The organism is Lederbergia sp. NSJ-179, from assembly GCF_022867885.1.
GTDB lineage: Bacteria > Bacillota > Bacilli > Bacillales > Bacillaceae_C > Lederbergia.
Map to the genome: position 1 here is coordinate 115,343 of NZ_JALIFP010000003.1, position 92,134 is coordinate 207,476.

96 protein-coding genes, 2 tRNA genes and 1 pseudogene (1 of these 99 only partly in view) are annotated in these 92,134 nt (G+C 39.9%); 65 read left to right on the forward strand and 34 right to left on the reverse strand.

What is annotated here, in order from left to right:
* From MUB24_RS03830 to MUB24_RS03860, 7 genes are all read left to right on the forward strand, one after another.
* Window positions 1-490: the 3' portion of an RNA polymerase sigma factor gene (locus MUB24_RS03830; protein WP_244701473.1), read on the forward strand. 89 nt of this gene lie to the left of the window's left edge; 490 of the gene's 579 nt are visible here — the last part of the coding sequence; its start codon lies off the left edge, out of view; it ends in the stop codon at window positions 488-490.
* On the forward strand, window positions 483-1,262 hold the full coding sequence (locus MUB24_RS03835; RefSeq protein WP_244701475.1) for a DUF4367 domain-containing protein: 780 nt from the start codon (window positions 483-485) through the stop codon (window positions 1,260-1,262). The genes MUB24_RS03830 and MUB24_RS03835 overlap by 8 nt, the downstream gene beginning before the upstream one ends.
* Window positions 1,263-1,652: 390 nt before the next feature.
* Complete coding sequence (locus MUB24_RS03840; protein ID WP_244701477.1) at window positions 1,653-1,922, forward strand: hypothetical protein; 270 nt, start codon at window positions 1,653-1,655, stop codon at window positions 1,920-1,922.
* A 232-nt stretch (window positions 1,923-2,154) separates the two neighbouring features.
* Window positions 2,155-3,345, forward strand: a complete 1,191-nt coding sequence (locus MUB24_RS03845; RefSeq protein WP_244701479.1) for a two-component system regulatory protein YycI — start codon at window positions 2,155-2,157, stop codon at window positions 3,343-3,345.
* On the forward strand, window positions 3,342-4,115 hold the full coding sequence (locus MUB24_RS03850; protein WP_244701481.1) for a hypothetical protein: 774 nt from the start codon (window positions 3,342-3,344) through the stop codon (window positions 4,113-4,115). The genes MUB24_RS03845 and MUB24_RS03850 overlap by 4 nt, the downstream gene beginning before the upstream one ends.
* The gene (locus tag MUB24_RS03855; protein WP_244701483.1) at window positions 4,108-4,971 is read left to right on the forward strand and encodes a hypothetical protein; all 864 of its coding nucleotides are present in this window, start codon (window positions 4,108-4,110) and stop codon (window positions 4,969-4,971) included. Before MUB24_RS03850 ends, MUB24_RS03855 begins: the two co-directional genes overlap by 8 nt.
* A gap of 1 nt (window position 4,972) precedes the next feature.
* Entirely contained in the window at window positions 4,973-5,605 is a 633-nt protein-coding gene (locus MUB24_RS03860) for an ABC transporter ATP-binding protein (RefSeq protein WP_244701485.1), read from the forward strand.
* 267 nt (window positions 5,606-5,872) lie between these two features.
* On the opposite strand, the gene MUB24_RS03865 is transcribed toward MUB24_RS03860, so the two are convergent.
* From MUB24_RS03865 to MUB24_RS03890, 7 genes are all read right to left on the reverse strand, one after another.
* Complete coding sequence (locus tag MUB24_RS03865; protein WP_244701487.1) at window positions 5,873-6,376, reverse strand: DUF6147 family protein; 504 nt, start codon at window positions 6,374-6,376, stop codon at window positions 5,873-5,875.
* 116 nt (window positions 6,377-6,492) lie between these two features.
* A complete protein-coding gene (locus tag MUB24_RS03870) occupies window positions 6,493-7,299 on the reverse strand; it encodes an arylamine N-acetyltransferase family protein (RefSeq protein WP_244701490.1) in 807 nt (268 codons plus the stop codon).
* A gap of 77 nt (window positions 7,300-7,376) precedes the next feature.
* Window positions 7,377-8,729, reverse strand: a complete 1,353-nt coding sequence (locus MUB24_RS03875) for an MFS transporter (protein ID WP_244701493.1) — start codon at window positions 8,727-8,729, stop codon at window positions 7,377-7,379.
* A 134-nt stretch (window positions 8,730-8,863) separates the two neighbouring features.
* A complete protein-coding gene (locus MUB24_RS23600) occupies window positions 8,864-9,064 on the reverse strand; it encodes a CLC_0170 family protein (protein ID WP_396426694.1) in 201 nt (66 codons plus the stop codon).
* 60 nt (window positions 9,065-9,124) lie between these two features.
* Entirely contained in the window at window positions 9,125-10,333 is a 1,209-nt protein-coding gene (locus tag MUB24_RS03880; protein WP_244701496.1) for a Ger(x)C family spore germination protein, read from the reverse strand.
* Window positions 10,330-11,442, reverse strand: coding sequence for a GerAB/ArcD/ProY family transporter (locus tag MUB24_RS03885; RefSeq protein ID WP_244701500.1), 1,113 nt, complete (start codon window positions 11,440-11,442; stop codon window positions 10,330-10,332). The genes MUB24_RS03880 and MUB24_RS03885 overlap by 4 nt, the downstream gene beginning before the upstream one ends.
* A 2-nt stretch (window positions 11,443-11,444) precedes the next feature.
* Entirely contained in the window at window positions 11,445-13,064 is a 1,620-nt protein-coding gene (locus MUB24_RS03890) for a spore germination protein (RefSeq protein WP_244701504.1), read from the reverse strand.
* Between the two features lie 275 nt (window positions 13,065-13,339).
* Here MUB24_RS03890 and MUB24_RS03895 point away from each other — a divergent pair, with 275 nt between their 5' ends.
* The 4 genes from MUB24_RS03895 (at window position 13,340) to MUB24_RS03910 (ending at window position 18,179) form a co-directional block, all read left to right on the forward strand.
* Window positions 13,340-15,265 carry a heavy metal translocating P-type ATPase gene (locus MUB24_RS03895; protein ID WP_244701508.1) on the forward strand — a complete coding sequence of 642 codons (1,926 nt, stop codon included), beginning with the start codon at window positions 13,340-13,342 and terminating at the stop codon, window positions 15,263-15,265.
* A 288-nt stretch (window positions 15,266-15,553) separates the two neighbouring features.
* The gene (locus MUB24_RS03900) at window positions 15,554-15,700 is read left to right on the forward strand and encodes a hypothetical protein (RefSeq protein WP_244701511.1); all 147 of its coding nucleotides are present in this window, start codon (window positions 15,554-15,556) and stop codon (window positions 15,698-15,700) included.
* Window positions 15,701-15,740: 40 nt separating this feature from the next.
* Window positions 15,741-15,950, forward strand: coding sequence for a hypothetical protein (locus MUB24_RS03905; protein WP_244701514.1), 210 nt, complete (start codon window positions 15,741-15,743; stop codon window positions 15,948-15,950).
* A gap of 24 nt (window positions 15,951-15,974) precedes the next feature.
* The gene (locus tag MUB24_RS03910; protein ID WP_244701517.1) at window positions 15,975-18,179 is read left to right on the forward strand and encodes a YhgE/Pip domain-containing protein; all 2,205 of its coding nucleotides are present in this window, start codon (window positions 15,975-15,977) and stop codon (window positions 18,177-18,179) included.
* A 133-nt stretch (window positions 18,180-18,312) separates the two neighbouring features.
* Here MUB24_RS03910 and MUB24_RS03915 read toward each other — a convergent pair whose 3' ends face one another.
* Complete coding sequence (locus MUB24_RS03915) at window positions 18,313-18,720, reverse strand: hypothetical protein (protein ID WP_244701520.1); 408 nt, start codon at window positions 18,718-18,720, stop codon at window positions 18,313-18,315.
* Window positions 18,698-19,459 carry a DeoR/GlpR family DNA-binding transcription regulator gene (locus MUB24_RS03920; protein WP_244701523.1) on the reverse strand — a complete coding sequence of 254 codons (762 nt, stop codon included), beginning with the start codon at window positions 19,457-19,459 and terminating at the stop codon, window positions 18,698-18,700. The genes MUB24_RS03915 and MUB24_RS03920 overlap by 23 nt, the downstream gene beginning before the upstream one ends.
* Before the next feature lie 242 nt (window positions 19,460-19,701).
* Between MUB24_RS03920 and MUB24_RS03925 the strand changes: the two genes are divergently transcribed.
* Entirely contained in the window at window positions 19,702-20,772 is a 1,071-nt protein-coding gene (locus tag MUB24_RS03925) for an alcohol dehydrogenase catalytic domain-containing protein (RefSeq protein ID WP_244701525.1), read from the forward strand.
* A 135-nt stretch (window positions 20,773-20,907) separates the two neighbouring features.
* On the opposite strand, the gene MUB24_RS03930 is transcribed toward MUB24_RS03925, so the two are convergent.
* From MUB24_RS03930 to MUB24_RS03940, 3 genes are all read right to left on the reverse strand, one after another.
* Window positions 20,908-20,997 (reverse strand) — tRNA-Ser (locus MUB24_RS03930).
* Window positions 20,998-21,382: 385 nt separating this feature from the next.
* Window positions 21,383-21,455 (reverse strand) — tRNA-Thr (locus MUB24_RS03935).
* Between the two features lie 119 nt (window positions 21,456-21,574).
* Entirely contained in the window at window positions 21,575-22,474 is a 900-nt protein-coding gene (locus tag MUB24_RS03940; protein WP_244701529.1) for an EamA family transporter, read from the reverse strand.
* 143 nt (window positions 22,475-22,617) lie between these two features.
* Between MUB24_RS03940 and MUB24_RS03945 the strand changes: the two genes are divergently transcribed.
* From MUB24_RS03945 to MUB24_RS03970, 6 genes are all read left to right on the forward strand, one after another.
* Window positions 22,618-23,070: a hypothetical protein gene (locus MUB24_RS03945; RefSeq protein ID WP_244701532.1), complete on the forward strand. Its 453-nt coding sequence runs from the start codon at window positions 22,618-22,620 to the stop codon at window positions 23,068-23,070.
* 133 nt (window positions 23,071-23,203) lie between these two features.
* Window positions 23,204-24,544: a branched-chain amino acid transport system II carrier protein gene (gene brnQ, locus MUB24_RS03950; protein WP_244701535.1), complete on the forward strand. Its 1,341-nt coding sequence runs from the start codon at window positions 23,204-23,206 to the stop codon at window positions 24,542-24,544.
* 11 nt (window positions 24,545-24,555) lie between these two features.
* Complete coding sequence (locus MUB24_RS03955; RefSeq protein ID WP_244701538.1) at window positions 24,556-24,801, forward strand: hypothetical protein; 246 nt, start codon at window positions 24,556-24,558, stop codon at window positions 24,799-24,801.
* Window positions 24,802-25,320: 519 nt separating this feature from the next.
* Window positions 25,321-26,484: an MGDG synthase family glycosyltransferase gene (locus MUB24_RS03960; protein WP_244701541.1), complete on the forward strand. Its 1,164-nt coding sequence runs from the start codon at window positions 25,321-25,323 to the stop codon at window positions 26,482-26,484.
* Between the two features lie 20 nt (window positions 26,485-26,504).
* A complete protein-coding gene (locus MUB24_RS03965) occupies window positions 26,505-27,110 on the forward strand; it encodes a DedA family protein (RefSeq protein WP_244701544.1) in 606 nt (201 codons plus the stop codon).
* A gap of 6 nt (window positions 27,111-27,116) precedes the next feature.
* Window positions 27,117-27,926 carry a patatin-like phospholipase family protein gene (locus tag MUB24_RS03970; RefSeq protein ID WP_244701547.1) on the forward strand — a complete coding sequence of 270 codons (810 nt, stop codon included), beginning with the start codon at window positions 27,117-27,119 and terminating at the stop codon, window positions 27,924-27,926.
* A gap of 114 nt (window positions 27,927-28,040) precedes the next feature.
* Here MUB24_RS03970 and MUB24_RS03975 read toward each other — a convergent pair whose 3' ends face one another.
* From MUB24_RS03975 to MUB24_RS04005, 7 genes are read right to left on the reverse strand one after another with little or no spacing between them, the layout of a single operon-like run.
* Window positions 28,041-28,397 (reverse strand): Na+/H+ antiporter subunit G, encoded by a 357-nt coding sequence (locus MUB24_RS03975; RefSeq protein ID WP_244701550.1) that lies wholly within the window; start codon window positions 28,395-28,397, stop codon window positions 28,041-28,043.
* Window positions 28,375-28,659, reverse strand: a complete 285-nt coding sequence (locus MUB24_RS03980; RefSeq protein WP_244701553.1) for a Na(+)/H(+) antiporter subunit F1 — start codon at window positions 28,657-28,659, stop codon at window positions 28,375-28,377. The genes MUB24_RS03975 and MUB24_RS03980 overlap by 23 nt, the downstream gene beginning before the upstream one ends.
* Entirely contained in the window at window positions 28,659-29,141 is a 483-nt protein-coding gene (locus MUB24_RS03985; protein ID WP_244701555.1) for a Na+/H+ antiporter subunit E, read from the reverse strand. Before MUB24_RS03985 ends, MUB24_RS03980 begins: the two co-directional genes overlap by 1 nt.
* A 27-nt stretch (window positions 29,142-29,168) precedes the next feature.
* Window positions 29,169-30,656 (reverse strand): Na+/H+ antiporter subunit D, encoded by a 1,488-nt coding sequence (locus tag MUB24_RS03990; RefSeq protein ID WP_244701558.1) that lies wholly within the window; start codon window positions 30,654-30,656, stop codon window positions 29,169-29,171.
* Complete coding sequence (locus MUB24_RS03995) at window positions 30,649-30,987, reverse strand: Na(+)/H(+) antiporter subunit C (RefSeq protein WP_244701561.1); 339 nt, start codon at window positions 30,985-30,987, stop codon at window positions 30,649-30,651. Before MUB24_RS03995 ends, MUB24_RS03990 begins: the two co-directional genes overlap by 8 nt.
* A complete protein-coding gene (locus MUB24_RS04000) occupies window positions 30,988-31,413 on the reverse strand; it encodes a Na(+)/H(+) antiporter subunit B (protein WP_244701564.1) in 426 nt (141 codons plus the stop codon).
* On the reverse strand, window positions 31,400-33,811 hold the full coding sequence (locus MUB24_RS04005; RefSeq protein ID WP_244701566.1) for a Na+/H+ antiporter subunit A: 2,412 nt from the start codon (window positions 33,809-33,811) through the stop codon (window positions 31,400-31,402). Before MUB24_RS04005 ends, MUB24_RS04000 begins: the two co-directional genes overlap by 14 nt.
* 455 nt (window positions 33,812-34,266) lie before the next feature.
* Here MUB24_RS04005 and MUB24_RS04010 point away from each other — a divergent pair, with 455 nt between their 5' ends.
* The 5 genes from MUB24_RS04010 to MUB24_RS04030 all read left to right on the forward strand — a co-directional run bounded on the left by MUB24_RS04010 (window position 34,267) and on the right by MUB24_RS04030 (window position 38,040).
* A complete protein-coding gene (locus tag MUB24_RS04010; protein WP_244701569.1) occupies window positions 34,267-34,935 on the forward strand; it encodes an adenine nucleotide alpha hydrolase family protein in 669 nt (222 codons plus the stop codon).
* Window positions 34,936-35,233: 298 nt separating this feature from the next.
* A complete protein-coding gene (locus tag MUB24_RS04015; RefSeq protein WP_244701572.1) occupies window positions 35,234-36,343 on the forward strand; it encodes a sensor histidine kinase in 1,110 nt (369 codons plus the stop codon).
* Window positions 36,321-37,007, forward strand: coding sequence for a response regulator transcription factor (locus MUB24_RS04020; RefSeq protein ID WP_244701575.1), 687 nt, complete (start codon window positions 36,321-36,323; stop codon window positions 37,005-37,007). The genes MUB24_RS04015 and MUB24_RS04020 overlap by 23 nt, the downstream gene beginning before the upstream one ends.
* Before the next feature lie 458 nt (window positions 37,008-37,465).
* On the forward strand, window positions 37,466-37,837 hold the full coding sequence (locus MUB24_RS04025; protein WP_244701579.1) for a DUF6220 domain-containing protein: 372 nt from the start codon (window positions 37,466-37,468) through the stop codon (window positions 37,835-37,837).
* Window positions 37,834-38,040 (forward strand): DUF5957 family protein, encoded by a 207-nt coding sequence (locus MUB24_RS04030; RefSeq protein WP_244701581.1) that lies wholly within the window; start codon window positions 37,834-37,836, stop codon window positions 38,038-38,040. Before MUB24_RS04025 ends, MUB24_RS04030 begins: the two co-directional genes overlap by 4 nt.
* A gap of 63 nt (window positions 38,041-38,103) precedes the next feature.
* On the opposite strand, the gene MUB24_RS04035 is transcribed toward MUB24_RS04030, so the two are convergent.
* Entirely contained in the window at window positions 38,104-38,514 is a 411-nt protein-coding gene (locus tag MUB24_RS04035; protein ID WP_244701584.1) for a GNAT family N-acetyltransferase, read from the reverse strand.
* Between the two features lie 141 nt (window positions 38,515-38,655).
* Here MUB24_RS04035 and MUB24_RS04040 point away from each other — a divergent pair, with 141 nt between their 5' ends.
* The 7 genes from MUB24_RS04040 (at window position 38,656) to MUB24_RS04070 (ending at window position 46,069) form a co-directional block, all read left to right on the forward strand.
* Window positions 38,656-39,366 (forward strand): EcsC family protein, encoded by a 711-nt coding sequence (locus tag MUB24_RS04040; protein WP_244701589.1) that lies wholly within the window; start codon window positions 38,656-38,658, stop codon window positions 39,364-39,366.
* A 19-nt stretch (window positions 39,367-39,385) separates the two neighbouring features.
* Window positions 39,386-39,907 carry a GNAT family N-acetyltransferase gene (locus MUB24_RS04045; protein WP_244701591.1) on the forward strand — a complete coding sequence of 174 codons (522 nt, stop codon included), beginning with the start codon at window positions 39,386-39,388 and terminating at the stop codon, window positions 39,905-39,907.
* 208 nt (window positions 39,908-40,115) lie between these two features.
* On the forward strand, window positions 40,116-42,086 hold the full coding sequence (locus MUB24_RS04050) for a PrsW family glutamic-type intramembrane protease (RefSeq protein WP_244701718.1): 1,971 nt from the start codon (window positions 40,116-40,118) through the stop codon (window positions 42,084-42,086).
* Between the two features lie 21 nt (window positions 42,087-42,107).
* Window positions 42,108-42,800 carry a hypothetical protein gene (locus tag MUB24_RS04055; RefSeq protein WP_244701593.1) on the forward strand — a complete coding sequence of 231 codons (693 nt, stop codon included), beginning with the start codon at window positions 42,108-42,110 and terminating at the stop codon, window positions 42,798-42,800.
* A 165-nt stretch (window positions 42,801-42,965) separates the two neighbouring features.
* Complete coding sequence (locus tag MUB24_RS04060) at window positions 42,966-43,982, forward strand: glycoside hydrolase family protein (RefSeq protein WP_244701595.1); 1,017 nt, start codon at window positions 42,966-42,968, stop codon at window positions 43,980-43,982.
* 263 nt (window positions 43,983-44,245) lie between these two features.
* Window positions 44,246-44,608 (forward strand): RNA polymerase sigma factor, encoded by a 363-nt coding sequence (locus MUB24_RS04065; protein ID WP_244701597.1) that lies wholly within the window; start codon window positions 44,246-44,248, stop codon window positions 44,606-44,608.
* Between the two features lie 252 nt (window positions 44,609-44,860).
* A complete protein-coding gene (locus tag MUB24_RS04070) occupies window positions 44,861-46,069 on the forward strand; it encodes an Rpn family recombination-promoting nuclease/putative transposase (RefSeq protein WP_244701720.1) in 1,209 nt (402 codons plus the stop codon).
* A gap of 55 nt (window positions 46,070-46,124) precedes the next feature.
* On the opposite strand, the gene MUB24_RS04075 is transcribed toward MUB24_RS04070, so the two are convergent.
* On the reverse strand, window positions 46,125-46,709 hold the full coding sequence (locus MUB24_RS04075; protein ID WP_244701599.1) for a Uma2 family endonuclease: 585 nt from the start codon (window positions 46,707-46,709) through the stop codon (window positions 46,125-46,127).
* A 705-nt stretch (window positions 46,710-47,414) separates the two neighbouring features.
* Here MUB24_RS04075 and MUB24_RS04080 point away from each other — a divergent pair.
* A complete protein-coding gene (locus MUB24_RS04080) occupies window positions 47,415-48,629 on the forward strand; it encodes an MFS transporter (protein WP_244701601.1) in 1,215 nt (404 codons plus the stop codon).
* A gap of 143 nt (window positions 48,630-48,772) precedes the next feature.
* Here MUB24_RS04080 and MUB24_RS04085 read toward each other — a convergent pair whose 3' ends face one another.
* Entirely contained in the window at window positions 48,773-49,735 is a 963-nt protein-coding gene (locus MUB24_RS04085; RefSeq protein WP_244701603.1) for a helix-turn-helix transcriptional regulator, read from the reverse strand.
* Window positions 49,736-49,841: 106 nt separating this feature from the next.
* Here MUB24_RS04085 and MUB24_RS04090 point away from each other — a divergent pair, with 106 nt between their 5' ends.
* Window positions 49,842-50,378, forward strand: a complete 537-nt coding sequence (locus MUB24_RS04090) for a dihydrofolate reductase family protein (protein ID WP_244701605.1) — start codon at window positions 49,842-49,844, stop codon at window positions 50,376-50,378.
* Window positions 50,379-50,663: 285 nt separating this feature from the next.
* Here MUB24_RS04090 and MUB24_RS04095 read toward each other — a convergent pair whose 3' ends face one another.
* Window positions 50,664-50,879 carry a hypothetical protein gene (locus MUB24_RS04095; RefSeq protein WP_244701607.1) on the reverse strand — a complete coding sequence of 72 codons (216 nt, stop codon included), beginning with the start codon at window positions 50,877-50,879 and terminating at the stop codon, window positions 50,664-50,666.
* A gap of 91 nt (window positions 50,880-50,970) precedes the next feature.
* Window positions 50,971-52,545: a Vga family ABC-F type ribosomal protection protein gene (locus MUB24_RS04100; protein ID WP_244701610.1), complete on the reverse strand. Its 1,575-nt coding sequence runs from the start codon at window positions 52,543-52,545 to the stop codon at window positions 50,971-50,973.
* A 508-nt stretch (window positions 52,546-53,053) separates the two neighbouring features.
* Between MUB24_RS04100 and nagZ the strand changes: the two genes are divergently transcribed.
* The 5 genes from nagZ (at window position 53,054) to fni (ending at window position 59,463) form a co-directional block, all read left to right on the forward strand.
* Window positions 53,054-54,739 carry a beta-N-acetylhexosaminidase gene (gene nagZ, locus MUB24_RS04105; protein ID WP_244701612.1) on the forward strand — a complete coding sequence of 562 codons (1,686 nt, stop codon included), beginning with the start codon at window positions 53,054-53,056 and terminating at the stop codon, window positions 54,737-54,739.
* A 189-nt stretch (window positions 54,740-54,928) separates the two neighbouring features.
* Window positions 54,929-55,867: a mevalonate kinase gene (gene mvk, locus MUB24_RS04110; RefSeq protein ID WP_244701614.1), complete on the forward strand. Its 939-nt coding sequence runs from the start codon at window positions 54,929-54,931 to the stop codon at window positions 55,865-55,867.
* 90 nt (window positions 55,868-55,957) lie between these two features.
* Window positions 55,958-56,932 (forward strand): diphosphomevalonate decarboxylase, encoded by a 975-nt coding sequence (gene mvaD / locus MUB24_RS04115; protein ID WP_244701616.1) that lies wholly within the window; start codon window positions 55,958-55,960, stop codon window positions 56,930-56,932.
* A gap of 19 nt (window positions 56,933-56,951) precedes the next feature.
* Entirely contained in the window at window positions 56,952-58,064 is a 1,113-nt protein-coding gene (locus tag MUB24_RS04120; protein WP_244701619.1) for a phosphomevalonate kinase, read from the forward strand.
* 370 nt (window positions 58,065-58,434) lie between these two features.
* The gene (gene fni / locus MUB24_RS04125; RefSeq protein WP_244701622.1) at window positions 58,435-59,463 is read left to right on the forward strand and encodes a type 2 isopentenyl-diphosphate Delta-isomerase; all 1,029 of its coding nucleotides are present in this window, start codon (window positions 58,435-58,437) and stop codon (window positions 59,461-59,463) included.
* A gap of 77 nt (window positions 59,464-59,540) precedes the next feature.
* On the opposite strand, the gene MUB24_RS04130 is transcribed toward fni, so the two are convergent.
* On the reverse strand, window positions 59,541-60,479 hold the full coding sequence (locus tag MUB24_RS04130) for a lysylphosphatidylglycerol synthase domain-containing protein (RefSeq protein WP_244701625.1): 939 nt from the start codon (window positions 60,477-60,479) through the stop codon (window positions 59,541-59,543).
* 337 nt (window positions 60,480-60,816) lie between these two features.
* Between MUB24_RS04130 and MUB24_RS04135 the strand changes: the two genes are divergently transcribed.
* The 4 genes from MUB24_RS04135 to MUB24_RS04150 all read left to right on the forward strand — a co-directional run bounded on the left by MUB24_RS04135 (window position 60,817) and on the right by MUB24_RS04150 (window position 63,795).
* Window positions 60,817-62,079 (forward strand): DUF5068 domain-containing protein, encoded by a 1,263-nt coding sequence (locus MUB24_RS04135; protein ID WP_244701627.1) that lies wholly within the window; start codon window positions 60,817-60,819, stop codon window positions 62,077-62,079.
* A 412-nt stretch (window positions 62,080-62,491) separates the two neighbouring features.
* On the forward strand, window positions 62,492-63,067 hold the full coding sequence (locus MUB24_RS04140) for a TetR/AcrR family transcriptional regulator (RefSeq protein ID WP_244701629.1): 576 nt from the start codon (window positions 62,492-62,494) through the stop codon (window positions 63,065-63,067).
* A gap of 76 nt (window positions 63,068-63,143) precedes the next feature.
* A complete protein-coding gene (locus tag MUB24_RS04145) occupies window positions 63,144-63,479 on the forward strand; it encodes a DMT family transporter (protein ID WP_244701631.1) in 336 nt (111 codons plus the stop codon).
* A 1-nt stretch (window position 63,480) separates the two neighbouring features.
* Entirely contained in the window at window positions 63,481-63,795 is a 315-nt protein-coding gene (locus tag MUB24_RS04150) for a DMT family transporter (RefSeq protein WP_244701633.1), read from the forward strand.
* Between the two features lie 121 nt (window positions 63,796-63,916).
* Here MUB24_RS04150 and MUB24_RS04155 read toward each other — a convergent pair whose 3' ends face one another.
* A complete protein-coding gene (locus MUB24_RS04155) occupies window positions 63,917-64,192 on the reverse strand; it encodes an alpha/beta-type small acid-soluble spore protein (RefSeq protein WP_244701635.1) in 276 nt (91 codons plus the stop codon).
* 541 nt (window positions 64,193-64,733) lie between these two features.
* On the opposite strand from MUB24_RS04155, the gene MUB24_RS04160 reads away from it, so the two are divergent.
* The gene (locus MUB24_RS04160; RefSeq protein ID WP_244701638.1) at window positions 64,734-65,798 is read left to right on the forward strand and encodes a matrixin family metalloprotease; all 1,065 of its coding nucleotides are present in this window, start codon (window positions 64,734-64,736) and stop codon (window positions 65,796-65,798) included.
* A gap of 34 nt (window positions 65,799-65,832) precedes the next feature.
* On the opposite strand, the gene MUB24_RS04165 is transcribed toward MUB24_RS04160, so the two are convergent.
* Entirely contained in the window at window positions 65,833-66,189 is a 357-nt protein-coding gene (locus MUB24_RS04165) for a hypothetical protein (RefSeq protein ID WP_244701640.1), read from the reverse strand.
* 48 nt (window positions 66,190-66,237) lie between these two features.
* Between MUB24_RS04165 and tnpA the strand changes: the two are divergent.
* The 8 genes and pseudogenes from tnpA to MUB24_RS04200 form a co-directional block, all read left to right on the forward strand.
* A pseudogene (gene tnpA / locus MUB24_RS04170) lies at window positions 66,238-66,453 on the forward strand (IS200/IS605 family transposase); the annotation flags it as partial.
* A 299-nt stretch (window positions 66,454-66,752) separates the two neighbouring features.
* The gene (locus tag MUB24_RS04175) at window positions 66,753-66,932 is read left to right on the forward strand and encodes a hypothetical protein (protein ID WP_244701642.1); all 180 of its coding nucleotides are present in this window, start codon (window positions 66,753-66,755) and stop codon (window positions 66,930-66,932) included.
* A gap of 234 nt (window positions 66,933-67,166) precedes the next feature.
* Window positions 67,167-67,361 carry a hypothetical protein gene (locus tag MUB24_RS04180; RefSeq protein WP_244701644.1) on the forward strand — a complete coding sequence of 65 codons (195 nt, stop codon included), beginning with the start codon at window positions 67,167-67,169 and terminating at the stop codon, window positions 67,359-67,361.
* A 265-nt stretch (window positions 67,362-67,626) separates the two neighbouring features.
* Window positions 67,627-67,884, forward strand: coding sequence for a transcriptional regulator SplA domain-containing protein (locus MUB24_RS04185; protein ID WP_244701722.1), 258 nt, complete (start codon window positions 67,627-67,629; stop codon window positions 67,882-67,884).
* On the forward strand, window positions 67,877-68,905 hold the full coding sequence (gene splB / locus MUB24_RS04190; protein ID WP_244701646.1) for a spore photoproduct lyase: 1,029 nt from the start codon (window positions 67,877-67,879) through the stop codon (window positions 68,903-68,905). Before MUB24_RS04185 ends, splB begins: the two co-directional genes overlap by 8 nt.
* Window positions 68,906-69,064: 159 nt before the next feature.
* Window positions 69,065-69,826, forward strand: a complete 762-nt coding sequence (locus tag MUB24_RS23175; protein ID WP_280516859.1) for an alkaline phosphatase — start codon at window positions 69,065-69,067, stop codon at window positions 69,824-69,826.
* Between the two features lie 34 nt (window positions 69,827-69,860).
* Window positions 69,861-70,364 carry an alkaline phosphatase gene (locus tag MUB24_RS23180; protein ID WP_280516860.1) on the forward strand — a complete coding sequence of 168 codons (504 nt, stop codon included), beginning with the start codon at window positions 69,861-69,863 and terminating at the stop codon, window positions 70,362-70,364.
* Between the two features lie 96 nt (window positions 70,365-70,460).
* Window positions 70,461-71,567, forward strand: coding sequence for a mechanosensitive ion channel family protein (locus tag MUB24_RS04200; protein ID WP_244701648.1), 1,107 nt, complete (start codon window positions 70,461-70,463; stop codon window positions 71,565-71,567).
* A 456-nt stretch (window positions 71,568-72,023) separates the two neighbouring features.
* Here the strand turns inward: MUB24_RS04200 and MUB24_RS04205 are convergent, their stop codons facing one another.
* A complete protein-coding gene (locus tag MUB24_RS04205; protein WP_244701650.1) occupies window positions 72,024-73,046 on the reverse strand; it encodes a YeiH family protein in 1,023 nt (340 codons plus the stop codon).
* Window positions 73,047-73,149: 103 nt separating this feature from the next.
* Here MUB24_RS04205 and MUB24_RS04210 point away from each other — a divergent pair, with 103 nt between their 5' ends.
* The 5 genes from MUB24_RS04210 (at window position 73,150) to MUB24_RS04230 (ending at window position 79,060) form a co-directional block, all read left to right on the forward strand.
* On the forward strand, window positions 73,150-74,049 hold the full coding sequence (locus MUB24_RS04210; RefSeq protein WP_244701653.1) for a LysR family transcriptional regulator: 900 nt from the start codon (window positions 73,150-73,152) through the stop codon (window positions 74,047-74,049).
* A gap of 5 nt (window positions 74,050-74,054) precedes the next feature.
* On the forward strand, window positions 74,055-75,170 hold the full coding sequence (locus tag MUB24_RS04215) for a CdaR family transcriptional regulator (RefSeq protein ID WP_244701655.1): 1,116 nt from the start codon (window positions 74,055-74,057) through the stop codon (window positions 75,168-75,170).
* A gap of 93 nt (window positions 75,171-75,263) precedes the next feature.
* Window positions 75,264-76,676, forward strand: coding sequence for a glycolate oxidase subunit GlcD (glcD, locus tag MUB24_RS04220; RefSeq protein ID WP_244701658.1), 1,413 nt, complete (start codon window positions 75,264-75,266; stop codon window positions 76,674-76,676).
* Entirely contained in the window at window positions 76,676-77,998 is a 1,323-nt protein-coding gene (locus MUB24_RS04225) for a (Fe-S)-binding protein (protein ID WP_244701724.1), read from the forward strand. Before glcD ends, MUB24_RS04225 begins: the two co-directional genes overlap by 1 nt.
* A 756-nt stretch (window positions 77,999-78,754) precedes the next feature.
* Window positions 78,755-79,060, forward strand: a complete 306-nt coding sequence (locus tag MUB24_RS04230) for a DUF5316 domain-containing protein (protein ID WP_244701661.1) — start codon at window positions 78,755-78,757, stop codon at window positions 79,058-79,060.
* A gap of 96 nt (window positions 79,061-79,156) precedes the next feature.
* Here the strand turns inward: MUB24_RS04230 and MUB24_RS04235 are convergent, their stop codons facing one another.
* The gene (locus MUB24_RS04235) at window positions 79,157-79,696 is read right to left on the reverse strand and encodes a hypothetical protein (RefSeq protein WP_244701663.1); all 540 of its coding nucleotides are present in this window, start codon (window positions 79,694-79,696) and stop codon (window positions 79,157-79,159) included.
* Between the two features lie 108 nt (window positions 79,697-79,804).
* On the opposite strand from MUB24_RS04235, the gene MUB24_RS04240 reads away from it, so the two are divergent.
* Genes MUB24_RS04240 through MUB24_RS04250 form a run of 3 tightly spaced genes read left to right on the forward strand, consistent with a single transcriptional unit; the run spans window position 79,805 to window position 81,115 of the window.
* On the forward strand, window positions 79,805-80,428 hold the full coding sequence (locus MUB24_RS04240; RefSeq protein ID WP_244701666.1) for a TetR/AcrR family transcriptional regulator: 624 nt from the start codon (window positions 79,805-79,807) through the stop codon (window positions 80,426-80,428).
* Complete coding sequence (locus MUB24_RS04245; protein WP_244701669.1) at window positions 80,421-80,729, forward strand: nucleotidyltransferase family protein; 309 nt, start codon at window positions 80,421-80,423, stop codon at window positions 80,727-80,729. Before MUB24_RS04240 ends, MUB24_RS04245 begins: the two co-directional genes overlap by 8 nt.
* A complete protein-coding gene (locus tag MUB24_RS04250) occupies window positions 80,714-81,115 on the forward strand; it encodes an HI0074 family nucleotidyltransferase substrate-binding subunit (RefSeq protein ID WP_244701672.1) in 402 nt (133 codons plus the stop codon). The genes MUB24_RS04245 and MUB24_RS04250 overlap by 16 nt, the downstream gene beginning before the upstream one ends.
* A gap of 37 nt (window positions 81,116-81,152) precedes the next feature.
* Here the strand turns inward: MUB24_RS04250 and MUB24_RS04255 are convergent, their stop codons facing one another.
* The 5 genes from MUB24_RS04255 to MUB24_RS04275 all read right to left on the reverse strand — a co-directional run bounded on the left by MUB24_RS04255 (window position 81,153) and on the right by MUB24_RS04275 (window position 84,808).
* On the reverse strand, window positions 81,153-82,055 hold the full coding sequence (locus tag MUB24_RS04255; protein WP_244701675.1) for a DUF4097 family beta strand repeat-containing protein: 903 nt from the start codon (window positions 82,053-82,055) through the stop codon (window positions 81,153-81,155).
* Between the two features lies 1 nt (window position 82,056).
* Window positions 82,057-82,608, reverse strand: a complete 552-nt coding sequence (locus tag MUB24_RS04260) for a DUF1700 domain-containing protein (RefSeq protein WP_244701678.1) — start codon at window positions 82,606-82,608, stop codon at window positions 82,057-82,059.
* Window positions 82,601-82,924: a PadR family transcriptional regulator gene (locus MUB24_RS04265; RefSeq protein ID WP_244701681.1), complete on the reverse strand. Its 324-nt coding sequence runs from the start codon at window positions 82,922-82,924 to the stop codon at window positions 82,601-82,603. The genes MUB24_RS04260 and MUB24_RS04265 overlap by 8 nt, the downstream gene beginning before the upstream one ends.
* A gap of 255 nt (window positions 82,925-83,179) precedes the next feature.
* A complete protein-coding gene (locus tag MUB24_RS04270; RefSeq protein WP_244701684.1) occupies window positions 83,180-84,322 on the reverse strand; it encodes an MFS transporter in 1,143 nt (380 codons plus the stop codon).
* A 150-nt stretch (window positions 84,323-84,472) separates the two neighbouring features.
* Window positions 84,473-84,808 (reverse strand): MGMT family protein, encoded by a 336-nt coding sequence (locus MUB24_RS04275; RefSeq protein WP_244701687.1) that lies wholly within the window; start codon window positions 84,806-84,808, stop codon window positions 84,473-84,475.
* A 237-nt stretch (window positions 84,809-85,045) separates the two neighbouring features.
* On the opposite strand from MUB24_RS04275, the gene MUB24_RS23185 reads away from it, so the two are divergent.
* From MUB24_RS23185 to MUB24_RS04305, 7 genes are all read left to right on the forward strand, one after another.
* A complete protein-coding gene (locus tag MUB24_RS23185; protein ID WP_280516861.1) occupies window positions 85,046-85,168 on the forward strand; it encodes a hypothetical protein in 123 nt (40 codons plus the stop codon).
* A gap of 24 nt (window positions 85,169-85,192) precedes the next feature.
* Entirely contained in the window at window positions 85,193-85,894 is a 702-nt protein-coding gene (locus MUB24_RS04280; protein ID WP_244701689.1) for a response regulator transcription factor, read from the forward strand.
* Window positions 85,891-86,859 (forward strand): sensor histidine kinase, encoded by a 969-nt coding sequence (locus tag MUB24_RS04285; protein WP_244701691.1) that lies wholly within the window; start codon window positions 85,891-85,893, stop codon window positions 86,857-86,859. The genes MUB24_RS04280 and MUB24_RS04285 overlap by 4 nt, the downstream gene beginning before the upstream one ends.
* A 101-nt stretch (window positions 86,860-86,960) precedes the next feature.
* On the forward strand, window positions 86,961-87,731 hold the full coding sequence (locus tag MUB24_RS04290) for an ABC transporter ATP-binding protein (protein WP_244701693.1): 771 nt from the start codon (window positions 86,961-86,963) through the stop codon (window positions 87,729-87,731).
* Window positions 87,706-89,607, forward strand: a complete 1,902-nt coding sequence (locus MUB24_RS04295) for an ABC transporter permease (protein WP_244701695.1) — start codon at window positions 87,706-87,708, stop codon at window positions 89,605-89,607. The genes MUB24_RS04290 and MUB24_RS04295 overlap by 26 nt, the downstream gene beginning before the upstream one ends.
* A gap of 145 nt (window positions 89,608-89,752) precedes the next feature.
* Window positions 89,753-90,700, forward strand: a complete 948-nt coding sequence (locus tag MUB24_RS04300) for an ABC transporter ATP-binding protein (RefSeq protein WP_244701697.1) — start codon at window positions 89,753-89,755, stop codon at window positions 90,698-90,700.
* Window positions 90,690-91,916, forward strand: coding sequence for an ABC transporter permease (locus MUB24_RS04305; RefSeq protein WP_244701699.1), 1,227 nt, complete (start codon window positions 90,690-90,692; stop codon window positions 91,914-91,916). Before MUB24_RS04300 ends, MUB24_RS04305 begins: the two co-directional genes overlap by 11 nt.
* Window positions 91,917-92,134: the final 218 nt, after the last annotated feature.

Genomic DNA, 92,134 nt, shown 5'->3' on the forward strand with positions numbered 1-92,134 from the left:
CGTATATTTTATGGTCAAAGACCAATATCTTGCCGAGGATCTTACTCAAGAGGCCTTTATAAAAGCGTTTCAAAATTTACATAAGCTAAAAAGTGGAACAAAAATGAAAGCGTGGCTTGTGACCATTGCCACACGCACGGCGATTGATCACATAAGAAAAGTAAAAAAGCGAAACGATTATCTAACAGATGACGTCTATATACTAGATAGAAATTCCAATCGAAACTGCTCTGGGTCTCCTGTAGAGGGAAAAGTGGAAAGACGGGTGCTAAAGCAGTTGATTAAGCAGTGCATTTCTGTCCTAAAGCCACCAACCTATAAAGAAGTGCTACTGCTGAAGTTTGAGTACGACTTAAAGGAGGAGGAAATCGCAGAAGTGTTAAATATTAGCCCTAGTGCGGTGAAATCTCGCCTTCATCGTGCGAAGAAGAAGTTAAGAAAAGAATTGCAAAATTATGATGAGTTTAGGGATGGTGATCATTTTGAGTAGAGAAAAAAGTGATTCCCTGGACCAACTGATCAAGGAATCCATCCATGAAGAAATGGAACAGGCCCCATCCCCCATGTCTTCTTTGGAAGAGGCTTGGGAGAAGCTAGAAGAGTCACGGAAGAAACATCCTGTTCGTCGGCCAAGAAGCTTCAAGAAGGTGTGGATGTATGCTGCATCCATTCTTCTTGTTCTTGCCTCCGTCACTTTATTTTCGACATCCCAAGGTTCAGCCTCTCCAACACTAACCCAATTTTTCCAAAAGGTTCAAGGGAAAGTGGTTTATTTATTTTTAAAAGTGGGGGAGGATACAGGATTTGGCGATCCTCCTCAAGGCGAATCGGAAGATGGTCCAGTGGTAGTGGAATCGGAAATTGAATCTGTGCAAATGAGTTTGCAAGAAGCACAGAAGGAAACCGCATTTCCGATTGTGGTGCCCAGCTATATACCGAAAGCCTATCATTTGGAAAATGTGACCGTTATGAAAAGGGAAGACGAATTAAGTGGAGAAATTTTTTTGCAGTATGAAGGCGCGAACGAGGAGGGCTTTGTGATCAATCAGCGAGCAGTTGGAGAAGCCCTTGGGATGGGAATGACGTTGGACAATGAGGATGCTCAAATTGAGAATAGGATTGTAAATGGACAACAAGCACAGCTCCTAACTCAAGATGATTTCCATGAATTATATTGGGTAAAAGAGGACCAAACGTATTATTCTATTAGCGGAAACTTGTCAAAGCAGGAAATCATAAAAATTGCGGAATCGATGGAATAGAGAAAAGAGCACATGACTCCCTCTCTAATCTCGGAGAAAATATTTGAGAACAAGAGGGGGTTTTTGCTGTGCATATATCTATTAGTTGAGCCTGGTGTAAAGAAATAATGGAAAATGTAATATTTCTGAAAAAAAGGTGAAACAAATTCTTCTATTTTTCGTCTAAAATGTAAGGGTATTCATTTTGAAGTGTTACTTGTCAATTTAGACCATAGATAGATTCGAAATCTAATAGCCATATAATTTTTATTTATTGAAATAAGGTAGAGTCAAATGCCTAATGTAAATTCACTGATAACAATCCTCATTTAATACCTTGACCTATGCGAGTTGTCGGCGATGATAGGGAATTGATATAAATATTAACAAAAAAAGAGGAGAAAGTGATTTATGTTAAAGAGTAGTGTTTTTAAAAAATGTTTTATTTCTCTAGCAGTTCTCTTTTTTATGGCCTTTGCTTTGCCTAGCTCTTCCTTAGCGGCGTCGTATAACTTTACTTTTAATCCGCCGTTTGTTGGAAGCATGAAGTCTACCTCTTTGGTAGAGGTAACCAAGAAAAACTCAGCTTATGTTCAGCCAAGTCATTCAGCGACGCCAACAAATTACTTTTTGAGTCCAGCGCAAAAAAAGCAGTACACAGGCAACACCTGTTATCTCTAATGTATCTACATCAGGGTATCGTGGTTTTACTTATTACTCTGGTTATGGTGGGCTTAAAAACAAATATTGTCTGTCTGGTTATCCATCAAATTCTGATTTTGTGAAATATACTGTTAAGGGAAACTGGTCACCTTAAGTAAAATAGTGCTTCTTCAAGATTGATATAAATTAGGCAGGTGTACTGACCACCTGCCTATACTCTTTAGACTACATTGAAAAGGAGGAGTCTACAGTGAAGAACATTTTGATGCCTTTACTTTTTCTTGTGTTATTAATATTTACAACGGCATGTGAAGACACAAAAAAAGAAGGGAATACCATAGAGAAAGGCTCCGAGTATGCGAATTTAGAAACAGCATTGCGATCTATGGAGCTTCCTGACAATTTTTTGATTGACTTTGACCCAAATGAGGTCCAAATTGTTGAAGCAGCAAAAATACATACTACGTCTTTTCTAGAAATGGATGAAAAGAAAGTGAAGAAGGAATTAATACAAGGAGAAATTATATCTACTGAAAACAATGCTCATGGACTATGGATTGAGGCAGGTGATAAGGAATATAAAGAATATTTAACCATTTACGACGGAGGAGAAGCATTAGGCGTTGATTCAGGCGTGAATGGTGGTATCTACTATTCAGCAGTAATAGATTGGAATAAATTGTCTATGGTGGTGTCAACAGATCCAGGGTTTTCTGATAACAATGGAGAGCCATATAAAGAAAAGAACGACTATCAATCATTTGTGAATCTATCTTTTAAGAATTATTCAGAGGCATTAACAGAAGTAGAGGAGCTTTTATCTTCCATAGGATTTCCGGATCTTGAGATAGCTGAAGCTTATTCACTGGATTTAGATACCATACTTGAACATTATAATCTTTATATAGATTCTGGAAATTCTGTTGATGAAGAATATATAGATGATGAAGAACTATGGTCTGTGGATGATGAGTCTTATCTTTTCTTTTTTAGGCAAACAGTTGACGATATTCCACTTGTTAATATTAATTGGCAAGAGGGCGTACGTGCTACTGGAGAGGCGACAGAGACCTCTATTTCTGTTATTTATTCAAAAGAAGGTATGATTATATCGGCTGATGGTTTATTTAATGTTTTAGAGAGTGGAAAGAAGGAGCCTTTAATCAGTGGTACAAGCGCGCTTAAAAAATTACTTGATTTTTATTCAGGATATATTCTTGAAGAAGAGACAAAGGTTTTTTCTATGGAATTATGCTATGTAGGAATCCTAAGAAGTGATAAAAACTATGAGCTTGTACCCGCTTGGGTTTTCGGTATTGCTAAAACATCCGAAAGGACGGATCCTGAAAACGGTACAAAGGATTCATACGATTCTTACAGTTATTATGTCATAAATGCTATTACAGGTGAGCGGATTAGAAAGGCAAGTGAGGAGCAATGAGGGAGTCTCTTTTTCTTTTTATAACGGATTTGAAGCGTGGCATTCTGTCTATCCCTTTTTTGTTTAGTGCTTTTGGTGTTGCTTTAGCTATATTTTTATCTGTCTCTGGTCAAATTGGCTTTACCTCTGATGTATTATCTTTGTTGGAAGTAGGTATAAGTGGGAGCGGCAGTATTTTTCTAATTATAGGTATTCTACCTTTAATTCCTTTCGCGACTAGTTTTGCTTCTGAGTGGGAACAGCGTGCGACCAGTTTTTGGATCGTGCGTACAGGAATACGTAACTACTCGGTCTCCAAGATTCTAATAAGTGGACTATCTGGATTTCTTGTATCAAGTGTTGGGATGCTATTGTTTATGATCATCATGAGAATGAAACTTCCCCTTTTTTCAAATGTGATTTCTACTGGAAGTCCTTACGTAACATTATTAGAGAACGATATGCCCATACGCTACCTAATTTACTTTATTGCCCACTTTTCCCTTGGTTCTGTGCTGTTTGCGGTAGCCGGTCTCTGGATTTCTACCTATATTCCCAATAAATTTGTCGCCATCGCATCACCGCTCGTTTTATACTTTGTTGCCCATCGTTTGACCACGCAATTGGATATTCCGCAATATTTGAAAGCAGTTGGCATGGTGGAGCAAATCTATGATGCTGGGTCTCCGCTCGTAACATTATTGCTGAAATTAGGGACAGTGGTTGGCTTATGTTTCTTAATGGGAGTGGGGACAGTCAGACAAATTAGAAGGAGGGTGCAGCATGACTAACCTGAAAATGATGTTCCTATGCAGTCGAGTCAATCTCCGTAAATGGGCTGTAAACACAAGAATTTATACACTGGCTGTTCTCATTATTGCCTTTTTGGCTTATCACTCCTATGGTCTTTCTCAATTTGCAGCAGAAAAAGGTGTAGCGATTACACCATGGGTTTTCCCGCATTTGAATACTCCGCCTGTAATGCAGGTCTTTGCTTGTTTTACTCTTTTGTTATTCTGTGATGCACCTTTTGCGGATCGTCATATGCCTTTCCTTGTCATTCGAACAGGACGTCGTAATTGGGCGATTGGTCAGTTTATTTATATTATCTTGGCAGCCTTCATTTATACAGCCTTTGTTTATGCTGTTTCTGTTCTTGTCCTTGTCCCTAATATTCAGTTTTCTACAGACTGGGGTATAGTTATAAAAACACTTGCGGTAAATTCGGACATGGCTCCTGATGTGACAATTTTTATGAACGAGGAAATCATTTACATGCTTTCGCCAATCAAAGCCACCTTGATTAGCTTTGGTTTATTTTGGCTTGTGGCAGTCTTTGTGGGTGTTTTGATCTTTTGTTTTAACACGGTGATTGGAAAAATGAGTGGAGTGGTCATAACTGGGATATTTATCTTCATTTCTTATTTTTCAATGTATCTTGGTTTTTTAAGTTTTGGCATAGGCATCTACTATTTTTCCCCCATTAGCTGGTCCAGTATTACGTTTGTGGATTGGGATTATTCAGGTACATTCCCATCCCCCACTTATGCGGTTCTCTTTCTGTTACTGGCAAGTTTACTTATGAGTATCCTTTCCACCATTGTTTTCTGCAAAAAAGATATGAACATACAGAATTGGGGGTATTAACATGGCGGAATATTTGGTTGAGGTTCAGAGCGCTGTAAAAAAATTTAAGGAGACAACCGCTTTAAAACAGGTTACTGTAAAATTCGAAGCTGGAAAGATTCATGGGATTATAGGGAGAAACGGATCAGGAAAAACCGTTCTTTTTAAATGTATCTGTGGTTTTATGAAGCTTGATTCTGGTGCTATTTTGTTAGATGGTGAGCCAGTAAAACCGGCAGTCGCACAGGATATTGGTATTATTATTGAGGAACCGGGTTTTATTGGATCCTTAAGCGGTTTTAAAAATCTGAAGCTATTAGCGTCCATTCGTAGAGAAATAACGGATGATGAAATTCGTGAAACGTTGGATCTTGTTGGCCTCGATCCGAAAGGCAAAAAGCATGTGAGTAAATATTCGTTAGGGATGCGCCACCGGCTAGGGATTGCGCAAGCGATTATGGAAAGGCCTAAGCTTCTCATATTAGATGAGCCAATGAATGGGTTAGATAAGCAAGGGGTCCTTGAGATGCGTGAGCTCTTTAAGAAATTGAATCAGGAAGGTGCAACCATTATTCTTTCATCCCATTATGCTGAAGACATTGAAGCCCTTTGTGAAACGGTCTGTGAAATGGATAATGGGGAATTGACGGAGTGACAGTCTTCAATGGGAGATACACATTAGCCGAAAAGAAAAAGAACTAGGATGAGAGAATTCTCTATTACTAGTTCTTTTTCAATAAGGTAATAAGAAAGCATAAATATAGGCTATTGCTGGATCTAGCTCCAGGCGCCATCGGCTCGAGGTCAAATAACCCTGAACCTATGAAGGGATAGATCGCCCTTCCTAGGTTCAGGAACATTTGCTTGTCGCCGATAAGCGGGCGCCTTGCGCTTTTCTAATCTTTATCGCGAGTCTAGCTGATTATTTCACTTCAATATAGGTTGAAATACTAGAGGCACTTTCCACTTTACTCCCTTTCTGTACCCAATGGAAGCATGAGATTCGATATCTCCCTTTTGCAACGGTCACTTTTTGTTGCCCTGAGACAATAGAAGATCCATAAGACTTGTATTCACCTAAATTTGATAGGTTAATCCAAGCCCCTTTTTGAGTGTCCCATTTTTGCAAAGTAATTCTTACACCAATGACATCAACAGATGTACGGGCTGTTGTATTGGCACTGGCTGTGACAGTCGTACCTGATCGGCTAATAATACCTTTGCCATTGGCTAAATATTGATTGGCCAAAAGTCGAAACGAAGAGTTTTCGATGGTTCCTTCCCCGTAATTTGGATCGATCGAAGCTTCTCCAGTTGTTGGAATCATAGAAGCATGGTCATTTTCAGCAGCTAAAGTGGGACTGGACATCAAGAATACCATGAGAACAGCAGAAAACAGTAATACGATGAACCTACTTTTCCTCATTGCCCTTCATCCTTTCCTCTTATATTCACTATAATAGACGGATGAGTAGGGAGAAAGTTTCAATTTTCATGAAATTTATGATAAACAGGTCTAAAGGCCTTGTTGAAAGCCTGTGCTTAGAAAAAGTGATAAGCTTCATCCGGTAAAACAATGCCGAAATACGTTTGCAATGCTTGTTTGTATTCTTCCTTGGAGGACGGAGAAAAAGCGTGCACCTGCTCGCCTATAAAAATACGAAACTCCTTACCTGACACGGAATTTCGTCCATCTTTTGTTCGGATCGCAGCCATGGCTTCCTTTGTAAAAATGGACTCAGGGGCGTTTTCACACCAAAAAGAAGCCATAATATAATCCTTTGCCAGTTGGGGCTCCTCGGTAAAGGAGAAGATTTCTCGCCATTGTTCCTTCTTTTTCTCATACAGCATCCAGCCAAATTCCGGAACTTTTTCAAGTTTATACCCTTCATTTCCTTGGGTCTGTACCAATCCCTCCACCATTTCAATCGGCTTTCTTGGCACAATGCCACCTACACCCACATCACATAAATAGAATTTTCCTTCTGTCTCTACTTTTAAAACATGATGGCGTCGCTTGGGAGGTAGGTTTGGCTCATCTCGCCAAAATCGAGCGAAGTAATCGGTCACAGGAAATCCGAGCTCGCGCAAAAGCCAGCTAAACAAGGCATTAAGCTCAAAACAATAACCACCTCGATTTCGAATCACGATTTTTTCATATAAATCTGGGATTTCCAGTGATAAAGGGATCTTGTGTAAGATATCAAAATTTTCATATGGGACTGTGTGTAGATGACATTCCTGAAGCCTAGCCAGTGTTTGGGCACTGGTAGCCAATGGCCCATCATACCCAATCCGTTGTAAGTAAGCATTTACATCCAGTTGTATAGGTTGAGACGTCTCTTGCATCCTCATTCCCCTTCTCTATTTTCATTTTACCTTTATTGTAGACAATGCCATATGAAAAGGGAAGGGGAATAAATGATTTAACCAGCAACGCTGTGTTTGCGGCTTGGTAACCGAATCGCGAGTATGACGACCAATAAACAAAAGATTAGACAAATCAGCGCGACATTATGGAGATGCTGCGTATCTAAATGACGATTAAAGGCAATTCCAAGTAAACTGGAGGAAAGAATCGATCCGAGATAGCGACTCGTTTGAAACAACCCGGAAGCCGAGCCGGTATCCTCTGGCCGTACATGCTCGTAAAGGGCCGTTTGCATCGAGATATTATTAAAGCCATTACTCATACCTAACACCGCCATAATGATCAATAGCCATATGAGTGGAGAATTCCCTTGTAAAGTCAGCAATAAAGCTGTACCGATAAACAAAATCACGGCACCGATAATCAGCGGCCGTTTTGATCCATGATGGTCGATCATGCGCCCAGCAAAGGGGGCTACAAGGACACCGAAGCCAGCGAGCGCCAGCATAATCAAGCCGGTATGTTTTTCACTATAATGATGAACCTGTTGTAAAAAGGTGGGAAAACCGAAAAAATAGCAATAGTACACTAAATTAATGCTAATAAATTGTAAATAAATCAAGGAAACAGTAGGATTTCTTTTTAAAGAGGCTAGGTCGATAAAGGGTTCTTGTTGTCGTTTTTCATAAAGATAAAAGCTAATAGCCCCTAATAGAAAGATAGCGAGTGCCCACCAATTGATTGTATTTTCTAACGAGAGAAGAAATAAAATCAAGCCAATGATCGTCAAAATAAATAGACCAATTCCCGCAAAATCAATCCGTCTTAATTCAAATTTTCCTGTTCCCGTATTTGGCAAAATAAAAATCGCCATAACAAAGGCCACGATAATAAATGGGAAATTGATTAGGAAAATGGATGGCCAATCCCAGCTTTCGATTAAAAATCCGCCGATTGAGGGCCCAAAGGCAGCAGAAGTAGAGGCGAAAATCGATAAGGTTGCCAATGCTTTTGCTTGCCCCTCAGATATATGTGTGCGCACCATGCTCATTCCGCTTGGAAACAGAGTTGAACTGCCAATCGCCATCAAGGCGCGGCAACCAAGCAGAAAGGGGAAATTAGGTGAAAAGGGAGCGAGTAACGCAGAACAGGCTACAAGGAATAAGCCCGCTAAAAATAATTTCTTCGGACCAAACATATCACTTAATTTTCCCATTACAGGTTGTCCAGCGGCACTGGCTAAGTAAAAGACGGAAATCAGCCAAGAAGCATCAGCGAACGTCAAAGCAAATTCATGCTGCATCCGAGTCAACGCGACCGAAATCATCGATGAATTAAGAGGATTTAATAATGTTCCCAGGCCAATGGTAAGAACGAATAACCCAGTTTTTTGTTGCTTACTATTCAAAATGATCACACCAATGTTTAAGAGTAGTTTTCAAACATAACGTAACGCATTCTAGTTATAATTTCAACTTTATAAGCCCCCATTCAGGGGAGGAAAGAATCATAGGTTCAGGATATATATTCTAAAAAACCTGATTACCAGAACCATCTTTGATAAACCCAGCTCACAATATAGAAGCCTGCGCCAAAGGTAATATTGGCCCATCCCAAAAATAAGGCAACCTTTTTTTCCTTTTTTTGTTTGTTTCTTAAGTAGGATTTTACATCTAATAAGAGGATTAAAACTCCCGTAAGAATGAAAAGGCTAATAAGGTAGTAGCCATAGCTGATATCCAAAATGCCGATGAACTCCTTTCGTTTAAAAAAATTGAGGGAATATGGGAACGCATTCCTGTTTTATTTGGCTTTTATGCCAGATTGCTCAATTTGGGTGTCCACTTCGATTTCAACGTTAATATCTTTAAAAACCTGTCGCCATTTTTCTTTTGTTTGTATATGCTTGTTCCAATAGGCGGGATGTTTTGCTCGTATGTGTTCACCGAAGCCAAAGATGTCCGATTCCTCTTTTTGCATTTTTCGAATTAATTTTTTCAAGGAGACGGTTGTATCCTTATCTGTTTGTTTTTCAATTTTTTTGATTAATTTTACACTGCCAAGATTCACCGTATTTTTTGTATCCTCATCAATTTCATTTTCGTAGCGAATTTTAACGCGGATTTCAGGCTTTCCGTTTTTAATGCTTGTTTTCATCCTTGAATAACGGCGAATAGCGCGTACTAATACTTGGTCGTCTGAGTTTGGAACGTTGATGAAGACACCATATCCTCCTTGCTTTTCTCCGAGGACGCCCATTAATTGGCCAGTTTCAATCGGTTCAATCACCCCTTTCATTTTGTCTTCGTTAAAATAGGCGAGTCCTCTGATGGCTATATTTTGTTGTTTGTGTATTTTTAAATAGGGTAAGTATGCATCCTGTCCTTTACTTGAGAGTGTCCTCCAGAATATCCCCATATCGCCTGATGGGAATTTCCCTAGTTTTTCAGCATTGCTCACCATATCTGTTAAATATAAAGCAGGTACCCTTTCTAACTTCGGTGCAATTTCCATATATTTTGCCGCTCTTTCTTCCGAAACAGCCATCCACGTCGTTCTTCTGACTTGCGAATTGCGACGAAAATAGTCATTGATTTGCTTTACTCCTTCTTTGGCAATGTCTTTGTTTAAAACAATGATGCGCAGATGGCCTAAAAACAGATCATCTGCTAGTTCCTGCTGTAAATTTAATAAAGCATCATCCACTGTATGTCCTATAGCGGTGAGCACCCACACTGGCTCTTGTTCTTCCCCGCCCGTTGTTTCAGGACCTAGGGGAATCCGTCCTGGTACAGAAACTTGGGCTGTAAGTTTTAGCAACTTTTCATCTTTGGGTGGGGAAGCGGGCATGTGGGTAATATATCCCTCTTCTTTCTTTCCATCGTCCACTTTATCGATGGCAATCGCCAATATGGTTGCCCTTTTTTCAATGTCCAAACTGTCCCAGCACCCGGAGAGGAGTGGGATCAATAGGAAAATCATCAAAAAAGCAAAGATTGATTTACGGCTCATTTCCTTGCTCCTTTCTCATTTTTTTTTTTTTTTTGCCATTTACGAATTTTGGCTACAATTAGTAAAAGGAATGGGAAAGCGAAAGTAAGGATAAGTCCATACGTTCCAGCTATTTTGATATATCGATACATTTCGATCGTCTCACCGGGAAGCATCGCAATCAAGAAAATAATTGGCAATAGAAAAAGGGTAAGCATTTTATGGTCTTGCAAGCGTAGGAATTGTTTCAGTGCTTGGATCGTCAGCATATAATTAGAAAAGATCGTTGTAAAAACAGCCGTTACCCAGATCGCCAAGAAAATGACATCAAGACGTTGCAATGTATTGCCAGGAAAGGAGGTTGCCCGTGCGATCTCTAACGTCGGCCACATAATGGTTTTTATTTCTTCCGTCCCGAAGAGAGCCAGGGTGGAGACAACAATCATGATAAAAAAGCAACCAGATATGGCTACTCCCCAAAAGCTGGCTTTGAATGCTTTTTTCGGCTTCTGCATGAACGGGATTAGAATGGCCAAAATAAAGGCGCCTTGAAATAACGCAGCTCCTTGTGGGATACCTGTTATCATTTTGAACCCGTTTCCTAAGACTGGTTGGAGATAAAGGGGATTGGCATCCTTTAGCGAGACCAATACAATAATTAATAAAGGCACTAATATAATGGGCAAGTAGAAACTATGAATATAAGTAAAGCTGTTCATATCCCCCCGAGTAAAAACCGCGGCCATTAAGAGCATGACAATCACGGTTACTTCAATGGGCGTTCTTTGCAAGACAGATGTCACGACAACCGCTCCAAATTCCCTTGCCGCAAAACCAGTTAACAGCGTAAAAAAAGCGATAATTATAAAGGTATATAGCCGTCCTAGCCATTTTCCGATGATCCGTTCACTATACTCCACGAACGTTTCATCCGGAAACAGGCTTCCAAGCTTGGCAATGCCCCACATTCCAACAAAGGCTGTAACGGTAAACAAAAGAGTTAATAGCGGAGCTCCTGTTTCAGCCTGCTCAACTGAAGCAAGGGGAAGCCGTAAAATACCAACCCCAATGATGGTACTAATCAGTATCGCGGTGGTTTGGCCAACAGTCATATTTCGGGTTGGTTGCATGATCAATTCCCTCCATCGTTTCGATTATTCAATGGATCAAAGGGCTGGGTGGGCTGCGATGTAATCGATTCTTTGCTCTCTTTTACACGAGTCTTATTTTCCGATTGGAACATACTCGGTCTTTTTGGCATCCACCAAAAAGGGAATCGAATGACACTGTCCTTCATTTCTTGCGTATGCCAAGGAGCGGTGGGACTAAGATAAGGAACACCGAATGATTTCAGGGAGAGCATATGATTTAAGATCATAATCAATCCAACCATTACTCCGTATAATCCGAATAATCCGGCGAGGATCGCTAACGGAAAACGGAGAAATCGTAAAGCAAATGAGGCATTATAGACGGGAGTCGCAAACGAAGCAATGGTTGTAAGCGCAATGACTACGACTGTGATTGGGCTTGAAAGCCCTGCCTGCACGGCAGCATCGCCAATAATTAAAACGCCAACAATGGATAAAGCGTTACCGATTTGTTTCGGTAACCGGATGGTCGCTTCCCGCAATATTTCCATCGCTCCTTCAAGGATCAGCAGCTCAACGACGGCAGGGTAAGGAACTCCCGATCTCCCTCCCGCGACAGCGACAGCAAATTCAGTCGGCACTAATTCTGGATTAAAGGAAATAAAAGAGACATATAAACTTGGAACAATCAGGGAAAAGACAAGGGCAAACATCCGAACGAATCGTGAAAAGCTTCCCATTACAAAACGAGTCGAATAATCTTCTGTTGCTTGATAGAACTGGTTAAATACAGCAGGGACTACCATGGCAAAGGGCGAACCATCGACAAGGATGGCGACCCTTCCCTCGATTAAGTTTCCAATCGTACTATCTGGCCGCTCCGTTAATAAAGTTTGGGTAAAGGGAGTATAATGATAATCTTCAATATATTGTTCAAGATAGCCAATATCTAAGACAGCATCAATGTTGATTTTCTTTAGCCGTTTTTCCACTTCATCAACCAGAGCTTGATTGCTTATTCCCTTTAAATAACAAATCGCGACTTTAGATTTCGTCAGTCGTCCAACCTTCAGTGTCTTTATACAGAAATCCGCAGTTGGTAATCGGTAGCGTAAGAGGCCAATATTCGTTCCTAACCGCTCAATAAATCCTTCTCGCGGACCAATAATGACCTGCTCTGTTTCAGGACTGTCAACAGCCCTCTTATCAACAGAACGTGTTTCAATATGAAAGGCTTCTTGAACCCCGTCGATTGTAAGGACTGTTTCCCCTGCTAAGATGGCCTCAATAAGTTTGACCAACTGTTTTTCCCTTTTTAACTCTCCTTGATAAAGAACTTTTTCAGCTAATGTATCGAGGATCACCTCTTGTTTCAGTTCCTCCGCATCAATATGATCTGGCATTTCCATTAAAGACTTTAAAATCTCACGATGAATCGTCGATTGTTCAACCAAATTCGAAATATAAAATAACGCGGCGGAATGTTTGCCATAAATGGAAAATCGGCGAACGATAAAATCATCATTATCTCCTAAAAGTCGATTAATGAAATCAATTGTATCCTGAAGTTGTCCGTTGATTTTCCGTTCTTGTTGTTTTGACATTGTCGTATGAGGGATCTGTTTAATTTTTTTTTTCTTTTTACTTTTCCAAATGGGCATACCGATATCTCCTACTGACAGTTTTGTATGTTGTCAGTATGTGCAATGAAAGAAAAAATTATGTAGTCTTGCTGATGAAGTAAGCACATTGTAGGAGAATATCATTTAAACAATAATAATTATCGTTATCAATAGAGTTATAAGCGATTGAAACCAATAATCATTATCAATTACGATAATTAATTCTCAATTATATTGACATTTGAACGTTTTAGCATCATAATTAAATAATAATTATTACAATTAAATCCCGTTTAAAGAGGAAGGTGCTTGCGTTGGGTGCGGAGGTTGCGATACAAGGAGGGTTACAGAAAAGCAAAGGGAAAAGCCTCTTTGCTTGGGTTCAGCTTCATGGGGAGTTAATCGCTGCGGTTATCTCTGGGATCCTTATTTTTTCCGCATGGTTATTGGATGTAAAAGAATTCGCGACAGCTTCAGTGATCGTCTATTTGCTCTCTTTTCTGATTGGCGGTTTTGCCAAAGCGAAGGAGGGGATAGAAGATACCATTCAACATAGACAGTTGAATGTGGAAATGCTAATGATTTTCGCGGCAATTGGTTCAGCGATTATTGGCTATTGGGCAGAGGGTGCCGTTCTTATTTTTATTTTTGCGCTAAGTGGTGCTTTAGAAACATACACGATGAATAAAAGTCGCAAAGAAATTGCTTCCCTTATGGAGATTCAGCCTGAGGAGGCGTGGCTAGTGCGGGAAGGCGAGGAGGAAAGAGTCCATGTATCCGAGCTTGTCCCCGGGGATCTTATTCTCGTGAAACCAGGGGAAAGAATTACGGCAGACGGAAAAATAGTCAAAGGATCCTCAACAATTGACGAAGCGGCGATCACAGGGGAATCCATTCCCGTTTCAAAGGGGAAACAGGAAGAAGTTTTTGCTGGAACGGTTAATTTAAATGGTTCTATTACCGTTACCCTCACCAAACCGATTCATGAAACACTTTTTCAAAAAATTATTGATTTAGTCCAATCAGCGCAAAGTGAAAAGTCTCCTTCTCAGCTTTTCATAGAGCGATTTGAAGGCAGGTATGTCAAAATCGTACTTACGGTCGTATTTATTATGTTATTCCTACCCCATTTTATATTTGGTTGGAGTTGGAATGAAACCTTTTATCGGGCCATGATTTTATTGGTCGTCGCCTCACCATGTGCGCTAGTGGCTTCGATCATGCCGGCTACCTTATCAGCGATCTCAAATGGGGCTAGGCGGGGGATTTTAGTCAAAGGAGGCAATCATTTAGAACAATTAAGCGAAGTACGGGCGATTGCCTTCGATAAAACAGGGACATTGACAACCGGAAAGCCAGAGGTAACAGAGGTCGCCGTTTCAGAGGATTATTCTGCAGCAGAAATATTGAGTACGGTCGCGGCCATCGAAAGACATTCCAACCACCCGCTAGCAAAAGCCATTGTTAAATATGCTGCTCAACAGGGGCATGAGCAAAGACGGGATTTAGAAAATATGGAAATAGAAGATGTAGCTGGTTGGGGTATCATCGCAAAACTCGACGATCAGGAATGGAAAATAGGGAAGCAAGAATTTGTTCATAAAGATCAAGCGAAACAATTTAAAGATGGGAAGGCAGAGATGTGGGCTTCGCAAGGGAAAACGGTTGTATTTGTCCAAAAAGATGAAAAGGTTGTGGGAATGCTAGCCTTAAAAGATTTGGTAAGAAAAGAGACGAAAGCGGCGGTTGAACGCCTGAAAAAGCTTGGGTTATATACGGTTATGCTGACAGGGGATCATCAGAAAACGGCGCGTGCGAGCACGGCCGAAAGTGGTGTACAAGACTATATAGCGGGATGTTTGCCAGAAAATAAGGTCGCTCATATAAAGCATTTGAAGGAAACATACGGAACCGTCGCTATGGTAGGAGATGGGATTAATGATGCTCCAGCGCTCGCAACAGCCAATATCGGTATTTCGGTCGGAGAGGGGACAGACGTGGCGCTTGAAACAGCCGATCTCGTATTGATGAAAAATGATCTGTCGCGAATTTCCGAAGCTGTGGTACTATCAAAAAGAATGAATCGAATCATCAAACAAAACATTATTTTCTCTATTAGTGTCATCATCCTGCTTATTTTAACCAACTTCTTCCAAGTGCTTGATTTGCCTTTTGGTGTGATTGGCCATGAAGGCAGCACGATCTTGGTTATTTTAAATAGCTTAAGACTTTTAAAATAAGAAAAGCGCAAGCGCCTTGAAATAGGGAAGAACGGCTAAAGACGCGACGTCCTGACGCGACGCCGATGGACTCGCATCCTGCGAGCCTCTCGGGGCTAGGCGCTGGAGCTAGATCCAACATTAGCCTAAATTTATACTTTCTCTTTTAAGAAAAGCTCCAATCTATTCAGGCTGCCGAAAACCCGGGGGCCTGTTCTTTTTTTATTCCTAAAAAGCAAAAGATAGATATTATACTACAATATCATTTATACTGTATATATAATTTTTGAAGGAAGGGTGTGATGTCCAATGACGCAGTCTGATTCGATTAAGCTTACTTCCTTATCCTCCGATGATCCTTATTCTTTCGGCCAAGTAGCTGTCGCAAATGCGATCAGCGATATTTTAGAAGGGACGGTTACCTTTCCGGAGTCCAGGGATCAAGTGAATCAATAGATTTTATGTGATGCCGTCACGTCTGGGGGCTTGCTTTTAAGTGTGGCCAGCAATGATGCTGAATAGCTATTATCTGATTTACCGCAATGGCGTAGATGCCAGCTTAATCGGTGAAGTTCTGGACGATCATCCCGGTCATATTAAAATAGAACAATGGTATAAAGAGGTGAGGAGTCCTCGCAAAGATGTCGCACACAGATTACATTATTGCGAAAGTGGGAATAATGGGCAAAATGCCGAAGAACTTTAATCCCCCTTGTAAAGGACCAAAGATATGAAAAATAGTTTAACGATCTACAAAACAGATGTAAAAAATGTGGTAACCAACTGGGCGGCAATGATCTTGATTGGAGGTTTGGCCATTTTGCCATCTCTCTACGCTTGGTTCAATATTGCCGCCATGTGGGATCCTTATTCCCATACAGGAAATCTTCCGATCGGGGTCGTCAATGAAGACAAAGGCGCAACCGTAAGAGATCAAGAGATTAATGCAGGGAAAGAACTGATTGACACATTAAAAGATAATAAGACTATGCAATGGAATTTTACCAATCGAAAAGATGCAATGGAAAAGGTCGAGTATGGGGATTATTTTGCTGTTATTATCATTCCAGAGGATTTCTCGGAAAAATTAGGGACCGTCTTGTCCGATAAACCAGAAAAAGCACGGATGGAGTATTATGTCAATGAGAAGTTGAATGCCGTGTCTCCCAAAATTACGGAAAAGGGCGCTTCCGTTATTGCTGATCAAATAAGCAGTAAATTTATTTCAACGGTCAATGGAGTGATTTTTGAACTTTTTAATGATCTTGGTCTTGAATTAGAGGAGAATTTGCCTGATATTGAGAAATTTGAGGATTATATTTTTACACTAGAAGAACATCTACCAGAGATAAGTGAAATGCTGAATAAGTCCTTAAGTGACGCCAGTTCAGCAGGTAATATTTTGAATAAAGCGCAAGGTGCTCTTCCTGAAGCAAAGGAATATACAGAGAACGGTTTATCAACGATTAATAAAACATTAAATTATATGAATGAAGCAGAAGAGCGGTTAAATGCAATCGCACCGAAAATCAAACAGGATGTAGCGAAGGTGCACGCGATCGCGGATCAAATCAATCAATTTTTAGATCAAGCGCAAAATAGTGGAATCGATATGAACGCTGGAAAAAAGGTTCAGGAAAAATTAGAGAACCAACTAAACGATGGCATTCAAACGCTGGATACGGTCGAACAAGCTTTAAAACAATTACAGGAAACCAATGCCCAACTTCCTCCATCTTCAAATGAAGAGACAGAGGGGGAGCAGGCTTCTAACAATCTCTCTAAGGAGCAAATTGACCAAGCGATTGCGCATACGGATGAATTGAAAAACGATTTAGTTCAACTTCAATCAGATGTTGCACAAATGGATGAATTTTTAAAGCGAACGGAAAATGCAGGGAAAGTTTTCGAGCAAATCCATCAAGCAGCAGCCAATGCAAATGTCAAATTGGATGAGTTTGTGAAGGAATACCAAAACAATATCGAACCAACGATTTTAAAAGAAGTAGGTAAAGCGAAGCAAACATTGACAGGAGCGAAGGGAATTCTTGTAGAGATTCAATCGACATTACCTGAAGTAGAAAAGGTGTTAAATAATACACAGAAAAACTTAAATGAAGGCAAGGGCATGCTCGAATATGCTTCCGGTGAATTCCCTTATGTGAATGACAAGATTAAACAATTAGCCAATAAGATTAGAGAAGTACAAGAGGATACAGATATTAACGAGATCATCCAATTATTACGCAATGATCCGTCTGCCGAACGGAGCTTTTTTGAAGAGCCGGTAGTGTTGAATCAAAATGAGTTATTCCCAATTAAAAATTACGGCACAGGCATGACGCCATTCTATACGGTTCTAGCTGTTTGGGTTGGAGCTTTACTATTAATTTCTTTACTCTCTGTTGATGTTCATCATGATGATGTATACACAGGGAGACAGATCTATTTCGGCCGTTTCTTTACATTTTTGACGATTGGGTTTGTCCAAACGCTTGTCGTGACTTTAGGGGACTTGTTTATTTTAGGAGTTGAGGCAAAACATCCTGTTTGGTTAGTCGTCTTCGGGCTTTTAGTCAGTCTTGTTTTTATCTTAATCGTCTATTCCCTAGTTTCTGTGTTTGGGAATGTCGGAAAGGCCTTGGCGATTATCATGCTTGTCTTGCAAATTGCTGGTTCAGGTGGAACTTACCCTGTCCAATTACTGCCAAAATTTTTCCAAATCATTAATCCCTTTTTACCGTTTACCTATGCGGTCGATTTAATGCGTGAAGCTGTAGGAGGAATTGTTTGGGGAAGGGCATTACGGGATATCGGGGTGCTCGCCCTATGCGGAGTGATTGCGATCATCTTTGGTGCCTTCTTAAAAGAGCCGATTAATAAAAAGACAAAAACATTCTTGGAAAAATCGAAAGAATCAGGGCTTGTTCACTAAAAGTCATGGCCATATGGAGGAAAGTATTGGACAAGGCAAGAGTTGTGGCTAGATTGGAATACAGAGTTTTGGCTATTGGAGGAAACCGATTGCGCTTTAAGCGGAGGAGTACTCTTTAGTGGTCCGTCTGCTGCTAGAATATTACTACGATCCACGTTACGAACATGCAACTGAGCAATATCCCGAATTGCAAAAAATAACACGGCGTGTACGGCATAAAGAAGAAGCGATTAAGAAAGTTGTCAGCAAAAAGCGGATTACCCATTAGGGGTAATCCGCTTTTCAGAGCCAATTGCTGAAGTTTCAGAGCCAATTGCTGAAGTTTCAGAGCCAATTGCTGAAGTTTCAGAGCCAATTGCTGAAGTTTCAGAGCCAATTGCTGAAGTTTCAGAGCCAATTGCTGAAGTTTCAGAGCCAATTGCTGAAGTTTCAGAGCCAATTGCTGAAGTTTCAGAGCCAATTGCTGAAGTTTCAGAGCCAATTGCTGAACTTTCTTTTCTCCGTCCATTATATATTTTTTAAACCAGATGAACTTGCACACCTGTTTCTTCCCAGGCGCGCATATCCAATTGTTCGGCTTCTTTCCCAGTGATGATATCATGTATCTGTTTTGGACTTGCAACAGTATGCAAAGATATACTGCCAATTTTTGTATGATCGGCGACGACAAAAACGTGTTTAGCTGCCCGTATCATTCCACGCTTAGCTGACACAAGTGCTTCATCAAAGTGAGTAAGCCCTTTTTGATGATGGAGGGCAGGGGTGCCGATAAACGCTTTATGAACATGGAGCGTTTGTAGAACCTCATCCGTAATCATCCCATTTAACATATAACTATCGGGAAATAAAATTCCGCCCGTCACGATCACTTTGATTGAGCGGGCTGAACGCAGAATGGCAGCGATATTAATATCATTTGTAATCACAGTCAAATTCTTTTTGTTAAAAATGGATTTCGCAATATGGACGGTCGTTGTCCCGGAATCAAGGATAATATTTTCCCCATCCTGAATCATCTCGGCCGCCCGCTTGCCAATCTTTATTTTCTCTTCCAGTTGAACAGGTTCGCGCTCTTGGAAAGAAGGTTCCGAATGAACCTCATCTTCCATCATGACTCCCCCGTGGGTTCGTTTTAAATGCCCCTCCTTCACAAGTGAAATCAAATCCCTGCGAATGGTTGCCTCATGAACTTGAAAATGTGTAGCAAGGGTCGATACAGTCGCAACATTATGCTCTTTAAGATACTGTAAAATAGATTGTTGTCTTTCTAATGGCAACATAAGCGTCTCTCCTCAGAATTTTTATTTCTATCTTTCTTTTTATCATAATAGAAAATAAATGAACAGAAAAGAACAAGATTTGAATAGTAGATTTTAAAAATCAAGTAAATAAATTTGTTCCATTCATCCTTTTAAATGCGTATTTTTACTCAAATTTGCATTAATGTGTTGACTATAACTTTCAAAACTGATTATAATATACAAAAGTAAGCAAAAACAAACAATCGACTGGAGGATTTTGCATGAGTGAAATAATTGAATCTAAGGCTTATAGATTAACAGAGCCAGGAAAATTTAAGGAAACAAGGCTTCAACATAAGCTTCATCACGGGGAAGTTGTCATTCAACCAAGTTTAGCAAGTGTCTGTCACGCAGATATGCGTTATTATACAGGCCAAAGAAGAGAGAGAGCTTTGAAGGAGAAACTCCCTATGTCATTATTTCATGAAGGGATTGGAGAAGTTGTTCAATCCAAGGATCCATCCCTTACAGTAGGACAAAAGGTCGTGATTGTTCCAACAATTCCGGGAAGATTACGCCATCATCAACAAGGAGAAGCAACAAAACGAGTTGTGGAAGACAATTATGCTGAAAATAGTGCTTTCCTTGGAAGCGGTTACGATGGGATAGGACAGAGCCATTTAGTTTTACCAGCGGAAAATGCGATTCCAATTCCAGAGAAAGTACCAGACCGGATTGCCTTACTGGCGGAATTAAATTCTGTCTCTTTACAAGCCCTTCATCATGTGAGGGATGTTTTACAAGAGGGGAAGGTAGCCGTTTTCGGGGATGGCCCTGTTGGCTATTTAACGGCCGCAATGCTCCATTTTATGTTTAAAATACCTAAGGAACTCTTAATTGTCTTCGGTGCCGTTCCAGAAAAGTTAGCTCAATTTGATTTCTCCACTACCCATCTCGTTCAAGAATTTCCTTTTCAGGACTATAAAGACGTGACGACTGTGATAGAGTGTACAGGTGGACAATTTAGTGAAAGTGCTATTAATCAGGCGATTGATTTGATCGAGCCACAAGGGAAGATGGTACTTATGGGGGTTACAGAGGAAAGGGTTCCTATCAATACCCGAGATCTTTTAGAAAAGGGACTAACTCTTTTTGGCAGCTCCAGAAGTACAGCCAAAGACTTTCAGCAACTAATGGTCGCCTTCCAAAATCCCTCGTACCAACAAGCCTTGGAAAAATTATTACCAGAACATAATTATCTTATTAAAGAAGCCGAGGACATGAAAAAGATGATGGATGAAACAGCCGCACACAAAGGCTGGGAAAAAACAATCATGGCATTTGCGTGGTGAAATAAAGTTTAAATGGCGTTCATAATATATTAGAAATTTTATACCCTTCATAAGGGAGGTCATGCCCATTTTCCTTTTCAAAAAAAGATGCCTTGTCCAGTGAGGATTAAGGCATACTTTAGTACTTTCGTTAAACGGAGAAGGTGGGATTCGAACCCACGCGACAGTTGCCCGTCCTAACGCATTTCGAGTGCGTCCCCTTCAGCCGGACTTGGGTACTTCTCCAAAATAAATAATGGTATTAAGAGGACTTGAACCTCCGCTACCTTCATGGATGGACTAATGACACGATTTATTTTACTACTAAATAGTTGATTTGACAACAACCTAAACAGATTAACATCATTTGGAAGAATTTTATAACGCCCGAAAAAAGCAAAATGAAGTTCGTTCGGTAGTCAAGACTGGTTTATGAAGCCTAAAATAGCGAAATGAAACCTGTTCGGTAGTCAAGACTGGTTGATGACGCCCGAAAAAAGCGATAATTAGATTATTTGGTAGTCATAAAGCGTCATAACTACCGTCAAAGTGCCGTCAAAATCATTTTTTTAAAACAAAAAACGATCCCTAGCTTAACTAGGAATCGCATAAAATCAATGTTTGTGGAGTATGCTGGCGAGAGGACTCGAACCTCCGACCCCTTCATTACGAGTGAAGTGCACTACCAACTGTGCTACGCCAGCATTCTATCAACTACATTAAAAATAATAATCCTTTTTTAACTAAAATTCAACAGAAAAGTTGGATTGGTTATTTTTTCAATTAGTATGTTTTCCGAAAAAACTGGAACCGCAACATTCGCTTATTGATTGGTCATCGGCAGTCTTCTGTTTTTAAAAATAAACGAGGCTTGCCCAATGAAGATACCGGCCAATACACAGATGACGCCAAACCATTGTAAGAGCGTAACATTCTCGCGCAACACCAATGTTGACAAAATGACAGCCACTGGAAGTTCAGATGCGGACAAGATCGTCCCGAGCCCTGGTCCGACATGGGGCATACCAATCGAAAAAAGCAGTGGCGGCAACATCACTCCAAAGAAGCCGAGCATAAGCCCATAGGGTACCAAGCCAAGAAGGGTCTCCCCATGAAAGATAAATACGGGGGGAAACAAGATCATCACCGTACATAAAGCACCCGTTGATAGCAGAGCACTTTTGAAAATAGGGTGAAGTTGATTTCCAACAGCTCCGCTAACGAGTATAAAGGCGGAAAATGAGCAGGCAGCAAGCATCCCCCAGCCAAATCCTAACCAAGAAAGACTTTTGCCTCCTTCCACTAGTAACCCTGTTGCAAGGACAGACCCGAAAAGCAGAATCAGAATCGAAATAAGCTTATTCTTGTTCGGTTTTGTTTGATAGAAGATCCACTCCAGCACTGTTCCAATCCATACAAATTGAAAGAGGAAAATGATGGCGAGAGAGGCATCCACTGTTTGAAGAGATTTATAATAAAAGATACCCGTTAGTCCCATTGGAATTCCGGACACCACAATCTTAATGAATAGTTTAAAACTGATTTTACTCTTCTTTATGAATAGAGTGAGCACCCAAGTAAAAATCGTTCCAAATAAAAATTGGCTTCCTGAAACCTCTGCCATCGTAAACCCAGAAGCATAGGCCAGTTTAACAAATGTCGATAAGATCCCATAACAACACCCTCCGAAAAAAACAAGGAGTGCGTAATGCCATGCCTTCATCTTCATTCCCTCCTCAAAAATAACAACCAACATTCATTATAAATCACCTAGGTGCCAGGTACCACCCGAATTTTGTCGAAGCTCTCATAAAATGAATCTTCTCACCTATTTCCTTCGTATGTTTATATATGGAGGTGTTTTGGATGGAACGAACGATTCAGGAGATTCGCACCCTTGATGCTGCTTTGGATAAGCTTGGATCGGCGGAAGGATTATCGATGTGGGACACGTTTTTGGGAGGTGGACTGATTGTCTCGGCCTTGAAATATTCGGAAGTGAATAGTTCAGACGATTTGATTCACAGAGCCCAAAGAGCATTACGCCATTTTAAAACAGAATTAATGGATATTCAAAATGTGGCAACCGATTCTCTGACCTTCCAGCAAAACGATCTGCTGACGATGACGGATGTCTTTTTTGACAATATTTTTTCTGACTGGATGGTTCATACCCAAATTAACGATGCGAAGAAGAATCTGAATGGGATTCTACAGGAGGTTAGACGGGTTTGTGACCAACTTGCACGGAAAAAGGACGAAATCAACCATCAATTAAAGCAATTAGATATTCAGGAACAAGAAATAATCATGTCTTAATTACTTAGATGCTGGGCTGCCCTCCTTATTTTCACTCAATTCGCCATTTGCATGAGCAAGGCAAAGAGGGTAAGATAGGGGTTATGTTGTTTTATTTTTTGAACGGTAAGTGTCCATCGTAGGGGGAACAGATGTGAAAGAAAGATTGCCATTTTCAGCTTATTTTGTGATAGGGTTTATGTTATTTGCCCTCTTTTTTGGTGCGGGAAATTTAATCTTTCCGGCGACATTGGGTCAAAATGCAGGAACGAATTTTTGGCCAGCTGTTGGCGGACTTTTGATTACAGGAATTGGATTACCCTTTCTTGGCATTTTGGCGATGGGGTTTTCTGGTAGTGAAAATTTGCAAGTGTTAGCTTCGCGTGTTCATCCCATTTATGCTGTCATTTTTACGGTGCTTCTTTATTTTACTATCGGTCCCTTTTTTGCGGCTCCTCGTACAGGAGCGGTTGCCTATGAAATTGGGATTGCCCCGTTTGTAGGGGCAGAGTCTGCACAAATCGGTATGTTTCTATTTACTCTCCTATTTTTCGGTGTCACCTTAGGGTTCTCCCTATATCCGACAAAGATTGTGGATATAGTCGGCAAGATTTTATCACCAGCTATCATTCTATTGTTACTGGTCTTATTAATAACGGTAGTCGTGAATCCTTTAGGTCCTTTGCAGGCACCCCAGGGAGAATATGCCAATTCTCCATTTCCACAGGGTTTTATTGAAGGTTATAACACGATGGATGCTCTTTCCTCCCTTGTATTTGGTATTATTGTTATTAACGTGATTCGGAACATGGGTGTCACATCAAAAAAAGGGATTTTAGCGGCTGCGGCAAAAACTGGCTTTGTTTCGATCATCTTTCTCGGCGTAATTTATATAGGAATCGCTTATGTAGGGGCTGTAGTCACTGAAAAATTTGGCTATTTTGAAACAGGAGGACCGCTATTAAGCCAAGCGACTTCCTATTATTTTGGTACCTTAGGAGCGATACTGCTTGCAGTGATCATCATTCTGGCTTGTCTCACAACCAGTATTGGTTTAATTACCGCATGCGGCGAGTATTTACATACATTAATTCCGCGGATAAGTTATAAAGTGTTTGCTGTCTTTTTCTCCCTTTTATCTTTTATCATTGCGAACTTTGGTTTAGAGAATATCATTAAATACTCGGTGCCTGTTTTGATGTTTTTGTACCCATTAGCGATTGTATTAATGATTTTAACCTTTGTCTCGCCACTTATTCGCGATTCTCGCTTCGTTTATCAATCGACGATCGCGATTACTTTTCTTATTAGCAGTATCGACGGCTTAAAAACGTATTGTAAACAGCTTGAACGGCCGTATTACGAATGGATGTCGCCCATTGTCTCTTTTTATGAACAATATCTCCCTTTTTATAAAGCAGGTCTTGGATGGTTAGTACCAGCGATGATTATGATTCTACTCACTGGAGTAGTCAGTCGATTAAAAATGCGGTAGTGAGATCCTTTGTGTTCGTGGATCAGCTTGAAGCAGAGAATGTTCATGGTCGTCTTGTACGGTATTTCTTGATTCGTTTCCAAGTGGATCAGACTGAATATGTTGGCTGGGTTGGTGGCTATTCGCTTGAAGCGGAGGATGAACGAGGAACGACTTGGGATGAGACCTATTCAGACTTTGTTGAATTTGACTCTTTAAGCATCGAAGAGCATAAGCAACAATTTCTTGAGGGAAAAAACCGTTTTAAAGTAAAATAAGAAAAGCGCAAGGCGCCCGCCTAATGGATGAACGGCTAAGTTCGCGCCGTCCTGGCGCAAGCGCCGTTCTGACCAACATCCTGTTGGCCCGCGACAAGCAAATGTTCTGAGACAAAGAAAGGCGTTCTTTGCCTTTCAATGGCGTAGTTTTTGACCTTGTGCCGATGGCGCCTGGAGCTAGACCTAGCACCAGCCAATTTTAATACAAACCTTTGATCAGAAGGGACCGTTTCACACTTTTTGAAGCGGTCCCTTCTTATTTTTTGGCGTCAGGAATGAAATGTTAAAAAATCAATGAATACAAATGCGCTGATGATTCGTATAACCATTGTAGGGTTAAAAACTCTTTGATCGTCTATATAAATATCTAAGGGGACAGGATGAATATATATTGGAAATCATTAGATTTTCTAAATTGGGTATAATTTATGTATAGAAGTTATCACCATCATGTCCACAAGAATATGATTGATACATTATTGTCATCCTAAGATACAAATATAGAAGGGATGAAAGAGAATGAAGAAAATATTATTTTTCCCCTTATTAACGATGCCGTCTGGACATCACCAGGTAGCAGATACGATTGAAAGTTATTTAAAAAAAAGGAATAGAGATGTCTGTTGTAGAAAGATTGATTTATTAAGTGCCTGGAATCCTGTTTTTGAAAGCATGATTACGAAAACTTATTTAGGGTGGATCCATTATTTTCCGAAAACCTACGCATGGACGTATAAAAAAATGGCGCATAATTCTGGAGAGACCCATGATTTTAAAAAATATTATGATCTTTTATTTTTAAAAAAGATGAAGGCGATTATTTTAGAAGAAAAACCTGATTTAGTCATATGTACGCATGCCTTTCCTTCTCATTTCCTGAGTAAATTAAAAAAACAGTATCAATTACCTGTTCCGATTCTGAATGTATATACAGATTTTTTTATTAATGATGTTTGGGGGATAGAGGGAATTGATTACCACTTCGTGGCGAGTCAAGAAATGAAGAGGAGCTTAGTGACAAGAAAACACGTTCCCGAAGAACGAATTTGGGTTACAGGCATCCCGATCGGGGAACAATTTTGGGAACGGCGGAATAGAACGATTGTTAGGAAGGAAAAATGGAGGATTCTTGTTTCTGGCGGAAGTGTTGGATTGGGAGGTATTCTAGACTTCCTAAAGTCAAATTGTATAATGGAAGAAGTTGGTATTGACTATTTCGTCTTATGCGGCAAAAATGAGAAGCTTTATCAACAACTTGAAAAAGACGCTTCGAAACATATTCATCCGCTTCCCTATATTTCGGACAAAGAGGAAATGAATACCTTATATGAGAGTGTGGATGCGATTATTACAAAGCCAGGCGGGGTCACGATCAGTGAATCATTGAAAAAAGGGCTTCCTATTTTTATTCACTCTGCCCTGCCAGGTCAGGAAGAAATTAATTTACAGTTTTTAAAAGAACAAAAACTGGTGGTGGAACTGAATCCTAAACAATCGTTGGAAAGCTCCATTCTATCCTTTTTTCAAGATTCTTATTTAATGGATCAGTTTCAACATTCCCTCGAGCTTTATTTAAATCAAATTGAAGCGGGAAGCCCAGCGAATATCGATCATTTGCTTGATTCAATCCTTCAGAAAAGTTATATGGAAAATACTGTGAAATTGTCTAAAAATCCCGGTTAATAGAAGGAAGGTAAACATTCATGATTCAACAGTTTTTGGAATGGCTCCAAACGATAGGCCTTCCTGGATTATTTTTTGTTATGTTTTTAGAGGGGTCTTCCTTACCATTTCCGGGTTTAATTATCGTCCTCTCTTATGGATATATATTGGCACCCGGTTATGGGAGTACGGTTTTTATCGCCATAGGAATGAGTTTTTCTTATACAATCGCCAGTCTAATCCCTTATTTTTTAGGAAAAAAGGTGGAGGTACACTTTCCGAAGAAATTCAAAAAGGGATTAGACAAAAGCACGGCCTTTTTTAAACGTTATGGTATATGGAGTATTGCCTTATCTCGTCCTTTTGGTGTGGGAAATTATATTTCTTATGTAGCAGGAATGAGTAAGGTTCATCTGTTCAAATATATCGTCCTCACATTTTTAGGTATATATCCTTGGTCTTATATTATGATTCTTCTAGGGGATTATTTTAAGGGGAACTATCAGGCTTTCCAGCAGTATTTTCAATCATACAGCGTCTATGTCTATCTTGTCCTTGGGATCGGGATAACCATTATCGGGTTGATTACATATAAGAAAGTAACCCATAGAAAAAAGGATTTTTCCAGAATGAAAGAGGGAGGGTAAGAAAAGTTGAAGCAAACAGGACTTTCTCTAGGAGGCGGTTCTTTACGGGGAGTCGCTCATATTGGTGCCTTAAAAGAACTGGTTGATCAGGGGATTACGATTACCCATATTGCCGGAACCAGTGCCGGGTCTGTTGTCGGTGGACTGTATGCTTGTGGGATTCAACCGGAAATAATGAAAAGTATGGTTCAGCATTTATCCATCCGTCGTTATCTTGATTTGGCCCTTAATCGCAAGGGAATGCTGAAAGGAGACAGGATTTATCAGAGCCTGGTGAAATGGACAGATGGGCGACATTTTTCAGATTTAAACATTCCTTTTGCCGTTATCTGTGTCGATTTGATTTCAGGGGAGATGGTTGTAATTGATTCAGGGGAAGTGGCTTTGGCTATACGGGCGAGCATTGCGATTCCAGGCATATTTTCTCCTGTTGAAATGAATGGTCAATTATTGGTAGATGGCTATATTTTAAATAATAATCCAGCGGATATTGTACGCAAAATGGGGGCAGAGAATGTTACCTCTGTCAGAGTACGCAGTACCAATCCACATTATCCTACCAATCTATTATCTGTTGTCAATCGCTATATTGATATCGCAAGTCAAAAAAATACAGATCGCTGTTTAGAGCAGTATGCCGACCTGTTAATCGATATTGATTTACATGATATTGGTAGATTTGAAACCAAATCTTTGTCTCGGTCAATTACATTAGGACAGCACGAAACAAAGAAGATTTTGCGCCAAAGAGAGAACGAAATCAACAGTGATAATATTATTTATATGCATGATTGGTTGAATAAAATGCGTGGCTAACTCTGTTCATAACGAAATTATCTTTTTCTTATATTCTCTACATTGATTGTACCGAGTAGTTACGAATACAAAAAACCCACTTTCAAGTCATCTAGAAATGAAGTGGGGTTTTTGTTATTCTTTCGGGTGAAGAACATCCTTTAATTCATCTTCAATGGTAGAATCCGCTAATTTTACTCTTGATCGATAGGCGGCCCGGATGATCAGGTGACCGGCAACCGGTGAGGTTATAAAAACAAACACAATCCCAAGAATTAACCGAATATTCACCAGCGATTCTGTAAACAAAAAGTATAGAAAAGCTCCTATGAGTGTTAAAAGAACAGCTAAGGTAGAACTTTTTGTTGCTGCATGAGAACGAGTATAAACATCTGGAAATCGAATAATGCCGATGGCACTAATGACGCTAATGATACTACCAATTAATATGAGGAGAACGGTGATAAATTCACTCATTTCGCTTACGTTCAATGATAACACCTCTCTCGATGAATTTTGAAAAGGCAATCGTACTAATAAAGGAAAGGATGCCGATTACGAGAATCACCTCTAAAAAAGCTTTTGTTTTAAGAGCAATTGATATGACCGCAATGACTGCAATCAGATTTACGCCAATCATATCGAGAGCGATCACTCGATCAGGGATAGAAGGGCCTTTTATAATCCGATAAAGCGCAATGGCGATGGCAACTCCAAATAAAGAGAGAGCTGTAAGCAGCATTATTTTAATCACTAGCGTGTCACCTCCATAATGGCTTTTTCAAATTTCCCTAATGAGCGTAAAAGAAAATCCTTATATCGATCGATATCCAAAGCATGTATATACAGTGTATCTCCTTCCGGTGATACCTCCATGACGACCGAACCAGGTGTTAAAGTAAGTAACATCGAAAGAGTTGTGACTTCCCCATCACTTTTCAACTTCGTTCGGTACTTAAAAATCCCTGGTTGAATATCTATTTTCGGACTTAAAATATGCTTCATGACAAGAAAGGCGGATTGAAATAACTCAGAATTAAAAATAAAGATGAGTTTTACAATGAAATAAAATCGTTGTAAATAAAATTGCTTCCTAAAAAATCGCTGCATCAAAAAGACAATCACAATCCCTACTAGATACCCAGCAAAAAAGGTAGAAAGTCTAAATTCATCTTCATCATTCAGTAGCATCCAAAGAAAGGCAATAAATAAATTCATGATAAACTGCGCGGGCATAACGATTCACCTCTTCTTTCCACTTATCTATGGGCTGTTTCCATCCAAAATCGCTTCAATGTAAACATGAGGATTCATTAAGGTATGAGCGGCATCACGAACATAAGGGGAAAGGAATTCGGTTCCCAATCCGAGCCCAACTGTTCCTGCTGTAAGTAGAACACATGGAATGATCCAACCCTTTTTTAAGGGTGTCTCATCCTCGATACTAATAATCGTTTCTCCCCAAAAGCTATGGAGAAAAACTCGCAGGAGTGAGTAGAGAACAAAAATACTAGAAATAATCGCAAGAGCTGTCAGGAGATAATGGCCTGTATCAATCGCCCCTTTTCCGATCAATACCTTTCCGATAAATCCACTAAGCGGGGGAATCCCTGCTAATGACAGCATTACGATAAAAAATAGCCACCCTAGTAAAGGATAATTTCCGATAAGTCCACTCATTCTATCGATTCTGGCCGTGCCAGTTAAGGAAATCACTGTTCCTCCTATTAAATATAATAAGGCTTTGACAATCATGTCATGAACGAGATAATAGATCGAACCTTCCATGGCTTCCGGCGTGGAAACAGCTAATCCTACTAAAATGAATCCGACCGCAATCACAACGTTAAATGAAATGATCTGCCGCAGATCTTTATAGGCCAGCGCTCCAATACTGCCGGCAATTAAAGTAAGACCAGCCATCACACCCATGATTGTATGAGTAATCATCGGCTCATGATAGAAAAGCAATGTAAAGATACGAAATAGGGAATAGATCCCAACCTTTGTTAATAATGCCCCGAATAAAGCGGCGATAGCCGTTGGTAGAGCGCTATAAGTTCCAGGAAGCCAGAAGTAAAGTACTAACCCTGCTTTTAAACTAAAGACAATGAGGAATAGAATACTAATCACAGTTAATAAGGGGGTTTGTCCAACATCTGCAATTCTGACTGATAAATGAGCCATATTCAAGGTTCCCAATGTGCCATAGAGATAGGCAATTGCTACAAGAAGTAACCAGGAAGAAAGGACATTAATAGCAATATACTTGATCGATTCCTTTAGCTGCTTTTTTGTTCCACCAATTGCAGCGAGAATATAAGAGGCTAATAACATCACTTCAAAACAAACATAGAGATTAAAAAGATCTCCTGTCAAAAAAGCCCCATTCACACCGGCAATCATGAAAAAAACAAAGGGATAAAGAAACAATTGTTCAAGTTTTGCATCAACAGAATGAAAAGCATATAGTAAGCAAACGGCTGTAACCATCAGTGTTGTCGTCACAAGGAGGATCGCAAAGGAATCCGCTACAAAAAGGATACCAAAAGGTGGTTTCCAGCCTCCGAAATCCAGCCTAAGAATGCCCGCTGATTGAATATGGTGTAAAAGGAAAATACTGATGCAGATCGTTATGACGATGGAACACATACTCAACCATCTTTGGATCCGAACATAGCGCCGGAAAAAAACTAACAGAATCCCCGTTAAAATTGGAATCACCATAGGTAAAACAACCATATTATTCATCGCGAACCCCTCTTAAACCGTCCAATTGATCAGAACCAACTTTACGATACGTACGATAAGCTAATACTAAGAACAAGGCTGTTACCGCAAATCCGATCACAATCGATGTCAGAATAAGGGCTTGTGGAAGGGCATCCGTATAGGCAATGGGCTTTTCTCCAACAATCGGGACACTCCCCGTTTTCAGCCCTCCCATTGTTATAATGAGCAAATGAGCGGCATGAGAGAAAATGGCAGATCCCAGTATCACTCGAATCAAATTTTTAGAAAGAAATAAATAGGTAGCGATCATAACTAAAATCCCTGCTAGGATGATTATTAATGTTTCCATTTACTCCACATCCTTACTAATACTTGAAATAATGGTGATAACGACTCCGACTACCACTAAGGCAACCCCCGCTTCAAATATCGTCACTGTTGTAAGTTCCGTTTCTCCAAGCAGAGGAAGATGAAAGGAATGAAAGACTTGCTTTAAGAAGGGAGCGCCAAAAAGTATGCCTCCTAATCCAGTTGAAACAGCGATGAAGGCGCCTAATGCTCCTACTAATTTAAAATCAAAGGGAATGACTTTTTCGACTGCTTCCATATCAAAAGCAAGACAAAGTAAGACAACGGCTGCTGCCAGAACGAGCCCGCCGATAAAGCCGCCTCCCGGACTATTATGACCGGATAGAAAGAGATAGACAGCGAGTGTCAATATAATAAAGACAACGACTTTTGTGACCGTTTGTAAAATAACATCATTGATCTTCAAGCTTTTCTTCCTCCTTAGGAACTTTTCGTTGAATAAGACTATAGACACCAATCCCCGCAATAAAGAGGACGACCACTTCGAGCATCGTATCAAAAGCTCTGAAGTCACCTAAAATGACATTGACAATGTTTTTTCCACCTGCAAGCTCATAGGCATTTTCAAAATACTTAGAGATGGTTTCAAATAATGTTCCACTATTTACCGCTAAAGCGACAAGGATGAAAAGACTGCCTACAGAGATGGAGATAAGGATATTAGTGATTTTTGTCCTGTTTGTCGTTTTCTCTTTTTTCCATTCTGGAAGGAAGTAATAACAGAGTAAAAACAAGACCGTCGATATTGTCTCCACCACAAGCTGCGTGAGGGCTAAGTCAGGGGCACGAAACAATACGAATAGAACGGCGATCATGTAGCCAAGCACGCTATTTAATAGGATGGCCGTAACACGCGATTTGGCAAACAATATTGAAATTCCCGCGATCACCATGACAATGACAATGATCCATTCGTATGCTCGGATCGGTGCATCCCCCGAAGGGTCAAAAGAAAATGCGTCTGTGAAGAAGAAGATTCCACCTGTCACTATAATGAGAAAAAGAAAGATATAGACCAAGTAATCTCTTAGATATCCCGTCATATAAAATTTTGTTAACGAGGAAGAACGCGTCTCTAATTGTTCTAATAGATTTTCGTATAAAGCATTAAAGCCCCACCTCTCTGAAAATAAGGAATAGACTCCCTTCCATCTTCGGAAAGAGCGGTACAAGAGTGTGCCAAGAATAATGACACCTATCGTCATCCAAATTTCCATATTCCATCCATGCCAAGGAGAAATAGGCTGACGTAAATCAAATGATGGCGTGAAGGTTGGAAAGATACTTTGCATGGCTGGAGTTATGAGATAATCCCCTAATAGATTTGGGAAAAAGAAAATACTGATGACAAGCATGGCTAATAGCACAGGAGAAATTAACATCCCAATCGGTGCCTCATGCGCCTCATGTTCCAATTTTTCCGCCTGATAAGGTCCTGTAAAAGTTCTAAACACAAAAATCATACAATAGACAAAGGTTAAGGTGCTTCCTATCCAAGCGATAATTGGAAAAAGAACTCCCCATGTATGTAAAGAAAAAAGATCAAGTTGATGGATGTTCAATACTGCTGTAAAGAACATTTCCTTACTTAAAAATCCATTAAAAGGGGGTAATCCGGCCATGGAGAAACTGCCGATTAGAGCCACTGTAAAGGTAATCGGCATTAAGGATATCAGACCCCCAAGCCTACGTATATCCCGGGTGCCCAATTCATGGTCAACGATTCCAACAATCATGAATAGCGCACCTTTGAAGGTAGAGTGATTCATCAGATGAAAAAGGGCAGCAAACGTAGCAAGTGTAAAGGGCACCGAATTTTCATTTACACCTAAATGGTAGGCGATCGATCCTAAACCAAGTAAGCTCATAATTAGTCCAAGCTGGCTGACAGTGGAAAAAGCAAGCAATGCTTTTAAATCTGTTTGCCTGATGGCTCTAAAGGATCCCCAAAACATGGTGATTAGTCCGACACCGCTCACTAACCAGAACCATAAGTCTTCACCGCCAAAAATCGGTGTAAAGCGGGCTACCAAATAAAGTCCTGCTTTGACCATTGTGGCAGAATGTAAATAAGCACTAACAGGCGTGGGGGCTTCCATCGCATCCGGTAACCAAATATGGAATGGAAATTGAGCTGATTTCGTAAAGGCACCAATCAAAATTAACACTAAGGCAGGCACGAATAAGGGATGGTCGACATATTGATCAATAGATGCAATAATGTCCCGAATACTCGTTGAAGCCGTCATGGAATAAAGCATGATAAAACCCGTTAGCATCGAAAATCCACCGCTAACGGTGATTAATAATGCCTTTTGAGCGCCATTCCTCGACCCCTTTCGATAATACCAAAAGGCGATTAATAGGAACGAAGAGATACTGGTTAATTCCCAAAACACATATAAAACAAATAAATTTTCTGAAAAAACAACACCTAGCATTGCGGTCATAAATAACAGTAAGTACAAATAAAAGGAATGAAGGGATTCTTTTGATGATAAATAATAAATAGAATAGAGGATAACCAGGCTGCCAATCCCCGTTATTAATAAACCAAAGATTAAACTAAGTCCATCAAGATAAGTCGTGAAATGAATGCCATAAGCGGGAATCCATTCTATTGTGTGTAGATACGTACTTCCTGACGCAATAGAGGGGATGTAACTAGAAATAATGACAAATAGAACAATGGGTACAGCAAGAACGAACCACCCGATATGAAAAGGAAGCTTTTTTTTTGAAAGGAAAGGTAAACATGCTGCGACCAAAAGAGGGATAATCATTGTTATGTTGATCGATAACAAAAGTGAAACCTCCAATCTGTTTTGCCTCTATGATGTTTGGGCGTTCTGACTCCCAAAAAGCACTAAAAGAACAGAAAACCAATAAAAATGGTGGGAAATAGACTGCGTTGATCTATGGCAAGAATGACTTGACAGTTATACGACAAGATGACTTAAGGGATTGGATATAGTAAGCGAAAAGGCCTTGCCTTCACCTATTCTTTCCACTTTTGCCAAAAGACGCAGTATGCCCCTATACATTTCTTGTTAGATGTGTATACTATATACAATAGTATACACGAAACAAAATAAGAGCGCACTTCAGATGATTGTGAACTACCCACCATTTAGATTCTGACGAAGCTTAAAGTGAGGGCTTGTGAGGAGCAAGTCTTGGCTATCGCCATTCACAATCCTTGAGGTGGGGGATTTCATTCGGAGTTCTGTTGAATAGCAAATTAAGAGGTGAAACGGTCATGAAAAACGTAAAGGGTCGTATGGATGAGTGTATTCTTGTTTGTGTCTATTACGGTCCGAACGGGGAGCGTCTGATTCGGCGTGGGTCCAAAATAGCCAATATGTTAAATTGTCCTTTCTATATATTAACGGTTGATCCACTTCCATACGATGAATTTGACGCGGAAAAGTCTGGGTACGTGGAACGGTGGAAAGAGTTAGCAGATGAGTTAGGGGCGGAGAAGTTCATACTGCGAGATAATGAAAAGCGACCTTCCGCAAAAGTGATCGCTAATGTAGCGCATCACTGTAATATTACGCAAATCGTTATTGGAGAAACCGCCCAAAATAGATGGGAAGAAATAACGAAAGGGTCTTTTATCAATGTGTTGCTAAGAGAAGTCTCTTTCGTTGATATTCATATCGTTTCCGTTGACCGTACGATTAAAAGTGAAGAAGATGCCATTTATGAAAAGGGTGTTCGTTGCTTTCTCATAAAGGATGACAACGGCGGTTATCAGCTTAGCTTCACCCTATCCAAACGTTCCTGTTTTGAAGGAATTTTCTATAAGGAAATTGGAACAGATTTCAATAATGGAGTATTTAAAATTATAGTGAACGGAAAAACTTGCCAAATTCACGTTACCGACAATAAAATTACAGAGCCGGAGAAACTTCCTGCTTGTTAAAAATAGGACGCTACGTTGAGTCATGCGTGATGACGCCTTCATGGTCAATGAATGGGTATGTGCACCATAAGGCGTTCACAGTTAAGAAATTTTCGTTTTCCTACGTTGGTTCGTGCACTAGATAGTGATGCTGTTTCAAAATGGGTATAAAATCCCGTTTGAAACAGCTTTTTTGACTTTTGTTAAAACCGTTTGTTCTATTACCCCCCCCTTATAATGCCAGTTAAGAAAATTTTAATCATTGTTTATAGTGTTTTAATAATTTCATTTTAAACTAAAGATGAAAGCTGGTGAGGAAATGTCTATTAAAAGGCGTTTAATTTTATCTAATATTGCCATGGTGATAGTCCCGGTCATTGCTCTCCTTCTTGTCGAAATGATCCTCGGTATTTTTCTTATTTATGTTTTCCATATGAAGGTGGATGCGAATTTTGAAAGAATATTTGTCATGCTGAGATGGATAGCCTTGATTGTGATTTTAATGCTTACAAATGGTTTGATAACCTATTTTGTTTCGAAATCGATTATAGAGCCTGTAGGTCAGCTCACAAATGCTGCTCAGAAAATCAGTAAAGGACAGCTACATTTCCAAATTGAACCGAAGGGTGAAGATGAAATTGGACAATTAGCTAAAACTTTTGAACAAATGAGAAGGGAGTTAGAAGAAGCTGGGAAAATGCGATCTAAATATGAAGAAAATCGGAAAGAATTAATCGCTAACATCTCCCACGATCTGAAAACACCTATTACCTCCATTAAAGGTTATGTAGAAGGAATCCGTGATGGAGTGGCCAACACTCCGGAAAAAATGGACCGTTACCTTCAAACCATATATACAAAAGCGCTGGATCTCGATCACCGTATTAATGAACTATTTTTATATTCAAAATTAGACGTTGGGAGTGTTCCTTTTCAATTTGAGGTAGTGGATGTACATAAATACCTTCTTGACCTGACCGAGGAACTTCAATTTGAATTAGAAAGAGAGGACGTCACCATTGCTTATGATACCGAATTAGCTGATTCCTATAGGGCAAAAGTTGATCGGGAACAGTTAAAACGAGCTATTACAAACATCTTGCATAATAGTATAAAGTACATGGATAAAGAGGAAAAACAAATTCAGATACGCATGCAATTGGATGCGGATCATATTAGGATTCGGATTGAGGATAATGGCAGCGGTATACCTCAAGAAGATTTGCCCTATGTGTTTGACCGTTTTTACCGTGTGGACCCTTCAAGAAATACAGCGAAGGGCGGAACAGGGTTAGGACTTGCAATCGTGAAGCGGATCGTGGAGGGACATGGCGGTAAAATTTGGGCGGAAAGTGAAATGGGCAAAGGCACGAGCATTTCTTTTACACTTGAAAGGGTGAAAGCTGATGAAAAAAATATTAATCATTGAGGATGAGCGAAGTATTGCTGAACTTGAGCGTGATTACCTCGAAATAGATGGCTATTCAGTCGATATTGAAACGGATGGAGAAGCTGGACTAAAGCAAGCTTTGACACAAGACTATGATCTCCTTTTATTGGATCTTATGTTGCCTGGCCTTGATGGTTTTGCCATCTGTAAAAAAATTCGTCAGGCAAAGGACATTCCCATTTTAATGGTATCTGCAAGGAAGGAGGATATTGATAAAATACGCGGCCTAGGACTTGGAGCTGATGATTATATCGTCAAACCTTTTAGTCCCAGTGAATTAGTGGCTAGAGTGAAAGCTCATCTTGCCAGATATCATCGTTTGGTAGGCAAAGATGAAAGGGTAAATTCCATTCATGCTAGAGGCTTACAAATAGATCAAGGCTCTAGAAAAGTCAGGGTCCATGAAAAAGAAGTGACACTAACGACAAAAGAATTTGATTTATTAACCTTTCTAGCCTCACACCCCAATCGGGTGTTTAGTAAGGAGCATTTATTTGAACGAATCTGGGGCCTTGATTCAATGGGGGATATCGCCACAGTAACCGTACATATTCGTAAGATTCGTGAAAAAATCGAATTAGACCCATCCAACCCAGAATTTATTGAAACGGTTTGGGGAGCGGGGTATCGGTTTAAAGGATAGATTTCCGGCGGAAATAAGGTAATTGAAACGTAAGTGACCGTTTTAAGCACCTGAGCCGTTTTTTGGGCTTTATGAACGGTTCTAAGTGACCATTTTTAACATTTAGGCTGTTTTTTGGGTTTTATAAAACCTTTTACGTGACCAATTTAAGTTACTAGTCATTATTTAAGTCTTTACGAACTTTCGAAGACACTGTAAAAGAAAAAACAATGTATGTTTTAACAATATGTGAAGAAGCTCATCCCCTCTCGAAGATGAGCTTCTTTTTCTATGATATGAGTTTTTTCAGTTACGATTATAGGTTTTACAACAAATCTTAATTAAGAAATATTTAATAAATTGGTTAGAAGGATTTTAGAAGTAAGCTGTATCTTATGAATAGGGAAGGCAATCTTGTTTAAGAAGAGAGGGAAGATGATGCCAGAATTAAATACGAAACGAGTACAAATAGGGCATTATTGTTTTTTCTTGTTGGCCGTTATTTTTACATTTTTATAATGGTGCAAATTTTTTATGCAGGGTGGGCCATTTTTGTTGAGGCTAGTGCATGGTCAAAACATATGATGTTTATTCATTTATTTGGTTTTAACCTTCCTATATTCATGCTCATCATCGCATGGATCGGGAAAATGCCGCGCTGGTCGTATGGACACGTAATAGGCTTAATGGGCTGGGTTTTCGTTATGTATTTTACTGGGAATATGCGTGGGAATCTTCCGATTATGGCTGCGCTTCATCCTATCATGGCCATGCTGTTATCGATGCATTCAAGTGTGCTTGTTTGGAAAGTAGGAAATTTCATTTTTAAAAAGAAGGAGCGAGCGGTATGAGAACGTTATTGTCCATTCTTGTTGGAATTGTAGGGGGCTTTGTACTTGGCATTGCCTTATCCAGTTTTATCGGGGTTTTTACCTATATGATGTTTGATCAACCATTTGGAATTAAATTTCTTCCCTATTTTACGGCGTTATTTTGCGCCATTCTTATCCCGATGTGGGAACAAAGAAGAATTAAACAGAAGTCTGGCGATTAATATCCCTATGATTTTGATCCAACGCTCCATAAGATTGATTGATGGAGCGTATTTTTTATTGCTTCAATTTTCTCGAGGAATGATAAAGCCATTTGAAATGGGATGAAAACCAAGCTTAGGGTAATAATCCATCGCTGTAGGTGCTGATAATAAAATGAGGGCAACTTGTTCACCTAGCTGTTCTTGCAGTTGTTGAACAAGCTTTTTTCCGATTCCTCGTTTTTGATACTGTTGATCTACAGCTAAATCAGATAAATAACAGCAATAGCTAAAGTCGGTGATCGCCCTTGCGATACCAACCAGTCTATCCTTATCCCAAGCCGAATAGGTGATGTCGGCGTGATCAATCATTTTCTGAAGACGTGGAAGATCTTCATAAGGTCTTTTGATTCCAGAAGCCTGAAATAAGCGGGATAATTCTTTTGGAGTTATGATTGCATTTTTGGTGTACGTAATCGTATTTTTTGTGTTCATGATTGGCTCCTTTTTAACTTAGCATATAAGGGATGTTCTTTTGATGTCAATATCGTTTGAATATTTATTCCAGCTCAAAACGAATCTTTTTTTCGGAAATTCCGTATACTTTGATAGAAGAATGTAAAGGATGTGTCGTATTTGGCCGAATATGAAGAGAAAGTCAGAGATGAGCTTGCCCTTTGGCAGAGAAAAATATTGAAACGATCGAGCCTTTTGAATCGAGTGTCGAAACAAACCCAAACGAAAGTGAATCGTTTGATTCCAGAAAAGATTCACCATGTGATGACCGAGAGTATCAAAAATATGGTGAAAGCGACTCTTGTTGGCTCCAATGTGACGACAAAGAAAAGGGAGTCAATAGAGGTAAATCTTTTCGAGCAGGATGAACAATTGAAAGAAAAACTTTCAACCTACCGAAAAACTGCAGTCATTGAGGGAGCTGGTACAGGTGCAGGCGGCATTTTGCTTGGACTTGCTGACTTTCCTTTATTATTGTCGATTAAAATGAAATTTTTATTTGAAGCGGCTGCGATTTACGGATTTGATACCAATAAATATGAAGAACGTCTTTTTATCCTCCATGTATTCCAGTTAGCTTTTTCTAGTGATGAAAAAAGAAAAGAAGTTTTCGATACGATGAAAAATTGGGAAACAAAGAAGCAGGAGCTCCTTGATGTTGATTGGCGTGTTTTCCAACAAGAATATCGAGATTATATTGATTTAGCGAAAATGCTCCAATTAATTCCTGGAATAGGCGCTGTTGTCGGAGCATATGCCAATTATAATTTACTGGATCAGCTTGGAGAAACAGCGATGAATGCCTATCGGCTGCGGCTATTAGGTGTCTAAAAAGAAAGGAGGAAATGCAATGGAAGAAAGTAGAATATCCATTCGTACTTTGATGAAGGACGATTTTGCTACAATCGCACGGGCCTTTCAAGATCAAGGTTGGCAGAAGCCAGCTTCCCAATATGAACGCTATTATCAGGAGCAACTCAATGGAGAGAGAGTCGTTCTTATAGCTGAATATTCAAACCAGTTTGCGGGCTATGTAACGATAAAATGGGAATCGACTTATCCGCCATTTTCTGAAAAGGAGATTCCAGAAATAGTGGATTTGAATGTATTGATCAACGATCAAAATAAGGGAATTGCCACCGTGCTTATGGATGAAGCGGAGAAAATAGTCAAAGAAAAAAGTGCTGTAATTGGGATTGGTTTTGGGCTAACAGGAGACTATGGTGCGGCCCAACGCTTGTATGTAAAAAGAGGCTATATTCCTGATGGACTCGGAATCTCGCAAAGTGGAAAAATATTGAAACGTGGAGATCAGGTACAGGTAGATGATGATCTAGCATTATATTTAACAAAATCCCTACATAACGTGTAGACGGGATCCATAGTTATTTAGTTTGTCAAGACTTTGTGATGGGGCAAGTATCATTCAGACTTCTACATAATCTATTGCGGGGCCGAAGTCAGAATCCCGTTCATGGAAAAATATGGCATTCACAACGATCTTCCTATTTCCAATCAGGCCTGATTAAGGTAGCATGAACCCAAGAAAAAATGGTTCGTTTGGGGAGGGATGTGAATTGATGGAGGGGAAAATCGGCAAATTTCGCCATACAATAAGATCAACTCTAGATAGAATGGATACGGTTTGGCAGAACTTTATTCGGAAATATCCAGCGGTCGTCTATCTATATATGATTCTATCCTGGCTTTTAGTCATTGCTTTTCTCATTAGTCTTTTTGTCTTTGAGGATTCACGGAAGATGACAATCCAATTTTTATGGTCTTTCTACGTAATTCTGCAATTCTGGCTGCTTTGTCGGAGTAAGACGTTGTCATGGAAGCAATATACCCGTTTTTTCATTGCTGGTGCCTGGGCCATCGTACCTTTGACAAATGTGGCCGTGCTTTTGATGACAAAGCTATTTGGAGGCTCGACCTCTGATTTTTGGAGTATGTCGATTGTCACACCGATTATGGAAGAGGTTATCAAGCTGTTGCCGCTTGGTATGTACTTATTCTTATCAAGGCGTGCCTCCTCTTTGAGTCTTGTGGACTATGCCTTAATTGGAGCAGCATCAGGTGCGGGATTTCAATTGATGGAGGAATTTGCAAGAAGGATCGCTTCAGGGAATATGTATGGTTCTACCCTTTTGGGCGGCACTGTACTCCATTGGGATCTGTTTACGCTTTTTCCTGGGCATTTTGAAGAAAGCTTTTTACCTACGCAAATGTCGGCTGGGCATGGTTTATTGACTGCTATGATTACGCTTGCAGTTGGTTTTGCTATAAGGTTTAAAAGTAAATTCACTAAGTATCTATTCCTATTTCCTGGCATCTGTCTTTTCATCGCGATTTTGGATCATGCTTTGTGGAATGGAAGCTACCAATTTCCAGATTGGATTCGGGCTATTCATGACTTAATGGGAAGTGGCTATCGAACGAAAACTTGGTTTTTGATGATGTTAGGTATGGCTTTAATCATTGATTATGCCGATCTAAATAGAAATAAGGAGCAGATCCCGAGGCTACCGCATGAAAAAGTCATTAACCCATTCTCTGAAATCTGGAATTTGATCATTGCTTTTTTCAAAAGTCGCCAGCATTATGGGTTTTTGTTGCATTTTTATCGAGAGCGTCGAGAGTTCAACTTGACTCTCCTCTATGGAAACAGCGAAGCTAAGGAGACGCGTCTTCCGCAATTAACGAAAAATGTTGAAAAATATTATCAAATTATTCTAGCGATTGCCGCGACGCTTTTAGTGATAATGATGTACAGCGGATGGGAATATGTAGCTAGTGGTTACGAGGCCTGTTTCGCCTGTCTATTTGATAGCCTACAAAATTGGTGGGATGGATTATCTGGTTGGGAAAAAGGAGCCATTTTTGCAGGAGCGTTCGCTTTAACGGTTCCATTTTTAGGTGTCTGGTCTGCGCTTGCAGCTGCTTCAACTGGAATTGGTCTCGCTGCAAGTGGAAAAGAGATTGCGGATGTGATCCGCCATCCGAAAAAGCTCATGAGCCCTGAATATGCGGCGGCCTCAGTGCTGACGATTGGTATGAGCCGGCTTCCTTTTGGTAAAATTGTTTCCAAGAAAATATTAAAAGCAGGAAAAGGAATTGAACGCTTTGAGCTTACAACGGCTAGTGGTTTAACGTATCGAACATCTATTGGCAGTAAGGGAGAGCTTCTCTCAGTTTTCGCAAAAATCGAAAAGCGCCATTTGGGAAAAGGGACGCAAACCAATAGTGCCTCAAGAAAATATGTAAGAAAGCTTGGAAAGTCAACAGATGATGCTGGGCATGCGATTGGCAATAATCTTGGGGGACTCGGCAATAAGTATTCTGGGAATATTTTTCCGCAAAATCTGGGTATAAACAGGGGAGCATTTCGGGAATTTGAAAAATTAATTGCCAAAGAAGTAGCAGCGAATAAAAATGTATTTGTCCGGGTTGTCCCTAAATATGCGGCTGGTTCGACGAGACCTTATGAGATAGCCTATCATGTAAGAATTGACGGAGTAACGATTAAGCGAGTTTTCCCAAATCCATAAATGACAGGGAGTTGAAGAAAAATGTCCGGTTATGTTTTAAAAATAGATGAGACAGAGCAACAGCAAAAAGAAAGCGATCATTCTTTTATTGGTGGTCAGCCTCGACTTCCAGAGGATAGGCCAATACCTCATTGTCAATTATGCGGTACGGAACAAACCTTCTTTTTTCAAGTCGCCTTTCCAGAAGGTCATTTATGGGAAGGGTTGACAATGGCTGTTTTTCACTGCACAAGCTGTGCTCATGAGGGGGAGCGTATTCCGGAAATATTGCCAGTTCCTTTAAAAGGGGCCGATATTCCGAAGGGCTTTCTTGAGTCCTACCAACGAAATTTTAAAATTGAAGTCTTTGCGACGAAAGATGGGATGGTTCGAAAAGATTATCAAGAAAAAATTCAATTTAAACGTTGGATACTTGAGGCTGTAAACGGAGACCCCGAGGCTAATAAAGTGGGCGGGAAGCCTAATTGGCTTTTGGAAGATGAAGCGCCAGCCACTTATGATGGAAAAGTACCGATGTTTTTCCTTATGCAATTAATGGAGGATTTTCAGTTTGAAATTGTGGAAGATGCTCCACCGCAAATGCAAATTGGGTTGAGAGGTAACCCTGAGCCTTCTCAGGAACGGTATTATGAGCTTTTTCTAGCCAATCAGCTTTATTTTTTCGGAACGGAAGAAAAATCAGACCCGCTAGTTTATGTATTGACACAGATTTAGAGAGAGGCATCCATAGAACAACTCCTCGATCATGAATAATCGTATTTCGAAAGCAGTACACATTTTCTTGGCGCATGAAAAGTTCCGCTTTTTCCCAGAAAAGGGGATTTACCTTAGTATGGTGAAAAGATAAAAAAGAGAAAATTTTGAGAGGAGCTTCATATTTTGGAAAATCCTATTTATCATCGCTTACAACCTGCCCCTGTTCAAGGGGGATACAAAGAGGAAGATTATTTTATTTGGTGTGGATCATGTGTGAAAGGGGAAGACGGAAGATATCATTTATTTGCATCGCGTTGGAAAAGAGATCTTGGTTTTGGTGCCAATTGGCTGTTTAATTGTGAAGTTGTTCGTGCTTCCAGTGATAATCCGGAAGGCCCGTACCGCTTTGAGGAAGTGGTATTGGAACGAAGGGAACGCACCTATTTTGACGGAATGAATCAACATAACCCTTATATTCAGTATTGGAACGGTACGTATTATCTTTATTATATGGGTACAACATTCGGCGGCCCTATCCCAACGCCGGAAAACCCGCCGTCCAGTGAGCGTGTATTAGAGGTTTGGAATAATAAGCGTATAGGCCTTGCGACAGCAACTTCTGTATTCGGCCCTTGGGAGCGATTGGATAAACCCTTACTGGAACCTCGGCCCGGTAAATGGGATTGTACGATCACGACCAACCCTGCTGTGACGATTTTGCCTGATGGGACAACTTATATGATCTATAAATCGAGAGAGTATGCGGGTGCCACGCTTCAATTAGGGGTTGCGATCGCGGATCAACCTGAGGGGCCGTTTCGACGCCTTGCAGATGATCCCATCCTTAACTTCTCGGATCCTGATTTGCATGTAGAAGATCCCTTCTTATGGTATTCCGACAATCAATTCCATCTATTGGTTAAAGATGACTTTAAAAATAATTCCAATGGTTTAACGGGAGAATGGGGCGCTGGTGTCTATGCAAGCAGCACAGATTGCGTACATTGGGATATTCACAAGGGAAAAGCCTATTCACGGACAGTGAACTGGGATGATGGTACTCAGAAACAAATGACGAATTTGGAAAGACCTTTTTTATTAATAGAAAATAATGTCCCTACCCATCTTTTTGCAGCGACTGGCATCGGGGAAGTATGGAATTTCGACCATACATGGAATATGGTTATTCCTCTTTCTTGAGTAACACGAAAAATTCATTCGTGTAAGGAGATGAGTTCCATTTTGCAATAAAACTTGGTTTTGCGATTGTTGTTTAGGCAGATTCCCTTCGTTTTTTCAGGAGAATCTGCTTGTACATTTTCCCCAGAAGTATGAGACATACGCCTTAGCCCCGCAAACATCCAAATAATTTTTATAAATTCCCCAACACTTTCTCTTTCTGAAACGTTATACAAATGAGGACGGGAAAAAACATTACCGAACGCTTGAAATGAGATGATTGTATGCTGGTTGAAGCCCTTTACGAAAAACATAACGAAGAGTTGGCACGCTTTGCTCGGTCAATAGCAAGTAATGAGAAGGAAGCAGAGGATTTAGTGCAGGATACTTTCTTGAAGGCTCTCACTCACTTGCACTCATTGAGTAAGCTTACTGATTATCAACAGCGAGCTTGGCTTTTTAAAGTACTCCGCAATCTTCGTTTTGACCGTTTTCGCAAACAGCGTTTCGAAGTTCCGATGAAGGAACAAGATGAACCAATCATCGATTCGGACGATTATACGGCGGTGGAAATGGAAGAGTTATTACAAACACTGCCTGCTGATCTAGTTCGTTCTTTGCCAAAGGATGCAAAAGCAATGTATTAGCTGTGTAGGGAGAGGGAAAGATTAAGTTTTCTATTTCAGTAAATAATAAATCAGCTCTCACCGTCTAAGGAAAGCTTAAAGGGCAAAAATGAATATTGACCACGACTTTTATGAAAATTTTTTTAAGTAAAATAAATGTAAAATCTTGATAAGTGAACTCTTGTTCGCTGATGCAAAATTTGCTATTCTATAGTTAGATATACACCTCGGCAAAGTCCTCACAAAAATACGAGGGATGTGTTTTATGTGGCAATGGCTAAACAATTTTATGAAGGAACTACTGTTTACACGGCACTAATTCACGAAGACTCCACTGATTACAATAAGAGACAAACCAATCCAGAACTACTCAAACGAATACCACTAGGGAAACTAATGGATCTGAAGATAGATTATGCCTTCAAGCAATTATTTGGAAGTGAAAAAAATAAGCATCTTACCTTTGTGTTTTTGAATGCCTTTTTGCAGAAAGCAGGCAGAGGCAAAATCAAAGATATTACTTTTTTGAACACGGAAGTTGGGAGAGAGTATGCGGATGATAAACTATCTAGAGTAGACATTTTAGTCGTAACTGAACATGGTGAACGAATTAATGTGGAAATTCAATTTTCCAACAAGTACAATATGATTAATCGATCCTTATTCTACTGGTCAAGATTGTATACCGAAACATTAAAGAAGAATATGGATTATGATAAATTAAGACCGGTTATTTCGATAAACATTCTTAACTATAATATATTCGATCAAACTGATCGTTATCATACGATGTATCACTTATATGAGGATAGGGAAAAATTCAAGCTAACCAATACAATGGAATTTCACTATATTGAAATGCCTAAGCTTTTAAAGGATTGGAAGGAAGATCGTTTGGATCCCTGGAATGATCTGTTGGTGAGATGGTTATTGTTACTTGGCATTGTAGATCATCGAAATGGGAAAGTTTATGAAGATATCTATAAAGAACTGGAGGTGATTGCAATGGAGGACAAGACATTGTACTCCGCATTTGAAGGCTGGCAAGAATTAAGCATGACGGAAGAAGAGGTACGTGCTTATGAAAGTAGACTGAAACAGATCTTGGATGAGGAAGCCTATCGCACGAAAATGGATAAATGGGAACAAAAGAATCGGAAAGCAGAAGAGAGAAACCGGAAAGCAGAAGAGAGAAACCGGAAAGCAGAAGAGAGAAACCGGAAAGTGGCAGAGAGAAACCGGGAAGTGGCAGAGAGAAACCGAAAAAACGAACAAAGGAATCAGGAGAAAGAACAGGTTTTAGAACAAAGAGAAAAAGTGATCACGCAAAAGTTAAAAGAAGCACAACAAAGGGAAAGTGAAGCAAAAAGAGAAGTCGCAATCCGTCTACTGAAAGCAAGCATAAATATGGATGTAGTTGTGGAATCAACCGGTTTACAGAGGGAACAAATTATTGAGTTACAACGCGAATTGAATAAATAAAGTCAAAAAATAAAGCCATCATTTAATTGTCTATATCATACGATGGCTGTTCCTATTAACCCGGCAAATCAGCGGCTGCATCTAGGATTTTGCCCATTGTGAAAGACGCACAAGGAAGTTGCTCGGAATGAACGGTATCTTCTCGGCCATAGACATTCAGAAGCTGATAATCGCGACCTTCTAATGCATACTGTTCAAGTACTTCGTTTGCAGGGGCAATAATCCAATATTCCGGGATTTGGTATTGAGCATATACTTTCAGTTTATGAAAGCGATCTCTTTTAATGGAAGGCGGAGATAATATTTCACCAACTAAACTAGGAATTCCCTCAATGCCTCGCTTCGTGATCATCTCTATTTTATTGCGGGGTACAATGACGAGATCGGGCTGTCGAACTTCTGTATCCGACAAAATCAAATCAATCGGTGATGCAAAAATGATGTATTCTAGTTGGCAACTTTCCATAAGTGTTGCTAGGATTTTGGTGCTGATCACTTGATGTTTGGGTGTAGGCGCTGGAGACATTAGCTCTAACACGCCATCTGCTATTTCGTACCGTTTGCCATCATCGAGTTGTGCATAATCATCATAGGTGACTGAACCTTCCTTTATGATCGGTTTAGAATCACGAGATTTCATAGAATTCGCCTCCTTGAAATGTTTAGCTATTTTCATTATATCAAACATAAGATTCGGTAGAGGAAAGAACTTAGATTTTAAATGATTGGTGGATCAATCGAATTGAACCCTTGAAGATGCTAAGAGACTACAATGAAAATAAGACATAAATAGAACAGTGTGCCAGTATGCAAAAGCGTTAAAATGCAAAGAGGGACATATCCAAATAGAATTATAGGATACCTTCTGGGGAGCGAAACATGCCATCGTGAAGGATAAATATGGGGTCATTTGGGAATTGGATGATACAAAATGATATTTAGGGAAAAGTAATGATTGCATCATGAAGCTTTTCTGTGGTATAGTTAAAAAACTTTGATAAGAACGGAGGGTTACAAGTGGGAAAGGAACATTCTAAACAGCATGTTACAAATCAACAATTGAATCATGCTAAAGCTCTACGATGATAGGGTGATTAGAATAGGTCTGTCCACTTTCATGTAACCCTTTTATTTTGCATATGAAAAAGGAGGCCAACCAAGAAGCCTCTTTTTTATGTCTCAATTTTATTAAATAGGATTGTATTCATTGAACACAGGCGATGCACCTGTGTTTTTATTGTGTATTGTATGGATGAAGGTTCGTATTCCATGAAGAAGTAGGCAGACGGCAATAAGTTTTAAAATAAATGAAATCTTCGAAATAGATGTAAAAGGAGGCTGTTTTATGTCAGCAGACCAACGGAAAAAATTAACGGTTTTAATGATTAATATGTTTATTGCCATTGGAAGTTTTGGCATTATTATTCCAATTCTTCCGACTTATTTAGAATCTATTAATCAAGGAGGAACCGCGGCAGGTTTAATGGTGGCCATATTTGCGGGTGCTCAACTCATTTTATCTCCAATAGCCGGAAAATGGGCAGATCAATATGGACGTAGAAAAATGATTATTTCTGGTTTAATCGGCTTATCCCTATCCAGTTTTGTCTTTTATGCATCTGATTCGATTTGGTTGCTTTATTCCTCCCGTGTGATTGGAGGGATAGGTGCTGCATTACTTGTACCGGCTATTTTTGCCTATGTAGCCGATATTACTACTTTTGAACAACGCGCAAAGGGGAATAGTTTGATCTCTGCAGCTATGTCGTTGGGTATTGTGATTGGGCCTGGAATTGGTGGGTTTTTAGCGGATTTTGGATTGAAAACACCGTTTTTAATTTCTGCGATGATCTCCCTTGTGGCTGTTTTCTTTTCCATCGCTGTTTTGAAAGAAAGCAAACCAGATACACAGGTGATAGCAGATGGGGCACCGGCACAACCTAGGCACGAGGAATCTATGTTTAAACAAATTGTTCGTTCTGTAAAAATGCCTTATTTTATCCCGCTCATCATTACATTTGTCATGAGCTTTGGATTAATGGCCTATGAATCGGTACTCGGCCTTTTTGTCGATAATCAATTCGGTGCAACTCCACAGGAAATAGCATTTATGATCACATCTACAGGTATTGTTAGTGTGATTGCCCAATTGTTCATCGTCGATCGGATCGTGAGTCGCTATGGGGAAATGGCCGTCATAAATATTTTTATCGGGGTCGTTACAATTGGCTTCGTTTTATCGCTGATCGCAGGAAGCTATGGGATGTTCTTTGGAGTAACCTTATTAATCTTCTTGGCTACCTCGATTCTTCGTCCTGTCTTGAATACGCTCATTTCAAAAATGGCTGGAGATGAACAAGGTTTTGCGATGGGCATGAATAATGCCTATATGAGTATTGGCAATATCTTAGGACCCGTGCTTGCGGGCATGCTATATGATATTAAAATTATTTTCCCGTTTATACTGGGTTTAGTGATTTTATTCATAGCAATGTTTACATCGATTGTTTGGCAAAGACGAAGTTTAAAAGGAAACCAGCGCATCGTAATGAGTAAATAAAATGGAAGCCCCGGGTCTCTAGAGACCCGGGCTAAAATCGTTGCAATTGCAACTTATGTGAATGTGATTGATTGTCATATAAGACAATATCCCTTTTCCCTCATTTAAGATAGAATTAATTTTCAAGATACAGTTAAAGATTTCTATTTATTTTTGTAAAATTTAATAACGGATATAGCCGACGACACGACTTTATTCGGAAGATCCTTTGGCGAGATTACCCTAATTTTATTTGCAAATCCTAATATGAACTCGATAGCCTCTTGCTTATCATTAAATCTTAAAGTCGCCGGTATCCATTTTTCCCCATTTGAATTTTCCGTTTTTATCAATTGAACAAACTTACCTGTAAAATTAATTCTTTTCATAATGGACGGATGTATTTCTACTTGTACATCATATTTGGGTAAATTTTGTATAAACTCTACCTTGGATTGTTCCCAGTACGCCACCAAATTGAAATTAAGCGGTCTTCTAAAAGTTTCATTTTCAACTTTTGCCCTGTGTATGCGAGATACCCTGTAATTACGCAGCTCTCCATTTCTTGATGCAACAAGATACCACCTATTCCCTTTTGCTACCAATCCTAATGGTTCAATCAACCTTTCTTTTTGTTCCCCATCGGCCTGTTCATAGAAAATTTTTAGCTTTTTACTTTCCCAAACAGCTTTTTGGACGATTTTGAGAGCATGCTCTTTTTCTTTGGATTGTCGCCAAGTGCTCGAATCGATATGAATTCTTTCCCACATCGCCTGTGCTTCGTCCCGAAAAGTCCCTGGGATGGCTGCAAGTAACTTTTGCCTGGTGTCTAATGCTTGGATATTTAACCCTAAGTCTTCGAGTAATTTTTCTGAAGGGAAGAGAAATAGAGATTTAATGTCCTCTATATTTAATCCACTCAATTTACTGCGAAAATTGTCTAACAGACGCCAGCCTCCATCTTTTCCCCGATCGGAAACAATGGGTATCCCTGCATTACTTAATGCATCCATGTCCCGAAGGATGGTTCGATCTGATACCTCTAGTTCATTGGCCAATTCCTTTGCCGTCATTTTCCCTCTGTTCTGTAACAAGATCATAATATTTATTAATCTATCTGCTCTCACAAAATCCGTCCCTTCGATAAAATAATAATTAATTATATTTATATGACAGGAGATGTCGTGTTTTAATCATATACTTATTTTTAGAGCTAAGGAAAGGAGAATGATTATGAATCAAGATCGAAATGTAGTACTATTCATTGCATCAAGTTTAGACGGATATATTGCGACAAAAGAGGAATCACTTGAATGGTTGTTTAAAGTAGAGGGGGAAGGGGATAATGGCATTTCTGAGTTTTTAGACACGATTGATACCGTTTTAATGGGGAAAACAACTTACGATTGGATTATGGAACATGAGGGTGGCAATAGCTGGCCGTATTCTGATAAAAATTGTTATGTGTTCACAAGGTCTTCAATTGCTGATACGGAGCAGGTGAAATTTATTAGCCCCAATATTCCGGACTTTGTAAATGAATTAAAAAAACAAGAAGGCAAAAATATTTGGATGGTTGGAGGAGGAGTATTGTTACATTCTTTTATAAAAGAGAACTTAGTTGATGAACTTATCATAACAGTTGCACCAACTATAATCGGCAATGGAATTCCGTTATTTAGAGAAGGGAATTATCAATTAGACCTTTCATTGAAAGGTACGAGGAACTTTAATCAATTTGTAGAATTGCATTATGAAGTTAAAAGGTAAACGACTGGCCAGACAAAACCATATGTAAGGAACAGCTCTCCTTATTAAAGCGGTTTAAAAACGCACGTTCAATCGATGTCATTGCAATCGATATCGTGTGTTTTTAAACCGCTTTAACAAACACAGAGTCCTTCTCAATATCCCGCAAAAAGAAATGAAAATGATGCTAGCAATATTCAACTTGAAGAGCTTCTTAGAACTTTACATAGAGTCGAAACAAAATTGGATGTCTTACTTATGCAAAGATCAAAATGAACGATTAATTTCTCCATTAGATTGTTTGGTTTATTTTATTTTGATGAAACGGGTAAGCACAAATTCTATAATAAAGAAAAGCGCTAATCCTGAAATTAGAACGATAGAGCTTGAGATCAGTGGCTGTCCGTGGACCTTTTCAAAGATTGAATTAATGAGAAGGGACGAGCCCCAAAAAATAAAAATAACCGTAAGGGCAATATAAACACTTTTTTGATTATGATGTTTATTTGGTTTGAAAAACATAGAGTTTTCCTCCTCAAATGAAAGTTTTTTCATGTCATTAAAAATCATATCCGTGATCGTTATTATACCACGGATATGATGGAGCGCTTTCCTACGAATCTGTTTCTAATTTTCTTTTTTCCGCTAACAACTGTTGAAATTCCCTTTCCAGCGCTTCTGAAGGTTCGATACTTAGTCGACTAAGCACATCAGAAATTTTTGTTTCAAGCAGAAGACGTTTGTCTTCAGTAGAATCCCGTTCCGTTTGGAATGTGGCTTGTTTGTATTCCTGATATGTTCCATCAAAAAGCTGTAATTCTTGCTGTTCGATAGCCAAAATTCGGGTCGCAATCGATTCGATGAAACGCCGGTCATGTGATACGAAAATGACTGTGCCTTCATACTCTTGAAGCAAGGATTCCAACGCTTCGACAGCCTGAATATCAAGGAAATTTGTTGGTTCATCCATAATAATCGTGTTAATATCACTGACAAATAATTTGGCGAAAGTGACTTTCACACGTTCTCCTCCACTTAAGACGGCCACCTTTTTATACACATCTTCTCGAAAAAAATGCAATCTCGCCAGTACGGTTCGAATAAAGCTTTCCTCTTGCTTTGAAGTAGAGCGAACATTCTCTAAAATCGATTGATCAACATCCAATACGTCCAGATTTTGGCTAAAATAGCCGACTTTAACGGAAGGGGAGAAGTGGATTCCCTCCTCCTGATCGATGATTTTCTTTACGAGTGTCGTTTTTCCGCTGCCGTTCGGGCCGATAATCGCGAGCTTCTCTCCACCCTTCACATGAAAATGAGCTTCCTTCCAAAGTATTCGTTCCCCGACCATACCGGCCACATCCTCTACCCTTAAAATAATCCGGCCTTTGAAGGTTTCTTCATTCGGCAAATTCATTTTAATGGCAGGTAATTCTTTCACTTTTTCAACCTTTTCTAATTTCTCCAATCTTGTTTCAATCGCCTTTGCTGCTTGACGAAGCTTTTTTTGCTTATTGGCAAAATAGGGTTTTGCCCCCTTAATCCTAGCATCAGAAGCACTTAAGTTCTTGGGGGTTTTTGTGGCACGAACAGCTTTCTGTTCTTTTAATACGAGTGCTTCCTCTAATTGTTGCTTCTTCCGTTCATATTGCTCATAAGCGCTTTCCTGCTGCCGGCGTTCCAATTCCTTTTGCTCGACGTAATTAGAATAATTGCCTTTATACTCTTTGATTTGTCCCTCTTCCAATTCCCAGATCGTGGTGCAAAGGGAATCCAAAAACGCACGGTCATGGGACACAAGGACCAACGCCCCTTGCCATCTTTGTAATTGCTTTTCTAATTTTTCGATATGGTCGGTATCTAAATTCGTTGTCGGTTCATCCGCTAATAAAAGCTCAGGCCTTTTGGCTAGCACCTGGTTGATATACTCCTGTGTCACTTCGCCGCCGCTTTGGGTCGTATTTGTATTTTTTAATTGAGGCAATAGTTCACATTTAGCATGTGAGTGAACCCTTCCCGACTCCGGTTGTTTTGCCTGTGCCAAAAGTTCCAATAAGGTCGTTTTTCCACTTCCGTTTTTTCCAACTAAACCGATCCGGTCTTTTTCCTGAATTTGTAAATGCTCCGCTTCTATTAATAGGCGATCCTTTACATAATATTGTAGATCGATTGCTTCTAATAACATCATTGTATCATCTCCAGTATTCGTATTTTGGAGACAAAAAAGCCTCCTACTTTTTCAGAATAGGAGGCAGCTGAGCATAACAAAAAGAGATACGACTCCCTTTTTGCCCAATCGTTCGAAACCCATCCTATTCTGAAAAGATCGTTTGAAGACATGAGGAAAGAGACAGATATGTTCATCTGTTCACTCAAATGCTTCGCTCGATTGTTTTCAACAAATAGGATTAGTTTCGCATCTAATTGGGTCACCCTTCCGTTTTTAATTATTGTCACTGTACCAAAAGAGGTTAAAAAAGTCAATGCGTGCTTGTTTTTTGTTAGATCGAACTCCCTATAAATTCAAACAATGGATGCGTTCGTTTTTGGAGTTGACTTTCCTGCTTAGAACAAAATTGACTCTCTAAGGCTGCTTTTTTACTGGACTTTTTGAACATCCTCTTGAAAAAGGGTTTTATTGAAAGAAGATGAGTAGTATAGTACAAAGACAAAGCTGGATATAAGGGATGGTTTATATGACGAGAAAAGTGCTTATTTGTTTGGCCGTTCTTCTGGTTGGTATGGTGGCTTATTTTACATGGAAAGATAGGCAGGAACGTCCTATACAGCCTGAGGACAAGCAAGATAGACCTGCTAAAGTCGATCGAAAGAATAAGGAGGCGGCCTTGATTCAAGATATTTTCACGCTGGCGAAGAGGGGGAAAGTACCCAATGCTCCCTTTATTGCGGGGGAATCGACTCTTGAAGAGGTGCATACAAGTTGGGGAGATCCCGAAAAGACGGATTCTATTGCAGATGGACGGTATGAGAGTTATCGTACTGGGGAATTCACAATCGGGTATCAAATGGATCGAGTGTTTGATGTGCGTTCCTATCATCAGGACTTGCAGTCTATTCATTTGGATGAAATTAAAAGGCTAAAAGGTGAGCCGAATGAGACTCGTTCCTATCAGGATAACAATGTGGATCAAATTATTCTTGTGTATCAAGTGACGGAAAGTGAGCAACTAAAATGGATTTTGCCAAAACCGACAAAAAGTGATGCCAATCCTGTTGTGGATCATATTTCCGTTTATTCCGACAGGAAGAAAAAGCTCCGGGCTGAGGAGAACATTTCCGAGCAGCTAAAAGCAATGAATCTACGCGAAAAAGTGGGCCAAATGATCTTTGCCGGTGTTTCGGGCACTGTAATGGATCAGGAGACAGAAGAGTTTATCCGCACTCATCAAGTCGGGGGGATGATTTTTTATGCAGAGAATCTGCAAAATACAAAGCAAATGATCACACTCTTAAATGATATAAAAGCGGCTAACGAGCAAAATCCATTCCCACTCCTTTTAGGTGTGGATCAAGAAGGAGGGAGGATCTCAAGGTTCCCGGATGAGGTCATGAAGCTCCCAACGAATGAGGAGATTGGCGTGATCAATCAACCAACTTTTTCCTATGAAATCGGGCAGCTTCTTGGGGAACAGGTAAAGGCATTTGGCTTTAATCTCGATTTCGCCCCTGTCCTCGATATTAATAGTAATCCGAATAATCCTGTGATTAATGATCGTTCATTTGGCAACGATGCTAAGGTTGTTAGTCGTTTGGGAATCGAAACAATGAAGGGGATCCAGTCGCAGCACATCATGTCAGTCATCAAGCATTTTCCCGGACATGGAGATACGGCTGTTGATTCCCATTTAGATTTACCTGTGATGGATAAATCCATGGAAGAGATGAAGCAACTGGAAATCATTCCGTTTCAAAACGCAATCAACCAGGGAGCAGATATTGTGATGGTAGCCCATATTTTATTATCGAAAATGGATCCAACCTACCCATCCTCAATGTCTGAAAAAGTGATCACCGACCTGCTAAGAAAACAGCTTCATTTTAAAGGGGTAGTGATGACGGATGATATGACCATGCAGGCCATTACCAAACATTATGATATAGGCGAAGCCTCTGTGCAGTCTGTCAAAGCAGGAAGTGATATAATCTTAATCGCCCATGGGTATGACCATGCCACTGCTGCAATTGATGCGATTGTCCAGGCGGTTGAGGCAGGCGAATGGAGTGAAGATAGAATCGATGATAGTGTCCGGCGGATATTGGAATTGAAAAAGAACTATGGAGTTCATGATCAAGCGGTTCAAAAAGTAGATGTCAAAGCTTTGAATCAAGCGATGGAAGAAGTATTGAATAAATATCAATAAGCTTAGAAGCCGGAGTGAACAGGGTCACAGCTTGTCAAAGGCTAAATTTGTGATAACAATCGCCACGCCTTAGTGACCTGCCCTCATCGCCTTTATAGCCGACTTGGTCCTTTTTATCCTTCTTTTCGAACACGTACTTATAAGGCAGCTGAATGGAAAAGGGCCATTCCAACACAAGAGAGGTAACAAATGATGACGATTCAAAAAAAGACAGCGATCGGCCGTGCCCATAGTAAAATCATTTTAATTGGCGAGCATTCTGTCGTATATGGGAAACCAGCGATTGCTCTTCCTTTTCCAACACTTGAGGTGAGATCGCATGTAGTTGAGATTTCTGGCAGCATCGTTCTTGATTGCCATTATTTCACTGGTTATTTAGAAGAGGCGCCAAACATGTTAAAAGGGATGGCTGTCTGTATTGCAGCAACATTAAAACATTTACAGCAGCCTGCAGAAGGATTACATATTCAAATTGAATCCTCTGTCCCGATTGGACGTGGATTGGGCTCAAGTGCCTCCAGCGCCATTGCCGTTGTGAGAAGCTTATACCGTTACTTTGAACAAGAATTATCGAAAGTAAAGCTCCTAGAGTTCGTCCATATGGCTGAAACCTTTGCACATGGGAACCCAAGTGGAATCGATGCAGCTGCAGCTGCTAGTGATGTTCCAATATGGTTTGAGCAAGGAGAGGGGTTCCCAATTAAAATTGGTAGACCTCTTCATCTCGTTGTGGCGGATACGGGCCGAATGGGTGAAACAGTAGAGGCAGTAGAATCGATTCGAAAAAGGAGACTCGCTTCTCCATTTGGTGTCCAGCAATCGCTTGATTTACTGGGTGATTTTACGATTCAAACAAAAGAGGCTTTAGCTGAAGGAGATTTCCTCTTGGTGGGAAAAATGATGGATGCAGCCCAACGGGAATTAAGGAAACTAGGTGTGAGTGATGCGGGATTAGATCAACTTATTCATATCGCGAAAAACTCTGGAGCCCTAGGAGCTAAATTAACAGGCGGAGGAAAGGGCGGGTGCATCATTGCTCTTGCATCCAGTCTTGAACAGGCCAAGGTTTTAGCGGAAGAACTGCAAAGGAATGGTGCTACGCAAACTTGGTCTTATATTGTAGAATGAGTTTTTTTATGAGGACCATCCCATGCTTTGAATGAGCGAAAAACACAACGGCCTATATCATAGATTAGTTTTTTCATGAGGAGTGTTAGGATGGAGGCTACCGCTAAGGCAAACACGAATATTGCTTTGATTAAATATTGGGGAAAAAGGGATGAACAACTTTTTCTGCCGATGAATAGCAGTCTTTCAATTACATTAGATCAGCTTTCTACGACGACAACGGTTCGATGGAATTTAGATCTTGAAAAGGATGTATTTTGGTTAAATGGTCAGCTGGAAGGGGAGGAGGAAGCCAATAAAATCAGCCGTTTCTTGGATAAAGTCCGGATGCAAATGGAGGAAAAATGGTATGCTACTGTAGAATCAGTCAACCAAGTCCCAACATCAGCAGGCTTTGCTTCTTCTGCTTCTGGCTTTGCGGCTTTGGCGGCTGCTGCGACAAAGGCAGCAGGACTAGCGCTGAATCACCAACAGCTTTCCATTTTGGCGAGACAAGGATCTGGCTCAGCTTGCCGGTCCATTTATGGCGGGTTTGTAGAATGGCGAAAGGGCGAAAGGTTAGATGGTTCTGACTCATATGCGATTCCGATTTTACAGCCACATGAATGGGATCTTTCTATCTTGTCCGTCTTAGTGGAGTCAAAGAAAAAGAAAGTATTAAGTCGAGAAGGGATGAAGAGAACGGTCGAGACTTCTCCCTTTTATTCCGGATGGCTAGAAGCCGTTCCGATCGATATGCAATTGGCCAAGGAAGCCATTCATCATCGAGATTTTGAAAAGTTAGGAAGGGTTACGGAAAGTAATGCCATGAAGATGCATGCGACAACTTTAGGGGCAAATCCGCCTTTTATGTATTGGCAGAGTGCGACCTTTGATGTGATGGAACAAGTTCTGGAATTGAGAAAGAAAGGCATTCAAGCCTATTTTACAATCGACGCTGGTCCGAATGTCAAAGTGTTATGTGAGCCTCACGATCAAAAGAAAGTCTGCGAGGTTTTAAAGTCACTTCCACTTGTGAAAGATGTGTTTATTTGTCATCCGGGAAGTGGTATAACGTACCTTTAAAGATGAAAGGGGGGAGAATGTGTCTGACTCACGCCTTCAAATAAAAGTTCCTGGGAAACTTTTGATTGCTGGAGAATATGCTGTCACGGAACCGGGCCAGCCGTCCATTGTCGTAGCAGTGGACCGTTACATAACGGCTGCGATAGAATCAAGTGATAAGAACGAAATAAACCTTCCGCAATGGGAAATGGAAAAGCTGTCATGGGAGGAGGCGGATCATCAGTTTCTTTGGAATTCGCATCCAAAACTTGCTTTTATCCGTGCGGCTATCACGATTTGGCATCAATTTCTTCAAGAGCAAAAGCGAATGCCCATCCCATTTCGTTTAACGATAACGAGTGAACTGGATGATCCTTCCGGGAGAAAATATGGACTAGGTTCCAGTGCCGCTGTTGTTGTAGCAGTGATCACCGCTTTTTGGCATTTTTATCGTTTTGATCTGGATCGCTCTTTTAAGAGGCGTATTTTTAAATTAGCTGCTATTGCCCACTATCAAACCCAAGGAAATGGGTCATGTGCGGATATTGCGGCGGCCGCCTTTGGCCATTGGCTTTCCTATTCAACTTTCGATTCTGATTGGTTGATGGGAAAAATAAGAAGTATTCCAATTACCAAACTGATCGACGAAACTTGGCCAGGGCTTTTTATTCAAGAGGTCTCACCTCCAACCTCTCTTCAGCTTTGTGTTGGTTGGACGGGAAGAACTGCGGCAACAGGCCCAATGGTTCAAAAGGTTCATCAATTAAAAGACACCCATCCGATTTTTTATCAAGACTTTTTACAACAAAGCAGAGATGCCGTCACTCGCTTATTAAAGAGCTTCGAAGCCAATGATGGTAAAGGTGCGATCGCTGCTCTGAGAGAAAACCGTGAAGCCTTGATGCGTTTGGATGAACAAGCAGCAGCAGGCATTGAAACAAAGGAAATTAAGGCTTTAATTGAAGTGGCTGAAAAATATGGGAGTGGTAAATCTTCGGGTGCTGGTGGCGGGGATTGTGGAATTGCGTTTGTAGAAGGCGAACAGGCGGCCCGAGAGCTACGTAAGAAGTGGCAGGAAAAGCAGCTACTCCCTTTGTCACTTCAGGTTTCCCCTGAAGGGGCTCATCTTTTTTTACAGGATAGGAAAGTATAAATTTTGGCTAATGTTGGATCTAGCTCCAGCGCCCAGCGACTAGCAAACTTTCGGTGCCTGCTTGCGTAAGTCAACATCGATTCACCCTTCGGGTTCATCGTGTTTCCTTTATCTCGTCAGGCCCCTAAAAAGTTTGTACGTCGCTAAACGGGCGCTTGCGCTTTTCTTGAAAGGTAAGAAAGCAAAAATTGGCTAATGTTTGGATCTAGCTCCAGCGCCTAGCCCCTCGAGGTCAAATAACCTGAGACAATAAAAGTCAAAACCGGACTTTTCTTGTCTCAGAACATTTGCTTGTCGGGGCTGACCAAGGCGCTTGCGCTTTTCTTACGGTTCGATAGTCCAATTTTTAAAACAGAAAGAAGGTGTCATTTTGTCTGATTCGATACATAAAAGAAAATCTGAACATATTGAGATCACGTTAAATGAGAAGGTGACGGGGGAAAACATCTCCACTGGTTTTGAGCATATTTCTTTCGTCCATAATGCCCTGCCTGAAATCGACTTTGCGGAAATCAATCTAAAGACAAGCTTTTTAGGGCATTCTTGCCAAGCACCCTTTTTGATTAGTTCCATGACAGGCGGCGCCGCTCTGGCGGAAACGATCAATCGTCATCTTGCGGAAGCGGCGGAACAAAGAGGATGGGCTCTAGCGCTTGGTTCCACTCGTGCCTTAATTGAAAGCAAAGAGCATCATTCCTCTTTTCAAGTGAGAAAATATGCCCCTACTATTCCGATCATCACCAATCTTGGGGCTGTACAGTTAAATTACGGATTTGGTGTAGAGGAATGTAACGAAATTATCAAGATTACGGATGCTGATATGCTTGTTCTCCATTTAAACAGCATTCAAGAAGTCATTCAACAAGAAGGAAATACGAATTTTAAAAATCTATTAGGAAAAATGGAAAAGCTCTGCCAAAAGTTAGATGTTCCTATCGGTGTGAAGGAAGTAGGCTGGGGTATTGACGGTCAAACGGCCAAGAGATTAACCGATGTTGGGATTGCCTTTATTGATGTAGCGGGAGCAGGCGGTACTTCATGGAGTCAAGTTGAAAAATTCCGGGCAAAAGACGAGGTAAAAGCAGAGGCTGCCGAAGCATTCAGTGAATGGGGCATTCCAACAGCCCATTGTGTTGTCTCTGTACGTGACCATATCGAAGAGCAACCGATTGTGGCAAGTGGTGGCATGAGAACAGGCTTAGATGCAGCGAAAGCTCTCGCCATTGGAGCGGATATGGTCGGCTTTGGCCGGTCAATCTTGAAGGAAGCTACCCAATCTACGGAGGATGTTATGCGCATGATGGAAACACGGGAGTTAGAATTGAAAATGGCCATGTTTGGGATTGGTTGCGCAACCTTAGAGGAATTAAAGCAAACAAAGAGAGTACGAAGAAAATAATCAATGGAAAAAAGGCCTCTGCTATTTGGTAGGGGCCTTTTTTTTCTGAAAGGATGCTATAGTGAGCTTCATGCTTTCTAGCTAAATTTTTCCCTCACCGATTGCCTTTTTTTAGAACAATAATCAATCACAAATAAAACAGCAGATAATAAAAAAGGAAACACATAATAACTTAGGCGATAGAAGATAAGTAAGACGAGAATCTTTTCATCTTGAATGCCATAACTTTCCATTCCCCAGAGAAAAACGACATCAAAAGACCCCATACCACCAGGAATCATACTAAGATTGCCAGCACATGTAGCGACAATAAAGACAGGTAGCAGTCGCGACATTTCGATCGGGATATTTAAGGAATAGGTAATAAGCCAAATAATGATAAAGATGGCGGACCACTCTAATAAAGATGACAAAACGAGCTTAGTGCCAGTTGTCCAGTTGATAAGGGAACCCTTTCCTTTTTTTTGCTGAAATAGATGGAAGCCAATCATAATGGGTAAGTAAATGCCCATTACAGTGACGATCAAAATGGACAAGGGTACTTCTGAAAATAAAGGAAAGTCCCGAAAACCGATTAAAACGACCCAAGCTAAAACAGACATACCTGTTAAGGAAAAAAGGGTAACAGAAGTAATATTTTTAAAAAACTCAATCTTGTCTTTTTGATAAGCAGCATAATAATAACTTCTAAGCATTAACCCTGCAATTCCACCAAATCCGATAAAATTGGAAACAGTATTCACAATAAACGATTGTTTGATTGTCGTTTTAAGTGAACGTTGAATGTTTATGGCGCTTAACAGGATGATATCGTACAAAAACATGGGGGAAACAGCCAAAAGTGCAGCAATGAAAAGGAACAGAATCAAGAAATCATTCATATTTATTATTTCAATTCGCAGCAAATGAAAATTTGTATTTCGCACGATTTCGCTTAGTTCGATCCCTGCCAAAACCAATAATACAATTGGAAATCCGATTTTTATCGTTTGAATAAGCTTATTTGTCCATTTCAAGAAGTACACCTCATGACGCTAAAATCGTTCGTTGTAATATATAAATCCATTATAACATCTTTTTATGAAAAAAACCCTAAACTGCGGGGTTTAGGGTTTTTCTTTATAAAATCTCTTTATTTCATGTCTATTTATTTACATTGTAAAAAAGGAAGGACTAAAGATTTGGTACTTTTATCACCCGTAACAAAAAGGAGTGTAGATAAATCTATAACTTTTTTCACTTTTTTATAGGATAAAAGATTTAAATCTGGAAAAAAACTCTAGAGATGAGCTCGAAAGTGCTATGATGAAATTCGTGTTTAATTTTTAAATAGGTAAGGCAGGGGGAGTGAATATGAAGAAATTTTTAATACTAATGTCTATTTTAGCCCTTTTGTTATTAGGGGCTTGTGGTGGCAAAGATAAAGGGGAAGCGAAACAAACGTCTAATGAAGACAAAGGAACACAAGCTCAAAATAAGGAAGATGATCAAGCGAAAGGAAAGGATGATTCTAAAGATACATCTGGAAATAAAGAAAAATCGTCAGATGAAGAAAATGATGGAGACATGCTAAATCCATATATCGAAGAGGAAACAGGTGGAGAAGTGGAAGTTGTTTTCACAAACAAAAATCCGGGTTTTTCCCATGCGTTTAGTGACAAGGTAAGTATGACGATTGATGAATATCAAATTGTTCATGTCACAAATATGAATGAGTCTGCAAAATCCACCTTTGATGATCAGGATGAAGGCTATGTGTTGACTTTAAAATTGATGCTTAATAATCAGTCTGAGGATGATGTCAGTTATGCTGGAGGCCTTTCCTTACTATCAGATGATGCGACAGAAAATATTATAAGGAGACCGTCTTTAGTGGATCGTGAACAATGGTTGAAAGATGAATCTACTGAGGATGCTTCGCTCTATTCAGCCGGAAAATCCTTCACAGGTATGGATGCTTTCATGCTGACGAAAGATCAATTCGAAAAATCAAAGCTGCCTATTTTAAAAATTGATGCATTATGGCGTGGCGATGATGTGAGTGACCGGATTGGGGAACAGGCCGTCATTCCACTACCATTGTCGGATGAAGGGAAAGAGAAGGCGGAAAAAACCGCTAATCTTTATCAAGATAAAATGGTCTCAGATACAATAGCAGAAAAAGAACTATTTTTCTCGAAAGAAGATATCAATGAAACAAAAGAAATTGATAAGGTGAAAGTGACATTGAATGGGGTGCAATATGCGAATATTACCCCTACGGAAGGAAATAAAGAAAGATTTACAAACTTTGGTGATGGGACATTGGTCGCTTTGACAGCGAAATTTACAATTGAAAACAATAGTGACACAGCCTTTGATCAGTCCCTCATCGGAAAAAAATTGCATGTAGATGACCGCGGAACGATGCTATCCCAAGGCATGCTGGAGCCAACGGTAAGAGGAAGCGTAGAGCCTGGAGATACATTTGAAGGGCTGGCGGTGTTCTTGATGCGTGAAGATGAATTTAGTATTTTCAAGGAACTGAAATTAGAGATCGGCCCATTGGCGGATGAACAAGCAAAAAAACTTTTCAAAGAAAAATCTGTTCTGTTTGATTTACCGATGAAGGAATAGTAGAAATGAAAAAGCCGGTTATGTGGGCCTGCCACTTCTAACCGGCTTTTTTAAAAGGTAAGAAAGAAAATTGGCTAATGCTAGGTCTAGCTCCAGCGCCTAGCCCCTCGAGGTCAAATAACCTGAGCCAATAAAAGTCAAAACCGGACTTTTATTGGCTCAGAACATTTGCTTGTCGGGGCTGAACAAGCCGCTTGCGCTTTTCTTAAATGCTATTTTTTCGGCAATATTCTGGGCGTGACAGGCATATACTTTTTATGGTAAAATGACTGATAATCAGTCATAGATTAAAGATTTAAAAATGTAACATCCTATCGACAGGTTCAAGCAGCGGCGTGCTGTCGCTTCGCCTGCACTAATTAGTAAGTTCTGTATTTCGCTGCTGCCTGCGGGCGTTAAGGAGAGGAAGGAAATGAATAAGCGCGAGCGGATTGTTCAGGCGGCCATTGAGGTTTTTCGGGAAAAGGGGATTGAGAAGACCAAGATTTCGGATATTGTGAAATTAGCTGGCATCGCGCAAGGGACGTATTATTTGTATTTTTCTTCTAAATTGGCTGTGATGCCTGCGATCGCCGAGGTGATGGTGGAGAAAAATATGGATGAAGTTCGAGCACAAGTAAAGGAAGACGCGGACTTTTCAGTACAGCTTACACAAGTGATCGATGCTATTTTTTCGGTTGCGGAGAATTACCATGAAATGCTGGCGATGATTTATGCGGGTATGGCGACAACAGAACATATACAAGAGTGGGAAGCGGTCTATGAACCTTTTTACCAATGGATGAGTCAGTTTTTGAAAAAGGCACAGGCTAATGGGACTATTCGCGAGACTGTCAACACGGAACGGGTTTCCAAGTTAGTGATTGGTCTTGTTGAATCAGCGGCAGAGCAAATATTTTTATATGACACTAACCAAGTGCAGGAGGCCGAGATTCAAAAGAAAGAAGTCCATTCTTTTTTAATCCATGCTTTGGGTGTTAAAGACTAGCGAATGAATAAGATGAGGAGAAATAAGTTTTTATAAAAATGACTGACATTCATTCACAAAAAAGGAGAAGTAAAAATTGAATAAAGCATGGGTGTATGTCACTTTAACATGTTTTTTCGAATTGATTTGGATATATGGATTTAATACAGCACATCAATGGTGGCATTGGTTCTTTATTCTATTATTTATTTTTACTGATTTTCACTTTTTAACGAAAGCTTGCGAGTTACTTCCAACAGGGTCTGTTTATGCAACTTTTGCAGGAGTCGGAACAGTAGGTACAGCTTTAATGGATATCTTTTTCTTTGGGCAAACATTTAGTGTTGCAAAGATTCTGTTTATCATGATTTTAGTTGCTGGCGTCATTGGATTAAATTTAGCAGATCGGGAAGAAGAGAAAGGAACGGTTTAGAATGGGTTGGGTATATGTTTTTTTAGCGGCTGTAAGTGAAATTTGCGGAACACTAGGCTTAAAAATGTATAGTCAAAAGAAAACATGGAAAAACGGGGTCCTTTATCTAGGCGGATTTGGAGCCTCTTTCGTTTTTTTATATCAGGCATTTGATTATTTACAAGTGAGTGTAGCCTATGCCGTCTGGATTGGAATCGGCACAGCCGGCGCCGTCCTCGTGAATATGATCTTCTTTGGTGAACCAAGGAATCGTGCAAGAATGATTAGTGTCCTTTTAATCGTGATTGGTGTTACTGGTTTGAAGGCTGTTTCATAATAAGAAAAGGGGTATCCAATCGGCGATAAAATCGCAATATTGGACAGCCCTCTCATTTTGTATTTCCTTAAAGTGTTGACCGGGAATTTTCAACAATATTCGAGGCGTGCCAGACACCGCTTTACTCTTTATTATTTAATTGTTGCTGCGCCATTTTGATCATTTCCTTCACCATATTCCCGCCAATAGGTCCGCCGATTTTTCCCGCCTGTTCAGAGGTAAGTTGACCATTATAGCCTTTTTTTAAGGGAATTTCCTGTTCTTTTGCTACTTCATATTTTATGTCTTCAGGATGATTGGCCTCGACTTGATAGCCTTTTTCCTTCATAACATTGACTTTAAGCTGATCCAATTGTTCCCTCGCTTCAGGGACCAAAATCCTATTATTTCTCGCCATATTTGCATTCTCCTTTCATCTTTATGATTGGTTAAAAAGATTTTGCCAAACTGGAAGTTATTAGCGTTGTGCGAGTATGTTAATAAAGCCATTGTATTTTTAAATAAATCAATAGTAAGCATGTCGTTAAAAAAGTAATCCCAATGGACCCTTTATATAATAAGGCTGTTATAATAGATACAACAAAGGGAATACAACAAGTACATATACTGTTCAAAGGATGTGAAGTATATGTGTAAATCATGAAACTTCTACTTTTAGAGTGGGTAAAGATCATGTCATTTGGTGGTGAATTCTCTGTCTTCACTGGTACATATTATGTCATAAGTGGTACACTTGGATGGCTGTAATCACAAATCCCGTCCATTCCGATTTTTTACCCTGTATACAACAGTTCTGTACGTCATTTCGAGGCTTCTAGGCAAGCAAAAGTAATTAATGGTATTTTTTAAAAATTTATTGAAGGGAGTTTTTAATTTGGGTTGAATTATTACCAATAGAGTCTTCAATAAAATATTATATTATAAAGGACGGGATTGGAGTGAAATTAAGTAAACTGCTTATAGTGCTAGCAATCGTCTTTTTAAGTTTGGGAATCACATCAAATAATGCAGATGCAGCCACTGGAAAAAACGGAAAACAATGGAGCTCACCCATCATTAATTATTATAATGACGGAACCAATTCTGCCTATCAGGGTTTCTGGAATACAGCAAAGAGTAGATGGAATGCTTCAAACCATGTATTAATGGGGAATGGTAGTGGTAGAGATTTTAGGGCAGGAAATAAAAATGCTGGGAAGGTAAGTTGGGATGGTACTGCTGAATATTCTTGGAATTCATCTAATAATTTTACTAGAATGAGAACTTGGTTAAACACCTATTATACAACACAATCAAAATATACTACTGATATAATTAATGGTGTTGCTACTCATGAATTTGGACATGCCTTAGGATTGGCCCATAATGATAGGACTTCATCGGTAATGATGTCTGCTACATTTTATACAGATGGTACTTTAGCGAGAAAGCATCAATCCCCTACATCAGAAGATACTTCCACAATAAAGAATATTTACGGAACACTTGGAACGTTGTCCATTCATGAAGAACAAGAATTAATAGAACAGGATGCTCGTCTTTCTATGTCTAAAAACTTTGTAATCTTGGAACCTAGTTATTCAGTTGGCTATAGATCTATTGAAGAAATTGTATCAACTGCTGATCTTATTGTAGAAGGAACAGTTACTGAGAAAAGTGATTTAAAAAAAGCTGATCCAGAAGATTTTGTTACTTATAGAACAGAAAGAAGTGTTTTTGTTAAAGATGTTCTTAAAGGCGATAAATCTTTGGAAAATCAAGAAATTATTTTTGATCAGTTAGGAGGAAGCGATTCTTTTGCAACAGTTATCTCAGATGAAAGTACGCCGTTAGAGGAAGGAAGTAAGGTTATTTTGCTTTTTGAGAAAGAAGAAAATGGATCCTATTCCTTGATTAATGATAATTCTTCTATTTTTGTCGATGAGCTAAAAAACGGGGAGTTTAAATATTTAAAGGACAGTGAAAAGTTAACTGAAAAAACTTTAAAAGGTAAAATGAAATAGTATTAAATAAAATGCCCGAAGTTATTTGGGCATTTTATTTAATTTCTTCCTCATTTATAGCTTTAATATAATGTCCGTTTGAAATTTCAATTGCAATTGCCTTACTTATATCCATGCCGGAAATCTCATAAATATTTGTTCCAGAGTCATAATAATTTGAAGAGTTATCTTTATTCGAATACTCCTCCTCTTTGTCGGAATAATAATTAATAACTCCAATTTTCCTTTCAATCTTATTCACCTCTTCATCTTGGCCAACATATAAGTTTCCATTAAAAACTATGGACTTTTCATAAGCAAAACTTGCAGAGGTTCCATTTGATACCTCATTATTACCACAACCATATATTGGAAGTACTAAAAGAATGATAAGCCACAAAAATTTGCTCACTTTTTATCCCCTCTCTGGTTTTATTCAATTAATTTGACGTATGTGAGTCCAAAAAGGTTACAAATTACATTTATGGGTTATTTAAAAGGTAAAAGCGCGTTAATGATATTCGATAGGCATCCGGAATACAAGAAGAAAGGGAATAGGCACTTTTGGGCAAGAGGATATTATGTGGATACAGTAGGAAGAAATGAAGAGGTAATTAAAAAGTATATAAAAAACCAAACTGAAGCAGACATGATAGAAGATAAAATGAACAATTAAGGACAATGACCGGCTTGCGAAACTACGCCTTTAAGGCGTTGCCAGTAACATGCCCTTACAGGGCTGAGTCAAACCACCCGTTGAACGGGTGGTCTGTGATTCAATTCTTCTTTGTGAAAAATCCGGCTTAATTTGGCCAAAAATCGTCGATTTCGGCTGGAATAATGTGCATCTTTACATCAATGGACCCTTTATATAATAAGGATGGTATAATAGATACAACAAAGAGAATACAAGCACGTATACTGTTCAAAAAGGATGAGAAGTATATGTGTAAATGTAACGAGGAGGAACGGGATATGTCTGCAATTAGAGAAATTAAGCCTCTTGAAGTTCATTTTGATGATGAAAAAGAGCGGGAAGAATTTATTAAATGGGCCTATCAAAAAGGAAAAACGAATAAACCTTCTTTAAAACAGATGAGAAAGGAAATGGAAAGTATTAGAAGGATTAGAACTCAAGGAAATAGGAATAAATGATTGGAAATGGATAAAATCTCTTCTCGATATCAAGTTCTGTGAAGATCAGCCAGATGTAGAATTATTTTTGAAAGAACATGCTCTACATTATCATGAACAAAATTTAGCCAAAACACATCTTGTATTCTATAAGGATCGATAAAGATCAGTTAATAGGTTATATTTACTTTATTTGCGGACCATGTAACAGTACCAAGAAGTAAGAGGAAAGCGCATGGGTGGGACTTAAAAGCAGTGATGGACAAGCAAATGTTTCCTTCTATTCGTTTACACTATATGGGTGTTAATAGGAAAAACCGAAATAAAGGATATGGAAAAATGCTTTTATTATTTGCTCTAGACACTTGTCTTGAAATATCTGAAAATGTAGGATGTGTTTTTGTTACACTTGAAGCATTAGAAGGAACGGTAGGTTTTAAGCAGGAGTAAGAAAAATATAACAGATATGATATTTAAAATAGAAGAATTGTGGTGATAACATCCGTGTATGTAGGGTGTTTTTTTGTGTGGTGAATAAAATTTGACAATTGTGAATGGAGCTTAGTGAACCTCTCGCCATGTCGTCATTCTTTATGATTTTAAAAAGATTTTGTCAAACTGGAAGTTATTAGCGTGAGTTAGTAGATGAATCATCGAATAAAAGCAAATTTTCGTGAGAAGATAAGGACACTATATGGAGAGAAAGGTGAACAAAATGGATGTGAATCAGCACTATCGTCCAGGCGAAATTGTCTATATTATCGTACGTAATCCCCATGCGCAAAGTGTGGCCAATGTCCAACAGGCTGCTGTTGTTCAGAATCCGGAAAATCCTTATCAATTAGCGTTATTTTTACACGAGACATATTATCCGCTATCAGAGGAGTTTGCCATTTATAAAACAGAAAATGAGGCAGAAGCGGCCTACCAAGAAGCTTTTGGCACTTCAGAAGTCGAGGATTTCTATGGTTAAGCCCTTTGTTCCCCAACTTGTTTATGTCGAACCCCAAGCTTTGGAGTATCCACTTGGAAAAAAGCTAATTGAAAAATTCCAAAAGATGGGGATTGAGATTCGTCACACGACCTCCCATAATCAAATTCGAAATTTGCCAGGAGAGAATCATTTTCAGAAGTACCGGATTGCTAAATCAACTTTAGTTGTTGGAGTAAGGAAAACATTGAAATTTGATACTTCTAAACCATCCGCGGAATATGCCATCCCTTTGGCCACTGGATGTATGGGACATTGTCATTATTGTTATTTACAGACAACGATGGGAAGTAAACCCTATATTCGAACCTATGTGAATGTGGATGAAATTTTTGAGGCCGCCGAAGAGTATATGGAGGAGCGGGCACCTGAAGCCACCCGTTTTGAAGCTTCCTGTACCTCGGATATCGTTGGGATTGATCATTTAACCCATTCATTAAAAAGAGCGATTGAGTTTTTTGGTCGTTCAGAATATGGCCAGCTTCGCTTCGTGACCAAGTTTGCCCATGTCGATCATCTGCTTGATGCCGAACATAAAGGAAGAACAAGATTCCGCTTTAGCATCAATGATGATTACATTATAAAATATTTTGAACCTGGAACATCAAGGCTCCATGAAAGAATTGAAGCCGCCGTAAAAGTGTCAGAAGCTCAATTTCCATTAGGCTTTATTATTGCCCCCATCTATTTACATGAAGGTTGGAAAGAAGGCTATCTTGAAATGTTCGAAAAGCTGGATGACGCTCTACCGGCAAGCGCAAGAAAAGATTTAACATTTGAAATGATTCAGCATCGTTTCACGAAACCAGCCAAACGGGTTATTCAAGAAAACTACCCGATGACAAAGCTAGAATTGGATGAAGCAAAGAGAAAGTGGAAGTGGGGAAGATATGGAATTGGCAAATATGTGTACACAGATGCCGAGCAGGAAGATATTAAGGACACATTAGGAAATTATATTGAACGCTTTTTTCCGGAAGCAAAGCTTGAGTATTTTACCTAAAAGTAAATACTGCATCGGATGATGGAAATCGAACTATCAGAGTAAATCAGTTATGCAAGCGTATTTTTATCTATCCGATCGTAAATCGTGGTTAAGCGAGCGTATTTTTTCCATCCGAGAGATTTACTGTTCTTCCAATTTTTTTCAAGGAGAGAGAAAATGAAAAATAAGAGAACGATTATGGTTTTGTTCATTTTTATTGGAATGCTCCTCTTTTTACCAAATCAAGCGCTTGTACAGGCAGAGGAAGCTCCGGTAAGAAATGTGATTTTCATGATTCCGGATGGTTTCTCTACTGATTATGCCACTGGTTATCGTTGGTACAAAGGAGAACAATCTGTTATGGATGAGATGCTGGTTGGGATGCATCGCACCTATTCCGCTAATTCGGCTGTGACCGATTCTGCTGCTGGTGGAACGGCGATGGCAACAGGACAGAAAACAAATAATGGGATGATTGCCATGTCCCCGACAGGCGATCGACTGCCAACAATTTTACAAACGGCCAAAGCCAATGGCAAAAAGGCTGGTTTGGTCACGACGACTACAATTACCTATGCCACACCTGCGGCTTTTGCCTCCCATGTGAAGGATCGAAAAATGGAGGCAGAAATTGCTCCCCAGCTTTTAGAAAATCAGGTGGATGTGCTTTTAGGGGGAGGGAAAAAGTATTTTCCAAAAGCTTTATTGAAACAGGCAAAAGCGGATGGTTATCATCTCGTGACCAATCAAGCGGCTCTCTTAAAATCAAATTCTGCCAACAAGCTGTTAGGATTATTTGCAGAGGGAGCAATGAAACCTGAATTGGACCGTCATACAACAAAGGAGCCAAGTCTTGCGGAAATGTCGGAGGCTGCAATCCAGCTTCTTAAAAAGGAAAAGAATGGATTCTTCTTGATGATAGAGGGGGGGACAGATTGATTGGGCTGGGCATGCCAATGATGCGGCTTGGGCGATGAAAGATATTGAAGCTTTTGAAGAGGCTGTCAAAAAGGCATTAGAATTTGCTAAAGAGGATCAACAGACATTAGTGGTGATTGCGGGTGACCATGATACCGGTGGATTGTCGGTTGGGGGATATGACCAGTATGCTGCCAATGTAAAGATGCTTCAGCAAATGAAGGCAACAGGACAGTATATGGCTGGTCAATTGAATAAGAAGCAGAGTAATAGCAAAAAAATTGTAAAGAAGTATGCAAATATCGAGTTAACGAACGTAGAGGAACAAAAGATTCAACGTGCGAAGAATCCAGAACGAGCGATTAATCGGATTCTTTCGAAACGAGCGTTAATGGGTTGGACGACCTATGAACATTCAGGTACAGATGTCCCCTTATACGCATATGGGCCAGGCGCTGAAAACTTTAGCGGTTTACATGAGAATACGGATTTACCGAAAATCATGGCAAAGCTAATGGGGCTTCCGTTTTCTGCAAATACAAGTGGAAACCATTCTTAATCAAACGTTTGATTAAGAATGGTTTCTCTTTGGGAATGAAATGCTTGATGTGTTATCATGCTACATATTGGTATTTTAAGGAGGTTCATCTTTAAGATGTTCTGGAATACTTGGCAACATTATTTTTCTTTTGAGAATTTAAAATCACTTGCGATTGCAATCATTGCCTTTCTTTTCTTTTTATTTTTAAGAAAGGTTTTTACCAAATATGTATTTGCTTTTTTTTTTAAGCTGACGCAAAAAGTTCCTGGGGAACTCTTTTCAAATATTGTCAGAGCTTTTGAAAAACCGATGCAATGGTTATTTATTATTATTGGCCTCTACATTGCGGTTGCCTATTTTCCTTATTTAGACAAGACCAATCCTTTATTCCTCCATTTGGTGAGAGCGGCTATTATTTATCTAGTAGGATGGGGGCTATTTAATCTAGCTGATTCTTCTTCCACTCTATTTAAAAAAATAAGTAAAAAGTTCAACTTTAATATTGATGAGATCCTCATTCCGCTATTATCAAAGTCGCTTCGATTTATGATTGTGGCGATAACGATTGCGGTGATTGCGGAAGAGTTTGAATATAATGTCAGTACATTTGTAGCTGGGTTAGGCATAGGAGGATTAGCGTTTGCTTTAGCAGCAAAAGATGCATTGGCGAATTTATTTGGCGGTGTCGTGATTATAACGGAAAAGCCGTTTACGATTGGTGATTGGATTTTAACCCCAACAGTAGAAGGAACGGTAGAAGATATAACCTTTCGCAGTACGAAAATCCGCACATTCGCCGATGCGGTAGTGACAGTTCCGAATTCCACTCTAGCGAATGAGGCGATTACGAATTGGAGTAAGATGAAGAAAAGACAAATCTCTTTTAAGCTACGATTACCTCATCATACTTCAAGAGAAAAGGTTGAAAAAACAACCCGGAAAATGGAGGAGTTACTTAGGAATCATCCTGGTGTTCATCCCGAGACGATTTTTGTTAAATTTGATGAATTTAAAGAAAATGGCTATGAGCTGATGCTTTACTTTTTTACGAAAACTACAAACTGGGGAGAGTACTTAGATATTAAGGAAGAAATCAATTTGAACATTATATCTATACTAGATGATGAGGATCTTTCGATTGCCATACCGGTTAGAAAATTATTGAATGAATCTAATCAGGAAGGTCCTGAAAAAGAGAAGTCAGTAGCAAGCGAATCATGAATGTTTAAAAGGAAGTGTCAGAGTTCACGGCACTTCCTTTTTTACGGGATAGGAAAGTATAAAAATTGGCTAATGTTTGGATCTAGCTCCAGGCGCCATCGGCTCGAGGTCAAATAACCTGAGACAATAAAAGTCAAGACCGGACTTTTCTTGTCTCAGAACATTTGCTTGTCGCGGGCCAACAGGATGTTGGTCAGAACGGCGTTGCGCCAGGACGGCGCGAACTTAGCCGTTCATCCGTTAAACGGGCGCCTTGCGCTTTTCTTAACAGGATAGGAAAGTATAAATTTTGGCTAATGTTGGATCTAGCTCCAGCGCCCAGCGACTAGCAAACTTTCGGTGCCTTCCTACGATAAGTCAACATCGATTCACCCTTCGGGTTCATCGTGTTTCCTTTATCTCGTCAGGCCCCTAAAAAGTTTGTACGTCGCTAAACGGGCGCTTGCGCTTTTCTTATTACACAATAAAGTAGGCTAAAATCGAAAGACAAATCGATGTAACGGTCATGGCAATGAGTGGTTTTAATGCGCGAGAACGCAAGTCTTTTAAGCTTACATTCAGTCCAAGTCCGACCATAGCCGCCGTGAGTAACCAGGTTGTGATCGTGTAAATGCCTTGCATCACCGTATCTGATACAGGAATCGAATGGCCAAATACATAGCTTCCCAATATACTTAAGAGGATAAAACCAAGCAAAAACCATGGGAATTCAACCTTGGCATTTTGCTCAGAGTCTTTATTTTTCCGTTTCATCATAAAAATAAAAATAAAGCAAATCGGGACAAGTAAAAATACACGCCCTAATTTCGCCAGTAAGGCAATGGCAAGAGCGTCTTTCCCTGCAAGGTCTGCTGCAATCGCAACGTGGGCAAGCTCGTGCAGACTAATCCCCGACCAAATCCCATAATCCAATGCTTCTAAAGGAAGAAAGGGTCTTAAGATCGTATACGCAATCGCAAATACCGTTCCCATTAAAGCGATAATTCCAACCCCGATGGCGGTGTCCTCATCCTTTGATTTCACGATAGGTGCGACAGCGGCAATGGCTGCAGCCCCACATACTCCTGTACCAACTCCTAGTAAAAGTGAGATCATTTTATCGGCTTTTAGCACTTTTGCCAGCCAAATGGTCAACAGAATCGCAAAGGTAATGACAAGGGCATCGCGTGCGAGTAACCCGAGTCCATCGTGTAAAACAACATCAATATTTAATTTAAGACCATATAAAATGATGGCGAGACGTAATAGTTTTTTCGATGAAAAGGTAATCCCTGTTCGAACCGTTTCGGGATAGCCGAAAATTTGTCGGTAGATGACAGCAATAATAATGGCACATGCCAATTGCCCAACACGGTCAAATCCAGGAACCATTGCTAATATATAGCCTAAAAGGGCGATGAAAAAAGTGAAAGCTATTCCAGCGATCCATTTACCAGCTAGATTCTCTTCTGCTACTTGTTTTTGTGTGAGGGAACTCACTCAAACACCTCCTGAGATCATCATAAGGAGCTCCTTTATATAAGTAAAATAATTAGTTATAATCATAATGATAAGTAAACGTTATAAAGGTGTGAAGAGACCGATGGATCAGTATTTGCAAGTGTTTGTGATGGTCGCTGAAAAACAAAATTTTTCTCGAGCTGCAGAGGAGTTGCATATGACGCAACCGGCAGTGAGCCAGTATATTCGTGCCTTTGAAGAGAATATTGGTATAAGGCTATTGGAGCGAACGAATAAATATGTGCAACTGAATAAAGCGGGAGAAATTGTCTATCATCATGCGAAGGAAATTTTAGGGCTCTATACAAAAATGCAACATTTAGTAGACGACTTGACGCATAAAGCGAAGGGGGAGCTTACAATTGGAGCAAGCTATACGTTTGGCGAATATGTGTTACCGCATGTTTTAACCGTTTTACAACAAAAGTATCCTGAAATTGATCCCTCTGTTACAATTGCCAATACAGCGACAATTGCAGAGTTAGTCACAAGCCACCAATTGGATATAGGTATTGTCGAAGGAAGGTTTAAAGATAAGGAATTGCTAGAGGAGAAGTTCGCAGAGGACTTAATGGTGGTTGTCGCCTCCGCTCATCATCGATTGGCAAGAAAAAAAGTGGTCACCATTAGCGATTTAGAAGAAGAAATATGGGTCGTTCGTGAACAGGGATCAGGCACACGAGAGGCTACTGAAAAAGTGTTCCGTCAGTTTTTATTTTCTCCAAAGAAACAAATCGTTTTTAGCAGTACCCAGCCGATTAAAGAAGCGGTCGAGGCAGGACTAGGGATTAGCTTGTTATCCAAATGGGCGATTCAAAAAGAGATCAAGAATAAAGATTTGCACATCTTAAATATAAAAGGGTTACCATTTGCCCGGCAGTTTTCGCTGATTACCAAATCCCCTTTTCAAACGAAGGCACTGGAGGTTTTTATCGATCTGCTCCGAGAAGGAGGTCTGTCTCCGGATAATAGGAAGGAGTGAGTCCATTGTTATCAACGATCCTCGCCAATAAAATTATCGATGAAGTGAAAAAACTTATGGATAAAGATTTTATCATTGTGAATACAGATGGGGAAATTGTTGCTAGCTCTGATGAAGAGCGAATCGGACAGTATCATGAAGGTGCGCTGCTGTGTGTACAAGAACGGAGAAAAGTGATCATTACACAAGAGGACGTTCCAAAGTTAAAGGGTGTAAAAGCGGGGGTTAATTTACCGATTATGTTCCATGGACAAGTGATCGGGGTGATTGGTATTACAGGAGACCCTGAGGATACGTTACCTTTCGGTGAGCTGCTGCAAAAGATGACGGAGCTATTCATTCGTGAAAGTTATTATTCAGAACAAACGCAATGGCGTTCAAGAATGATTGAATCTCTTGTACTCGATTGGATCCAAAGAAAGGAATGGTCACCGGAATTTTTAGAACGGGCCCATGTACTAAAAGTTGATTTACAGATGAGACGATTGCCCGTTTTTATTCAATTGGATACCGAACCGGCTTATATATTTGATCGTCTTGGGCAATTAGAATTTGCCTGGGGAGAACATACAGGAAATGACTTGATGATCCAATGGGGAAATGACCGTTTTTTGCTTTTACACGGGGAGCAAGTTCTAAGAAAAGAGGATTTGTATGTTAAGCTACACCAAGTAAAAACATTTATGGAGCAATCCTGGAAAATACCCGTCTCTATCGGTGTTGGGGCAATCGTCGACCCACAGGAATTGGGAAGGGGAGTGGCCTGTGCTGAAAAAGCGCTGATGAGTGCAATGAAATCAAACAGTATTGTGTTTGAAGAAGATTTGCGTTTGCAACTTTGCTTGCAAGAAATAGGTGCTTCGACAAAAGAAGAATTTATCCGCCGTGTCCTCCAGCCTATACTCAATCAAAAGGATTTATTTGTCACCTTGAACGCCCTTTTTGCGAACAACCTATCGATGAAACAAACAGCGAAAGAATTGCATATTCATATTAATACTCTTCATTATCGGTTGAAGAAAATAGAGGAGTTCACAAAGTTTGATCTAAAATCCGTTTCGAATTTGTTTAATCTTTATTTGGCCTTGCAGTTTTTGGATGAATCTACAAATATTCACTAAAAATAATGAGATCATTTTGCAGATCTATCTATAGAAAAAAGATGGGGAATTTTTTATGCTAATAGATAGAAAACTAGGAAAGAGTGAGTATAAATGGTATCGGATGCGATAAAGGAAAAGTTGGCCGCCATTGTTGGGAAAGAAAATATCATGGATTCACAAGCTGAGAGACTTGTATATTCCTATGATGCGACACCGAATGTTCAAGCGCTGCCTGATCTTGTGCTTGCCCCTCGGACGACAGAACAGGTCGTGGGAATTGTAAACGTTTGCCAAGAGGAGAAAATTCCGATTGTGCCCCGTGGCTCTGGGTCGAATTTATGTGCAGGCACCGTACCCATCCAAGGTGGCGTTGTGCTTTTATTTAAACATATGAATCGGATTCTTGAGGTGGATGAGGAAAACTTAACCGTGACCGTTCAGCCGGGAGTGATTACACAGGATTTGATTGAAACGGTTGAGCAAACGGGCTTATTCTATCCCCCGGATCCAAGTTCGATGAAAATCTCCACTATTGGTGGCAATATTAATGAAAATTCCGGTGGCCTTCGTGGTTTGAAATATGGGGTAACCGCTGATTATGTGATGGGCTTGGAAGCGGTTTTGGCGAATGGTGAGGTTATTCGAACGAGAGGAAAATTAGCGAAGGATGTCGCAGGCTATAATCTAACCCAATTGTTGGTGGGATCGGAGGGAACATTAGCGATTATCACGGAAGCTACGTTAAAGCTCATACCAAAACCTGAGACAAAAAAAACGATGTTAGCACTCTATGAAAATATCGATGCGGCCGCCCAATCTGTCTCGAAAATTATTGCAGCGCAAATTATTCCCGCTACTTTGGAATTTTTGGATCAGCCGACTTTGCAAGCGGTGGAGGATTTTTCACAAATTGGTTTACCAACCGATGTTGAGGCGGTGCTGTTAATAGAGCAGGATGGTCCGGAAGAGGTTGTAGCAAGGGATGTGGAAAAAATGGCGGCGATCTGTGCAGAAGCAGGAGCGGCATCTGTGCAAATTGCAGCAAGCACTCAAGAAGCAGAGGCGTTGACGACGGCCAGGCGTGCGGCCTTGTCCGCACTAGCTAGATTAAAGCCAACCACGATCTTGGAGGATGCGACCGTCCCGCGTTCCGAGATTGCGAATATGGTGAAAGCGATTAATGAGATTGCGGAGAAGCATCAGGTGAAAGTTTGCACGTTTGGTCATGCGGGTGATGGAAATTTGCATCCGACCTGTCCAACCGATGTGCGCAATCAGGATGAAATGGAGAGAGTAGAGGCGGCTTTTGCCGATATTTTCGATCAGGCCATTCAATTAGGTGGTACGATTACAGGAGAGCATGGAGTTGGAATGGTAAAAGCGCCGTATTTGGAATGGAAGGTAGGAGCCTCAGGTATTGCGGTGATGAAGGCCATTAAGCAGGCATTGGATCCTGTTGGAATTTTGAACCCAGGGAAAGTTTTTACAGAAAATGCGCGCAAACGATTGGTGGTGTCAAAATGATGGAGATGACAATCCGGCAAAAGGGGATTCAGCAGGCATTTCAAGAAAGAATGGATGAATCGGAATTGCTGAATTGTATGCGCTGTGGCTTTTGCCTGCCAGCATGTCCGACTTATATTGAAACAGGGTTTGATGAAACCCATTCCCCGCGCGGACGGATCGCGCTAATGAAGGCAGTTTATGATGGTATGATTGCCCCAGATGAAGAGGTTGAGCATTCGTTACATGTTTGTTTAGGTTGCCGAGCGTGTGAGCCGGTTTGTCCAGCAGGGGTGCAATACGGGCATTTATTGGAGGAAGCAAGGGATATTTTTAATGAATATCATCCCCATTCCATGGCCGTGAAGGCGGTCCGCAAGACCGTGTTCGATGGGTTATTCCCCGATCAAAAGCGGATGGTTCAAGCAGTAGGATTGCTTGGTTTTTACCAAAAAAGCGGCCTGCAAGCTGTCGCTCGAAAAATTGGCTTTATGAAGTTGTTTCCGGAGAGTTTGCGGCAAATGGAGCGTGCTTTGCCCGAGGTACCGAAGCGGCGGACAATGAAAAACCGTCCGCAGAAAGTGGCTGCAACAGGGAAGCCTTCCGCGAAAGTCGCCTTTTTCTCTGGCTGTCTGATGGATACGATGTTTTTAAAAACGAATAACGCAACGATGAAACTATTACAAAAAGCAGGCTGTGAGATTGTGATTCCAGAAGGGCAAGGTTGTTGCGGCGCTTTACATGGGCATAGCGGGGAAAAGGAAAAGGCGAAGGCATTGGCGAGGAGAAATATCGAGGCCTTTGAACAAACAAAAGCTGATTATATTATCGTCAATGCGGGTGGTTGCGGCGCCTTTTTAATCGATTATAGACATCTGCTAAAAGATGATCCTATGTATGCACAACGCGCTCGTGAGTTCAGTGCGAGAATGAAGGATATTTCACAGATTTTATACGAACTGGATTTTCATCAACGAGTTCCACTTGAAATTGAGGAGCAGGTGGTTACTTATCAGGATTCCTGCCACTTGCGGAATGTAATGAAAACAGCGGAAGCCCCCCGTTCCTTAATACAGGCCATCACTGGAGCGGAGTACCGTGAAATGGAAAAAGCGGATAGTTGCTGTGGGTCAGCGGGCATTTATAATCTTGTTCAACCAGACATGTCGATGCAAATTCTAGATCATAAAATGGAAAAAGTAAATGCAACACAGGCGCGAACGATTGTGACAGCCAACCCGGGTTGCCTATTGCAAATGAAACTGGGGATTGAACGGGAAGGTTTAAGTGAAAAAGTGCGTGTGGTGCATATTGTGGATTTACTGTTAGAGGCATGTGAATGAGACCCTTGGGATTAAAATGCTCATATGAAACTTTATACTGCTAGAGATTACTTTATTAATAATTCAAGCCGGTTATTTCATTTTTTAAATGATCATTTATTATAAAGAGATCATTATTATTATTTTTAGAATTTAGTTTAAAAAGTAGTTCTTTATTACTAACTTTTAAAAAAAAGCAGGAATTAGCAGGAATTGATTAAATTTTTGTAGAATGGGTTAAATATTCAGATTATAATCTATCGAGAGAGTTGCATCTGAATTAAACTAATAATTCGAATGTTAGAGTGGTATGGAGAAAGAATTTAAGTGTTTAGCATTTCTTGAAAAGGGAAAACATTCTTAAACTAGAGAAAGTTTAGTTTCAGAGTGTTTTCCCCTTTTTACAATTATTTGGAGAGTGTTCAAGGATTACTAATTTATATTTGTTATTCTTGCAAATAAATGTAATCAAAAATAATCCCCTAATTTTACAGGGAAGATTAAAGTTAAATAATAAAGAAACGCAAAGGGTTTGCCAATAAAAGGTTTATAGAAAAACCATTAAAAAATGAGGGTGCCTCAAGTAAGGTTGGCAAGCAAAAAGTTATCAATGGAAATAGTTAGGATGAATAATATAGACCCACATTTTATTTGATTAGTTGCATACTATTTACATTAGATGAAGTGACAGTTTTTCGTTATAGGGAACAAAAAATGCCTTATTTATGAGAATTTATAGAAGGGTTGTACATCTATATAAGTTAGGAGGGGTTCTCAATGAATAAATTTTTAAGCCTAGGTATTTTGCTTGCGATTATTTCGCTTATTATTGGATTTGTTACAAACGATTGGATGTTAGTCCTTAAAATTTCCGGTGTTGTCGTACTCATTCCGCTCCTTTTAGCCGGTCTGTTTACTGGCGCGCTTGCGGGAGGAGATAGAGTCCGGGCTAATTATGCCTCGGAATCGAGGGACTCAAGAGAAGAGAGGATAAATTGGGTGAAAAATTTCCTTTTCATTGCCATCCCTAATTTTGCTTTTATCCTGGTTTTGCTTGCTGTTGATTATTTTTACTCTTTGTAAAGAAAGTTGGTTCAAGGCAATTTGATGAGCTTCGTGAGTGATAGCGAAGCTCTTTCCTTTTTGCTTAAATTATTATTTCCTTGAGAGGTTTTTTCATTAAGCTTTCCCCTTTTTCGGCCAGATAAAATTAGAAAGGGCGATTAAGAAGTCAATCCCCAGCACAAGTGACCATAGTTTCCAAAAACCATCCAATACTTCTGTGCGTGATGGATCTTGAATAAAAAAGATAAGACCAAGCAAAAAGGCACTCCCAATCAGATAAGCGACGACATGCTGTCCCCAACTTTTAAAATAATGCTTGGCATAATCCATTCCATAACGCTTAAGTGGTTTGGGTCCTTGTTTCATAATATAATAACGGAATCGCTCATCAGCCCACCGAATCATACTTTTTCCAAAGGCTAATGAAATCCCAATATAAATGGCTGCGAGTCCATGGGCTTGGGTGGCAATGGCTCCGTGATATAAATCAATACTGGTTGTTGCCAATAAGATGAGATCAATGACAGGTGTTAGGGCTAGGAAGAAAAACCCTAATTTTTCTTTTTTTAAAAGATATCTTGTGATAAATCCAAGTATAATCACAACCCAAAAGCCAATCTCAGCGGCAACAATCATCCAAGCGACAAAATTCAATCTTCATCCCTCTTTTCAATACAACTGTATGAATTAGGGTTAAAATATATCATGATTTCCGTTTTGATACAACTGTATTTTTTAAAATATTTTTGCTAAAATAGCAGTATGCCAAAAATAGTTGATCATGAAAATAGAAAAAAACAAATTGCCGAAGCGACATGGAAGGTTATTTTAGAACAAGGAATGGAGGGAGCCACTGTTCGAAATATTGCGAAGGAGGCGGGACTATCCTTAGGTGCGTTGCGTTATTATTTTTCGTCGCAAGATGAGTTATTTGTGTATGCGATGAAATTAGTCAAGGAAAATGCGACCGAACGCATCAATAAAATTGCTTATAGTGGGCTGCCTCCTTTTGAAAAAGTAATGGCCATTCTACTGGAGGTTGTCCCCGTGAATCCAGAAACAATGGCCGAGATGGAAGTGTGGTTTGCTTATGTTTTCTATACTAGGCATAAGGAAGATATTTTCGAAGCAAAAAAGGATGAAATTTTTAAGGGAATGAAGAGCTTGCTGCTGTATTTACAGGAACACCAAGTATTAGCGCCTAAGCTAGACATTGAGATGGAAACGGAAAGATTGTATGCTCTTATTGATGGACTTGCGCTCCATGCTTTATTAGAGCCACAAAGGATGCAGAAGGAGCGGATCATAAAGGTGATTCAGTATCATATGAAGATGATCTGTGTAGATGGAGTTTTGGTGGAAGGGAGAATGAAGGACGGTGAGTGAACAACGGGAGCAGATATTAAATCAGTTAAAAGACATTGTGATAGGCGTGCTTGATGGCGAAAATGTACAAGTATATTTGTTTGGATCTTGGGCGCGCCATGAAGAAAAAGCAAGTTCAGACATTGATATTGCCATTCATTCAATCGATGACGATCTTTCTCCGGAAAAGTGGCTGGAACTCCATGACAAGGTAGAGGAATCCACGATTCCCTATCATGTAGATATTGTCCATCTAAAAAAAGCCAATCCAAAGCTTGTTGAAAATGTGAAAAGGGAGGGGATTGTATGGCAAGACTTCTAGAACGCATAGCAGCCGCCAATCAAGCATTAGCTGCCTTCAAAAAATTAATCGTCATCGAAAATCCAAGTGATGTGGAACGGGATGCCTGTATTCAGAGATTTGAATTTACCTTTGAGGCCTGTTGGAAAGTGGGGAAGCAGTATCTTTATGATATAGAGGGAATAGATGTAGGCTCTCCGAAAGCAGTGATTCGAAGTTGCAGGGAAGTCAAGATATTGGATGAAGAGGAAGCAATCCTCGGTCTACAGATGGTCAATGACCGTAATTTGACTGTTCATACCTATAATGAGGAAATCGCCAAAGAAATCCATTCCCACCTAAGTCAATACTATGCCTTGTTGGAGTTATGGGTAGGCAGGATGGAAAGTAATGGATCCTATTTATGAGAAGAGTGCGGAAATTGATTTCCGCACTCCATTTACGCTATTTCTTCCTGACCACAATATCCCCACTGCTTGTTTCCAGTTGGATCAGGGTCCCAGGGTTTTGGTTATTGATGATTTGTTTCTTATTGCCAAAGATGAGGATGTCCCCGAATTTTGTGGCGGTATCAAACTGAACATTTTCAGGATATTCCTTTGCGTTTATCGAAATATCACCGGAACTTGTTTTCGCAGTAATCGGCTCGTTTATTTGCTCATTACGTACAACGAAGTCGCCATTTTGGGTTTCTGCTTGTATTTCTCCGGATACCTTTTTGAAAGAAATGTTCCCTGTTTTTGTTTTTGCCGTAACCGTATTAGCTTTTATATCGGAAAGTACGACATCCCCGTTTTTTGATTCCATGCTCGTGTTAGCTACAATGGAATCTAAATGGATATCACCAGTAGATGTCTTTACAGAAACATCGTCAAATGTAAGATTTTCCCCTACAACATCTCCAGTGTCTGCGATAAGCTCCATTTCCTTTCCAATTATTTCCTCAACATACAGATCGCCTGTTTTTCCCTTCAGTTGAATGGTTTTATACTCCTTTTCTGGCACATATATTTTTAATTTGGGAGAGGGGTCAAAGCCAAAGGAGAACCACTTTTTATTGTTTAAATGGGAATGAATCGTCAAGGTATCCTCTTGCAGATCGATTGTAAGCTTGTCGCTTCTTTTTTGCGCATTTTGGCCAACGACTTCCACTCTAGCTTGCTCTTGAGCAGGAAGAAGTACAGCATCTATGTTATCTACATCGATATGAATAGAGGTAAACGATAAGTCACTAATATCTGTGGAAATGGATGCCGCCTTCTTATTTGTTGACGCAAATGTTGCGATACTGCCGATTACACCGACTATAAGTAGAATAAAAGCAGCAATCGAGAGTTTCTTGTCCATGTTATTTCCCACCTTTCACAACAGATACATTATATTTCAAATAGCGGAGGAGAAGATATTTGAATCCGATCGATACATGATACATGCCCAAAGAAATGAAAAAGCCAAGACCAGAAAGAGCCAGGGAGAAAAATAGATCAAACCACTGGAATGTTCCTGGATTAAATAAGGCGCTTATCAACACCAATATTGGGCTAAGGGAAAAAGAAACTCCAATTGCCCATCCTCCAAATAATAAACCGACTAAAGCGAGAAAGGGCCCAAGAACTAATACAAGATTAATAAAACCTAGTCCGATGACAGACCAGACAGCTCGAAAGATATTTCCTGTCGATTTGCTTGTTTCCATTTTTTCGATATGATAATCGGCGAGAATTTCTCTCGCTAATTGTTTAGGCGAACCGAGAGCCTTGGAGATTTCCTCCTCTGATTTACCTTCCTCTGTTCCGAAAGCGAAATGATCTTCATAATCTTGTAAGATATCATTTTTCTCAATTGTAGACAGTGAACGTAAATATCGTTCTAATTCTAATAAAAACTCTTGTTTATTCATGGGCCATCCCCTCCTCAATGATTTGATCGACCCCTTTGGAAAATTGTCTCCATTCTGCAACAAGTTTGTTTAAATATTCCCGTCCCTGTTCCGTTAGTTTATAGTATTTACGTGATGGGCCTTCAGATGATTCGCGTAGATACGTTGTAAAATACCCTTCTTTTGTCAATCTCCTCAGCAGGGGATAGACGGACCCTTCCGATATTTCAATTTGGTCAGAAATTTTTTGAACGAGTTCATATCCATAGCGGTCTTGCTTATCGAGCAGGACAAGGACACAAAGCTCTAGAACCCCTTTTTTAAACTGAACATTCAATTGTCAACACTCCACTATTGTTTAATGTATAGTACCTGTATATACAATATAACATTAAGTATTGTTCATTGCAAGGTACTATATGTAAAAAATTGCACGAGCATAAAACTGTGGGGCAATCGGGAGTTGGGACAGATTGGCAAAAAAGTCCTTATCATCGGCGGAGTTTTTCTATGAAACTCATCCACTCATCCAAAAACAACAAAAGAACCATTCAATTAATGGCTCTTTTGTAAGGAATATTCAAAACAAATATTATACGGGTAGGGCCTTTTTTCTGTTATAAAATAAATATAATGCTCCAAGTAAGAGTAAAATGCCTGTAAAGAGGAACCCTCCGTTTGCGGAAAACGCCAAAAGTCCCGTTACTCCTGAACCGATCACGACACCAATGGAAAAGAAGGCATAAAAGTAACCATAGGCTTTTCCACGATATGATTCATCCGTTGCCTCAATTAATAAAGAGTTCAGAGATGGGAATAAAAAGGCAAATCCGATCCCATACCCACCCATAATCAAATAGAGTGACAGAATGCTTGGCGCAAGACCAATAAGAAACATGCTAATGCCCATTAACGATAGACCAAAAACAGCCGTATTCAATGGTTTCAGTTGATCAAATAAATTATTGGTCGGAAGCACAAAAACGAGAATAGCGACGAATCCAAATGTGCTCATCAGTAGTCCACTTGTTTGAGTATTTCCGCCTAATTCCAATACCTTTAAAGGAAGCATATAGGCGACAACTCCTTGAGAAAACATCAAAAAGAGGGCGCCTAGAAAGGTTTTCATTATAAGTGGGTTCTGGAAGAAGATGCGGACGGAAATCGCTTCTTTTTTGGTTTTCTCTTTTGGTATAATCGTCTTAGTACGTAGAAAGAGAAGGGCAAGCAGGCCGAGTAGAAACATAAAGATGGCGGTGATGGAGAGTACGGTTACTTCACTTGTTTTATTGGAAACAATGCCGCTGAACGCAGGTCCGATCACCGCGGCCAAGCCAACAAAAGCACCTGAAAGGGCAGCCCCTTTTCCTTTCTTTTCCCTAGCGGTTGAGTTTGCCAAATAGGTAAACGCTGCCGGTACAATTAAACCACCTGTAAATCCGTGTAAGAAACGGATAACCAATAAAATCCATGCATTAAAAGCAAGAGAATAGCCAAGAAGCATCACACCTGTTAGTAATAAACCTGAGACTAATAACGCAAATGGCCCTTTTTTATCTGTCATAAATCCGGATGCAACATTCCCAATCGTATTGGAAAAAGAATACATTCCAACAGCAAGTCCTGTTAAAAGGGAGGAAGCACCTAAGGATGTAGCAAATGGCGTCATGATAGGCAGTTGTGTAAATAAATCAAAAAAGGATAAAAATACAATGAAATAGACAAAGGTACGCACGATTTTGAACCTCCATATCTATACTAGTTTCATCATCCCTGTTACGGGAAGGGTTGGCAAGTGGATAGGTCTGACAAATTAGTGACATTATACTTAGTGATCATATCCTGACAAGCTATCAATGATGACTTTTCTGATTCCGCATGAATATTATCCCTCCATCCATTCCGAACCCATATCCTTTGGGTCCCATTGGTAATGACCAAGGTTTATCTTATTCTCTTTAGAGAGTTCCACTCCTTCCTCTTCAAGAAGAGCAGCCTGGGTAAAGGCGGTTTCAGGATCCCCTACCGCGATTTCACCTTTAGCGTTGATGACACGATGCCAAGGGAGACCGTGTTTTCTACTCATCGAATGCAGGATTCTTGCGACCTGCCTTGCCCCGCGAGGATTACCTGCTAAGCGGGCAATTTGACCGTAAGTAGCTACATATCCAGTCGGAATTCTTTTAATCATGCTGATGACTTGCTCTGTATAAGGTTGCACAGTTCATTCTCCTCACCTAAATAGGGTAATATGAAAGATGGATCTAACATAAAAAGGCCGTTGCAATATGAATATCAAAAATGTAGAAGAAGGTAAACAGTTTTCAAGAGACACGCTTTACTAAAAACATATTATATCAAAATGGAAAAAATACGGTTCTTTGTTTTAAACTTTTTGCTTAGATAAGTCTTACCCCACATCCAAATGTCCTTGTATAATGTAATAGAGGTCTAGGATATGTGTGTAATTGATCGGGAAAGACAAGCCATATTAGGAAATGATATGATCCATTGTGAAGAGGAACAAATCCTTAGTATCGAGAATACAAAGCAAAAGCCTTTGAAAAATGCAAAGAAATAATCGTGGTAAAAAGGATGATGGAAGATGGCGAAAATTTTAATCATAGAAGATGATCCGAAAATTGCGAGGCTGCTGCAAAATCATCTTGAAAAATATGGCTATGAAGCTGTGATAGCAGAACAGTTTGACGCTATTGTCGATCTGTTTAAAAAAGTTCAACCAGAATTAGTGTTGTTAGACATTAATTTACCTAGCTTTGATGGGTATTATTGGTGTCGGCAGATTCGAAAAATTTCCACCTGTCCGATTTTGTTTATTTCGGCTCGATCAGGGGAGATGGATCAAGTCATGGCCTTGGAAAATGGAGGCGATGATTTCATCACGAAACCTTTTCACTATGAAGTGGTGATGGCAAAGATTCGCAGCAGTCTGCGCCGGGCTTACGGAGAATATGCACCAAAGGGGAAGGAACGTATCGTTAAACTGGAAGGCTTAATTCTCTATGTAGAAAGAATGGAAATCGCCAAAGGGGAGGTCGTTGCGTCTCTGACAAAAAAAGAAGCGATTCTGCTTGAAATGTTGATGAAGCGTTCGCCCCATGTCGCCTCACGAGAAGCGATCCTTGAAAAATTATGGGATGACCAAACCTTTGTCGATGAAAATACATTGAATGTGAATGTCACACGCATTCGGAAAAAGCTTCAAGAATTAGGCATTTATAATGCGATTGAAACGGTAAGAGGAGCTGGTTATCGGCTAATCCCCAATTGGGAGCGTTCAACATGAAATTGTTTTTAAAGGACCATTTCCCGCTTATTATGATGAATATTTTACAAATGATGGTGGTTTTGCTTGTTTATTGGATGGATGGTTATCGTAAGTTTTCATTAATCTTCTATTCTCTTTTCCTAGGCGTTGTTATTCTTTCCCTTTATTTAATTTTTCGATACATCCGTCACCGGAAGTTTTATACAAGAATGTCTAAGTCTTTGGAGAAAATGGATGAAGCGTTCGAGATATTAGAGGATACGCCACTTTCCAATGCGTTGGCAGGGTTACTTAAACAGCAGCATCGCCTGTACGTGAATGATCTTCTTCAACAGGAGAAAAGGAGGAGCGATCACCTAGCCTTTATTAATCAATGGGTTCATCAAATGAAAACACCCTTGTCCGTGATTGAATTAATCACTCAAGAAAATGATGATGAGCATTTGGAAAGTATTCGAGAAGAAACAGATAAATTGGAAAAGGGCTTAGAAATGGTCTTATATGCAGCGAGGTTGGAAGTGTTTGAACAAGATTTCCAAGTAGAGCCTGTCTCATTAAAAGAAGTCATTGAAGAGGCGATCCGGGAAAACAAACGTTTTTTTATAAAAAGTCATGTCTATCCTGAAAATAAGGTTTCAGCGACGATGGTGGAATCAGATAAAAAATGGTTGGAATTTATCTTTAGTCAGCTTATTACCAATGCGGTAAAATATTCTGCAGGGAAAGCACAAAAGGTAGTGATTTTTGAAACGAAGAATCAGCTTGAAACGATCGTGACGGTTCAGGATAATGGTGTGGGGATTCCAAAAACGGATATAAAGCGTGTATTCAATCCCTTTTTTACAGGAGAAAATGGCCGCTTGTATCGGGAATCGACCGGAATGGGTTTGTATTTAGTAAAGGAAGTATGTGAAAAACTAGGGCATAAGATTGAAATTTCCTCTGTTCAAGGGGAGGGGACAAGCGTTAAACTATATTTTTGAAGGTAATATTACAGAAATGTAAGGTAAATGAAAGCTATGGAGATGGTTTAAATAGCCCTTTTTCTCTTACACTATAGTTAATAGAGAAAGGGGTTTTTCATTTGGAAATTTTGAAAATAAAAAACTTGAGTAAAGTTTATGATGGCAAAGTGGCGTATAAAGCATTATCTGATATTGATTTAACCATTGAAGAAGGAGAATTTGTTGGGATCATGGGACCCTCTGGAAGTGGGAAATCGACCTTGTTGAATATGGTGGCGACCATTGATCAGCCAACATCTGGGTCGCTTATGGTGAATGGGAAGGACCCATTGCGGATGAAACATAATGAACTTGCGCTATTTCGCAGGAGGCAATTAGGGTTCATTTTTCAGGATTTTAATTTACTGCCGACCTTAACGGTGGAGGAAAACATTGTGCTGCCTTTAACGTTGGATGGGGCAAGTGTGAAAGAGATGAACAAAAAAGCTGCGGATGTGGCTGAGAAATTGGGGATTACCTCTATTTTAAAAAAGCGAATTTATGAAATATCAGGTGGACAAGCGCAAAGGACAGCGATTGCTCGTGCCATCATTCATAATCCAAAAATGGTGCTTGCCGATGAGCCAACCGGTAATTTAGACTCCAAGGCATCAAGAGCGGCAATGGAAATGATGGAAAAAGTGAATAAGGAAGATCAAACAACGATGATGATGGTGACTCATGATCCGATCGCAGCTAGCTATACAGAAAGGGTTGTGTTTATCAAAGACGGTACATTATTCAATGAGATTCACCGTGGCGAGAATCGACAAGCCTTTTTCCAGAAGATCATCGACGTACTATCGCTGTTGGGAGGGGATGCAAGTGACCTTTCGTCAATTCGCGTTTAACAATGTCTTCCGCAATAAGCGAATCTATGCGGCCTATTTTCTAAGTAGTTTATTTTCCGTTTTAGTATTTTTCGTATATGCCATTTTCGCTTTTCATCCAGGATTGGCTAAAATTAATCCTAATGTATCAGTGGGCTTGCATTTTGCTGAGGCAATTATTTATGTGTTTTCCTTTATTTTTGTCCTGATATCCATGAGTGCTTTTTTGAACTCACGAAAAAAGGAATTTGGACTAATGGTCATGTTGGGGATGACGAATCAACAACTACGCCTGATGGTCTTTTTAGAAAATGTCTTAATCGGATTTTCTGCTACTGTCTCAGGAATTGCCATTGGTCTTGTATTTGCTAAATTAATTTTGATGGCGGCGGAAAGTCTTTTGAGTCTGGAGGAGACCTTGCCTTTTTACTTACCGTGGCAAGCGATGCTGTTAACCTTTAGTGCCTTTTTGATTTTGTTTATTGTCATTTCCTTTTTTACGGTCTCGATTTTAAAAGGAAATAAATTAATCGATTTAATTAAAGGGAGCACAGCTCCGAAGAAAGAACCAAAGGCCTCGATTATCCTCTCTATTTTGGCGGCTCTTCTGCTTGCTGTTGGGTATACGATTGCCTTGGTCGTTCATGAGTTGCAAGTTGTGATCGCGATGATTCCGGTGACTATTCTTGTTATTATCGGCACGTATTTCCTGTTTACCCAGCTCAGTGTTTTTACTATTAATCGGTTAAAGAAACGAAAGAGTATTTTCTGGAAAAAAACAAATTTAGTCCTTCTATCGGATCTCGCTTATCGCATGAAGGATAATGCTCGCGCTTTTTTCTTTGTGGCGATCGTCTCGACTGTAGCCTTTTCAGCGATTGGGACCCTCGTCGGTTTTCGCTATATGTTTACAGCATCCCTGACGGAGGGAAGGCCCTTTGCGTTTGAATATGTATCAAATCAAGGGAATCAAGAGGAAAACAAGCATATCCAACTGATTGAAAAAGAATTAACTTCGACAAATTATAAGAAAGCAAGCATCACCATTAAACATGTATCCGTAGAAACTCCTGATGGAGAATCTGTGGAGTGGGGAATCGTTTCGCAATCTGAATATAATCATTTAGCTGAAATAGCCGGACAAATGGATAAAGAAGTCACACTTCAAGAGAATGAGACCATTTTGCTATACTTTCAAAATGCTCTTGCAGAAAGGCCTGATATGCAAGAGAAAATAAGTTATCAGATTGGAGGGCAAACGGTACAACAAAAGGCGATCCAGTCCATGAACTTGATCGGAACTCAAGAAGACTATCTTGTTGTGAATGATGAGGTTTATAAGCAAATAAAAGATTTTACAGCGCAAACGTATTATGGATTTTATTTGAAGGATTGGAAAGATACAGTAGATATAGGTAAAAATATTTTAAAAACAATGGGATTGGAGCAAACTGGTGGATATAGCCCAGATGGACAATTTCGGTTTTCTTCTCTAGGATATGATTGGAATAATATGAATCAAGGGTTCGGAGCCATTCTATTTATCGGTTTATTTATCGGTGCCGTCTTTTTTGTCGCAGCAGGAAGTTTCTTATATTTCCGTCTATATGCAGATTTAGGAGATGAGAAACAGAAATTTTCCGCCATTGGAAAGATAGGCCTAACGGATAAGGAGTTATCAAAAATATTGACGATCCAATTGGCTTTGCTGTTCTTTGTTCCGATTATTGTGGCCGTGATTCATGGAGCTGTGGCTCTGACAGCCCTCCAACATATGTTTAATTTTAATTTATTTAAGAGTTCAGCCGCAGTGCTGGGAACCTTTACCGCTATCCAACTGATCTATTTTCTCTTCATTCGCTTCAATTACATTCGTAAAATTAAAGAATCGATATAAGAGGAAAATAGGAAATTTTGAAGGCACATTTCTAAAGAGATGTGTCTTTTTCTTACAGGAAAGTATGATAAGATAATTCTAATTTTTTCAAAGCTGAAACTTTAGATCATTTCATTCGTAAAGAGTAAGAGAATGGAAAGGACGGATGGGTATGCCAATTTTAACCGTAAAAGATTTGGGAAAAGCCTTTAAACAGTCACAAATCATTCAAAATATCTCCTTTCAAGTACATAAGGGAGAAATTATGGCCATTCTTGGACCGAATGGAGCGGGGAAATCGACGACGATTCGAAATATTATGGGGATTATGTATCCAGACGAGGGAACGGTTCAATTTCATAATCATCCAACTGGGGAAATCCCTCGTCACAAAATTGGGTATTTACCAGAAGAACGTGGTCTATATAAGAATGTGAATGTGATGGATATGATTTTATATTTGGCGGAACTAAAGGATTATCCATTGAAAAAAGCTAGGCAGCGGGCGATGGACTATTTAGTGAAGTTCGGTCTTGAGGGAAAAGAAAAAGTTTCTGTTGAAGAATTATCAAAGGGAATGGGGCAAAAGGTGCAATTTATCGGTTCGATCATTCACGAGCCGGAGTTGCTGATTTTGGATGAACCCTTCTCCGGGTTGGATCCTGTCAGCCAAGAGGTGTTCAAAAAAGAAATTCAGGAATTGGCCAATCATGGTACAGCCATTTTACTATCTTCCCATCAAATGAATATGGTGGAAGAGGTTTGTGATCGCTTATTTATGATCCATCGGGGGCAAAAAGTGATTTATGGATCATTAGAAGATGTAAAAAATCAATATGCTAATTTTAAATGTACGATTCGTGGGAAAAATGATGTGCGGGTATTGGAGCGGCTCGTGGAGGTACAACGAGTTGAAGCAACGGCTGATGTGGTAGTGCTTTATTTAACTCCAGACGTCCATGTTCCATCATGGTTAAGGCAGCTTCCAGAAAATCTGAATATTCAAGAGTTATCGATTGATCGCATATCTTTACATGAAATTTTTATCGATGTGGCAACAGATCGACACGTAGGTCAAGATATTCAGGAAGGAGGCGCTCATGATGCGAAATAGCTGGAAGGTGGCCAAATGGGAAATTAGACGCAATATGAAAAATAAATCGTTTATTATTTCTTTGATCATTACACCGATTATTTTTATGTTATTTGCGTTTATTCCTACTCTTTTTAATTCTGATAAAGAGACAACTCAAGTTTATATTCTAGATGAATTAAATGTCTATGGACAAGTAGAGGAAATGGTTGCTGCATCGGAGTTGAATTGGAATTTGCATCAAACCGATTTAGATGAAGCGGCGATGGCAGAGAAAGTGAGGGAAGAGGAAAACACAGCTTATATTGCTTTAACGGCAGCTGGACTAGAGAATGGAAAAATCCCAGTCTATCTAAATGAGGATGTGGAGGAGGATTTTCTTTATGAGGCATCAATCCTTGAAACGCCTTTGCGTCAATTGCAATTAGAGCGGATGGATTTAACGGATAAACAGGTGGAAGTGATTGGAAAGGGGGTATCATTGGAACCGATCGAGACAACGGACACCTCTTCGGCAGCAAAGGAAGAGTCGGGAGAAGCAGAGGGTGAATCCTTTGACCATATAGTTCCTGGCATCGCCGCCGGCATTATTCTTTTCTCAATCGTCATTACTGGCATGATGATTTTTACCTCTGCTTCACAGGAGAAAAAAGAAAAGGTAGCGGAAATTATTTTATCGTCGATCACGCCGACAGATCTGATGCAGGGAAAAATTATCGGCTATTTTATTTTAGGGATTACACAAGTGGCAGTATGGCTTGCTTTTCTCCTCCCCATCGCTTTATGGAAAATTGATTTTCCAATCATAGAATATTTATTCGTGCCAGAATTGGCGGTTTTATTGGTGATTGCCTTAGCCGGATATTTGCTATTCTCCGCCATATTTGTTGGGATGGGAGCAACCGTTGAAGACATGAGCTCCACTAGCAATTTTCAAGGCATTGTCATGATGATCCCTTTCATTCCTTTTATATTTATGGGACCGATTATTACGGACCCAAGTGGCGTGATTGCAAAGGTGCTGACCTTTATTCCTTTTACAACCCCGGGCGTGTTACTAATACGTCTTACCATGCTGGAGGAATGGCCCTGGATCGAAATCATAATCGCACTTGTTGTCCTATTGATCTCCATTTGGCTAGCCATGAAAGCAGCCGGAAAAATCTTCAAAGTCGGCATCTTGATGTATGGAAAAAACGCCACCCCAAAAGAAATTTGGAAGTGGTTGTGGACTTAATAAGTCACTCCTGTCCGGATGGTCAGGAGTGCTTTTTACAGATCTTTCCGAACGGGAAAGCCCACTTCTTCAGAGGTGGGATGAAAGTGAGGATGAATGAGCAAGGCTTTAGAATGTAAATAAATTCAACAGTTGGGTTGTGGAGGAATACACGTTCCGGTATAATGGAACTATAAAGTAAACAGAAAGGAGGTTAGCCAATATGATCGTCACGCACT

Bases quoted from the DNA above. Each gene is read 5' to 3' on its own strand.
- MUB24_RS23175 (WP_280516859.1), top strand. From the start codon at position 69,065: ATGAAAAATAAGAGAACGATTATGGTTTTGTTCATTTTTATTGGAATG.
- MUB24_RS03855 (WP_244701483.1), top strand. From the start codon at position 4,108: ATGACTAACCTGAAAATGATGTTCCTATGCAGTCGAGTCAATCTCCGT.
- MUB24_RS03940 (WP_244701529.1), bottom strand. From the start codon at position 22,474: ATGAAGGCATGGCATTACGCACTCCTTGTTTTTTTCGGAGGGTGTTGT.
- MUB24_RS04065 (WP_244701597.1), top strand. From the start codon at position 44,246: ATGCTGGTTGAAGCCCTTTACGAAAAACATAACGAAGAGTTGGCACGC.
- mvaD (WP_244701616.1), top strand. From the start codon at position 55,958: ATGGAGGCTACCGCTAAGGCAAACACGAATATTGCTTTGATTAAATAT.
- MUB24_RS04055 (WP_244701593.1), top strand. From the start codon at position 42,108: ATGTCCGGTTATGTTTTAAAAATAGATGAGACAGAGCAACAGCAAAAA.
- MUB24_RS03990 (WP_244701558.1), bottom strand. From the start codon at position 30,656: ATGAATAATATGGTTGTTTTACCTATGGTGATTCCAATTTTAACGGGG.
- MUB24_RS04230 (WP_244701661.1), top strand. From the start codon at position 78,755: ATGAATAAATTTTTAAGCCTAGGTATTTTGCTTGCGATTATTTCGCTT.
- MUB24_RS03880 (WP_244701496.1), bottom strand. From the start codon at position 10,333: ATGAGCCGTAAATCAATCTTTGCTTTTTTGATGATTTTCCTATTGATC.
- MUB24_RS04300 (WP_244701697.1), top strand. From the start codon at position 89,753: ATGGGTATGCCAATTTTAACCGTAAAAGATTTGGGAAAAGCCTTTAAA.
- MUB24_RS04135 (WP_244701627.1), top strand. From the start codon at position 60,817: ATGAAGAAATTTTTAATACTAATGTCTATTTTAGCCCTTTTGTTATTA.
- MUB24_RS04285 (WP_244701691.1), top strand. From the start codon at position 85,891: ATGAAATTGTTTTTAAAGGACCATTTCCCGCTTATTATGATGAATATT.
- MUB24_RS04225 (WP_244701724.1), top strand. From the start codon at position 76,676: ATGGAGATGACAATCCGGCAAAAGGGGATTCAGCAGGCATTTCAAGAA.
- MUB24_RS03865 (WP_244701487.1), bottom strand. From the start codon at position 6,376: ATGAGGAAAAGTAGGTTCATCGTATTACTGTTTTCTGCTGTTCTCATG.
- MUB24_RS04210 (WP_244701653.1), top strand. From the start codon at position 73,150: ATGGATCAGTATTTGCAAGTGTTTGTGATGGTCGCTGAAAAACAAAAT.
- MUB24_RS03840 (WP_244701477.1), top strand. From the start codon at position 1,653: ATGTTAAAGAGTAGTGTTTTTAAAAAATGTTTTATTTCTCTAGCAGTT.
- splB (WP_244701646.1), top strand. From the start codon at position 67,877: ATGGTTAAGCCCTTTGTTCCCCAACTTGTTTATGTCGAACCCCAAGCT.
- MUB24_RS03960 (WP_244701541.1), top strand. From the start codon at position 25,321: ATGAAGAAAATATTATTTTTCCCCTTATTAACGATGCCGTCTGGACAT.
- MUB24_RS04015 (WP_244701572.1), top strand. From the start codon at position 35,234: ATGTCTATTAAAAGGCGTTTAATTTTATCTAATATTGCCATGGTGATA.
- MUB24_RS04200 (WP_244701648.1), top strand. From the start codon at position 70,461: ATGTTCTGGAATACTTGGCAACATTATTTTTCTTTTGAGAATTTAAAA.
- MUB24_RS03860 (WP_244701485.1), top strand. From the start codon at position 4,973: ATGGCGGAATATTTGGTTGAGGTTCAGAGCGCTGTAAAAAAATTTAAG.
- MUB24_RS04035 (WP_244701584.1), bottom strand. From the start codon at position 38,514: ATGAACACAAAAAATACGATTACGTACACCAAAAATGCAATCATAACT.
- MUB24_RS04255 (WP_244701675.1), bottom strand. From the start codon at position 82,055: ATGGACAAGAAACTCTCGATTGCTGCTTTTATTCTACTTATAGTCGGT.
- MUB24_RS03910 (WP_244701517.1), top strand. From the start codon at position 15,975: ATGAAAAATAGTTTAACGATCTACAAAACAGATGTAAAAAATGTGGTA.
- MUB24_RS23180 (WP_280516860.1), top strand. From the start codon at position 69,861: ATGAAAGATATTGAAGCTTTTGAAGAGGCTGTCAAAAAGGCATTAGAA.
- nagZ (WP_244701612.1), top strand. From the start codon at position 53,054: ATGACGAGAAAAGTGCTTATTTGTTTGGCCGTTCTTCTGGTTGGTATG.
- mvk (WP_244701614.1), top strand. From the start codon at position 54,929: ATGATGACGATTCAAAAAAAGACAGCGATCGGCCGTGCCCATAGTAAA.
- MUB24_RS04100 (WP_244701610.1), bottom strand. From the start codon at position 52,545: ATGATGTTATTAGAAGCAATCGATCTACAATATTATGTAAAGGATCGC.
- MUB24_RS04095 (WP_244701607.1), bottom strand. From the start codon at position 50,879: ATGTTTTTCAAACCAAATAAACATCATAATCAAAAAAGTGTTTATATT.
- MUB24_RS04090 (WP_244701605.1), top strand. From the start codon at position 49,842: ATGAATCAAGATCGAAATGTAGTACTATTCATTGCATCAAGTTTAGAC.
- MUB24_RS03945 (WP_244701532.1), top strand. From the start codon at position 22,618: ATGGAACGAACGATTCAGGAGATTCGCACCCTTGATGCTGCTTTGGAT.
- MUB24_RS04240 (WP_244701666.1), top strand. From the start codon at position 79,805: ATGCCAAAAATAGTTGATCATGAAAATAGAAAAAAACAAATTGCCGAA.
- MUB24_RS03925 (WP_244701525.1), top strand. From the start codon at position 19,702: ATGAGTGAAATAATTGAATCTAAGGCTTATAGATTAACAGAGCCAGGA.
- MUB24_RS03900 (WP_244701511.1), top strand. From the start codon at position 15,554: ATGACGCAGTCTGATTCGATTAAGCTTACTTCCTTATCCTCCGATGAT.
- MUB24_RS04140 (WP_244701629.1), top strand. From the start codon at position 62,492: ATGAATAAGCGCGAGCGGATTGTTCAGGCGGCCATTGAGGTTTTTCGG.
- MUB24_RS04280 (WP_244701689.1), top strand. From the start codon at position 85,193: ATGGCGAAAATTTTAATCATAGAAGATGATCCGAAAATTGCGAGGCTG.
- MUB24_RS03995 (WP_244701561.1), bottom strand. From the start codon at position 30,987: ATGGAAACATTAATAATCATCCTAGCAGGGATTTTAGTTATGATCGCT.
- MUB24_RS03890 (WP_244701504.1), bottom strand. From the start codon at position 13,064: ATGCCCATTTGGAAAAGTAAAAAGAAAAAAAAAATTAAACAGATCCCT.
- MUB24_RS03885 (WP_244701500.1), bottom strand. From the start codon at position 11,442: ATGCAACCAACCCGAAATATGACTGTTGGCCAAACCACCGCGATACTG.
- MUB24_RS04030 (WP_244701581.1), top strand. From the start codon at position 37,834: ATGAGAACGTTATTGTCCATTCTTGTTGGAATTGTAGGGGGCTTTGTA.
- MUB24_RS03920 (WP_244701523.1), bottom strand. From the start codon at position 19,459: ATGTTGCCATTAGAAAGACAACAATCTATTTTACAGTATCTTAAAGAG.
- MUB24_RS04250 (WP_244701672.1), top strand. From the start codon at position 80,714: ATGGCAAGACTTCTAGAACGCATAGCAGCCGCCAATCAAGCATTAGCT.
- MUB24_RS04010 (WP_244701569.1), top strand. From the start codon at position 34,267: ATGAAAAACGTAAAGGGTCGTATGGATGAGTGTATTCTTGTTTGTGTC.
- MUB24_RS04175 (WP_244701642.1), top strand. From the start codon at position 66,753: ATGTCTGCAATTAGAGAAATTAAGCCTCTTGAAGTTCATTTTGATGAT.
- MUB24_RS04150 (WP_244701633.1), top strand. From the start codon at position 63,481: ATGGGTTGGGTATATGTTTTTTTAGCGGCTGTAAGTGAAATTTGCGGA.
- MUB24_RS04070 (WP_244701720.1), top strand. From the start codon at position 44,861: ATGGCTAAACAATTTTATGAAGGAACTACTGTTTACACGGCACTAATT.
- MUB24_RS04155 (WP_244701635.1), bottom strand. From the start codon at position 64,192: ATGGCGAGAAATAATAGGATTTTGGTCCCTGAAGCGAGGGAACAATTG.
- MUB24_RS04185 (WP_244701722.1), top strand. From the start codon at position 67,627: ATGGATGTGAATCAGCACTATCGTCCAGGCGAAATTGTCTATATTATC.
- MUB24_RS03985 (WP_244701555.1), bottom strand. From the start codon at position 29,141: ATGCCCGCGCAGTTTATCATGAATTTATTTATTGCCTTTCTTTGGATG.
- MUB24_RS04045 (WP_244701591.1), top strand. From the start codon at position 39,386: ATGGAAGAAAGTAGAATATCCATTCGTACTTTGATGAAGGACGATTTT.
- MUB24_RS04305 (WP_244701699.1), top strand. From the start codon at position 90,690: ATGCGAAATAGCTGGAAGGTGGCCAAATGGGAAATTAGACGCAATATG.
- MUB24_RS04080 (WP_244701601.1), top strand. From the start codon at position 47,415: ATGTCAGCAGACCAACGGAAAAAATTAACGGTTTTAATGATTAATATG.
- MUB24_RS03850 (WP_244701481.1), top strand. From the start codon at position 3,342: ATGAGGGAGTCTCTTTTTCTTTTTATAACGGATTTGAAGCGTGGCATT.
- MUB24_RS03965 (WP_244701544.1), top strand. From the start codon at position 26,505: ATGATTCAACAGTTTTTGGAATGGCTCCAAACGATAGGCCTTCCTGGA.
- MUB24_RS03870 (WP_244701490.1), bottom strand. From the start codon at position 7,299: ATGCAAGAGACGTCTCAACCTATACAACTGGATGTAAATGCTTACTTA.
- MUB24_RS23185 (WP_280516861.1), top strand. From the start codon at position 85,046: ATGTGTGTAATTGATCGGGAAAGACAAGCCATATTAGGAAATGATATG.
- MUB24_RS04050 (WP_244701718.1), top strand. From the start codon at position 40,116: ATGGAGGGGAAAATCGGCAAATTTCGCCATACAATAAGATCAACTCTA.
- MUB24_RS04260 (WP_244701678.1), bottom strand. From the start codon at position 82,608: ATGAATAAACAAGAGTTTTTATTAGAATTAGAACGATATTTACGTTCA.
- MUB24_RS04020 (WP_244701575.1), top strand. From the start codon at position 36,321: ATGAAAAAAATATTAATCATTGAGGATGAGCGAAGTATTGCTGAACTT.
- glcD (WP_244701658.1), top strand. From the start codon at position 75,264: ATGGTATCGGATGCGATAAAGGAAAAGTTGGCCGCCATTGTTGGGAAA.
- MUB24_RS04075 (WP_244701599.1), bottom strand. From the start codon at position 46,709: ATGAAATCTCGTGATTCTAAACCGATCATAAAGGAAGGTTCAGTCACC.